Annotated in this window: 150 protein-coding genes (2 of these 150 running past the window's edge); 18 read left to right on the plus strand and 132 right to left on the minus strand. The window is 57.2% G+C overall.

The window, feature by feature from the left end:
• The 3 genes in view from LU671_RS04085 to LU671_RS04095 are tightly spaced (at most 19 nt apart) and all read right to left on the minus strand, a layout consistent with a single transcriptional unit that may run on beyond the window.
• On the minus strand, positions 1-287 hold the 5' portion of the coding sequence (locus LU671_RS04085; protein WP_010792750.1) for a hypothetical protein. 64 nt of this gene lie to the left of the window's left edge; the window shows 287 of its 351 coding nt (coding positions 1-287); it begins with the start codon at positions 285-287; the stop codon falls past the left edge of the window.
• Between the two features lie 5 nt (positions 288-292).
• A complete protein-coding gene (locus tag LU671_RS04090) occupies positions 293-484 on the minus strand; it encodes a hypothetical protein (RefSeq protein WP_010792751.1) in 192 nt (63 codons plus the stop codon).
• Positions 485-503: 19 nt separating this feature from the next.
• Positions 504-1,145, minus strand: a complete 642-nt coding sequence (locus LU671_RS04095; protein WP_010792752.1) for an HD domain-containing protein — start codon at positions 1,143-1,145, stop codon at positions 504-506.
• A 197-nt stretch (positions 1,146-1,342) separates the two neighbouring features.
• Between LU671_RS04095 and LU671_RS04100 the strand changes: the two genes are divergently transcribed.
• Complete coding sequence (locus LU671_RS04100) at positions 1,343-1,741, plus strand: hypothetical protein (RefSeq protein ID WP_052437132.1); 399 nt, start codon at positions 1,343-1,345, stop codon at positions 1,739-1,741.
• A 50-nt stretch (positions 1,742-1,791) separates the two neighbouring features.
• On the opposite strand, the gene LU671_RS04105 is transcribed toward LU671_RS04100, so the two are convergent.
• The 8 genes from LU671_RS04105 to LU671_RS04140 form a co-directional block, all read right to left on the minus strand.
• On the minus strand, positions 1,792-3,147 hold the full coding sequence (locus LU671_RS04105; RefSeq protein WP_019484834.1) for an ATP-dependent DNA ligase: 1,356 nt from the start codon (positions 3,145-3,147) through the stop codon (positions 1,792-1,794).
• A 130-nt stretch (positions 3,148-3,277) separates the two neighbouring features.
• Positions 3,278-4,246 (minus strand): methyltransferase, encoded by a 969-nt coding sequence (locus tag LU671_RS04110; RefSeq protein ID WP_087785324.1) that lies wholly within the window; start codon positions 4,244-4,246, stop codon positions 3,278-3,280.
• A 160-nt stretch (positions 4,247-4,406) separates the two neighbouring features.
• A complete protein-coding gene (locus LU671_RS04115; RefSeq protein WP_010792755.1) occupies positions 4,407-5,120 on the minus strand; it encodes a hypothetical protein in 714 nt (237 codons plus the stop codon).
• A 67-nt stretch (positions 5,121-5,187) separates the two neighbouring features.
• Positions 5,188-5,628: a DUF6283 family protein gene (locus LU671_RS04120; RefSeq protein ID WP_010792756.1), complete on the minus strand. Its 441-nt coding sequence runs from the start codon at positions 5,626-5,628 to the stop codon at positions 5,188-5,190.
• 274 nt (positions 5,629-5,902) lie between these two features.
• The gene (locus LU671_RS04125) at positions 5,903-6,331 is read right to left on the minus strand and encodes a hypothetical protein (RefSeq protein WP_010792757.1); all 429 of its coding nucleotides are present in this window, start codon (positions 6,329-6,331) and stop codon (positions 5,903-5,905) included.
• Positions 6,332-6,381: 50 nt separating this feature from the next.
• Positions 6,382-7,398 (minus strand): nucleoid-associated protein YejK, encoded by a 1,017-nt coding sequence (gene yejK, locus LU671_RS04130; RefSeq protein ID WP_021018462.1) that lies wholly within the window; start codon positions 7,396-7,398, stop codon positions 6,382-6,384.
• Positions 7,399-7,651: 253 nt separating this feature from the next.
• The gene (locus tag LU671_RS04135) at positions 7,652-8,218 is read right to left on the minus strand and encodes a hypothetical protein (protein WP_232854959.1); all 567 of its coding nucleotides are present in this window, start codon (positions 8,216-8,218) and stop codon (positions 7,652-7,654) included.
• A 174-nt stretch (positions 8,219-8,392) separates the two neighbouring features.
• Positions 8,393-8,842, minus strand: coding sequence for an ADP-ribosyltransferase-containing protein (locus tag LU671_RS04140; RefSeq protein WP_010792775.1), 450 nt, complete (start codon positions 8,840-8,842; stop codon positions 8,393-8,395).
• A gap of 168 nt (positions 8,843-9,010) precedes the next feature.
• Between LU671_RS04140 and LU671_RS04145 the strand changes: the two genes are divergently transcribed.
• Positions 9,011-9,313 carry a hypothetical protein gene (locus tag LU671_RS04145; protein ID WP_010792776.1) on the plus strand — a complete coding sequence of 101 codons (303 nt, stop codon included), beginning with the start codon at positions 9,011-9,013 and terminating at the stop codon, positions 9,311-9,313.
• A 53-nt stretch (positions 9,314-9,366) separates the two neighbouring features.
• Here the strand turns inward: LU671_RS04145 and LU671_RS04150 are convergent, their stop codons facing one another.
• The 4 genes from LU671_RS04150 to LU671_RS04165 form a co-directional block, all read right to left on the minus strand.
• The gene (locus tag LU671_RS04150; RefSeq protein WP_010792777.1) at positions 9,367-9,957 is read right to left on the minus strand and encodes a hypothetical protein; all 591 of its coding nucleotides are present in this window, start codon (positions 9,955-9,957) and stop codon (positions 9,367-9,369) included.
• A gap of 143 nt (positions 9,958-10,100) precedes the next feature.
• Positions 10,101-10,733 carry a hypothetical protein gene (locus LU671_RS04155; protein ID WP_010792778.1) on the minus strand — a complete coding sequence of 211 codons (633 nt, stop codon included), beginning with the start codon at positions 10,731-10,733 and terminating at the stop codon, positions 10,101-10,103.
• A 92-nt stretch (positions 10,734-10,825) separates the two neighbouring features.
• On the minus strand, positions 10,826-11,086 hold the full coding sequence (locus LU671_RS04160; protein WP_010792779.1) for a hypothetical protein: 261 nt from the start codon (positions 11,084-11,086) through the stop codon (positions 10,826-10,828).
• Positions 11,087-11,089: 3 nt separating this feature from the next.
• Positions 11,090-11,965: a hypothetical protein gene (locus LU671_RS04165; RefSeq protein WP_010792780.1), complete on the minus strand. Its 876-nt coding sequence runs from the start codon at positions 11,963-11,965 to the stop codon at positions 11,090-11,092.
• Between the two features lie 155 nt (positions 11,966-12,120).
• On the opposite strand from LU671_RS04165, the gene LU671_RS04170 reads away from it, so the two are divergent.
• Entirely contained in the window at positions 12,121-12,969 is an 849-nt protein-coding gene (locus LU671_RS04170) for an HNH endonuclease (protein ID WP_010792781.1), read from the plus strand.
• On the opposite strand, the gene LU671_RS04175 is transcribed toward LU671_RS04170, so the two are convergent.
• From LU671_RS04175 to LU671_RS04250, 16 genes are all read right to left on the minus strand, one after another.
• On the minus strand, positions 12,966-13,304 hold the full coding sequence (locus LU671_RS04175; protein ID WP_010792782.1) for a hypothetical protein: 339 nt from the start codon (positions 13,302-13,304) through the stop codon (positions 12,966-12,968). The genes LU671_RS04170 and LU671_RS04175 overlap by 4 nt on opposite strands.
• Positions 13,305-13,399: 95 nt before the next feature.
• A complete protein-coding gene (locus LU671_RS04180; RefSeq protein ID WP_010792783.1) occupies positions 13,400-15,289 on the minus strand; it encodes an AAA family ATPase in 1,890 nt (629 codons plus the stop codon).
• Positions 15,290-15,395: 106 nt separating this feature from the next.
• A complete protein-coding gene (locus LU671_RS04185) occupies positions 15,396-16,079 on the minus strand; it encodes a hypothetical protein (protein ID WP_021018525.1) in 684 nt (227 codons plus the stop codon).
• A gap of 98 nt (positions 16,080-16,177) precedes the next feature.
• Entirely contained in the window at positions 16,178-16,720 is a 543-nt protein-coding gene (locus LU671_RS04190; RefSeq protein ID WP_010792785.1) for a hypothetical protein, read from the minus strand.
• A 102-nt stretch (positions 16,721-16,822) separates the two neighbouring features.
• A complete protein-coding gene (locus tag LU671_RS04195; RefSeq protein WP_010792786.1) occupies positions 16,823-17,050 on the minus strand; it encodes a hypothetical protein in 228 nt (75 codons plus the stop codon).
• Positions 17,051-17,059: 9 nt separating this feature from the next.
• Entirely contained in the window at positions 17,060-17,389 is a 330-nt protein-coding gene (locus LU671_RS04200) for a hypothetical protein (protein WP_010792787.1), read from the minus strand.
• Positions 17,390-17,493: 104 nt separating this feature from the next.
• Positions 17,494-18,150, minus strand: coding sequence for a Bax inhibitor-1 family protein (locus LU671_RS04205; protein WP_010792788.1), 657 nt, complete (start codon positions 18,148-18,150; stop codon positions 17,494-17,496).
• Positions 18,151-18,245: 95 nt separating this feature from the next.
• Positions 18,246-18,503, minus strand: a complete 258-nt coding sequence (locus LU671_RS04210) for a hypothetical protein (protein WP_010792789.1) — start codon at positions 18,501-18,503, stop codon at positions 18,246-18,248.
• Positions 18,504-18,590: 87 nt separating this feature from the next.
• Positions 18,591-19,040: a hypothetical protein gene (locus LU671_RS04215; protein ID WP_026031883.1), complete on the minus strand. Its 450-nt coding sequence runs from the start codon at positions 19,038-19,040 to the stop codon at positions 18,591-18,593.
• Between the two features lie 102 nt (positions 19,041-19,142).
• Positions 19,143-19,475, minus strand: a complete 333-nt coding sequence (locus tag LU671_RS04220; protein WP_019437739.1) for an Arc family DNA-binding protein — start codon at positions 19,473-19,475, stop codon at positions 19,143-19,145.
• A gap of 158 nt (positions 19,476-19,633) precedes the next feature.
• The gene (locus tag LU671_RS04225) at positions 19,634-20,023 is read right to left on the minus strand and encodes a hypothetical protein (protein WP_010792791.1); all 390 of its coding nucleotides are present in this window, start codon (positions 20,021-20,023) and stop codon (positions 19,634-19,636) included.
• 23 nt (positions 20,024-20,046) lie between these two features.
• Positions 20,047-21,861 (minus strand): phosphoadenosine phosphosulfate reductase domain-containing protein, encoded by a 1,815-nt coding sequence (locus tag LU671_RS04230; protein WP_180215257.1) that lies wholly within the window; start codon positions 21,859-21,861, stop codon positions 20,047-20,049.
• A 232-nt stretch (positions 21,862-22,093) separates the two neighbouring features.
• Complete coding sequence (locus LU671_RS04235) at positions 22,094-22,519, minus strand: phage protein NinX family protein (RefSeq protein WP_010792793.1); 426 nt, start codon at positions 22,517-22,519, stop codon at positions 22,094-22,096.
• Positions 22,520-22,561: 42 nt separating this feature from the next.
• A complete protein-coding gene (locus LU671_RS04240; RefSeq protein ID WP_019437737.1) occupies positions 22,562-22,795 on the minus strand; it encodes a hypothetical protein in 234 nt (77 codons plus the stop codon).
• 93 nt (positions 22,796-22,888) lie between these two features.
• A complete protein-coding gene (locus tag LU671_RS04245; RefSeq protein WP_019437736.1) occupies positions 22,889-23,380 on the minus strand; it encodes a hypothetical protein in 492 nt (163 codons plus the stop codon).
• 48 nt (positions 23,381-23,428) lie between these two features.
• Positions 23,429-24,088, minus strand: coding sequence for a hypothetical protein (locus tag LU671_RS04250; protein ID WP_019437735.1), 660 nt, complete (start codon positions 24,086-24,088; stop codon positions 23,429-23,431).
• Positions 24,089-24,262: 174 nt separating this feature from the next.
• On the opposite strand from LU671_RS04250, the gene LU671_RS04255 reads away from it, so the two are divergent.
• Complete coding sequence (locus tag LU671_RS04255) at positions 24,263-24,814, plus strand: hypothetical protein (protein WP_043313053.1); 552 nt, start codon at positions 24,263-24,265, stop codon at positions 24,812-24,814.
• Between the two features lie 255 nt (positions 24,815-25,069).
• On the opposite strand, the gene LU671_RS04260 is transcribed toward LU671_RS04255, so the two are convergent.
• The 8 genes from LU671_RS04260 to LU671_RS04295 all read right to left on the minus strand — a co-directional run bounded on the left by LU671_RS04260 (position 25,070) and on the right by LU671_RS04295 (position 29,298).
• Positions 25,070-25,447, minus strand: coding sequence for a hypothetical protein (locus LU671_RS04260; protein ID WP_023111044.1), 378 nt, complete (start codon positions 25,445-25,447; stop codon positions 25,070-25,072).
• 407 nt (positions 25,448-25,854) lie between these two features.
• Complete coding sequence (locus tag LU671_RS04265; protein ID WP_043313051.1) at positions 25,855-26,559, minus strand: hypothetical protein; 705 nt, start codon at positions 26,557-26,559, stop codon at positions 25,855-25,857.
• A gap of 96 nt (positions 26,560-26,655) precedes the next feature.
• Positions 26,656-26,979: a hypothetical protein gene (locus tag LU671_RS04270; protein WP_043313050.1), complete on the minus strand. Its 324-nt coding sequence runs from the start codon at positions 26,977-26,979 to the stop codon at positions 26,656-26,658.
• Between the two features lie 8 nt (positions 26,980-26,987).
• Positions 26,988-27,608, minus strand: coding sequence for a YkgJ family cysteine cluster protein (locus tag LU671_RS04275; protein WP_043313048.1), 621 nt, complete (start codon positions 27,606-27,608; stop codon positions 26,988-26,990).
• 66 nt (positions 27,609-27,674) lie between these two features.
• A complete protein-coding gene (locus tag LU671_RS04280) occupies positions 27,675-27,887 on the minus strand; it encodes a hypothetical protein (protein WP_043313046.1) in 213 nt (70 codons plus the stop codon).
• A 132-nt stretch (positions 27,888-28,019) separates the two neighbouring features.
• A complete protein-coding gene (locus LU671_RS04285; protein ID WP_043313044.1) occupies positions 28,020-28,343 on the minus strand; it encodes a hypothetical protein in 324 nt (107 codons plus the stop codon).
• Entirely contained in the window at positions 28,343-28,759 is a 417-nt protein-coding gene (locus LU671_RS04290) for a hypothetical protein (protein ID WP_023111049.1), read from the minus strand. Before LU671_RS04290 ends, LU671_RS04285 begins: the two co-directional genes overlap by 1 nt.
• A gap of 314 nt (positions 28,760-29,073) precedes the next feature.
• On the minus strand, positions 29,074-29,298 hold the full coding sequence (locus LU671_RS04295; protein ID WP_044060656.1) for a hypothetical protein: 225 nt from the start codon (positions 29,296-29,298) through the stop codon (positions 29,074-29,076).
• A gap of 421 nt (positions 29,299-29,719) precedes the next feature.
• Here LU671_RS04295 and LU671_RS04300 point away from each other — a divergent pair, with 421 nt between their 5' ends.
• The gene (locus tag LU671_RS04300; RefSeq protein WP_087785322.1) at positions 29,720-29,941 is read left to right on the plus strand and encodes a hypothetical protein; all 222 of its coding nucleotides are present in this window, start codon (positions 29,720-29,722) and stop codon (positions 29,939-29,941) included.
• Between the two features lies 1 nt (position 29,942).
• Here the strand turns inward: LU671_RS04300 and LU671_RS04305 are convergent, their stop codons facing one another.
• The 4 genes from LU671_RS04305 to LU671_RS04320 all read right to left on the minus strand — a co-directional run bounded on the left by LU671_RS04305 (position 29,943) and on the right by LU671_RS04320 (position 34,961).
• Positions 29,943-32,600, minus strand: a complete 2,658-nt coding sequence (locus LU671_RS04305; protein WP_043313038.1) for a DEAD/DEAH box helicase — start codon at positions 32,598-32,600, stop codon at positions 29,943-29,945.
• Between the two features lie 162 nt (positions 32,601-32,762).
• Positions 32,763-33,800: a hypothetical protein gene (locus LU671_RS04310; RefSeq protein WP_223218633.1), complete on the minus strand. Its 1,038-nt coding sequence runs from the start codon at positions 33,798-33,800 to the stop codon at positions 32,763-32,765.
• Entirely contained in the window at positions 33,797-34,246 is a 450-nt protein-coding gene (locus LU671_RS04315; protein ID WP_043313118.1) for a hypothetical protein, read from the minus strand. The genes LU671_RS04310 and LU671_RS04315 overlap by 4 nt, the downstream gene beginning before the upstream one ends.
• 85 nt (positions 34,247-34,331) lie before the next feature.
• A complete protein-coding gene (locus LU671_RS04320) occupies positions 34,332-34,961 on the minus strand; it encodes a hypothetical protein (protein ID WP_043313037.1) in 630 nt (209 codons plus the stop codon).
• A 209-nt stretch (positions 34,962-35,170) separates the two neighbouring features.
• Between LU671_RS04320 and LU671_RS04325 the strand changes: the two genes are divergently transcribed.
• Entirely contained in the window at positions 35,171-36,676 is a 1,506-nt protein-coding gene (locus LU671_RS04325; RefSeq protein ID WP_044060657.1) for a Fic family protein, read from the plus strand.
• 2 nt (positions 36,677-36,678) lie between these two features.
• Here LU671_RS04325 and LU671_RS04330 read toward each other — a convergent pair whose 3' ends face one another.
• The 10 genes from LU671_RS04330 to LU671_RS04370 all read right to left on the minus strand — a co-directional run bounded on the left by LU671_RS04330 (position 36,679) and on the right by LU671_RS04370 (position 41,409).
• Positions 36,679-37,227, minus strand: coding sequence for a hypothetical protein (locus tag LU671_RS04330; protein WP_044060658.1), 549 nt, complete (start codon positions 37,225-37,227; stop codon positions 36,679-36,681).
• 39 nt (positions 37,228-37,266) lie between these two features.
• Positions 37,267-38,214 (minus strand): hypothetical protein, encoded by a 948-nt coding sequence (locus tag LU671_RS04335; protein ID WP_044060659.1) that lies wholly within the window; start codon positions 38,212-38,214, stop codon positions 37,267-37,269.
• 89 nt (positions 38,215-38,303) lie between these two features.
• Positions 38,304-38,552 carry a hypothetical protein gene (locus LU671_RS04340; protein ID WP_043313032.1) on the minus strand — a complete coding sequence of 83 codons (249 nt, stop codon included), beginning with the start codon at positions 38,550-38,552 and terminating at the stop codon, positions 38,304-38,306.
• Positions 38,553-38,578: 26 nt separating this feature from the next.
• On the minus strand, positions 38,579-38,800 hold the full coding sequence (locus LU671_RS04345; protein ID WP_043313031.1) for a hypothetical protein: 222 nt from the start codon (positions 38,798-38,800) through the stop codon (positions 38,579-38,581).
• 90 nt (positions 38,801-38,890) lie between these two features.
• Complete coding sequence (locus LU671_RS04350; protein WP_010792816.1) at positions 38,891-39,232, minus strand: hypothetical protein; 342 nt, start codon at positions 39,230-39,232, stop codon at positions 38,891-38,893.
• Positions 39,233-39,487: 255 nt separating this feature from the next.
• Positions 39,488-39,856: a hypothetical protein gene (locus LU671_RS04355; RefSeq protein WP_010792818.1), complete on the minus strand. Its 369-nt coding sequence runs from the start codon at positions 39,854-39,856 to the stop codon at positions 39,488-39,490.
• 23 nt (positions 39,857-39,879) lie between these two features.
• Positions 39,880-40,374: a hypothetical protein gene (locus LU671_RS04360; RefSeq protein WP_010792819.1), complete on the minus strand. Its 495-nt coding sequence runs from the start codon at positions 40,372-40,374 to the stop codon at positions 39,880-39,882.
• 3 nt (positions 40,375-40,377) lie between these two features.
• Entirely contained in the window at positions 40,378-40,509 is a 132-nt protein-coding gene (locus tag LU671_RS29415) for a hypothetical protein (protein WP_010792820.1), read from the minus strand.
• Positions 40,510-40,525: 16 nt separating this feature from the next.
• On the minus strand, positions 40,526-41,017 hold the full coding sequence (locus LU671_RS04365; protein ID WP_010792821.1) for a hypothetical protein: 492 nt from the start codon (positions 41,015-41,017) through the stop codon (positions 40,526-40,528).
• 53 nt (positions 41,018-41,070) lie between these two features.
• The gene (locus LU671_RS04370; protein WP_010792822.1) at positions 41,071-41,409 is read right to left on the minus strand and encodes a hypothetical protein; all 339 of its coding nucleotides are present in this window, start codon (positions 41,407-41,409) and stop codon (positions 41,071-41,073) included.
• 208 nt (positions 41,410-41,617) lie between these two features.
• Between LU671_RS04370 and LU671_RS04375 the strand changes: the two genes are divergently transcribed.
• The gene (locus LU671_RS04375) at positions 41,618-42,319 is read left to right on the plus strand and encodes an ERCC4 domain-containing protein (protein ID WP_010792823.1); all 702 of its coding nucleotides are present in this window, start codon (positions 41,618-41,620) and stop codon (positions 42,317-42,319) included.
• Positions 42,320-42,398: 79 nt separating this feature from the next.
• Here LU671_RS04375 and LU671_RS04380 read toward each other — a convergent pair whose 3' ends face one another.
• From LU671_RS04380 to LU671_RS04490, 24 genes are all read right to left on the minus strand, one after another.
• Positions 42,399-43,127 (minus strand): hypothetical protein, encoded by a 729-nt coding sequence (locus LU671_RS04380; protein WP_042931293.1) that lies wholly within the window; start codon positions 43,125-43,127, stop codon positions 42,399-42,401.
• A 202-nt stretch (positions 43,128-43,329) separates the two neighbouring features.
• Complete coding sequence (locus tag LU671_RS04385; RefSeq protein ID WP_010792825.1) at positions 43,330-43,506, minus strand: hypothetical protein; 177 nt, start codon at positions 43,504-43,506, stop codon at positions 43,330-43,332.
• A 3-nt stretch (positions 43,507-43,509) separates the two neighbouring features.
• Complete coding sequence (locus LU671_RS04390) at positions 43,510-43,656, minus strand: hypothetical protein (RefSeq protein WP_010792826.1); 147 nt, start codon at positions 43,654-43,656, stop codon at positions 43,510-43,512.
• A gap of 81 nt (positions 43,657-43,737) precedes the next feature.
• Positions 43,738-43,917: a hypothetical protein gene (locus LU671_RS04395; protein WP_010792827.1), complete on the minus strand. Its 180-nt coding sequence runs from the start codon at positions 43,915-43,917 to the stop codon at positions 43,738-43,740.
• A 245-nt stretch (positions 43,918-44,162) separates the two neighbouring features.
• Positions 44,163-44,555, minus strand: a complete 393-nt coding sequence (locus tag LU671_RS04400) for a hypothetical protein (RefSeq protein WP_010792828.1) — start codon at positions 44,553-44,555, stop codon at positions 44,163-44,165.
• 5 nt (positions 44,556-44,560) lie between these two features.
• Positions 44,561-44,938, minus strand: a complete 378-nt coding sequence (locus LU671_RS04405; protein ID WP_010792829.1) for a hypothetical protein — start codon at positions 44,936-44,938, stop codon at positions 44,561-44,563.
• 37 nt (positions 44,939-44,975) lie between these two features.
• Positions 44,976-45,398: a hypothetical protein gene (locus tag LU671_RS04410; protein WP_010792830.1), complete on the minus strand. Its 423-nt coding sequence runs from the start codon at positions 45,396-45,398 to the stop codon at positions 44,976-44,978.
• Positions 45,399-45,543: 145 nt separating this feature from the next.
• The gene (locus tag LU671_RS04415) at positions 45,544-45,840 is read right to left on the minus strand and encodes a hypothetical protein (protein ID WP_010792831.1); all 297 of its coding nucleotides are present in this window, start codon (positions 45,838-45,840) and stop codon (positions 45,544-45,546) included.
• Positions 45,841-45,866: 26 nt separating this feature from the next.
• Entirely contained in the window at positions 45,867-46,097 is a 231-nt protein-coding gene (locus tag LU671_RS04420; protein WP_010792832.1) for a hypothetical protein, read from the minus strand.
• Positions 46,098-46,153: 56 nt separating this feature from the next.
• Positions 46,154-46,297 carry a hypothetical protein gene (locus tag LU671_RS04425; protein ID WP_230849727.1) on the minus strand — a complete coding sequence of 48 codons (144 nt, stop codon included), beginning with the start codon at positions 46,295-46,297 and terminating at the stop codon, positions 46,154-46,156.
• A 356-nt stretch (positions 46,298-46,653) separates the two neighbouring features.
• The gene (locus LU671_RS04430; RefSeq protein ID WP_087785320.1) at positions 46,654-46,839 is read right to left on the minus strand and encodes a hypothetical protein; all 186 of its coding nucleotides are present in this window, start codon (positions 46,837-46,839) and stop codon (positions 46,654-46,656) included.
• Between the two features lie 10 nt (positions 46,840-46,849).
• On the minus strand, positions 46,850-47,140 hold the full coding sequence (locus tag LU671_RS04435) for a hypothetical protein (protein ID WP_010792836.1): 291 nt from the start codon (positions 47,138-47,140) through the stop codon (positions 46,850-46,852).
• A 430-nt stretch (positions 47,141-47,570) separates the two neighbouring features.
• Positions 47,571-47,987: a hypothetical protein gene (locus LU671_RS04440; protein ID WP_087785318.1), complete on the minus strand. Its 417-nt coding sequence runs from the start codon at positions 47,985-47,987 to the stop codon at positions 47,571-47,573.
• A 165-nt stretch (positions 47,988-48,152) separates the two neighbouring features.
• A complete protein-coding gene (locus LU671_RS04445; RefSeq protein WP_020193474.1) occupies positions 48,153-48,326 on the minus strand; it encodes a hypothetical protein in 174 nt (57 codons plus the stop codon).
• Between the two features lie 135 nt (positions 48,327-48,461).
• Positions 48,462-48,596, minus strand: a complete 135-nt coding sequence (locus LU671_RS29420; protein ID WP_010792839.1) for a hypothetical protein — start codon at positions 48,594-48,596, stop codon at positions 48,462-48,464.
• A gap of 84 nt (positions 48,597-48,680) precedes the next feature.
• Positions 48,681-48,971 carry a hypothetical protein gene (locus LU671_RS04450; RefSeq protein WP_019438414.1) on the minus strand — a complete coding sequence of 97 codons (291 nt, stop codon included), beginning with the start codon at positions 48,969-48,971 and terminating at the stop codon, positions 48,681-48,683.
• On the minus strand, positions 48,964-49,548 hold the full coding sequence (locus tag LU671_RS04455; protein ID WP_010792841.1) for a hypothetical protein: 585 nt from the start codon (positions 49,546-49,548) through the stop codon (positions 48,964-48,966). Before LU671_RS04455 ends, LU671_RS04450 begins: the two co-directional genes overlap by 8 nt.
• Positions 49,541-49,756: a hypothetical protein gene (locus tag LU671_RS04460; RefSeq protein ID WP_010792842.1), complete on the minus strand. Its 216-nt coding sequence runs from the start codon at positions 49,754-49,756 to the stop codon at positions 49,541-49,543. The genes LU671_RS04455 and LU671_RS04460 overlap by 8 nt, the downstream gene beginning before the upstream one ends.
• The gene (locus tag LU671_RS04465) at positions 49,753-51,999 is read right to left on the minus strand and encodes a hypothetical protein (RefSeq protein WP_172690191.1); all 2,247 of its coding nucleotides are present in this window, start codon (positions 51,997-51,999) and stop codon (positions 49,753-49,755) included. The genes LU671_RS04460 and LU671_RS04465 overlap by 4 nt, the downstream gene beginning before the upstream one ends.
• A 44-nt stretch (positions 52,000-52,043) precedes the next feature.
• A complete protein-coding gene (locus tag LU671_RS04470; RefSeq protein WP_010792844.1) occupies positions 52,044-52,301 on the minus strand; it encodes a hypothetical protein in 258 nt (85 codons plus the stop codon).
• A gap of 3 nt (positions 52,302-52,304) precedes the next feature.
• On the minus strand, positions 52,305-52,910 hold the full coding sequence (locus LU671_RS04475; RefSeq protein ID WP_010792845.1) for a hypothetical protein: 606 nt from the start codon (positions 52,908-52,910) through the stop codon (positions 52,305-52,307).
• Entirely contained in the window at positions 52,903-53,613 is a 711-nt protein-coding gene (locus LU671_RS04480) for a hypothetical protein (RefSeq protein WP_010792846.1), read from the minus strand. The genes LU671_RS04475 and LU671_RS04480 overlap by 8 nt, the downstream gene beginning before the upstream one ends.
• Before the next feature lie 88 nt (positions 53,614-53,701).
• Positions 53,702-54,799 (minus strand): hypothetical protein, encoded by a 1,098-nt coding sequence (locus LU671_RS04485; protein ID WP_019438416.1) that lies wholly within the window; start codon positions 54,797-54,799, stop codon positions 53,702-53,704.
• A 23-nt stretch (positions 54,800-54,822) separates the two neighbouring features.
• On the minus strand, positions 54,823-55,578 hold the full coding sequence (locus LU671_RS04490) for a head GIN domain-containing protein (RefSeq protein WP_019438417.1): 756 nt from the start codon (positions 55,576-55,578) through the stop codon (positions 54,823-54,825).
• Between the two features lie 490 nt (positions 55,579-56,068).
• Here LU671_RS04490 and LU671_RS04495 point away from each other — a divergent pair, with 490 nt between their 5' ends.
• The 3 genes from LU671_RS04495 (at position 56,069) to LU671_RS04505 (ending at position 59,045) form a co-directional block, all read left to right on the plus strand.
• A complete protein-coding gene (locus LU671_RS04495; RefSeq protein WP_009684101.1) occupies positions 56,069-57,556 on the plus strand; it encodes a SulP family inorganic anion transporter in 1,488 nt (495 codons plus the stop codon).
• An 11-nt stretch (positions 57,557-57,567) separates the two neighbouring features.
• Positions 57,568-58,419: a universal stress protein gene (locus tag LU671_RS04500; RefSeq protein WP_012316922.1), complete on the plus strand. Its 852-nt coding sequence runs from the start codon at positions 57,568-57,570 to the stop codon at positions 58,417-58,419.
• Between the two features lie 92 nt (positions 58,420-58,511).
• Positions 58,512-59,045, plus strand: a complete 534-nt coding sequence (locus LU671_RS04505) for an NUDIX hydrolase (protein WP_009684099.1) — start codon at positions 58,512-58,514, stop codon at positions 59,043-59,045.
• A 33-nt stretch (positions 59,046-59,078) separates the two neighbouring features.
• On the opposite strand, the gene tnpC is transcribed toward LU671_RS04505, so the two are convergent.
• From tnpC to LU671_RS04545, 8 genes are all read right to left on the minus strand, one after another.
• Positions 59,079-60,614, minus strand: a complete 1,536-nt coding sequence (tnpC, locus tag LU671_RS04510) for an IS66 family transposase (RefSeq protein ID WP_009684098.1) — start codon at positions 60,612-60,614, stop codon at positions 59,079-59,081.
• Positions 60,615-60,675: 61 nt separating this feature from the next.
• The gene (tnpB, locus tag LU671_RS04515; protein ID WP_009684097.1) at positions 60,676-61,011 is read right to left on the minus strand and encodes an IS66 family insertion sequence element accessory protein TnpB; all 336 of its coding nucleotides are present in this window, start codon (positions 61,009-61,011) and stop codon (positions 60,676-60,678) included.
• The gene (tnpA, locus tag LU671_RS04520) at positions 61,008-61,340 is read right to left on the minus strand and encodes an IS66-like element accessory protein TnpA (RefSeq protein ID WP_009684096.1); all 333 of its coding nucleotides are present in this window, start codon (positions 61,338-61,340) and stop codon (positions 61,008-61,010) included. Before tnpA ends, tnpB begins: the two co-directional genes overlap by 4 nt.
• A gap of 450 nt (positions 61,341-61,790) precedes the next feature.
• Positions 61,791-62,030: a hypothetical protein gene (locus LU671_RS04525; protein WP_019438418.1), complete on the minus strand. Its 240-nt coding sequence runs from the start codon at positions 62,028-62,030 to the stop codon at positions 61,791-61,793.
• 11 nt (positions 62,031-62,041) lie between these two features.
• On the minus strand, positions 62,042-62,458 hold the full coding sequence (locus LU671_RS04530; RefSeq protein WP_019438419.1) for a hypothetical protein: 417 nt from the start codon (positions 62,456-62,458) through the stop codon (positions 62,042-62,044).
• 364 nt (positions 62,459-62,822) lie between these two features.
• A complete protein-coding gene (locus LU671_RS04535) occupies positions 62,823-63,299 on the minus strand; it encodes a hypothetical protein (RefSeq protein ID WP_019438421.1) in 477 nt (158 codons plus the stop codon).
• Between the two features lie 56 nt (positions 63,300-63,355).
• Complete coding sequence (locus LU671_RS04540) at positions 63,356-63,787, minus strand: hypothetical protein (RefSeq protein ID WP_019438422.1); 432 nt, start codon at positions 63,785-63,787, stop codon at positions 63,356-63,358.
• Positions 63,788-63,814: 27 nt separating this feature from the next.
• Positions 63,815-64,672, minus strand: coding sequence for a class I SAM-dependent methyltransferase (locus tag LU671_RS04545; protein WP_232854960.1), 858 nt, complete (start codon positions 64,670-64,672; stop codon positions 63,815-63,817).
• 116 nt (positions 64,673-64,788) lie between these two features.
• Between LU671_RS04545 and LU671_RS04550 the strand changes: the two genes are divergently transcribed.
• Positions 64,789-65,628, plus strand: coding sequence for a hypothetical protein (locus tag LU671_RS04550; protein WP_087785312.1), 840 nt, complete (start codon positions 64,789-64,791; stop codon positions 65,626-65,628).
• Positions 65,629-65,741: 113 nt separating this feature from the next.
• Here the strand turns inward: LU671_RS04550 and LU671_RS04555 are convergent, their stop codons facing one another.
• The 16 genes from LU671_RS04555 to LU671_RS04630 all read right to left on the minus strand — a co-directional run bounded on the left by LU671_RS04555 (position 65,742) and on the right by LU671_RS04630 (position 73,538).
• Positions 65,742-66,119 (minus strand): hypothetical protein, encoded by a 378-nt coding sequence (locus LU671_RS04555; RefSeq protein WP_019438425.1) that lies wholly within the window; start codon positions 66,117-66,119, stop codon positions 65,742-65,744.
• A gap of 13 nt (positions 66,120-66,132) precedes the next feature.
• Complete coding sequence (locus tag LU671_RS04560; protein WP_010792853.1) at positions 66,133-66,399, minus strand: hypothetical protein; 267 nt, start codon at positions 66,397-66,399, stop codon at positions 66,133-66,135.
• Positions 66,396-66,872, minus strand: a complete 477-nt coding sequence (locus LU671_RS04565; RefSeq protein WP_021018559.1) for a hypothetical protein — start codon at positions 66,870-66,872, stop codon at positions 66,396-66,398. Before LU671_RS04565 ends, LU671_RS04560 begins: the two co-directional genes overlap by 4 nt.
• A 215-nt stretch (positions 66,873-67,087) precedes the next feature.
• Complete coding sequence (locus LU671_RS04570) at positions 67,088-67,303, minus strand: hypothetical protein (RefSeq protein WP_179214585.1); 216 nt, start codon at positions 67,301-67,303, stop codon at positions 67,088-67,090.
• Positions 67,304-67,340: 37 nt separating this feature from the next.
• Positions 67,341-67,697 carry a hypothetical protein gene (locus LU671_RS04575; RefSeq protein ID WP_010792854.1) on the minus strand — a complete coding sequence of 119 codons (357 nt, stop codon included), beginning with the start codon at positions 67,695-67,697 and terminating at the stop codon, positions 67,341-67,343.
• A 40-nt stretch (positions 67,698-67,737) separates the two neighbouring features.
• Complete coding sequence (locus LU671_RS04580) at positions 67,738-67,923, minus strand: hypothetical protein (RefSeq protein ID WP_010792855.1); 186 nt, start codon at positions 67,921-67,923, stop codon at positions 67,738-67,740.
• A 51-nt stretch (positions 67,924-67,974) separates the two neighbouring features.
• Positions 67,975-68,232 carry a hypothetical protein gene (locus LU671_RS04585; protein WP_010792856.1) on the minus strand — a complete coding sequence of 86 codons (258 nt, stop codon included), beginning with the start codon at positions 68,230-68,232 and terminating at the stop codon, positions 67,975-67,977.
• Between the two features lie 12 nt (positions 68,233-68,244).
• A complete protein-coding gene (locus LU671_RS04590; protein WP_019438430.1) occupies positions 68,245-68,454 on the minus strand; it encodes a hypothetical protein in 210 nt (69 codons plus the stop codon).
• Between the two features lie 76 nt (positions 68,455-68,530).
• The gene (locus LU671_RS04595) at positions 68,531-69,526 is read right to left on the minus strand and encodes a ParB/RepB/Spo0J family partition protein (RefSeq protein ID WP_010792857.1); all 996 of its coding nucleotides are present in this window, start codon (positions 69,524-69,526) and stop codon (positions 68,531-68,533) included.
• Between the two features lie 189 nt (positions 69,527-69,715).
• Positions 69,716-70,096 (minus strand): hypothetical protein, encoded by a 381-nt coding sequence (locus LU671_RS04600; RefSeq protein ID WP_010792858.1) that lies wholly within the window; start codon positions 70,094-70,096, stop codon positions 69,716-69,718.
• 145 nt (positions 70,097-70,241) lie between these two features.
• On the minus strand, positions 70,242-70,622 hold the full coding sequence (locus tag LU671_RS04605) for a hypothetical protein (protein ID WP_021018560.1): 381 nt from the start codon (positions 70,620-70,622) through the stop codon (positions 70,242-70,244).
• A gap of 101 nt (positions 70,623-70,723) precedes the next feature.
• Complete coding sequence (locus LU671_RS04610) at positions 70,724-71,146, minus strand: hypothetical protein (protein ID WP_021018561.1); 423 nt, start codon at positions 71,144-71,146, stop codon at positions 70,724-70,726.
• A 211-nt stretch (positions 71,147-71,357) separates the two neighbouring features.
• Entirely contained in the window at positions 71,358-71,861 is a 504-nt protein-coding gene (locus tag LU671_RS04615; protein ID WP_019438434.1) for a hypothetical protein, read from the minus strand.
• Positions 71,862-71,972: 111 nt separating this feature from the next.
• Positions 71,973-72,419 carry a hypothetical protein gene (locus LU671_RS04620; RefSeq protein ID WP_010792862.1) on the minus strand — a complete coding sequence of 149 codons (447 nt, stop codon included), beginning with the start codon at positions 72,417-72,419 and terminating at the stop codon, positions 71,973-71,975.
• Positions 72,420-72,483: 64 nt separating this feature from the next.
• On the minus strand, positions 72,484-73,053 hold the full coding sequence (gene orn / locus LU671_RS04625) for an oligoribonuclease (protein ID WP_010792863.1): 570 nt from the start codon (positions 73,051-73,053) through the stop codon (positions 72,484-72,486).
• An 80-nt stretch (positions 73,054-73,133) separates the two neighbouring features.
• The gene (locus tag LU671_RS04630; protein WP_019438435.1) at positions 73,134-73,538 is read right to left on the minus strand and encodes a hypothetical protein; all 405 of its coding nucleotides are present in this window, start codon (positions 73,536-73,538) and stop codon (positions 73,134-73,136) included.
• A 308-nt stretch (positions 73,539-73,846) separates the two neighbouring features.
• On the opposite strand from LU671_RS04630, the gene LU671_RS04635 reads away from it, so the two are divergent.
• Complete coding sequence (locus LU671_RS04635) at positions 73,847-74,281, plus strand: hypothetical protein (RefSeq protein ID WP_021018564.1); 435 nt, start codon at positions 73,847-73,849, stop codon at positions 74,279-74,281.
• On the opposite strand, the gene LU671_RS04640 is transcribed toward LU671_RS04635, so the two are convergent.
• From LU671_RS04640 to LU671_RS04700, 13 genes are all read right to left on the minus strand, one after another.
• Positions 74,261-74,545: a hypothetical protein gene (locus tag LU671_RS04640; RefSeq protein WP_019438437.1), complete on the minus strand. Its 285-nt coding sequence runs from the start codon at positions 74,543-74,545 to the stop codon at positions 74,261-74,263. The genes LU671_RS04635 and LU671_RS04640 overlap by 21 nt on opposite strands.
• Positions 74,542-74,901, minus strand: a complete 360-nt coding sequence (locus LU671_RS04645; protein ID WP_010792866.1) for a hypothetical protein — start codon at positions 74,899-74,901, stop codon at positions 74,542-74,544. Before LU671_RS04645 ends, LU671_RS04640 begins: the two co-directional genes overlap by 4 nt.
• 27 nt (positions 74,902-74,928) lie before the next feature.
• Positions 74,929-75,264, minus strand: coding sequence for a hypothetical protein (locus LU671_RS04650; protein WP_019438438.1), 336 nt, complete (start codon positions 75,262-75,264; stop codon positions 74,929-74,931).
• Between the two features lie 355 nt (positions 75,265-75,619).
• Positions 75,620-76,069, minus strand: a complete 450-nt coding sequence (locus LU671_RS04655; protein ID WP_010792868.1) for a hypothetical protein — start codon at positions 76,067-76,069, stop codon at positions 75,620-75,622.
• A gap of 89 nt (positions 76,070-76,158) precedes the next feature.
• Positions 76,159-76,539: a hypothetical protein gene (locus LU671_RS04660; protein WP_044060680.1), complete on the minus strand. Its 381-nt coding sequence runs from the start codon at positions 76,537-76,539 to the stop codon at positions 76,159-76,161.
• A 51-nt stretch (positions 76,540-76,590) separates the two neighbouring features.
• Complete coding sequence (locus LU671_RS04665; protein ID WP_010792870.1) at positions 76,591-77,235, minus strand: hypothetical protein; 645 nt, start codon at positions 77,233-77,235, stop codon at positions 76,591-76,593.
• A gap of 289 nt (positions 77,236-77,524) precedes the next feature.
• Positions 77,525-77,899, minus strand: a complete 375-nt coding sequence (locus LU671_RS04670) for a hypothetical protein (RefSeq protein ID WP_010792871.1) — start codon at positions 77,897-77,899, stop codon at positions 77,525-77,527.
• A gap of 148 nt (positions 77,900-78,047) precedes the next feature.
• Positions 78,048-78,410: a hypothetical protein gene (locus LU671_RS04675; RefSeq protein WP_010792872.1), complete on the minus strand. Its 363-nt coding sequence runs from the start codon at positions 78,408-78,410 to the stop codon at positions 78,048-78,050.
• Between the two features lie 115 nt (positions 78,411-78,525).
• On the minus strand, positions 78,526-78,981 hold the full coding sequence (locus LU671_RS04680) for a hypothetical protein (protein WP_010792873.1): 456 nt from the start codon (positions 78,979-78,981) through the stop codon (positions 78,526-78,528).
• A gap of 8 nt (positions 78,982-78,989) precedes the next feature.
• A complete protein-coding gene (locus LU671_RS04685; RefSeq protein ID WP_010792874.1) occupies positions 78,990-79,427 on the minus strand; it encodes a Lar family restriction alleviation protein in 438 nt (145 codons plus the stop codon).
• A gap of 31 nt (positions 79,428-79,458) precedes the next feature.
• The gene (locus tag LU671_RS04690; protein ID WP_010792875.1) at positions 79,459-79,761 is read right to left on the minus strand and encodes a DUF7740 domain-containing protein; all 303 of its coding nucleotides are present in this window, start codon (positions 79,759-79,761) and stop codon (positions 79,459-79,461) included.
• Between the two features lie 101 nt (positions 79,762-79,862).
• Positions 79,863-80,642 (minus strand): hypothetical protein, encoded by a 780-nt coding sequence (locus LU671_RS04695; protein ID WP_177331041.1) that lies wholly within the window; start codon positions 80,640-80,642, stop codon positions 79,863-79,865.
• A 116-nt stretch (positions 80,643-80,758) separates the two neighbouring features.
• Entirely contained in the window at positions 80,759-81,271 is a 513-nt protein-coding gene (locus LU671_RS04700) for a hypothetical protein (RefSeq protein WP_010792877.1), read from the minus strand.
• Between the two features lie 112 nt (positions 81,272-81,383).
• On the opposite strand from LU671_RS04700, the gene LU671_RS04705 reads away from it, so the two are divergent.
• Positions 81,384-82,193 carry a hypothetical protein gene (locus LU671_RS04705; RefSeq protein WP_019438440.1) on the plus strand — a complete coding sequence of 270 codons (810 nt, stop codon included), beginning with the start codon at positions 81,384-81,386 and terminating at the stop codon, positions 82,191-82,193.
• Here LU671_RS04705 and LU671_RS04710 read toward each other — a convergent pair.
• A complete protein-coding gene (locus LU671_RS04710; protein ID WP_019438441.1) occupies positions 82,163-83,278 on the minus strand; it encodes a hypothetical protein in 1,116 nt (371 codons plus the stop codon). The genes LU671_RS04705 and LU671_RS04710 overlap by 31 nt on opposite strands.
• A gap of 402 nt (positions 83,279-83,680) precedes the next feature.
• Between LU671_RS04710 and LU671_RS04715 the strand changes: the two genes are divergently transcribed.
• Positions 83,681-85,021, plus strand: coding sequence for a GGDEF domain-containing protein (locus LU671_RS04715; protein ID WP_225317819.1), 1,341 nt, complete (start codon positions 83,681-83,683; stop codon positions 85,019-85,021).
• Positions 85,022-85,074: 53 nt separating this feature from the next.
• Here LU671_RS04715 and LU671_RS04720 read toward each other — a convergent pair whose 3' ends face one another.
• From LU671_RS04720 to LU671_RS04740, 5 genes are read right to left on the minus strand one after another with little or no spacing between them, the layout of a single operon-like run.
• Positions 85,075-86,307: a hypothetical protein gene (locus LU671_RS04720; RefSeq protein WP_010792881.1), complete on the minus strand. Its 1,233-nt coding sequence runs from the start codon at positions 86,305-86,307 to the stop codon at positions 85,075-85,077.
• A 13-nt stretch (positions 86,308-86,320) separates the two neighbouring features.
• Positions 86,321-86,896 (minus strand): hypothetical protein, encoded by a 576-nt coding sequence (locus tag LU671_RS04725; RefSeq protein ID WP_019438444.1) that lies wholly within the window; start codon positions 86,894-86,896, stop codon positions 86,321-86,323.
• Entirely contained in the window at positions 86,889-87,206 is a 318-nt protein-coding gene (locus tag LU671_RS04730; RefSeq protein WP_010792882.1) for a hypothetical protein, read from the minus strand. The genes LU671_RS04725 and LU671_RS04730 overlap by 8 nt, the downstream gene beginning before the upstream one ends.
• Positions 87,199-88,569, minus strand: coding sequence for a hypothetical protein (locus LU671_RS04735; protein WP_010792883.1), 1,371 nt, complete (start codon positions 88,567-88,569; stop codon positions 87,199-87,201). The genes LU671_RS04730 and LU671_RS04735 overlap by 8 nt, the downstream gene beginning before the upstream one ends.
• On the minus strand, positions 88,551-89,282 hold the full coding sequence (locus LU671_RS04740) for a hypothetical protein (protein ID WP_010792884.1): 732 nt from the start codon (positions 89,280-89,282) through the stop codon (positions 88,551-88,553). Before LU671_RS04740 ends, LU671_RS04735 begins: the two co-directional genes overlap by 19 nt.
• Before the next feature lie 448 nt (positions 89,283-89,730).
• On the opposite strand from LU671_RS04740, the gene LU671_RS04745 reads away from it, so the two are divergent.
• The 4 genes from LU671_RS04745 (at position 89,731) to LU671_RS04760 (ending at position 93,906) form a co-directional block, all read left to right on the plus strand.
• Complete coding sequence (locus tag LU671_RS04745; protein WP_010792885.1) at positions 89,731-90,057, plus strand: hypothetical protein; 327 nt, start codon at positions 89,731-89,733, stop codon at positions 90,055-90,057.
• 1,184 nt (positions 90,058-91,241) lie between these two features.
• Positions 91,242-92,255: a hypothetical protein gene (locus LU671_RS04750; RefSeq protein WP_010794288.1), complete on the plus strand. Its 1,014-nt coding sequence runs from the start codon at positions 91,242-91,244 to the stop codon at positions 92,253-92,255.
• Between the two features lie 15 nt (positions 92,256-92,270).
• The gene (locus LU671_RS04755) at positions 92,271-93,323 is read left to right on the plus strand and encodes a ParM/StbA family protein (protein ID WP_010792887.1); all 1,053 of its coding nucleotides are present in this window, start codon (positions 92,271-92,273) and stop codon (positions 93,321-93,323) included.
• A 7-nt stretch (positions 93,324-93,330) separates the two neighbouring features.
• Positions 93,331-93,906, plus strand: a complete 576-nt coding sequence (locus tag LU671_RS04760; protein WP_019438447.1) for a hypothetical protein — start codon at positions 93,331-93,333, stop codon at positions 93,904-93,906.
• Positions 93,907-93,961: 55 nt separating this feature from the next.
• Here the strand turns inward: LU671_RS04760 and LU671_RS04765 are convergent, their stop codons facing one another.
• The 12 genes from LU671_RS04765 to LU671_RS04820 form a co-directional block, all read right to left on the minus strand.
• Positions 93,962-94,399 (minus strand): hypothetical protein, encoded by a 438-nt coding sequence (locus LU671_RS04765; protein ID WP_010792888.1) that lies wholly within the window; start codon positions 94,397-94,399, stop codon positions 93,962-93,964.
• Between the two features lie 57 nt (positions 94,400-94,456).
• Positions 94,457-95,005 carry a hypothetical protein gene (locus LU671_RS04770; RefSeq protein WP_019438448.1) on the minus strand — a complete coding sequence of 183 codons (549 nt, stop codon included), beginning with the start codon at positions 95,003-95,005 and terminating at the stop codon, positions 94,457-94,459.
• Positions 95,002-95,940, minus strand: coding sequence for a hypothetical protein (locus tag LU671_RS04775; RefSeq protein WP_010792890.1), 939 nt, complete (start codon positions 95,938-95,940; stop codon positions 95,002-95,004). Before LU671_RS04775 ends, LU671_RS04770 begins: the two co-directional genes overlap by 4 nt.
• A 102-nt stretch (positions 95,941-96,042) precedes the next feature.
• The gene (locus LU671_RS29425) at positions 96,043-98,091 is read right to left on the minus strand and encodes a hypothetical protein (protein ID WP_010792891.1); all 2,049 of its coding nucleotides are present in this window, start codon (positions 98,089-98,091) and stop codon (positions 96,043-96,045) included.
• Entirely contained in the window at positions 98,084-99,508 is a 1,425-nt protein-coding gene (locus tag LU671_RS04785; RefSeq protein ID WP_010792892.1) for a hypothetical protein, read from the minus strand. Before LU671_RS04785 ends, LU671_RS29425 begins: the two co-directional genes overlap by 8 nt.
• Entirely contained in the window at positions 99,505-100,398 is an 894-nt protein-coding gene (locus LU671_RS04790) for a TlpA family protein disulfide reductase (RefSeq protein ID WP_010792893.1), read from the minus strand. Before LU671_RS04790 ends, LU671_RS04785 begins: the two co-directional genes overlap by 4 nt.
• A gap of 9 nt (positions 100,399-100,407) precedes the next feature.
• Positions 100,408-101,211, minus strand: coding sequence for a sel1 repeat family protein (locus tag LU671_RS04795; protein ID WP_010792894.1), 804 nt, complete (start codon positions 101,209-101,211; stop codon positions 100,408-100,410).
• Entirely contained in the window at positions 101,183-101,887 is a 705-nt protein-coding gene (locus LU671_RS04800; RefSeq protein ID WP_010792895.1) for a transglycosylase SLT domain-containing protein, read from the minus strand. The genes LU671_RS04795 and LU671_RS04800 overlap by 29 nt, the downstream gene beginning before the upstream one ends.
• Positions 101,884-102,543 carry a hypothetical protein gene (locus tag LU671_RS04805; RefSeq protein ID WP_010792896.1) on the minus strand — a complete coding sequence of 220 codons (660 nt, stop codon included), beginning with the start codon at positions 102,541-102,543 and terminating at the stop codon, positions 101,884-101,886. Before LU671_RS04805 ends, LU671_RS04800 begins: the two co-directional genes overlap by 4 nt.
• Complete coding sequence (locus LU671_RS04810) at positions 102,524-103,801, minus strand: hypothetical protein (protein WP_019438450.1); 1,278 nt, start codon at positions 103,799-103,801, stop codon at positions 102,524-102,526. Before LU671_RS04810 ends, LU671_RS04805 begins: the two co-directional genes overlap by 20 nt.
• A 3-nt stretch (positions 103,802-103,804) precedes the next feature.
• On the minus strand, positions 103,805-104,182 hold the full coding sequence (locus tag LU671_RS04815; protein ID WP_019438451.1) for a hypothetical protein: 378 nt from the start codon (positions 104,180-104,182) through the stop codon (positions 103,805-103,807).
• Positions 104,163-104,622 carry the 3' portion of a VirB4 family type IV secretion system protein gene (locus LU671_RS04820; protein ID WP_010792899.1) on the minus strand. The gene runs 2,489 nt beyond the window's last position, so the window shows 460 of its 2,949 coding nt (coding positions 2,490-2,949); the start codon falls outside the window, past its right edge; its stop codon occupies positions 104,163-104,165. Before LU671_RS04820 ends, LU671_RS04815 begins: the two co-directional genes overlap by 20 nt.

Here is a 104,622-nt window from a genome sequence, read left to right on the forward strand (position 1 = left end):
GCCTGGACCGAGAGGAAAACCGTGTCTTGCTTCTTCTTCCAGCGCTTGAAGTAGGTTTCGAAGGAAACGTCGACAGAACCGTCATTCGACTGCACCCACCCAGCCATGATTCGAACCTGGTCCTCTGGCTTGAGGTCTTCGCCGATGGAGAAGGAGTCATTCATGACCTGGCCGTTAACTTCAAGCTCAAGCTCCTCATGCCAGACATCATCTTCACCATTCGGCTTCCAAAACCCGTCGTCGTTGTAGAAGGCCTTGAGTTCCGAGCCAGTCGTTTTGGTCGGCATTGTGATTACTCCGTTACGGACTGGATCGCGCCCAGTCGCTTTTCAATGGAAATTGCCTGCTGCTGGAGATCCAGTCCCTCGAGACCGAGCAGTCCGTTCTTCGCTGAGCCGAGCTTGGTCAGGGCCTCAACCAGCTCTGCAGCCTGGGCCTTGGCTTTCTCTAGGGTCGCCCGGTCCTGGGCGTTCAGCTTGCACATAGTTCACCTCTTGAATGAGCTACTTGGACTGCGGGCCTTCCAGCTCCAACAGTTCGGATTCGATGTTCGACCTTGCAATCGCTTCCCATGCGGCCGAGATTTCAGGGTGGCCGTACAGCGGGTGAGAGCTCAGCAGTCCCCGTAGGACGTCTGCACGTCCGGCACGGAAAAGGTCATCCGGTACCCAGGCAAATTCCTGTTGAACTGCCTGTTGGTAGGATTTATACGCCTGTGGTGGCTGTGCCAGAACCGCCAAATCAATGTCGAGCACCAGGCCGCAATCATCGGCCTGGGAGCCAGTCTGGTGGGTGGTCGCCATGATCATCGCTTCCACAGCTGGGGCGTACTCGGGAACGCCGGCAGCTGTGAGCAAGGCGATGGCGTACTGAGCGCTGCAAGCTTCATTGTCCACTCGGTGCGTGTCGTAGATCACGTCGTGAAGCCACAGCGCCAGTTCAACCAGGTGAGGTTTGTCGGCCAGATGACGCCAAGAGTCGAAGTGTTCAAGGCACGCGGCTATGTGTTCAAGGGTGTGGTAGTGCCGTCCGGGCTCGCTGTATTGCATACAGAGGTAGTCGAAGGCACCTGCAGCAGGTGCTGCGCCAAGCGCGCGCCAGAGCCGATGCCAACGATCTTCAAGCTCGGTGTGATTCAAAGGCATTTCCCTGCTACTCCAGGCGTTGTGTTGACATTGACGGATCATAACCTTGGGCATGGTAGGGAGCTTGCCGTACCGCACACCGTGAATTCTCCACGCCATGGCTAGTGACACCAGCCACGAACGAATTTCACAAACCTACTTTGGCGTGAGCCGCGGGAGCGGTGTTGTTACGGTTGCCCAGATTCTGGGAGAAATCGATGAAAACCGAATTCATGGGGGTGAGCTCCCAAGATTTGAGCGATGTCGTCAAGCAGCAGATCCGGCCGTGGGTTCGAGGAGCTGATGACTGTGTAGTGCAGATGTTGCCGAGCAGAACTCAAAACCGAGTTGGCGAGTTGTACCGCCAGGCGGTAGAGCGATATCCGACGTACGAAATGGTGGTGCTCACCTGCTTTTGCGCTGCCATGCGCAGCGAGTTTGGAGATGAAGAAACCGCGAGCCAAGAGGCGATCGAAGCTTTTCAATATGCCCGGGAGAAGTACGGATACCGTAGTCCTCAAGAAGAGGCTGAGGATCAGGCAGGGGATCGAGAGGAGGGCATTTGCTCGCACGGACTTACCTGGCTGACGTGCCCCTGCGGATGCTTTGAGTTTTAAGAGGCCAATAAGATCGGGCCGCCATTAGGCGGCCCCTTTCGTGTCTGAGATTAGGCAGCCAATCCCAAGGCAGCCATGCGGATAGCGTTTTCGAACTGCTCCTCGATCCGCACCAGATCATCCGCAACCGACTTGTCCAAGCGCTCTTCGACGAAGCGGGGGAGGAAGAGGCTGTATGGTTTGCCTGGCTTCTTCGGACGCATGATCTGGTTGGATCGTACAGTGATGATCATCCCGCGCCACGTATCCCGATTGAGATGGATCTCTTCTCGTTTCTTCTTCTTGAAGCCGCTTACTCCTACAACCAGCTGGCCACAGGAGCTCTTGCAGAGCAGTGACCCGAAGGTCTTTGCGTTTGCTCCTTTACCAGGAAGGAAATCAACCACTTCAAGCTCGCAGGGGGCTTCGAGCTTCAGCTTGACCTGATCCTTGCTGGTACCGTCAAACCAGATAGCCTCGGGCTTCTTGATAATCGTGCCTTCCAGTCCGAGTTCAAGCTGCTCCACATAGTGGTCAATGGCCTCCTTAAAGGAGTACACGATGCGCGTCTCGATCATCGAGATCGCCGAGTGGGCGAGCGCCGTTACGAGATCGGTCAGCTGACCGAAGCGGTCCTTGTATGGGGTGTCGCAGCGCCCACCCTTCTTGACCGAGGCCAGCGGGATCTGATCCCACAATTTGATGATCGGCCGGCAGCCAAGGTCGAACTGGCCGCCCTGGACTACCGAGTTCAGCATGCCGTTGCCGACCTCACGGGGGAGAATCTTGCCGTCGCATTCGACGAGCAGCTCACCATGCGCTTGCCCGGTCGGAAGCTGACGAAGCCCGTCGAGCAGTTCTTGGAACGGTGCTCCAGGGAGAAGGGTGCCAGCGCGCGAGGTGAGGCTGACCTCATTGGCTTCGATCGTCACGTTGACGAACATGCCGTCGGCTTTGACCTGCGAGTAGATACCAGCAGCCCAGTTCCACTCCGAAAGATTGGTGTGGTGAGGGAGGCTGCAGCGCATGTAGCTGAACTCAGGAATAAGCCCGGAACAGACTTTGTTGACGCTGGTTTCGCTGAAGCCGGCGCGCGGGTCCTTGGAAAGGATGCGCCAGAGCAATTCAGAGGACTCTGGGTTCAAGGACGTCAATGCCCGAGTAACCGCCTCCTCAGCGCGGTGTCCGGTGAGGCCTCGGGCGGCCAATTGGTCGAGCATCGACCAGGTTTCCTGGCTGAACTCCTCGGCCCCGAACTGGCTAGCCCGGGCCGGGCGGATGCCAAAAGTGATGAATGGGTTGAGCATGTAGATCAGGACGCGCTGGAAGGCTTCGCTGTCGACGTGGGTCTTCAGTAGCGCCAGCTTGTCGTTGGTGCCAGGGGTATTCGCGATCTGCTCGAGGGCATGGTAGACGGTGGTGCTCATCACGGGCTGATTCTCCAGAGTGGTCTGCCTTAATTGTCCGGATGCTTGGGTTTCATTCCAGCGAAGTCCGGGGACTGATGACCATTCTTAAGGCGCAGGGGGTGTGCCAGAAGCGCCCGGAAAAAGCCCTCTACGCTGCATCAAAAAGGGAGAGCTGGGCAAAGGACTGCGGGTTGGCAGAACCTGTGTCTGGCTTCATGGAGGCTTTCATTCGGGCCGGTGCAGTTGGTGCTGGCGCTACAGCACGATCGGGCACGGTCGCCAGCGTGGGTTCGCTCTGCGCTGGAGCCGGTGGCGGGATTAGTGCAGGAGGCGCGACTACAGCCTTGGACACGGAATTCTGCTCTGCCTCTGCCGGAGCGGCTGGGATTTCGGCAGGGTCTTGGGTGAAGTCGCACAAGACGATCTCGCAGATCGGACTGACGCCGTGCCATTCGTTCTTGTAGGCGGATGTGTCCAGGCCGCAATTATGGTCGAGCACGATACCGGTCTGACTCATGAACTTCTCACACTCCCGCGTAATCTCGACGCTATAGGAGCGTTGGCCCGAGTACCGGAATGGGGCGGATGTCTGCGGGATGATGAACACGCCGTGATCAGCGATCTTGGATGCGGCTTCGATGAGCTTGTACTCAAAACTTGCCCCTGTGTAGCGACCGTCGAACGCCTGGCCAGTCTTCACAGATCCAAAGGGTGGATTCGAAATCGCAGTACTGAAACGCCCCATATCCGGGATTGAAAACACATCGCTAACGATCCACTCCGCTTCTGGGAGCACTCGCTTCCCAACTTCAGCGTACTCAGGGTTAATCTCGACACACACGATACGCTTTGCACGCTCGCGGCAGGCGAAAGCCAGCCTCCCGATGCCTGCGCAAAGGTCAATCAAGGACTCACACTCCGGGACTTCGATGGAGAAATCGTTGGCCAGTCCCTCTGGCGTGAAGAATGCGCCGGCTAGACCATTCATGTTGGTCGCGGACTCATGGAAATGTTCCAAGATGAAATAGCGGTCCTCGAGACGCAGGCTCTTGTCCGAGTAAACCAGGTCGAGCGCCTGCTTGTGACGCTTCGCCGCTTCTTTGGATAACTTAGCCATTTCATCTCCTCATCGGCTCAGACGGTATGTGTCTGATTCGGGTGTGTATTTGATGAGGGAATTTTCTGACCAGGTAGGTCGTGCCACCATCACCCAGCACAAGGTCTCTATTGAGCACGCTAGAAGCTCGGGTGATGGCGGGTGAGGAGTCAGGGCGCGGTCATGTAGCCACTGACAAGCCAGGGTTCTTCCACTGAACGGCCTTGGGGATCAGGACCTGAAACTCGAAGCCAGGATCGACGGAGAATTTGATAGTGTCGCCGCGGTTTGCTGCCACCTGACGGGCGTACTCCAGAGCTCGATCGAACTCCAAAATGGAGAAGTAGGAGGAATCCTTAATGTTGGCGTTCAAGAAGTCTGTGCAATGGAGGGACGTACCGCCGTGGTTGTTTGACAGGCCGAAGGTCATCACCACATACATGGGTTCTCCGACCGGCAAAAACAGTTGGCCATCGATGATGATCCGATCGCGTGCCCACCTCTCCAGATATTCGTCAATCCCGGCCTTTCCCTGATAGGCGCCGATGTAGATTCCCTGTTCCCAATGGCTCAGCGTGACGCTTTCCGTCACCAGAGAGATCTCAGGCTCTGGCATGCGATGGGTCGCGTTCGGGCCTCCTTCCGCTTTGTTGTCCCGCGCGCCGGCGAAGAGCTTGCAGTTCGTCCAGAGGCAGCCCTCGAAAGTGCGGTATTCCACTGGATCGTGCCCCTGGTCGCTGTTGTTTCGGCTGATGATCGCCACCGGGGCTTGCTCCGGCGGGATTTCCCGAATTTCTACGGTGATCAGTCCGTCGTGCTCGCGGACTGTACGAGGCAGGCGGCAGCGAGGGGGCACGATGCTGTGGTTGTAGCTGTAGGTGAAGGTTACGTTCATCGCATGGCTCCTTATGAGATGGAGCCATGATCAGGGCTGGGCTGGTGTGCCAGAAGCCAGGTCCCGGTCAGGAATAGTTGTTCCTGCAGGGCTTCAAAATCGGATCTTCGGGGTCGACGCCGTTGGCGATGGCCATCTCTGCATAGCTGTCGAACAGATCGACTCCGCCGTCCGAAACCTGGTTCATGTCCAGTTCACCATTGATGAGATTTAACCGAACCGAGAGATTGTGATCGGCCCCCCTGAGGAGGAAGCCCGCGCAGGTAGTTGGCTTCTCCTTCCCGGTGGTATGGCAGCCAAAGGTTCGGTCGCTCATGTCATAGGCGGTTGCCGCGGAAAGTCGGAATGCCTCGGCCGGGAAGACTCCGACGGAATCACGCCTCCATGGGCAATCTTTGCAAGGGACCTTGCAGGCATGTTTGCGCCCGCTCTTGATGGTGACCACCTGGTGGTTCCAGTCAGCCCAGCGAGCATCGAGGACTTCTGGTTTGTTGTTCTTGGTAGTCATTGAAGGTACCGGTTCGGACGGCATGCAGTGATCAGGAGGGCAAGCGCGAGCAGTGCCAGGATAGCTGCCACACCTTGAATTTCAGTGGCAAAGGCTACTGGAAGAGTGTGGGCCAGCCAAGTCATGGCCAGCGCTGCGCAGATGAGGGATGCGAAGAGAGCGATTGGTAGAAGCATGGGCGACTCCCTGTTTGAAAGTCGCCAGTCTCAGGGGGCCGGCTGTGTGCCAGAATCCTCCCGGACAAAGGTCATGCAGTCATCTCTGCCTGGCTTTGCTAAGGGAGCTCCCGATCAGCATATTCTTCTTTGATCTTGTTCCTCATGTCCCGGACGTGAGCGTCAACAGTCGCCTGGTCACCTGCCACGTATGCAGCAGAAATGCTGTCTTTCGGGGCAAACACCATGGCGTCGAGGCCGAACTGGTCTGCAGTGATGTCTACGACGTGGATTCCGCCCTGATATTCGACTTCAACCCAGTAGTGGCCGTGCGGAACCCCATCAATAACCAGGCCACCATCCCTCTTACCGTCACCACCTCGAATAATTGGGTCCAGAGCGGCGAATTTTCGTAGCAGGGCCTCACAGAGGATGGCGGCGTAGAGGCAGGTACCGTTCGTACGCCCATGCCCGAGTGAGGAGTGCAGCATCGACTCGTACGTTGCTCTGACGCCTTTGAGGATCTGGTCCGGTTGCAGACTGGTCACCCACTTCTCCTGTAATGCTGTATTCACGTGGTAAGAGTGGTCGGGGCCGCTTAGGCCCCTTGAGAGTCCTTCCGCTTCGCGAGTTGGTCTTTGAGCTGGCGCGGAATGTTGCGGATGATCAGCATATCCTGCTCTTCATCGTACTCAACCGTCGATCCCAAATGATGGGCTTCGAAGGTGATGGCCAAGCCTTCAGCACGTCCTGTGAAGCGCTGGAACTCCTTCAAAGTCCGCTTGTCCGCAGGAATTTCCGGAGCCAGACCATAGTCCTTGTTCCGGATGTAGTCGTAGAAGGCTTTCGGTCGGTCTTCGTCGATCAGGCTCGAAAGTTCGTCCAGGGTTACCGGTTGCCCGAGTCGCGCTTGGGCGTTGGCGTAATCAACCAGCGTGTCGGTTTTCTCCCTGGCAGCTGCTTCTGGCAGGTCTTCGCTTTCAACGAAGTCGGAGAATGCTTTCAGCAGAGTTCGCGTCTCGCTTGGAGCATCGTGGCCTTCCTCGCAACCGATGAAGTCGCGGAAGTAGTCGAAAGCCTTGCGGCCACCTTTCTTGAGGAAGGAAATGTACTGGCGCGACTTGGGGTTGTTACGCCACTCAGACAGATTGATCCTTGCGGCAAGGTGGAGTTGCCCCACATCGAGATGCTTGATGGCGGCTACCTCGAGGCCTTCGGTCAGCGCGACGCCGTCGCGGTGATGGAGCATTGCGAGCATGAGGTAGTCAGTCATGCCTTGCTGGTAATGCGCCAGCAGGAAATGGCCCCCGACAGTCAGGCTCGATTCTTCCATCAGCCTCACCAAGTGCTCGGCTGCCTGGCGGCTGAAGCTCACGAAATCCTGTCCGCCATCCAGGTACTCGCTCAGCCACCCACTCAGTGGATAGGCCCCCGATTGACCATGGAAAAGCCCCCAACCTTTAGTTGCCTTGGCGTTGTAGGCATCGTTGAGATCGGCAAGCAGGTTATCTGCGGCCTCGTTGTGTTCTAGTTCGGCATCCCGGGAGTGGAGTGCCGCCGGGTTCCCGTCGGGTTTCTTGTCGATGAAATGGACAATGCAATGGCGAATGGGCATGGGGACCTCAGGTCAGACTGATAAGCAGAAAGCGGTTGCCGGCGAGATCCTAACGGGTGAGATCCTGCCGGCAACGGAGGAGGGCGATTAAGCGCAAGCGTCGAACCGGAACTCGCAAACTCGCTTGCGAGTGGTGCGTGCGCTGGGTCGATCGGTGACGAAAGATTCCGTTGGGATGCTGAACAGGCGGAGTTGGTCCCGTTGTTCGTGAACGGTGCAGATACTGCACTGCTCCAGCAGCACGTTGGTCGGCTCAGAATCCCGGTTGAAAACCAGCATGAGCCCCGAGGAGAGAGTTGGGATGTCCGGCGATAGTGAGCAGATACCCCCCCTCGAGCTCCAGCATCAGGTCATGGAGTACAGGGGACCGCAGATCGGGGTGAACGATCAGCTGGGTGAAAAGCGTGAAGGTGCCATTACGGCGTGGCCATCCTTGACTGAAGAGTTCCCCGGCTAGGTAAACGTCCTGGCTGATATTGTCCATCGCGATGACCAGATCCAACCCTTTGCAGGTCGTGGCGATGAAATAGCCCTCTGCGCAGAGGAGAGCATTGCCAGCAGTCTGTTCGGTATCGGTTACCAGAATTTTGAATGCTACTGCTCGGGCGTCTGCGCCGAACTGGTTGTATCCGACACTGATGTAGGCATGCAGGTCCTGGGTGGTACCAGGATTCAGCTTGATCAGCCTGCGTTCCGCGGAATCGAAGATTGCCTGCGGAGAAAATGCCTCCTTCAACTCCTGAACGGCAGTGTCCACCGTACGATCGCCATCCAGCATGTAGGTGTAACCGTCGAGAAGTTCGGGGGTGAATTTGACCATTTGCCTGATTCCTTTTGGCTGGGGGTGGGAAGAGGTTGCGCGATTTGACGGGTGGCACAAAGCCAAAATGGCACGCTGAAATCCCGACTCGCCAAGCCGATAATCTGCCACCTGCTGGCGTGCCTGAACCCCCTGAATTCAGAGTGTGAACTCCACGCTTCCTTGTAGGAGACGTCAAGCTGCGCGGCTATCCAGTCGACGAACATCCAGGACCTGTGCAGGGGAAAAGACCACTACCTCGTAACTGCCGTCCGGGTAGGTGGCCACAAGTCCGTCATGACCGAGCTGCTCAAGTCGCTGCTGAATCTCAACTCCAAAATAGCCGTCGGTTTCAATAGCCCTGGTTATCAGCTCAATTGCAGTCTCGATCGAGAAAATCTGCTCGATGAGGGGAACGGCCGGACTGTCCAGGTCGTAGTCATGCTCAAGGCTGGCCAGGCAGTGGAGAGGGTTGCTCATGTTGAGCTTGACCTCCCAGACAGAGCCGCCAGGTCCTGCGTATTCATCGGCACAGGCTTGATCCCCGAAATACAGGCCGGAACCAAAAGTTCCGCGACTTGCGGGCTGGAAGTTAGTGGTTCGGGCTTTGGTCCCTCGGTAGAAGTTTTTTTGCTTCGGGAACATGGTTCTCTCCTGATCGAGTGCTCATGTTCCATGAAGAGGGGAGGTGCCAGAACCGAGGGGAAAATGCCGATCATCAAAAGATTTGGCAGAATGCTTCTGGCACAAGAAGGACGGCTTGATAGTGACTCCATCGCGGGGCAAGGGGCCCCAGCTACAGGAGCCAGCATCATGCAGAACGCCAACAACATTTCCGCATTCGAACAGCGCTACAACGAAAAGCTCGATGAGCTCGCAACCGAGCTGGATGGGGCCCTGCCTTCCTATCGTGAGCTGATGGCCCAGGTATCAGGCTTGCTGGCAGAAGACGGTCATTCTCTTGATGTGATCAGCGGATATGACGACTTCGAGGCGTTCTTCACCTGGCTCGACACGCTGACGGCATACGACCAGATGGATGAGGATGGTTCGCTCGAGGACCATAAGCCTCTCTTGGCAGTCATCTACGAAGCCATACGCGCAGGCGAGGCCTGACATTCGGGAAAAACCCGACACGCCTCTTTGAGTGTGTGTCGGGTTTTTGATTATCAGTCTTTGGCCGGTAGCGGTTCGCTGGGCTGATTGGGCTCCAACCCAGAATCGGCTTCGGGTGATTCTGCCGGCGGGAGCAGCTCCCCGGCCGAGTCGAAGCTCAGTCCATCCGACGTCTCAGAGCTGTTGATCACAGAGTGGTACAGCCCCTCGCCCATCTTCCAACCGGGATATGCAGTCATGCCGCCGACAAAGGCGATTACCAGCGCTGTCAGCACGATTCCGATCCACTCGATTGAGCGCTTGATCACTTTGACGGTGATCGAGTCCGGCTCATGCCGGTAATTCTCTTCCTGCTTTGCCCTTATCTCCAGAAACACCTCACGAAGGCGGGCTAGGAGCTTGTTGGCTTCTACCTCGCTGGTGAACCACGCGAGTGTGTTGTAGCCCTCCTTCACCTGCAACAGGGGCTTTTTGGAATCGAAGGGATTGTCCTCTTGAATGACCGTGAAGGAAGTGTGGCCGCCGTAGCCGCAACGTACAGCTGTGAACTGCCCCAGGGCAGCGAGATGGATGTCGTCCTGGTGGACTTCGATTTGGACTTCGTCCGCGGATTCGAAAACCTTCTTGTCTCGAATGCTGATCATGTTGGCTCCCTGGGTGAGAAAGGCCCTAGTGTCCTGGCCGTGGGCGCGCGCACAAGCGAAATGGCAGGGCTGAAATTCGGCCTAGGCCTCACCCAGGAACAGGAAACCCCGCCGAAGCGGGGTTCATGGAGTTGGGATTGAGCTCAACTCACTTTCTTGGACAGATCCGCGAAGGTGAAGCCTTTAACCTGCTGGAGCTGGCGCTCCAGGTGACCGATCAACTCAGCTTTCGCCCGGCTGAATTGCTCCACTCGCGTTTCCTGCGGTTTGGATTTGGAAGTGACCATGTAGCCGCCGATGAGGCTTTTGACGTTGTCATGTTCATAGCGATTCAGCGGGGAGGGAGCAGCCCCGGTTTGACTCTGCGCCCAGTCTTCCTGAGCAGCTACGACCTTGAATGCGTTGTCCGCAGGCACGCATTGCCGGAATACCGGGTTCTTCAGCCAGTTTTCCATCGTGACCCGGTGTTCGTCCAGATCCTCGGCGGAAAGGCCCTGATAGTCATTCAGGAAGAACCAGTTGACATCACCCCAGCGGCAGTTGTCATGCCAGTCCGGGGTAGAGAAAACCTCGATTCGGCCGGCATACGGGGCTACGAACAGGCACTCGCCTTGGCCCAGATCAGCCATGGTCCCGAGAGGCATCTCTATAAGGATGTCAGCAATCTTGAAGCCGACCTCCTGCATGCGCTGATAGGCCAGGCGCTCCGCCTCGTCACTGGAATAGGTGTTGATGGCGCGATTGAGGTCGAGAGCGTTGGGGTTATTGGTGCTCATGGAGTAGATCCTTCGTTGATGAATTCGATGGACCTATGGTGAGGCTGCGCCGGTTGTGCCAGAACCGGTGCAGCAGACCGAACTGGAAATGCTCAGGCAGAACCATGATCCAGTTTTACCAGCGCTTCCGGGAACGCGATGATGTGGCCCTCCGCATAGCTTTCGACGCGGATCTTGCCGAAATCAGCTCCCAGAGTCCTCCCAAGCTCGAACACCTCGATGGCGTTGGTGGCCCGAACGCCGATGCAGTAACTGCCGATACCGTCGAGGCCGGGGGTAGCTCTCTCCCGCAGGCCAGCTGCTTCGAGGCGAAGTAGCAGATTTCTCGCAGTTTCATTGCAGGGTTGGAGCACAGTTCAGTCCTCCAGGCTCTCTTGCGGTTGGGCAGCCGGTGCGCCAGGCAAATAGTGTTCAGGCCCGAGTTTCTCTGGCGAGATTCGCTGCAACGCCCAGCCGTCAACATATAGCCAGCCATCTTGCTCCTGGAATGAACCCTCAAGGAGGTTTGTCCGGTAGCGATGCGCGTAGGCTTCGACCTCCGCATCAGACGGCACCGCAGGCAGGCCTTTCTCCACTCGGGTCCGCGCATCCCTTACTGCCCGGTCAAGACGCATCTGAGCCGCAGCCCTGTTCATTCGCCCTCTTAGGGTATCTTCTGCATCCTCAAGATCGGGGTCGATCCCCATCAGCTTGACCTCATTGCTGAAGGCGGATACGGCAATTTCAAGGTGCGCCTTCCAATGCTCGGCTTGGTGCCGGCACTCTAGGTCGAGCTGAGCACTGGTGGTGATGCGGCCAACAGCTCGATCATAGTGGGCGATCATGCATGCCTCGGATTGATCTGCGCGGATTGGTTTATGCCAGTAGCGCCATCGGAACCCGAGATCCAGCCAGCCAGGCTGCGAGACGATCATTTCCGAATTGCTAATCCGTTCGACAACAAGCCAGGGGGTCTGATCGATCCATACCGCATCGACGGGCGGTTCGTCCTCAGTCAGCGGCTCGTAAGCGACTGGCCCGTCTAATGGGGCGAAGACCTTTTCGGACTCCACAACGTCGTACCAGGGGTAAGAATGGGACAGGGGAGGAGGCAGCACCAGTGGTTGCTTGCCGGCGAGGAGCCGATGATAGAGCGAACTCTTGTCCGGGAGGTGGTTGGGCATTGCTCCAGCTGCGGCAACGATTTCGAGATAGCGCTGCCACACCGGGCAGCTTTCCGATGGCGTGATCATTGAGCTCCTCCAGGAGTTGCTGAGGCTCATGATGGTAACGGCCGACTCTAGCTTGGCTATGCCAAAACGCAACGGTGAATTTCCCGGTTATCCTCGTCCACCGGTGCCGGTTTAATTGGCGGCTGCTCATTACTTAGAGGCTCAGGAGAAATAGCATGAGCACGACAGATGATGGATTTCCTCCGCGGGTAAAAGAAGATCTACGGCGGGATGTTGGGGGTTACTGTTCAGCCCCATTTTGTGGGATTCAGACCTTTGTCTACGACCGGGCCCGGCGCAAAGACAAGCTGACGGGCGATGCTGCGCATATCTGCGGAGCGCGCCCACACGCGGCCCGATATTACGATCTGCCGATGGATGTGGATCGTCACGGCTATGAAAATGGGATTTGGCTGTGCGCGGTGTGCCATCGCATGATCGATCACAGTGCGTGCCTTTACCCGGTTGACATGCTGCTCCATTGGAAGCGCCTGGCAATAGACGCTCACCAAGCCGGAGGACGCCGCCTTCAAGCTCTGATGGTTGGCAGTGATCTCACCCGCGATCATCAAAACGCGGCGCAATTTCTCAACGACGTATGGCAGGTCAGAGTGAAGTTCCGGGAGGCGAAGTTCAACGTATCGCCCGGGGATCGGTTCAACTCCACTGTAAAGTTCGACACTGAGTTTGCTCGACTGATTCGGAACCGGGCCGGCCTGTACATGGCCAAGCCCTGGAACGCCTACCATCCGCACTGGACATTCACTCCGGAAATTCAGGTTTGGGAAAGTGAGATCGTTCGGATGGCTGGACGCCTGGCCGAAATGCCTGCCCTGGCATTGATGGGTGAGGGAATGTTCGATTTCTACCACCAGGTGGACGAGGAGGGGAATTTGGTGTTCCGCGACGAATCAACGAGGTCCCTGCACATCTTTGTGCAGATGCTGGAGCGCTTCGACGAGTTCCTGACGGATTACAAGGGGCCACAACAGAGCCCCTATGGCTCCTCACCCTATGGCTTCTAGCAGGGTGCGACTGTACCGAGGTGGAAGGTCTCTTGGACCTTCCTGCTCACCAGTTCGAGTGCTTCATCGACGGTCAGCGGGGGAAGGGAGTCGTCTCGGTAGAAGACATGCACTCCGCGCCCGATGAGATTGGCAGTTCCCCGCTCGCGATTGATGCGCAGTTGGCAGGCATCTATCGAGTGTCCGCCGGCTGCACGGCCCATGATGGCGAAGATGCTCTTCGCACAGCCTTCGGGAGATGCGAAATCGAACTCCTCGGGGATAGGAGTCGAGGTGGTGGGCAGCACCGGAATGGTGGTCGATCCATAAAGCAGGTGGGCGTGCTGGAGTTTCATGGCCGTGCTCCTGTTGTGGTTTGCAGTCAGGATCGGCCGCATGCTCTTGTGCCAGAAGCAGCTGGGCCGGAGTAATCCCGGCCCCACCGGCGCCTTCAAGCGACCGCCGCGGACTCCACAATCTGTACCGGGAACCCGATTGGCTCCAGGGCCTGATATACGACTTCGCCGCCAATGGTCTCGTGCGCCAGCAGTTGCTCGACGATGAAATCCAGCTCTGGGCGGCAGTTCTCGATCAGTGCCAACGCCTTTTCATACCCAGCGTTCAGCAGCGTATCCACCTTTTCCATGATGATCCGGGCATCGATCGCTATGCCGAGCTCTCGCATGGTCGCCAGGCTGGTGAGGCTTTCGTCATTGGACATCCCGTAACTGGTCACCATTGAAAGGGCTATCCTAGTGGCTTCTTGCAGGTCCCCGGCAGCGCCAGTGGATACTTCCTGAAAGACGTTAGCTTCCGCAGCGCGACCGGCCAGAACCATAGCGAGCTGCGCCTGAATCTCGGACTGCAAATGCAGTCGCTTGTCCTCGAGCGGAAGAATCAGGGTGACGCCTTGCGCAGGCCCGCGGGGGAGAATGGTGACTTTTTCCACCCGTCCGGTGTTGAGAAGCGCGCCAACCAGTGCATGACCAGCTTCATGAACTGCCACTCTACGACGGTCCTCAGGGCTTGCCAGTTTCTGGTTCTCATCCGCTTCACCCATGCGCTGGATCTCGATTGCTTCCAGGATGTGGTGCATTCCAACTTCGGTATCGCTGCTGCGAGCGGCAAGAAGCGCTGCGTTGTTCGCAACGAAGGCGATAGCTGCTGGCGTCAGCCCCATGCAGTTCTTGGCAAGGCGGTCATAGTTCAGGTCTTCTGCCGGCTTGGTCTTGCCTAGGTACAGCTGCAGTAAGCGTACCCGGTCCTCGAGCGTCGGTAGGGGGACATGAACGGTCCGGTCGAATCGACCTTCCCGGCGAAGAGCTTTGTCCAGGGCATCGACATGGTTGGTTGCGGCGATCAGCATCACCCCAGCATTTTCGCTAAACCCATCCAGCTCGGTGAGGAACTGATTGACGATGCGGTTCCCTTCACCATCGGCAAGGCGCCCTTGGTCGACGCGCCGGCCAATCCCGTCTATTTCGTCGATGAACAGGATGCACGGCGCTTTGCGGCGTGCCTCTCGGAACAGGCCCTTTACCTTCTGGATGCCAACGCCATAGAACATGCTGCTGAAGCTGCTGCCATTCGCTTCGATGAAGTTCACGCCACACTCATTTGCCAGCGCCTTGGCCAAGAGCGTTTTCCCTACGCCTGGGTCGCCGGTAAACAGAACCCCTCTCGGTGGTCGCGCGTTCAGCAGGGCGAAATTCTCTGGGGTCCGCAGCCATGCGGTCATGTCCATCAGGGTTCGCTTTGCCTCATCGCACCCGATCACGTCCTTGAAGGTGACCTTGGATGTCGCTTTTTTCCTACGGATCGTGAGGTAGGGGCTCAACATGGGCCAGAGCATGCACCCGAAGAAGAGGACCATCATCAGTTGAACCGCTACGTCCAGCGAACGGGCTGCGCTGATCTGAGGGCCGATCTTCAGTTCCTGAATGGTGAACAACGGAGTCTTTTCGTTGTAGATCAAGTTGAGCAACTGCCGGGCTACTTGGCCGAACTGGTCGCTCACGACATAGGCCCGTTCGTCCTTGGTCGTGATGTAGATGTCTTCCTTCCCGATGTCAGCTTCGATGACGTTCCCTAGACGGACGTCTTCCATGAGGTTGTCCAGCGTTTTCCTGTTATCGGTCCACCGGGAGGGGTTCTTGCTGATCTGATCCATGATCGTTGCCTGGTGCTGACCAGCAGACGTATCAGGCCCCTGGGGTTGCAGGAATTGGTTGTACGCCCAGTATCCGCCGAACAGCACCAAGGTGAGTGCGCACCCGATCATTGACTGCACATACTTGTTGCGCAGGGACCGGCGGATGCGCGTGAGGAGCGAGTCTTTCATGGAGTTCCCTTTAGGCCGGGCCCAAGGCTGGCCCGCTGGTGATGAAAAGATCATGAGCAGGTGGAGTGTTCAAGCCATCTCCACCTTCTGAAAAGCTGGCGCTTGGTTAAAAGCCCATGCCGAGCTGCTCTGTCAGCTGGGTGGCCGGAGCAGGCTTGGGCGCTGGCGAATGGTTGCCTGCAGGCGCGTCTGCAGGCACGTACACCGGCTCCTTCTGCAGGCCCAGTTCAACTTTGATCTTTTGGACAGCAAGGTAGGCCTCGATGTAGGGACGGGTGTGTTCACCGTGAAGCCCACGAGTGCTCAGGTTGAGCCCTACCTTTCCACTTGCATCAGCCATGAGGTAGCGACGGCCATCCTTGATCACCTGAACGAAGCCCTGTGCGTATCCGCTCTCCGCGAAGCGGGTGAGGCGGTCTACTTCAGAGAAACGTGAGCACAGGCTTGTGTGCAGAACCTGCAGGTGATGCTCGGCTTTCTTGAGGTCGTCTTGCTTCGGATCTACGCCGGCCCATTCGAGGATAGTGGCCCAGGTGCCGGATTGAGTGCGCGGCAGCTGGACTCCGGTAACCGCGGTGAACACTGCCTTGCCGACATTGTTCAATCCGTTTGCCAGGAAATTGAGCGCATACGCATCGCGTGCCAGGAGAGCTTCGGCGAAATGCAGGTGATAGTCCCGCACCTGGATTTCTCGACCGGCGCGCCCGCCCAGCTCGTGAGCGTACATGGCTGCTATCCCTTCGACCGTATGGGTCTCAGGTGACGGTTGGAGTTTGCGTACTGCAGTCATCGTGTATCCCCTGGCTGTGTTCAGAATGGACACAGTTTCAGGGCAGACGATGCGTGCCAGAACCGCAGTGAATTGCCCTGCGGCCCTGGTAGAAGGCCTTACAGGCGCTGAACCTTTACCTTCAGCTTGATCTCATCAGCACCTATTCCGTTAGCAATTTCCACCTCGGAATTAGCCATGACGACCATGCTGCTGTTTAGACTTTGGATACGGAAGGATGCAGATTCGAGTTCGGTGTCTCCGAGTTTGAGTTTTTGCTCTTCGAGGACCTGAACGTAGCTACCGTCGACAGAGACGGCAAATTTGTCGTCGGACGCTTCTCGAGCCGTAATATCGGCCATGAACCCAACGGGCACCTTTTCCTTCTCTCGAGTCGGTTTGTCACAGGCGGGTTTGAAGGGATTCAACCAGCGGCTGATGCCTTCCCGGCACGTCACCGTCACGTTGGTATCGATTTCCTTGAAACGCCCATCGTTGAAATGGGCGGTAGCCCCTTTCGAGATTTCCTGGGTACCGCTGCTGAGCACAACGCCGCCCTTGGTGACTTCGGTCTGGATCGTGATGCGATCGCCGGCGGATGCAGGCACCGAAATTACAGCGGCCGCGACTGCGGCAAGAGCAAGCATGGGGAGTTTTGGCATTCGTTCTCCAAAGGGTATTTAAACCCTGGATTGAGGGGTGAAGCACCTTTTCAGGTGCTTCGTTCAATGAGGCGGATCATTGCCTTGGCAGCTTGAGAGAGCCTACTGTTCTTGGTCGACGGCGCTCCGCTGACCGACAGCCATGCAGCCGGCAACGAACATAAGGATGAGAAGGCAAAGGGCACCGGCCCCCATGGTCGTCAGCAGACCGAAGATTCGATCCGGGTCAGCGGTCATGTCCTGGTCGAACAAGGCGTACAGCCAGTCACTCTTGAAGCGGCCGAGATAGTAGGTCAGAGCGAACACCGCAAAAATGATCAAACGAAGCATCATGAGCTCCTACAGGACTGCTTTGAGATAGTCGATTGCGGGGTCAAGTTGCTGGACGGGATTGACCTGGTGGTCATCCATGAAGCCGATCAGCAACTGGACATCGGAACTGAAGGCTCCCGAAGTCAACAGGGCCTGCGCCAGCGAGCTGCCAACTTCGTATTTGGAAGCTGCAGCCTCCCAGTTACCAACTGGACCGACCTTAGCGATTTGCGAAATGCATCGTTGGGCGGTGAACCCGCTGGTGAGTCCACCGCGGATAGACAGGAGGATTGCCAGTTGCGTCTGAGACGAAACCTCGGTGTCCTGGGGCTTGGTAGCGTCAGTGTTCTGGTTCATATGGATAGGAGTCCAATGGTGGAGACTCCTATCCTATGAAGTGGTGGCGACCCGTACGAGCCAAGTTGAGGGGCTGAAATCCGTTATGGACCGGGACGGCGGACTCACTTCTTCGAGATGATCTCCAGTACCCGCACGAACAGGTTGATGATGTCCAGGTAGAGCGATGCCGCGCTGTCCACCGCGTTGTCGACGGTCCGCTCGATCTGGTTGGCCCGCCCCCAATCCACACCTACGTATCCACAAAAAATGGCTGCGACGATCCAGTCCATTACGCCCAGTTTTACGTCGAACACGAAGATCTGCAGCAGCTCAACCACGATCGTGATGCACAACGCCCAGAAAAGCGCAGCCTCGATCCGTTTGAAGAAGGCCGGGAACAGCGTTCCCAGAACCATCATGGATACCGTGAGGAGGGTGGTGACACGGACTGCCGCGATGATGTTTTCCTGCGAGTGGCCGGGAATGAACATGACCAATACCAGGCCGATCGGAACCACGATCATGTTGTAGCCGAAGAAGCTAATGATCGGGTTCTTCGAGCTGAAGATAATGATGCAGCCGACGATCGCACTGGCGAAGTATCCGATGATGAACACCAACGGGTTGATCGCTTTGATGGTTTCGGTCGGGATGGTTGCTACCATCCACCAGTTCAGGGCGAAGCCCCAGAGAAGTACCGCTCCGAGGATCAGGTTGTAAACCGACGCGGATATCTGGTGATAGCTGCCGATGCGGCTGAAGGTATCGTTCTTGAACATGATGGTTCCTTTCGCTCGACGAGCCCCCCATGGACATCGTCAGGTCCTACATTCAATTACCTGGTCGCGTGTGCCACCAGCTGGTTCATAGCAACTTAGAGATGCTCAACTACATCCCCGCTCTGAGAGTAAAAGACGGTTTTGTTGACGACGTTGAACTCTCTATCTTGGTATGCAGCTCGCCACATAGACTCCGGGACGTCGCAGCCCAGTTCACGGACCACCCCCTTGAAATAGCCAAGCTCCTGGGCATGAGAACGTGGGTCGTCGAGGTTGGAGTAAATGATCCGTTCATCGCTGTATTGCTGGCCCGCAGGCGGCTCCGCGAAAACGACTAGGTAGAACTCTGCCATTGGCTTGTCCCACCCAAGTTGAACCCGGACCAAGCCATTGGACTTCGCGCACGGCACGCAAACAATGTGTTGGCTCATCCGAAATCCCTAGAAGTTGATGAATGTTGGCGCATCGGCCAGCTTGAAACGGTACGAAATGATAGGTCCGCGCTTGATTCCTCCCCAGAACGTGGACGCATTTGAGGTCTGATCCGGCACCACCAATGTGCGCGAAAGCAGTGTGAGTTCCTTTGCCTGGTCGAGCAGCCACACTGGTTCATAATCTGGCTCAGGGCGATCTGCGCCGATGAATAGCAGATACACCCGCTGAAGCTCGGTGCTGTAAGCAACCCCTACATTCTTTTTGCCCATGAAGTCGGGATAACAGATCAACTCATATCGATCAATGTCCGCGCCGACACCATCGTTGAGGGCGTGACGATACTCGGCCAACATCATTTCTGCTTCCGCATATGCGTCAGCAATGGGAGTTTTCCCTTTTCCACTGAATGGTATCGGATCGCTGAGAGTGCATTTTCCTGTGGGCGTATCAGTCATTTGTCATTCCCTACATTATCGCGGGCGCGAATAACACGCCTCTTTTACGGCCCAAGCCCCACACTTGATGGGGCTTGGGATTCAACAGACGGGCTTAACCGATCAGGATGCTTTGGCGAGGTGAGGAGCCTGGGCCACTGGTGTGAGGAGTTCGACCAGCGCGGACTGCTGTTTCACGTCGAGCTTCCTGAAACGGGCAATTAGGCGAAGTTCATCCGCGGACAGACCTTCGCCGTTCGCTGCAGGAAGGTTCTCATTCCCATCCTGAGATTCGGCCTCAAGGCTCGCTTCGAGCCGAGCAAGGATTTCTGAGTTCATGCTGCGGAAGTTCCCCCGGGCAACGTCCGCGATTTTGTTGCGCATTCCGTCCGGGAAGCGAACCACGAATTTGTCTGCGATTCGTGAGGCATATAGTGGGAATTGACTGTTGCTCACTTTCTTTCCTTCATTCTGTCCACGTTCATGCGACTGAGGACCTCTCAGGGCAGTCCATGGGGTTGTTAGTCTATCGGCCCGCTGGCGTTATTCGAGCCAAACCGAGGCCCAGGTTTTCAGGCTGTACTACTGAAGCGCTTGGTCATTGTCGGCCGGTGCTAGTCTGGGATCGGGTTGGTTTCGTTCTCGTCGCGGATAGCGCGGCACAGGTTCAACAGCGCTTCACGGACCTTCGGGGAGCGGCCGCCGCCGGAGAAGGGCACACAGAACTCGACGTCTGCCATTTCACCCTCGTCGCTGATCACTGCTACGCAAACGTCAGAGTCCCCGTCCAGGATCAACCGCAAGCGTCCTTGGCCCATATCCTCCCTGCGTTCGAAGAACTCACCCAGGGGAAGCGGCGGCCCCTGATCCTCGGTCTGCTGCTTGAGCAGTGCGCGGGCAGCCTCAATGACCTGGCCGCCAAAGAGTGTGTCGCCGAAGCGACCTCCGTCCTCGGTCAGCGTTTCTGCTGCCTCTTCGATTGCCAGGCTGGTGATCAGGACCATAGTTTCATCCTCGTAGTTCGGGTTTAGAGAAACAGCGCCAGCTGCCCGATCAGGGCATTTCGCTTGTCTTCTTCCTTTTTCTGGAACTTTGCTTGCAGGGTTTCGACCAGCGCATGCGGGTCATTGATGATCGGCATCAGCCCGTGGAACCAGGCCTGGTTGCCCACGCGCATCATCCGATCCCACTCTCCCAGGCTGCCCTTGTAGAGGGTTACAGTTCCGAGACCGACCAGGTAATGGACAACGCCAGAGGGGTTATCCAGCACCGAGATTCGGTTCAGGGCATAGTCGAGGTCGAACTCCCAGAACAATGCCGCACCTTCTTCGTCGATCTCGAACTCGTCACCTACGTTCGCGTTCTGAACGATCTTGCCGTTCGGAAGAACGGTGGTGTCTTCCCAATCCACGGCAGCAGCTTCCACATTGCGGAATCCGCGCCACGCGGCGAAATATTCCTCATCCGCGAAGGGAACCTCTGCACGGAAGGAAACGTCCTTCTCGGTGTACTTAGGAATCGAGGCAAGATCGGGAATGTCATAACGCTTGCCTTGCTCGTAGATCTCTTTCCAGGTGCGCAGGGCCATGAAGCTGCGTTGGTACTGGTACCGGCCCCAGAGGCAGTCCAGAGCGATTAGCTGGCGGTGGTCAAGAAGATGGAAGCGGGGAGCAATGCCCAGCTTGCGTGCAGCGATCTGCTCCCGGACTTGTATCGTCAGAATCAGGCGCAGCAGCTCCAGGGTATATCCCGGAGCGTAAGCGTTGGGTACGACCTTAATTGTCCCGGTTTCTTCGTTGATCGTACGCGCCAGCCAGCAGCGCGCAGGCGGATCGAAGTGTCGCGCCAGCATGTAGTTCCGCAGGTCGAGCAGGGGCTTCATCCAAGCGTGCTTTCCGCCCTCAGCCGAAATCATGTTTTCGGCGCTGGTGTCCTTCGAGATACGTCCGCAGGCCCAGCAACCTGTCCTGGCGGAGCAGGGTGGGCGGTTCTGCTCCCGGCCCGAGATGTACTGGTTGACCATGCAGTCCCCGCCGTTGGCGTCCCGGTAGATATCAACCAACTCTTCGAAGTCGGAGTAGGCCTCAATCTTCTCGGAGCGGACGTGCCCGATGTAGGTGAAGATGTCGAACGCATCCCATTCGGCGATCGGGCTCAACACGAGTTGACCATCTTCCATCGCATCGACAGCTTCCGTAGAACTCTCACCTCGAGCCTTCATCCGTGCAGCGCGCTGCGCGCTTTCCTCGAAGCGTGTGCCGATCAGGCTTACCAGATTTGCGTCTTTCGCTTTGACTCCATCCTTTTCGGCTATCCAGGCACGCACTTGGCGCTTGATTCGGTCCAATGCTGACTTCTTCATCATCTGTTGGCACTTGGTGTTGTTGCCCACCGACATGATCGTGCGGCCGGACAGCAGGCCAACGAGATAGTCGTTGGACAGATTTGGGGAGGCCACCCAAACACGAGTCTCGATACCGGCAGTTTTGGCGTAAGCCTTGATCGCCCTGATCTGGCCTTTGTTGTAGATCTCGATCACTGGATTTTCGAGACCAGTGTTCGAATGGATTACGTGCAGTGCCGGAACACTGTGGCCTTCAGCGATCAGATCGCGCAGGGCGGTAAACGCCAAATTCAGTGTCACGCTGCTGTCCTTGCCTCCCGACCAGGCCACCACTAGGCGACGACCTTCGCGCACCTGCTGCTTGATGGCCTCAACCGCGGCTTTCACCTTCTCGTCGAAGGTCAGGTCTACCACCTGCAGAAGAACCGGGGCAGGCTCTGCGGCGTCGAATAGGCCGGCTTGTATCGACTGGTTCAGTTTGGTTTGCGCGGAGGTCATGGTGCTGGGCTCACTGCGATGAATATCGGAATGAGCCCAGTTTCAGGGGCACTTGGTTGTGCCAGAACCGGGGTAAAGGAAAAGTTTCGAGTTGCTGCTCAGGGGAGGTATGGGAGCCGCTGGGCGCAACTCAGGGGCTAAGTTCAGTGCCAATAGCTGGAGTTGAACCAGGGTTAGGGGGCAGGCGCCCCCTCAGTTAACGGACGGGATGATCAGGAGCCGAGATTGCGGTTCAGCCCGGCTGGACCAGCACTATCGGGACTCGCACTACGGGGCCCATCTCTTTGGCGACGATAGCGCGGCAGGCGGCCACCTTGACGCCCTTGTAGGTTTCAAAGCTGGTGCCCGAGTCGAAGCAATGAGCGCTCCCCCAAAATTCACCTTGGCGGCTCGGGTCTCCCGATTCGTGGTTGCCCAGGACGATGGCGCGCTTCTCGATCAACGGGCCAAGTTGGCTCCAGTTGCTCGAGGGGCTGTATTTGTCGCCGATCTTGGCCATCATGCCGCCAGGCGCTTTATCCCAGATCCAGTAGCCTCCATTCGCTGTATTTCCGAAAGCCATCGGGTCGTACTTTATCGGCAGGCCTTCAATCGTTGCGATGGCCCAGTCCAGTGCCGCGCCGATCAGCTCCTCAGTTTGTACTTCAACCATGTTCATCGTTGTGGTCCTTCTTCTAGAGACGCGCTCTTGGGGGGTTGGTTATGCGATGACGCGATTCAAGAGGATCGCCGGGGCGGTGAGCTGGGGAGTTTGCTTGGCGGCTGTGATAGCCAGGATGCCCTTGCTGCAGCTGATCTGCAGAATGGCACCCTGATCGTCACGCGCCAGGATGGACACGCCCATCGACATTGCGACGTCTAAGCGCATGGCTCCAGATGCCACGGCGTAGCCGAGGGCGGTGAGTTGCTGGAGTGGGGAGTGCTGCTGGCTCATGGCTCATTACTCGCTTGTTCGTTGATGTAGCCATGTTCGAGCGGCTCAGCCTGTGCCACCACCAGGGGCTGAATTTTCTTTCAGGCCCCTTACTCAGTCGATGAACCGACGGAACTGAGCCCTTTCCGGATGCTTTGCCATCGGCATAAGGCGATCCGCTTCTGTGGGTTCCTGCAGCTCTCCGTCCCTCAGCACGCAAGTCATGAGACCATCGACCGCATCGCGCAGTACGTCGTTGAGATTTCGCAGGTGTAGTGCTTCTTCCTCATGACCATGAAAGGCCGCTTGTTCGCAAAGGCCTACGAGAAGCATGGAATTCGCGATGAGGGACAGGGCCTCCAGGGACATCTCCAGATTGCGCTGGCAAGCCTGCGATGCGACCACCACACGGTCTGCTTGCGGCAGAACCATGGCAACTGCACCGTTGTTGTACTCGCGGAGCTCCCAGAGACCGCCAGAAAACTTGCCCTCCATCAGCGAATTCATGACCGAATACAGGTTGTTTGCGAAGTTCGAGCTTTGGCGACCGATCTTCAGTTCCAAATGCTGTACAGCATGCTCATTGGGGATTACGCGGTAGGACACGTGGAAGACTCCAGGACGATGAGCCCCGGTCAGCCCGGGGCGTAGGGGTTAGATGGTGCTCGCGACCGGGGTGGCGACCAGTTGGGAGGTGATGATGTAGTGCTGACGATGACCTTCAGCAGTGGGGTCCGGGCTAGAGCCCGCCTCTTCGTAGAGGTTGCGGATTGCCACTTCCTGGGCGGTTCCCTCATCCGCACAGCGCACGTGATAGACAGAATCATCATCATCATCTGCGAGTCTGCAGGTCACGGCATACAGGCTGCCATTCGGGTCCACCTCATGAACGACACTGCGCAGAGGGACGAGTACCGAAGTGGAGGGCTGGATCGAATCATTGAGGGCAGTTGCCAGACGCTCGATGTGCTCGCGGCAGCCGCTTGAAAGTACCTCGATCGGTGAGTCCGGGTTGTCGGTGTTTACGCAGAGCTCCCAGGCAATCCCAAGCCAGGTGCTGGCGCTACTGGCAGCGCGATAGAAATTCTGGTGCTCACTTGGAAGGAGGTTGACCTCCTCTTGGTCATAGATGAGGACATGCTCGTCGTCATAGAGCAGGGCAAGCCCGGGAGCCAGGCCCACGTCGTGTTGAATGCTGCTCAGCAGATCTTGGTCCTGGGCAGGATGGATCGACCTGAACAGGATCGGGGTGGCTGGATCATCAGTGTTCTCCAGCTGGCCAACCTGGCGGGTGAATGAGTTCGTAATCTTCATAGGTGGACACCTGTGGCCGTTGTGTTGATGAGGTCATTACACGGTGGTCAGGGGTGTGCCAGAAGCGGTTCGTGAATTGGAGACGGGTACTTTGGTTGGTACCAGCTATACAGGCGGAATAGCCTCATGGATGCAAGGTCGTCGCGCCTTGCCAATCCCTAATAGGAGGCCTGAATGGCAAAGCCGGAAATCGACTGGTTGGTTTATGTGAATGGCGTGGAGGTAGGGCAGGTCCCCCACGAGGAAATGGAGCAGATCACCGCGACGGTGAAGCGCGACTGGGTGGTGTATGTCTCCCAGGGTGTGGAAGTCCTGAAAACGGCGCTTCGGATGCTGAAGCTCGCAGTGATGTGTGCCCCGGCGGTTGCGTTGCTTCTACTGGTGTTCGACGCTCTTAGCTCGCCAGTTGAATTCGATCGTGACTTCCAGCTGCGATCTCCTCACGAGCTGGTTCTGGCATATGCTGCGTTCGGATACCTGATCGCGGGCGGCACCACGCTGGTCATGCTGGCTATGGGGTGCCGGTTTGGCTTCCAAAACCAGTTTACGGCCCGCGTCGTGCGCTCTACCAGGAGATTCCTGGCGGTACCAGCGGACGGTGAGGTGCAAATAGAAGGGATTCACCGCCATCCACAACCGCCCGTGATGAGTTGGTGGCAGATTCTCCGTGCAGCACTCAAACCGCTGTGCAAGAGAGGGGAGGTGCAACCACCGGCGCAAGGATGATCAAGGCAAAGACACGAAGGCCGGCTTTGCCGGCCTTTTTGATGGGGCTATCTGAGTCGCACCAGGAAGCCTGCGAGGGCGTTATCGATGCAGCTCCTGGCATCTAAGCCGACAGCCATGAACATGCCCGAGAGCCCATCAGGTGCCGCTGCAGCCTCCAGTCGAACACGAAGGAAACCGTCAGAGAACTCAGGTCGATACTTCAGAACCCAATCCAGACGTTCAGTCTCTGACCGTTCGACGCCCAGCGAATGATCAGAACAGCATTTCACCGCGCTCACCTTTTCTTCGGGCTTTCTCTCGAGCCTCTTTCAGCAATTCGTCGGGCCACGGAACCATGCCCGTGACGGTGCATTCTTCTATGGGGGCGATTGCGCCGGCGATACCGGTCAAGGTCACATGCGTTGCCTGCTCGCGAAGGCAGTAACGCATCTTGCCGCCCTGGAAGTCCCTGCAAGAGTCGAAGAGGATCTCGCCAAGGAAGTCGTCACCGAAATCAGGTTTCGATTCCACGCGGCACATGTAGCCGGTTACCCGGTACCGACCTGGTTCCTTGCCGAAACTGTCGGTGCCGTAATTGACAAGAGCCCCTACTTCTGGGGCCAGGATTTCTGCGGGGATAAGGTTCGACATGACAGTAGCTCAATGGTGAATTTGAGCCATGCTCACCCACTCTGCGCGGTGCCACTATCCCCGCCGGCGAGCCCATTCATTAGTCGCTCAAGCGCCTCACGGGTGGCGTCTTCAGCTTGCTCGAGAGCATCCTTGTGGCCCTGCTGATATGCGGTGCGAAGATTCTTTGCACTGAACTCCGGGTCACACCGTAGCTCACGAATGGCTCTACAGAGTTGCTCCCCAAAGCCCTGAACATGGTCCAAGGTCACGGCGGGGAGTGCTGGCGTCTGACGGTGATTCTCGCTTTCCATGGCTTGCCTCTCGGGAGCACGGTAGGAAACGGACGTTTATAGGGCCAGGAGCCCTAGCCTCTATTTCATTCCCTGATCTGGGCCATGAAAAGCGAAAATGGGGGGCGGAAATTCCTAGACTGGGCTGAAGTCTCTGGCTTTCTCGTTCAAGGCCCGTAGCAATTGCTCGCCGGCAGCGTCACCGAAACCCCGCTGTAACCTGGTACCAACAGCTTCGTTCCCAACGAATGCCATTGCCTCCGCCACACGCCTTCCAGCTTCTTGATGGCCGATTAGGAAGTCGACCGCAACCACGAAATGCGAATGTCGATTGCCGCGGCTGTCTTTCGTCTGGTGGCTGTCCCTGGTCACACCATAGACAGTCAGGGAGGGAATGGAGTCTGGGTCAAGCTCTCCATGAACAGCCGTGATCTGAAGTCTGTCGAGCGGGAATGTCTGGATTTCCAGCTGCAGAACGCCATGGTCGACGCTGATATGGTCATACGAACCCTGGGCAAGCCAGTTGTTGAGGAGGGCGGCCTGGCGCTTATATTCCCTTGTTATCTCCATGGCCTTGCCGATCCGGTTGAAGGCAAGCAAGAGGCATATCGCTGCAATGGTGTTCGATATCCAGAAAACGACTGCTGTGGATAGGCTTGCTTCCAGCAGTTGACGACCATCACCGATAACGCACCAGGTCATCCAACCTAAGCAGATCAGGATATCGCCCAGGGCGAAGAATGTGCGTTTGTCGATAGGGGCGTGGAGCTCCCATTGGGTGCGAAGATCAGTACCTTCGAATATCTCGTCCGCCATCAGAGAGCGTCGAAACTTGTGCATGGTGAACCTCATGGACTGTTTGAGTTTCGCCCAGTCTCGGAGGCGGGCTCGCGTGCCAGAAGCCGTAGCCGGCGCTGCAGTCACCGGCTGTGGAATTCACGCAGCTTGGGTCGGCTGGTGTTGGGGAGGGGTGGGTACAGTCTTGAGGCTCTGGCCCTTTTTCGGCGTCAGCGCGCGGACGGTGTTCGTCATTCCGTCGGCCATGTCGATCAGGTAGGTCGTCGAGAAGACACTCACGATCATCCCAACCAAGCCCAGGTGGCGAGCAACAGCGGAGGGAGCCTGGTATCCGATGAACCCCAGCGCGATCGCAGTTGCGGCCAGCGCAAAGGCATACCTGTCGATTTTGCTGCGACGTGCGATCAGTTCGTCCAGACTCCGGGTGCATGTTTGTGGGCGGGCACGGCCAACAGTATCCATACGGTGGTTCATTTCCTGGTTTGGGGATTGGGGAAGTAGTGCCGAACATCTTCCATCGGCGACACGTGCATCACGGACATGTATCCGAACCAAAAGTCATTGAGGTTCAGATTGATCGCCGTCGAGTCGACAGGGGCGATGCGCGTATCGCACATAGCATTGGTGCCCGAAATGGAGAAGTGAAGCCTGCACGCCATGGGCCTGGAGTTGTAGATAGAGCAGGCATTCTGCTTCAGGAAGGGACAGGGTTGCCGGAAGTAACGGTTGGCGAGTTCACCTACCGGCTCCCCGGAGGGAGACTGGGTGCGCTTCCTGCCAGTCGCCTCGGCGATGATGTCGGCCTCAACTTCATGGATGGCCACCGCGATATGGCAGCAGTGGCTGCAGGTCTTCTGGCAGGCCGAATGAGGGCCGATGGCCTCTGCAATCCGATCGCCAAGCTTCCGAAGACGCATGTATTTCGCCTTGAGACTACCCTTCTGATCACCGATTTCAGCCGCCATTTCGCCTGCATTCACTATCCAGGGAGCGTCCCGTGCGATGCGGAAGGCATTTTCCTGGGCAGTCGCCTCCAGTGCCTCTCGCTTCGGCAAGCTGGAAACGTCGATGGTTGAGATCAGTTCATTCATAGGTTCGGATCGGGGAGTTAGATGGCCGACATCATAACGCCAAAGCCCCGAAATCCGAGGGGCTGATCAGCTTTCCGCTTGGTATTGCTGCGGAGAGAGCCCCGTCAGCGCGGTGAATTTGGAGTCGATGCTCACGAGTTGGCGACGCCAGCTCGTCAGGGATAGCTCCAGCGCTTGAATTCCGGGAGTGCGCTCTAGGGCTCTTTGGTCAAGGTCGATGAAAGCGAGGATGCGCTCTCTGGCGCGAAGAAGTTTTTCGATTTGAACAGGGTCTTGCATGAGGGTAGTGCGTTCCTTCGTGGGGAAACTCCATTTGATGGAGATGAGGTAGGCATGAAACGGGCCAAAAGTTCGTTCCGTACTTGAGGCCCAGCTCATGCCCAGTGGCATGGACCATTGAGGGGATGCCAGTCAGGATTGCTGAACGTGGTGCCGCGCGAGATCCCGCTGCTGCCGTACATGCTCGAGCAACTCCGGGCAGACTAAACGCCAGATCGGTGCAACGGCATGACCGGCAGTACAGGCGAGTCCGGTGTCCTCGAATCGGCCGGTGGCCAGGAGCTGCTGTGCCAGGTCTTCGTCGACATCCCAGTTGACGCAGAATTCATCCGTTTTCAACAGGGCATCCGGAATGTTCACAGAGAGTGTGCAGTAGGGAAGGCTTTCCTCATCCCAGACCTGGAGTGCGATGCCGAAATTCTTGTAGAGGTGCGCGGTGAAGGTGAACTCTGCCATCAGTCGAACACCTCTTCAGGTTTCCCGTGGATGATGGGAAGGGCGCTGCCTTCCATCCTGACGGCGGACATCGCCTCGTCCTCATAGCCCCAGATATTGGACTTGTCGGACTGTCGCTGAAAACCGAGCCAGAACACGGGGATCTGGCGGCCGTGTTGGATGTAGTCACGCATCGCTTCAACCAGACTCCGCATGGTTCCGCCGTGGGTAAAACCGTGCCAGCCGTTCCCGAATGTTGCAGGGTGGGTGTAAACCCGGGCTTTGGAGTAGTGGTCGTGAAACCACACTTTGCCGCGCTGGTCGAGCTCCAGTCGGGCAGTGGTGTTGGTCGTATCATCGAAGAAAAAGCGCCGGCCGTGCCGGGCGATGACTTGGATCAGCTGGTTGGCGTGCTCCAGACGTTCTTGCTTGCTCACCTAGTTTCCTCCTTGGGGATAGGGCAGCTGGAGCCGATATCCTCTCGCAGGACTTGGTGTGCCAACAGCATCCAGTGGCGGATAGGCTATGCCTCTTGCCGGCGGGTTCAAGTGAAGTGGAAGGGCTGGAGTTCATCACCTGGGATGAAGGCGATCGACAAAGGCGAGATAGATAGAGAGGGCCGCAGAAAAAGGAAAACCTACCCCTGGCGGGGTAGGTTTAGAGGCATCACAACTTCACCCTGATGGTGCCGGTCCCGAGGGAACTGCACCCAGGAAACCTAGCGCAACAGCCAGGGGCGAGCAGCTTAAGGTCAGCCCTGAGGAGCAAACACCGTTTTCTCTTTATTGGATTCAAAAGAGATGCAGGCGAGGTTCCGCTTAGGGATCGAATCACCCGGCTTGTGGTTCAGTGCAGCGAGTCGTTCAGCGTTGCAAGCCTGAGCGAGTGCAGCATCTTCTGCAGCCTTCTCCACTTTTTGGGAGTGAACTGCATAGATCACGAGGCCGATGAGGGCGATCAGGAAAAGGTTTTTCATGAGGAGTCTCCATTCCGAGCAAAGGACGATGAATCCCAGGGCTCGGTTGCCAGGGATCTAAGGCAGATTCCTGGCGCGCGGCCAAAGAATCAGCCGCGAGGGGACTGGCAGTCAGCAGGTTGCATGACTGCGCGTGGTTGTGGTGCCTGGGTGGATCTATCACCAGATTTGCAGAATTCTGCCAACCGAGTGATCCGCTCAAACCCCCTTGAATGCAAGGGCGTAGGAGCGGTGCCTAAAAGCAATTTCAGGCAGTAAACGAGGCGAATTTATCAAGGGTCGGCGAACAGATCAACGTGATTTGCTTGCAAAAGGCCACTACTCGGCCACCTTTCCGAATCAGCCGAGGCTTCTGGCACAATCTGCACCGAGGAATGATGCCGACTCTAGGCAATCAAGCCACCAACAAGGAGTTCAGAACATGGTCGCCATCACCGCGCTGAAGAAGGACGATGTCCTTTACGATGTCGTCTCGCAGAAGGCCGGCAATACCACTCTCCGCCGGCAGGCGGTCTACAGGGTTCTCGTTACCGAGGTGGCTGAAGATCATTCCTATGTCATGGCCCGCTGGAACGGAAACGCGGAGCGAAAGTACCGCGAGGGCCAGGTTAAGAAGTGGCGACGCACCGCTCCCAAGGACTGAGTCAGGCCAAGCCTGAATCTGCAAGCAGCCTGGCCTGCTCCTCTGGCAACGTGCCCTTCTTCAGCTTTTGCTGTTGCCGGTAGAGCCAGGCTCCCACCTTCTCACCGGAAGAGGCTTGGTAGGTAGAGGGCATTGAGCCATGTTCGGCCACGTACGCCGTGGCTAGGGTGAAATGCTTTTCCCAGGCTGCTGCAATCGGGTCCATCTTAAAGCCCAGATCAATCAATGCCTTTGCCCGCGGATCTTCGGGCCGGGATTTCAACCTGGTGCGTTGGTTCGAACACCACGAGCCGAGTTTGTAGCCGGCCGCGGTCACATAAGTGGTCGGAACGTCGCAATGGCCATGAGTGGACTGGAACAGACGGAGTTGCATCAGGCCGTCTTCGAACGCGGCTGACTCCATGTTGAACACGAACCCGAGGCGCTCAAGCCTGGATACGCGGTTCAACTCCAGCTTTCCGGCTTGATAGCGCTGGCGCTGGTAACTCACCCAGGTGCCTAGCGCAAACCCACCGGGGCTCTCGTATTCCAGAGGCGGGCTGGGACTCAACGTGTCCTCAAAGTATTCAAGGAGGGCTTCAAAACCATCCTCCCAGGATGATTCAGCTACAGCCTGCAGGCTGACTCCCACCCCTTCGAGCCGCCGCTTTCTTGCCAAAGTGATTCGGCGCGTTCTCTGGTTCCTCAACCAGTCGGCTAGCTTGATGCCCCGAGATCCCTCTACGGTTTCCGGGACGTTGCTGTGTCCATTCTGCTCGATGAAGGCCTGCAGGGCCTTGAAGTTCTCTTCCCAGAGGTCTTCGTTGACATCAAAAGCGAATCCTTCAGACCGGAGCTGCTCCTCGCGACTATCGGAGAGCCTGCCAGCGCGGTAGGCCTTTCGCTGTTCGCTGCACCAGGTCCCGAGGTTGCGCCCGGTCCCAGTGACGTGGCCGGCTGGGACGTTTGCATGGCCCTGATTCCTCTTGTACTGCCTCAGTTCCTGGAATGCTTCGGCCCAAGACGTGGCGTGTGGATCGAAATCGAATCCGATCGCTTCGAGTTGAACGCGCCGGTCATCTGCCAGAACTCCTTGAGCGTGTAGGGTCCGCTGCTGGGCGCACCAGAGCCCAAGACGGGAGCCATTGGCTGTCACGTACCGCTTAGGCACGGCGCAATGCCCAAACTCCTCCAGATACCGTTGCAGATGACCGAATGAGGTTTCCCAAGACACTGTGAGGCGGTCAACCAGTTGGTGCTGGATGAACTCCTTCACCGCCTCGAGCAGTTCGGCCGGGGCGTGCACCTCCAGCTTGTCGAGCAGGGAGCTGACTGGAGTAATTCCCCACGAATCGGGATCAACCCGCCGGCGGATCTGCACCAGTTCGTCCTTTATCCGGTCATCCAGCTCGGCCACCGTCGAGAGCACTCTCCAGATGTGCTTCATCGAAGATCGCGCAAGGGCCTGTTGGACGGTTTCTCCGTGCCCAAGCTTCAAGCGGACAGGGAGCAGAACATACCCTTTCAGTTTTCCAGGGGCACGACGCAAGGCCCGGCCGAGGGCCTGGACGATATCGGTTGAAGACTCCTTCGGATCGAGGAAGCCGACCATATCAACGACCGGTGCATCGGTCCCTTCGGAAAGGCAACGGGCATTCGAGACGACGCCCATGTCGCATTCTATGAACTGCCTCAAGATCAGGTGACGTTCGCTACCGGCCATCCTGCCGTCGACGTGCCAACCCTGAATACCGGGGGCGAGTCGATCTCCCACCTTGTTCAAGGTGTCACTGAACAGGCGCGACTGTGAAATGAAATTGTGGAACGTGAAGGCCTTGCGGGCTCCGACTTGCTGCATCGCCCTGACCAGTTCTACGGCATGGATTGTAGCGTTGGCCCCTGCCCAGTCTTCCTCCACAACTTCGTACGCATCGCGTAGCTTGGGCCCTGAGTCCCCCACAACGGTGATGATCACCTGGAAATCGCAAATGATCCCGCGGGCGATCGCTTCCTGCATCGAAAGGTGGTAGGCCACCGGGCCGTACACCTCTTCGTTGCACATCGAGTAGACCTCGAAGCCTGCTCGCGCGGTTTCCGGCAGATGCTTTGGCGTCGCGGTGAGGAACAGTCGTTTTCCAATTTTCAGGGTCGAATGGTCATGGAGCGCGAAGGTGAAGCCAGCGTCGACGTAGCCGGCGGTCCTATGCGCCTCATCGAAAATTCCCAGGTCGAAGAGAAACCCGACCGGTAGGCCTGCGGCGAGGGTGGGAACTGAGTGATAGGTGCAGAAGACATAAAGCGGGCCGGTCGACCGCCGCTCGATAAACGTCCCAATAGCCAATGGATCTGTCGTGACCTCTACCGGCAGGTCCACGATGCCCACATCCTCATCCTCACTCTCCGCAACGGATGGGTCGCTGCAGACGCATAGGATGCGATCCAAAGGGAGTTGACCAAGGCTGATCCAGGCGGCCAGTGTCTGGCTGATCAGCGAAAGCGAAGGCAGGAGTACCAGGACACAATCAGCAGCAGTCGCGAACGCCACTGCTTGGCCCAAGCGGGTCTTGCCCGTGCCGCATGCCATGTGAACCTGGGCACGGTTCCCCCGTTGGAATACCTGCAAGGTGCCGTTGAGGCCTTCGTGCTGATGCTCAGCAAGGGAATTGAGATCGAAATGCATGGGAGAGTGTCGGTTACGTGGCCAACAAACTTCCGATTATACGAAACGGAGAGGTACTCGGGGGCTTTGAGCCGGTTGAAGGGGAGTGGGGCCGGTAGCGCCCCACTGGGTTTGCGCGGTGTGAGGCGTTCAGGCTTGCCCGATGCTATTCAGCAGAAGGCATCACACCTTGTCGCGGTGCGCTGCCTTAAGGCGGTCCAGATCGGCGTACATATGGTCGAATGCCCTCAACTCATGCTTCCAGAATCCACGTTCATCACAATCAGGTTGATGGCTTTCTGGTTCCAGCTCAATCAGGCGCTCGAACGCTGCACGCCAGCTTTGTCGGTGACTGAGCAGATTGTCGGGGATCAGCAGGACACCGTTCTTTACTTGGGCCGCCAGGTAGAGAGAATGCCGCCCCTCGGGCAGCACTTGGCGACCATAGTCCGTCAGGTGGCAGAAAGAGGCCACCGGGCCGCGGCCGCACTTCGCAACCGGTTCAACGCCTTGAACTGCGTCCGTCGAGATCTCGGCCAGCTGGTGCTGGAGCTGACGGAGCGAGCCGCGGAGCTCATCGATGGTCATTTCCATGCCGCCACACTGCAAGCGTAGATCTTGGTTCTCCTGCTCCAACCCCACCCGTACAGCGTCTTCAGGGAGGCAGTACATGGTACGAACCTCCAGGCCCTCTGCGCGCGCCTTCTCAGCGTCTTCAGTAGTGCAATCTTCCCAAAGCGGGTTGTGCATCTCTCGACACTGGTGAATTGGGGTAGTGGTCGGGGAGCCCAGGAGCGCCAGCAGTTCGGCTTCCCGACGTTGCCAGGCAGCCCGATCGCTGTCGTAGTTAAAGTCAGCCTGGGAGACCTTGAGTTCCAATGCGCGAACGAGTTGTGCCGCATGTTCATAGCGGATGAAGGCGCCTTCACCAGACAAGCGAGCAGTTTCACTTTCTTCGCAAAATTGGTCGAAGCGTGGGAGTGTGGCCAGATCGTAGGAGGCGTCTTCAGCAACCAGGTCCTGGGGGCGCTCCGCGAAAATCATCAGGTGCTCCAGGGCACGATTGAACTCGTGGTCGACGTCGGCTTCCTCGCACTGAGTGGCAGAGTTGAACCATTCCTGGAGCATTTCCTGCATCTCTGCTCGAACCCGAGCAGACCAAGCGCGGGAATCAGCACCAAGCCGGTTGGGAGTAGTCTGGGAGGGAATGTAGGTGTTCACGCCTCGGTCTCCATGGCCTGATCGATGTCTTCCTGGGTAAGAACGTGCTCCTGGACGTTCTCGACAAGACCGAAGTCGGGACGGCAATGCAGGCGCGCCCAAGCTTTGATCGGTTCAAGCAGAGCCTTCAGCTCGGCTTTCGCTTCATCAGAAGGCTCCGGGTAGTCCTCCACCCATTCGCCGCAGTCACTTCCCTCTGCCTCTTCTTGCATGTGAATGAGGACGTCATCGACGTCGGGGACGTAGTCTGCAGGATCGGGATACTGCATTTCGCCGCGGAAGACGGTGGAACCCACCAGCAGGTGGTCGTTGCGCTTGAGGACTTCGGCCAGGGTTTCGTTGTGCCAGGCCTCTCCATTGTTGCTCCAGATGACTTTCCCATCGCGGGGATCGCGGTAGGTCTGGGTCGGAAGGGCTTCGGTTGCCATGAGGGCTTGTTCGGTCATATCCATTCAACTCCGCAAATTCACAAGGTCGAGCGAGTAAACCATCCGGGCTGCCAGGGCTCACTCCAAGTCAGGGCGCTGAAAATCACTCTGCAGGTTGCAGGTACTGGATCTCGTCGGAGGCCAATTCGATGAGGCGGTTTTGAAGTGCAGATGCACTGGCATTGCCCAGTTCGTCTTTGTTGAACAGCACAACGGCGTAGCCCTGTTCACGAAGCATGGAGATGGTCTGCTGGGAGGTATGGAGCACCTCGGCGACGCAGATGCTGACCGATTTGCTGTCGACGACGGCCGGAGTGTCCCCGGTCAGGCCACCATTGCCGATCATGGTGTTGATGGAATCGCTGATCTGGCGACCGAGTTCGCTCTCGGTGACGCTCGGGCTACCTGGTTTGCCATCGTTCACGTCCACGCTGCCATGGATGGTTGCTACGAAGTGCAGTTGGCGGACGCCTTTCTCGTCAGCCACCAGGTCCATGGAGGGTTCAACCACCTTGCTGGCGCTGGGCTCGAGAAGGGAGTCATCAAGGAGCGACTGGATCTGGCCATTTACCCAGGACCAGTAGCCGCTGGTGGTGTCGTCTGCTACGACGGCGTTGCGCCAGTCTTCACGGGTGAACGTCGGGTGTTGGCCGCCGCCGGCGGGGCTGTATTTCTGCTCGAGCTGATCGGCGGACAGGTGGATGTCTTGGTCGGTGGTGTTGCGCAGTTGCATGATGAAAACCTCATTCGTGGTTGATGAGGCATATCGTCAGCGGGTGAGGGATGTGGCAGAAGCGACGGAGGGTAAGATTTTCGTTACCCCTGTTTCGGATTGAAGCTGGCAGGTAAAGAAAAAATCGGCATACTCCCCAGAACTAAAGATTTTCTTGGCCGAGTGAAGAAAAACTTGGGAACCAGGGTGGAAATGTAAGGAATTCCAGGATGCAGGCAGCAGGATACGCACTTCTTCACGAGCGGCTGGCGCTCTCGGCTGTACCACTAAGTCTTCCAGCCATTGTACAGCCTGTGACTCGTCTTGAGCGCATCGGCCAAACCCTGGCCGTACCGCCTGCCATCGCACCAGCCCCGGAGGACATACTGGGGAATGTGCTGTTTGCCCTAAAGCATGAGGGCATCAACCTTTCGATTCTCGCACAAACGCTCCCGCGGATTCCGGTTGAAGAGTTTGAGCGGGCGCTACAGGCCGCACCCAACGGGATCTATATCAGAAAGGCCAGCTTCTTGAGAGAAGCCTTCACCGGCGAGCAACTGGCCCAGCATTCCCCCGTCCGCGGGCCCTTCGTCCACTTGTTCGATCCGGAGCGCTACATCACAAGGCCGGGCAATCGGAACTCGAAGTGGCGAGTTGAATTCAATGGCCTTGGCGATCTCACCTACTGCGCCACCGTGGAGCGGACGCCTGCCATAACCGAGCTGCTCGAGCACGATATTCTTGGCCGCGCGAAAGCTTTCATGGAGTCTCTTCCGCCGGGAATGATGGATCGCGCCATCAACTGGGCCTACCTGAGCGAGACGAAGGACAGTTTCGCGATCGAGCGTGAGGCTCCAACGGAAGACAAGTCACGGCGCTTTATCCAACTGCTGCGCCAGGCCCATGAGCGCCAACCGCTGACTGAGGAATACCTGGTTGGGCTCCAAAACGCGACAGTCGCAAATCCTTACGATCTTGCCGCTGCCTTCCGGCATGAACAGAACCACCTCGCTGGCGCTCTTCAAGGTGCTGCAGGGGTGACATATGTGCCGCCGCCACCTGAGCTCTGCAGGGAACTGATGGAGAGCCTGATGGGGTTTGCCAACGAGGCCCCCATGCAGATCGATCCACTTGTTGCCGCGGGAATCATCTCCTTCGGTTTCGTATTCCTGCATCCATTCATGGACGGCAATGGCCGGCTTTCTCGTTTCCTCATCCACCAAGCGCTTTGCCGTGCCGGCGCGCTGGAGAATGGTCTACTGCTGCCTGTGTCCGTGGCCATGAAGCGAGAAGAGCGCATGTACCTGGAAGCGCTACAGACGTTCTCGCGCCCGGTACGAGACTTCTGGGATGTGCAGTGGATCGACTATGGCCAACTAGCCTTCCAGTTCCGCGGGCACCCGGCGGTATACCGCTTCTGGGATGCTACGCCTTGCGTGACCTTCACTATGGTAATGGCCAGACATGCATTGGAGGTTGAGCTAAGGGAGGAAACTGCGTTCTTGGAGTGCTTTGACGCTGTCTATAGGGCCGTAGACGAGCGATTTGATGTTCGCGGCAGTGAGTTGGCACAGCTGGTAATGATGTGCCTGACCAACCAGGGGATCGTTTCGAAAAACCGGCGAAAGCAGTTCCAGTACACGGTGCCTGAGGAGGTGTTCGAGTTCATCGAGCAGGTCGCCCAGCAGGTACTGGGCGACCAACGCAACGAGGGCAGCGTTGGGGAAGGCGAGTAGGGTTAACCCTTCCGGAGACCATGCTCCGGGTGCCGGCTGCATTTGCAATTGTCCATGTAGAGCTTCACTGCGTCTTCGTTGGACATTTCGGCTGGCGCTTTCTGCAGGGTCTTGTCCTTCAGGATGCAGAGGCAACCACTTTCGAAGTAGTCGCGCATCTGTGCGTCATTCTCATCCCATGCCGTGATGTAAACGCCAGCCAGCTTCACCAGGTAGGTCAACTGCCGGTTAGCTGATCCTGCACGGCCAGCATGAGCCTCCGCCGGTTCATCTCCACGGCGAGGAGTGATGGTGGCCAGCGAGTATTCGAAGGTGTTGTCGCAGCGGCTCAGGAAGTCGTAAGCCTCTTCCGGAGCGTCTTCACTCACTTTGCGCTTCAATTCGCGCACCTCCCGCAAGGCTTGCTCCATCGCGGAGTGCGCTTGCAGGGCCTCATCGTCGACCAGCGCCAGCCAATCGCCGGCACGGGGTTTGGCCAGTGCCTCCGACAGCACCTTGGCTGCATGCGTGGAAACGGTGCTGACGAGACGGACAACTTCGTGGAATTCCATTTGATGATCCTGATCTAGTAGTTCGGACAAGTCATATCGTCAGGCTACCAGAGGTGTGCCAGCATCCCTGCGGCGACGATAGACCTTCTTTTTCGGGTCAGGTATCGACCACCCCCCAGGGATCAGCGCGCGAAGGTCATAGCCCATCATGAAGAGCCCTGCTTCGAAGGCATGGCACCGGTGAGCCAGGGAACTGTCCTCACCTTTGAACAAGGTAGTCCGCTCGAGCACGGCTCGCATGATCCAGCCCAGGATCAGCTGGCGCTGCGCCCAAATGTGAGGGCTTTGGTAGAGGAGCTGGGGAGTCCCGTTGTAACCGCGCCCGAGCATTGCGGGATTGCGGATCTGTCGAATCCTGTCAGATTCTGGATCGTCGAGCCCCGGTCCCCAGCCGAACATCCGGTGCGAAGCCTGGCCGGCGGCCCGAGCCTCTGACGAACCCCTATACAGGTGGTAGAGCATAGCGATCGCCGCCCCGACTCTTCCGTCATAGATGGGGGAACCATCCGTATCCAAAAGCGCATGGACTTTAGTCAGGCCCGAGTTGAATCTGCTGAACCGTTGTTTGGTGAGATCTGAAAGCTTCTGAGTGCCTGCAGGGCTCAAAAGGGGTTGCCGGTCGGTCAGGTACTTGACCAATTGGCCATTCTGGCTGAGTTCCAGGAGAAAGCCCTTCGAAGACGGCACATTCCCCCAATCGAGAATGGCGGCACAGGCGCTGAACGTATCGTCCTGGTCTTCGGCCTGTACTGCCGATCTGAGGTCTTCCCGAAGAGCATCCAGCCGGACTTTGACTGTTGCCCATTTGCCCTTCCATTGGTATTGGCCCTGTACGGCTTCGATGCCTTGAACTTGCACATCTAGCCCCCTGGGAACGAACTGACTGGGAAGGCACTTGAGGTGTACTTGGAGAGTGGGTAGGTGGTTGGTCAGCCAGCGGACAAATTGTTCGACATCTGGCTGGGCGAGGAAGTGTTCCCTTTCCATGATGGCTCCTGAGGGATGGAGCCATCGAGGATACGACCACCACTACCTAACTGCGAGTGGCTAACGTACGCCGGCGGCAATGAAAGATGTCATGGCTGGGTAAGCCTGGCTTCAAGTACATCGGCCGCGACCAACATCGCCGTCTTGGCATCCCCCATATTCCGATGGGCCAAGCTGCCGAGGGCCAGGTGGAGAGGTCTGCCTTTGAAGTCTGCCGGCGTGCGATTCTGGATTGCGTCGGCGGCCAGGACCATGACGGTCTGACAGTCGCCGATGCTTTTCCTGGCCAACCGGCGTAGCTCGTCGGTCAATGGCCGACCGTTGAACTCTTCCATCATGCTCAACTCCTTCCTGCAGTCTGCCGCTACTTGAAATCTTCGCGGTAAGGTTGTTTTTGGGTCGGGAAGGGAAGGCCCTTCTTCTTAAGCCGGGAGCGAACTGCCTGAGCCTTCTTGGTGGCCTTCTCCCGGCTCTCCGCCGGGATCTGGTACACCTCGCTGAATTCGTAGTCAGAATCCTCTGGCCTTCCACCTGTGGTCCAACTACCAACAGGGAAGCGGGCAACAGTCCAGAGCCTGGTTTCCATGTGAGTCTCCTTGTGATTTTTTGTTTTGACAGCGGATTGGAACGCTGCGCCCATGATCTTGCTGGTCGAACGGTGCCACAACCATCGTTCTTAGTAGAACTCGACCTTCCCGTCAGCGCTCCGGCGCTCTCCAGAATGAGTCTCTCGATGCCAACCTTCGGGCCTGGTCTCGTAGTCATCCCAGTCCTCTAGGGCGCAGAGGGTAGCCATCAGGTCGGAATAGCACCAACGCCTTGAATAGCTCGTTACGGTGACGTCGGCCACGATGGCGTAGGTGAACATGAACTTGATAACGCCGGCGACGCGCCCGCAAGGGAATCTCTTGGTGTCCAAGAAGTAGCCGCTGGCCTTCATGTCGGCCAGTTCGTCATCACTGGGTGGCGGCAGGCTGGTCGGGTGACTTCCCAGGACAGTTTTCTGTTGAGGGCGCATGATGCAGCTGATCCTTGCTCAAAGCTCGAGGGCGCGGCGCGCATTCTGAAGGCTGCACCCCGTCTAAGCACGGAAAGCCTTGATAGCGTCAATCACCTTTCCGTTGGCGATAAGCGCCTTGCACTGTTCCATCAGGCTTTTGGGAACGCTGATCCCTGCATAGGTGGTTTCGTTGATCATCGTTAGACCTCTGTTCTGGTAGGTAGCCATGTCGAATTTGTACTGCCGGCCAGACTGTGCCACCAGGTACGAGGATCAGAAGCTCGCCAGTACGCTGCGAGCTCGAGGCTCATCAGCACCTGTGCGGCGCATGTAGGCATGCAGCGCGCGCTCATGGCCTTCCTCGGCAACCAGGCGTTTCGCCAGCCGCCGCGCGAGTGGCTCCGTCGCCGCGGTGCGCAGGTCAGCAAGCCAGGGGCGCTTGTCCCAGCTGGCAGCGTATCCAGAATGCGCATCGATGATGGTCAAGGCTGCAGCTTCGATTGCCTGGCTGTCATCAGCAACGAATGCTTGGCTTGCAGCCTGAATCCAGCCTTCAGGCAAGGCAGGTACTGTGGCGCGCTGAGTCTCGGCCGTCTTGAGTGCGACCGCCAGGGCCGCTTTGAGATTGAGGTTCGCATCCATGAGTTCAGTTTCCAAAATGGAGATCAGAGGGCTTCTGCGTCTGCCACTGCTTTGCACTTACGTGCGGCAGGGGCGAGGACCTTCTCGATGATGCGGCCAGAACCATCCTGCCAGTCCCTGAAATTCAGGTCAGGGTCCAGACGAGCCAGAATCTTGGCCGCCGCGGTACAAGCCTTTACCACCTTGTCGTAGTCCGAGGCTTTCACACACTCCAGGTCTTCTTGTCCCGGCCGGAACACTTTAAGGCGCGCGGCACGCCGAGAGCTGGTTTCTCCTTCACGCTCCGTGACTACACGGCAGCGCCGGGCAGCATCAGCGAGTGCCCGCTCAATGCTGTATCCGGTGGTGCCTTCCTCCCAATCCTTGAATGCCAGGGTGGGATCGATTCTCTTAAACGCCGCGACCGCATCTGCGCAGGCCTTCACGTTGAAATCGAAATTGTCGGAGGGAACACAAACCAATTCTGCCGAGCCTGCACTCACCTCAATCCGGCGCGCTTTCTCTACTTTCCGAGCCATCAATTAATCCTCGGTATCCGTCCATGTGGATGCCAGTTCATCGTCCTGGGCATCAAGGGCTTCTTCGTCAGCGTCGATTTCCGAAGGATTGTCGTCCATCCGGTCAAGCGACAGATCATCATCGTCAACGAGCATTGAGGGCCTCTACGATTTACCGAGCCGACTGGGCATGCTTTAACGCTTCGATTTCAACGAGGCGCTCGGCTTCCTGGTACTCAGAGCCACTACTGGCATATTCCGCGCAGATGCGGGCCAAATCTCTGAACTTGCCGCTCTCAGGGAGGCAGCCAAGCTGTCGCCAGTGCAGCACCTCGCCGGCGAGAACTGCGAGATTGATGTGCGCTACACCCTGTGCGCGCTTCTTCGACTCAGCTTTCAAGGCTGTCTGCAACTCGTCGACGATCGCATGGTTGTCCAGCAAGGTGAATTGCCGGCCAACGTATGCCTTGATGATGTCCTCGGAACTGGGCATCTGGCCCTTGTTGATGTTCACGTTGCACCGGCCAGCAATCTGGGCGGTACCGTTGAAGAACACGACTTTGGCGATCACGTCGTCGCCCTGGTAGTCCTCTGCCAGGGTTCCATAGGCGAAGCGGTGGCCATCCAGGGGTGCCTGTACCGAATGGAAAATGCTGATGTGCATGTTTTGTCTCCGAATGCTGGGTTTGGCCAGGCCGGTTCTAGACCTAGACCGGATTACTTTTGGCTGCGTGCCAGCAGGCGCAGCATGGCCGCCGGCACATTGGGTTTCTTGGCGACATGAGCCGGAGTCACGCTCATCCCACCTTTGCTGTCGCAGGGTTGCCGATCATTGCGGCGTACCATCATGGCGGGTACGGTCAGCCCTTGCTTTGCCACGGCAGCGCCCACAACCAGCTTGCCTTCGTTGCAGCTGATCTGCAGGTCATTCCCATTTTCGTCACGGACAATGATCGAGGCGCCCATCGACATCGCGGCCTCAAAGCGCATGGCACCATTGACCAGGTCGTAGCCGAGATTGGCCAGTTGTTCTACAGGGGAAGTCAGGGTGTTCATGGAGATCTCCACAGCGCGTATTTGGTTGATGAAGCGATCTTTACAGTGATGAGAGTGTGCCGCCACCCCTACCCTGAGAAATATCGAGCCTGCCAGACAACTGCTTATCGCCTTGAATGGCCTGCTCTCCAGGGCAGTGTTTCGACGTGGTCAGAGCTGAGTCACCCGTTATATTGAGGTCGATCCCCAAATTCGGTCAGGAAAGGCAATGGTCAAGATCTTTGTGGACGCCCGGGAAGTCCCTTCACGTATTCCCGATGCCCTGCGCGAGATGGGCGCAGAGGTTGAAATCGTGAACCTGGAGGTTGGGGACTACGTCCTGAGCGCCGATCTAGTGCTGGAGCGGAAAACCGCCATAGACTTCTGCATGAGCGTTACCGATGGCAGATTCATCAACCAATCCAGCAAGATGATGATGAATTTCAAGCGCCGAATCTGGCTGATTGAAGGCGACGTCTATTCCACCAGGGCCCAGATTCATCCTGACGCACTGGATGGAGCACTGAGTTACCTGGCAGTCGTGCTCCAACAGACAGTGCTCTGGTACAAGGCCCCCAGGCGTGCGGCCGGAATGATCTACCGGCTAGCCAAGCACGAGCAGGAAGGACTCGACTACGTGCCTGCCACTCGCAAAGGTAAGGTGCCCGCCGGCGTTGGCCAGTCTTTATTCACCTTGGAGGGTTTGAATGGTTGTGGCCCAGTTGCCGCGCGCAAACTCCTCGAGCACTTCCGTTCCGTACATGCGGTGATCAATGCGTCGGTGGAGCAGCTGTGCGCGGTGAAGGGGATAGGTCCGAAGAAGGCTCAGGCTATCTACGACGGGATTCACTTCCAAGTTTCGGAAGGCATGTCTGTTGAAGAGCAGCCCAGTCTCTTTGCTGATCCGCCGGCATCAGATCCGTTGGTTTGAATCCTAGTAACGGCGAAGAAAGCCCCTGCAAAGCAGGGGCTTTTTGCTGGCGTAGGTCTTTGCACTTGAGACCAGTGTCCTAGTCTTGCCCGTACTCGAAGTACACCGCATGGAAGGCGTGGTGAGAGGCGGCTTCTGCAGCAATACCAGCAGCGGTGAGAGCTGAAGCCAGGATCTGACTATCAGCCCTGTTGCCCACCTGGATCGACCAGCGACGCCCAGGCTCCTGGGGTTTGATCTGGACAACTTGGACTCCGAGGAAGAAAGCGGCTTGCATCAGCGGGCCGGCCTGGCTGGCATCTAGGGGCGATGTGCGCAGTATCTCCGCTGCTTTCTGAACCTGCAGAGGCTGCACAACCCCGTCAAAGTCCACCGAGGTGTCGAGCGGAACATTGTAGTGCTCCAGAGGGACACAGCCTGCCCATGACGACTCAAATACGTCCGGAACCTCGGGACCGAACTGATTCCAAACGATGGCCAGGCAGTATCCGTGAATAGGGTCTGCGACGCGGAAAGCTTGGGATTCACCGGCCGGTTGATCAGCAGCCCCGATCGCGGAAGGGGACTGCCCAGGTAAGGATATTGACCAGAGCCCATCATGGTCGCAGTGAGTCGAAAGTCGGAGACGCAGTACCTCAGGCCAAATTGTGGCGATGTCGGTGAGGGGACTGAACTCCTGATCCCGATATCGGATTGTGCCTTCCCAATAGTCGAAGGGTGCCCAGCTGCCAGAGGACTCGTCGAAGCCTCCCATTGCCAGGGCCACGTACAGGTTGAGCAGATTGCCTTGAAGATCCAGCGTTTTCATGTGGTGTGTTCCATGGCAGAAGATGCTGCCATAGTCACGGCCCAGAGGGAGTGCCACTATCCCTGCTCTTAATATTTGGAGTGAAATTGAGGCCTCGGAGCCCTATTGGCAGTTTCGCATGCGAAATTTGAAAGGGAGCATGGCTTCATAACGCAAAGGCCCCTCAATTTTGAGGGGCCTTTTACTAAGCGGTCGCCGAGAATTACTGCTGGCGCTTTGAGGTCGCTGCCTTCGCGCTATCGTAGCCGTCAACATAATCTTCGTACTGGGAACTGCCGATGCGCAGTTTGCGGAGTGCGCTCTGCTCAAGCGGAACTCCGCAGTGGTAGGCCTGGCGGCCTGCTTCGAAAGCGATCGACTTCTCCTGCTTGGCGGCCATAGGTCAGTCCTGGATTTCTACTTCGACATTGAACCCGGGCAGATCGGGTTGCGCGTCATCCAAGGCTGCCACTACGTGGTCATGAAACTGTTGCTCAGTCATGTCCATGTCAGCGAGTTCGTCGGCGGTGAGGGATACCTTCACGATCATTTTCTATTCCATCCAATGGTTGAGTTGATGGGTCTATCCTACTGGAGCTGTCGCGTGCCACCAGTAGCTGCCGGAATGTGTCTAACCACGATCCTTGGTGGCATGGTCCACCAGAAACTCCAGCCATAGCCCGTCGTTGTTGTCGTCGAGAACAAGCGGGAAGTGCTCCGGGTTTTCCGCGTGGGACTTGCGGTATTCCGAGGCGAAGGACTCCAGGTCCTTCTTCATCTCTTCGATGAATTCGTCGAGGCTCTGTGCCATATATTGGGCCCTGATTGCATGAAATGAACTGTCACCAGTATGGGGCTGGCTATCGGGGGAGGATTGGAGAGCAGCCTGCTGACACCTGCCAGCGCTCTCTGCCGCCGCTGCGAGGGCGCATCTTGCGCTATCCCAGCCTCATCCCTGGGGCCGTGTCCGCGGACGGTGCTACTGGGTTCCGGTCAGGCCGCTCTCCGATCCTCCCTATTCCAACCATACCGGGGAGGGCGGGTGCCACAAGGGCATCAATGCAAAGGAAGGTTCAACTGCCAGTTTGCATGAGCCTCCTCGATGATCTTCGATGCCTCTTCATCATCGGTATCGCAGCCTCGCCCCGCGCCGAGGCCCTCGGCGTTCATCTTCTTCAGCGCCTCCTCGCCAGCATTGCTCCCGCTCATCTCATCGATGATCCGCCAGGGCTTAACGGCATCAGCGTCCAAGTAGCGGTAAGGGTCGAGCACCAGGCCGCAGGAAAAGGTGTTGTCCGCATTCTGGATCAATGCACGGCAGTTCCGATCGTCACCAAGCGCGACACCGAGGTCACATACCTGAGCGATACAGCAGAGACCGCACCCGTTGCACGAATCGCCCTCTGCTGGCTTGTCCAAAACTACTGCTTCAATCAGCTGCCAGCGCAAGGCGATTACCTCCAGAACTTCAGAGTAAAGACCGACAGAACAGAGGCCATGCCGAAGATGCAGGAGCCAAACATCACCTTGTTGAGAGCTGATCGGATGATCGGCTCCCTGTTGGCAGACATCCCGTTGAGCCTGGCCCCACTAAGGAATAGGGCCGAGTAGAGTTTGTGCAGAAAATAGACAACGACCAGATTGAAAACTGCACCGAACACCATCTGGAGCTGGATTCGTTCAACCAATGCCGTATCTCCCTTTTTGAGGGCGAGGAGATAGAACTCTTCGAACAGGTTGGCGCAGATGTACATGCTGCCTGAGGCAAGCGCAGCAATGACGATGCCGGCAATGACAAGCTCGAAGATTGGGTTTGAGAATATGCTGCGCATGATTCGTCTCTAATTATTTGAACTGACGTGGCAGCTTTCAGCAGCTTCCAAGCGCACGGGTCACCGATTTTACCTCATCAGTGGAAGCGCGGATGAACGTCTGTCCGTCGTGCTTCCAGACCTCACCCGTCTCCAGGTCCACGAAGGCCCATTTTCTAGGGCAGGTCGTATGGATGGAGACGTCGATCGGTGCGTCCAGGACAGGAACAACTTCGGAAGTTCGCAGTGCACGGGTTTGACCGCCGGGGCCGTCTACCACCAGTTCCCGTTTCGCAGACCTCCGGAAGTAATGCACCCACTGGGTACCGCCGTGCTTGCCCTGGCGCTTCTGACCATCGGCGTACTCCCACTCCACGTTGAACCCGGTACCGAGCGGCGGGGAAAGCTTCACGACACGGCGTGCGCCGCCTGGGAATTCGAAGACGCGGCCAACCTGAATAGAATCAATCGGCACAGCCATGGATCTGCTCCTGAACAGCCTGGTTGAGGTGAGGGGTATTGGAGAGTGGCCGGCTTACGCTGGTTATCGCACTCTCCGATACCCCCGAGGGGGTAGCGGGCCTGCGGCGGGGACCCGGCAGGCGCGGGCGATGGAACAGGTTGGATCAGCTGGCGCTGGCCAGCAGTTCGTTGAGTTTGGCCATTTCCTTTTCGATCGACTTGCCGTTCTTCTTCCGCCAAGCGATCTTCATTTTGTAGAGGTCGATCAGGCCGGCCCTGGTGCAGCGGTAGTAGTCCCCCGAGTCGTCCGAGCCGCATTTTTCCAAATGGCCGGCGGCGAGTCGCTCCTCGACGATTCCGTCCAGGTCACTGAAGCATGCGGCTTCCTTAGGGGATACATGCAGGGGCTTCTCTTGGGCTGCGAGCCACAAGACCTTTTCGGCATTGAACAGCTTGCTCATGGATTCCTAACCTCGGGTTCGTGGGATCAGGTGCGAGCTTGCTCGACCAGAGCCAGGGCAGCCGGGTGCGGCTCTTCCGGCGCGGTGCTGTACTCTTTCAGTACCGCCCGGGCCTGCCGCTTCGCAGCAGCTTGCTCGGAGGTGTCATCACCAACCTCCTCCAGGCAGAAACTCTTCTGCAGGGCTTCCAATGCGCTGGTAGCAGCATCGCGTTGAGCGACGAGGTTAGCGTATTCGGCGTTCGGGATATTGACCACGACTCTTTACCTCTGACAGTGGCCGCGGCGGAGAGCTATCCAGCGGCTGGGTTGGGTTACACCGGCGTGCAGTGGCCGATCGATACGCAGCCGGAAACACCTTCCAGCCATACCACGGCAGTGTGGCCCTGGAGGACCTCGGCCTGGGCGGTGGTTACCGTGCCCACCGGCTCCGCGTCTTTCCGGGAACGGTACTCCACTTGAACGCCGACCTCATGGTGCTGATTCCAGGCTGTAACTGCTCTCGCAGGATCGGGCCATGCCGTCATGTCTCTATCTCCTGACTGAAAGGATGGCCTACCGACCGTTTGCCTTGTTTTCTTTGCGCGGCTTGCAAACCAGGCAGTAACCCTTCTGGGAGCCTTTCTGGAATACGTCTTTCCACTGGTTGCAGCCTTTGCAATGGAAATCATCGATCTTCATTCTGTGCCTCAAGGTTCTGGGTGTATGGGGGAGCGCGCTGTTTGGCGGTCTTGCGCCGCGCCTCGCTATGGAGGTCAATGTGCTTTCCGAAACATCCGGGGTGAATCTCCTCTGCCCACGGCAGAGGAGGGCGTTACCGCTTCTCGACCAGTTCACCGCCTTCTGCGATTCGCCAGGTGTATCGCTGGCCGTGGTTCACATGGTCAGGCGGGCAGCTGTAGGTGACGCTGCCATCCTTTTTCAGGCTGCGCGGCTTCGTCAGTCGCTCGCACAGAGGGCATTCCAGTGGGGGATAGTCCCGATGGGTTTCGGTGGTCATGACCGGCGCCTTACTCGGTACCGGCCAGCCAGCCAGGTTCCTTGGCCTCGGCAAGCCATTGACGTAGCGTACCTACAACGACGCCCGGCTGGTCTTCTTCCTGCCAGGGTTTGTCGAGCAGCTCGCCGACAACCTCGGCGCAGCTGTCGACATCCGAAGATTCGATCTCGTTGAGGTCGCAGTGCAGGCGGCGGGCTTCGGCCTCATCAGCTGCGGCGTAGTAGTCATGGTCGTCAACCTGGAAGCAACGAAGGCTGATGGTCTTCTCGACCGGCTTCCCATCGATAGTCAGCTGTTCCATATCGGTTCTCTCTCTGGTTGCTCCTGAACAGAGCGGTTCGTTATTCGGTTCCGGCGATGATCGCCTGTGCCCAAGCACGTGCTGCGTGGAATGCGTAGCCTCGGGTCGCCTCATCGGCGCATCCGCTAAAGCGCCAGCCAGTCACGTGGTGGAGTAAGGTCTTTGCTGCATCACTCATGCACATGTCCTCTGATTGGCGCGCGGTACTCAGCTTTCGCCCCGGAGAAGTCCGTCCTCGTCGTAATCCGATGCACCGTCACCACCATTAAACGATCCATCCAGGCGTGCCAGAATCAGTCCTGCGCGTCGGGCGTCTGCTTCGGTACGAAGGTCACCTGTTCCTGAACCGCCGAAGATCTCCAACCCCAGAGCTGCAGCCTCGCGGGCATAACGGCTCAGACCGGCAGCTATCCTGCGGACCTCCTTCGGATCAAGCCCTGCGGCCTCGCATTCGCGCGCGTTGACTTGCATGGGCCAGCCGGGCTTTGAAGCCGAACATCGCAGTTGCGTCCTCGAAACAGTCATCCAGTTCCTGGTACGCCTTGTATTTGGCCTGGGCATGGTTGGCAGCCCAAACTTGCATGGTTTGCCGTGCAGAATCCCACCAATTCCTCCCCCAGATCAGGACTTCAAACTGGCGGAGGGGGAGGTCATTCGTAACTTCCCCGTACACCATCTCGTCCGTGGGGTGGTAATTCCGAATCCGCTTCTTCGGGTCGCTATCCAAAACCACGCCGATGTAATGGCCGCGGTCCGCCATGATCGTGCCTGGTTCACCGTAAGCGGTAACGCGCCGGCCAACGCATGCTGGGACTTGGTAGTGCTGGCGCACATATTCGAATGCCATAGGGGCTCCATTACGCCCTGCAGGGCGAACTAATTTTCCGGGCTGCATGGGAGAACGAGCTGGTACCGCGATTCAAATCTCTCTCCGATGCCCCCTGGCAGAGCCGTGACGAACTGCCAAGGGTATCGGGCCTGTTTTACCTGGCAGGCTCAGGCGGGGAAGCCGTTAGTCCAGGCACTTCAACTCGTATCCGGCCGGGGTATGGGACAGCACCCACCGGCGTTCATCGATGTCCGTCAGGTTGGCATTCCCCCTGGTGCGTGCGAAATACAGCAAGTTCGACGGGGTTGGCTTGTGCAGGTCCGAATAGCAGGTCTGCTCGTCGATCCATGCCAGCACTTGGGACTCCGTCATGGCCGTGAGGGAGGCGGTTTCAGGGGCGTGATGCACTGTCGGGGTTCTCCTGGAGTGATTTGACTTCAACCCATCTTCAATTTGATCAGTGCGTGCCAGAAGCCGCCGGTAGGCCTTTGTCTAGTCAGCCAAGCTGTCGATCAGGGTTTCGATTTCGCTCTGGGCTTCTTCAAGACCTTCGCGGGTGGCCTTGCGACTGCGGCTGGTATCGCCGTAGTAAGCGCGGATTGCATCAAGCAGTTGGTCAAGATCCATCGTGCTTCTCCTGTTGGATAGGGTTAGACAATAACGCCCGACATTGGGAAGTGAAGGGCGCATGATGGTGAGGTGAAAGGGTGGTTAAGATGGCTTAAGCCAGGCCTTGAGCTCTTCCACTGCTGCCAGGCGATCAGGCTCCAGGGCGTCCCAGTTCGGTTTCCCCGAATAATCCTTCGTCACACGCTCCAACAGGTCCCTAGGCACCAGCATCTGGTCGGCGGGGATGACGTAGAGCTCCTGAGTCTCGTAGTCGGGCCATTCCTTCGGGTTGGCCTTGACCATGTCATGGTGCTCCTTGCTGCATGGTCCCCAGTGCTGGGGAGCGCTCTGGAAGAACGCACGATGACAAACCGGCTTCAGCTTCTCAGGCATGGCCGGACTCCGCGCCCTTCAGTACAGCGTCCAGCTCTGCAATGACCTCCGCAGGGGTCGGCACTGCTTCTTCGCTGAACATCCTGCAGTCGCCGAAGCATTGCCAGGCGATGACCTGTCCAAGTCGACGCAGAAGCTGTTCATTACCCGTTCGGGCCTGGCCGCACTTCACCATGACGCTCTTGTGAGAGCTGGTGCCATCGACGGCCATGCCGGTGATGAAATAGTGGTTTTTCCCACGGTTGTAGACGATTTCCTCGCGGCCGGTTCCCTCGTGAAGTACCAGTTGCGCTTGCGCTTCGATCTCGCTGTCACCGACCTTAAAGCGAAGCGTGTCCCCTTGTTTGACCTGCCCCGGGCCATTGAGGGCCATCCACTCCGGTGTCATCCCCAGCATGGCGCGGAGAGTGGCAATCTCTTTCTGTGCCGCTGCGAGCGCATTGGCGTTTGCCTGGGATTCGCCGGCTACCTTATCGAACTCTTCGACGTAGACGACCTCACCAATACCCTGGCCGGTCAGGAAGCCTTTTGGGTGCAGATGCCTGGCATCCACGCTGTAGCGTTGCACCTTATTCATGCTGCTCTCCTTCTGCCTTGGGGCACTTACACGGACCGATTTCCGCGGACCAGGTGCCGGCGAAGCGCGGTTCGACGGTGCAACCGTCGTACAGCCATTTGCCGAGCAGCCTGCCCGCATCCGCTCGCTCAGTGCGATTGATGTCCATCGCACCAACGACAACGCCGCACTGGCAGGTCGCAACGAACCCAGTTGGACGGCGCTTCATGCCTCGTCCTCCTGGGCGACAACGCCATCACCAACCAGGTCGGAAGCGAGGAGGAACAGTACCGACTCGGCAATACCGGATTTACCCTCACGGGAAGCGGCATAGCCGGCACCGTTGTGCTGGTGCTGGACGATGATGCGCTCGCCGGTACGTTCGATCTTCCAGTTCGCCGGGATCACGCGGTCTTGAGCCGCCTGGCTGGCCAGGGCAGTGTCCCGTTCAGCTTGGAACGAGTCGGCCAGGGCCTTGTTGGCGACCGCCAGGCGGTCGAAGAGATCCACACGTGCTTGCAGACCAGCGACGTCGCGAATGTACTGGTCGGCAGTTACCAGCTCGACCACTACATCGTCTTCGGTGGTTACACGTTCGGCCTGGAGCCGCTCGACGACCTTGGAGTCAACCTGAATGTCGTTGTCGCCGTACTCCGAGCCGCTGATGCCTCCCAGCAGCAGAGCACCCACAACGTCAGGTTTGAGTTCCGGAATCAGCCAGGCCGGGCGTGTCATGTCTACAGCCGGGATGGATTTGTCGAGCAGGACCTCCTGGGATTCCCCCCAGGTGTATTCGATAGCACCATCGACCGTCGTCTTGCACCCGATCATCCCGAAACTAACGATAGGATTCCGAGTGTGCCGACTCAGCGGGATGCCGGCAGTAATCAACTGCTGGCGCGTCGGTTCGTGGTAGTTGAGCAGGCTGCTGCAACCGGTGGGTTCGCTGTCGGGATGCTTCAGTCGGACAACGATCTTCTTCGGCCTGCCTTCTTTGGCGTCGGACTCCAGTTCGCTCATTCGGGAGAGAATGTCGTCGCGAGGTGCCAGGGGCTGTGCTTTGGAAAGTGCGCCGGCTAGCATGTGGATGCATTTCTCGTCATCCGCAATGAGTGCCATTTCTTCGAACAGCTTGCGTGCCAGCTCGATATCGCCAACAGGCACCGGGCTGGTATTTTCGTCCTCGTCCAGGCGCAGGTATTCCGCGTGCTCCGCGGCATTGCATTTGGGGCACGGAATATCACCGCCGTTGAGCAGCGGACCACCAGGCTCATCGCAGCTATCCTCGTCCCAGAGGTAGCCGTTCTGGCACTGGGCATCCAGATACGGGGCTCCGAAATGTTTGCCTCGGTAATCACACCCAAGCACAGGGGTAGGGGAGGCTTGCCCGGCTTCGACAGGGCGAGTGGCGTACTCCAACATTTTCCCGATGAGGTCAGCATCGAAGGTGCTGCTCTCGCGCAGATACTCGATGACGAAGGTTGGATCGAAGCGCGACCAATCAGAAGGGCGTTGATCCTGAACTGCCTCATGCGCGCCAGCTTGCTCAACTGCCGTTTTGATTGAGGACAGGACGTGTGAGCCCACTACTTTTTTGATTGCGGCAAGCAGATAGGACCAAGCAAAACCACGATCTTCCGAAGGGATGAGCCCCAAGGCGCGACCGACATCATCCCGGCACTGCTTGTCGAGCGCCAGCAACTGGTCGGAGTGGGCGAGCGGGAGGCTCTTCCCGATTGCGCGCAGTTTGTCGCGCAAGTCGTCCAACTTCTCCCACCATTTCTCGCCATAGTGGTGCCGCAGATTCGCGCCGCTGTCGTGCCCGGTGAAAACCTGGATGGCATCTGCAGCCTGTTTCACTAGCTCGAGGGTTTTCGCAATCTTGGTCTCGTAGGTGTCCTCTTTACCACCTCCAGCCGGCACTCCTTCCTGGTGGTCGAGCAGCAGTATTGCCCCTTCCTCAGGGCACTCCTCGTGGTAGGCGTACAAGCCTGCCATAGGGAAGTCCTCGTCCTGCTCATGCAGCTCGATCACCAGCGTCTGCTCGAACTGCTCAGGAGTGTTCTCCGGGGCCAGGAACTCGATGGCGTTCAGCAACTGATAGCCGTTCAGCACGAGGCTGGGCACATTTCGAGGTTGATCGTCAGCATCGGGATCGTCCTTGTCGTACGGCGCCATACCCTGGGTGGGCAGCACCTGGGCGGGCTCATGGTCAACCAGGTAGATGGCGATGTCCTCTGGGAATCTCTCGTGGCGCGCGTAAAGGCCGGACTCTGGACAGCGGATCTCCTGAGCTTCGGAGTGCAGTTCGATAACCAGTCGGTGGCTCATCTGCTCAGGGGTGCGCTCAGGGGCCAGGAACTCCAGAGCATTTCGGATCTCATAGCCGTTCATGGCAAGGCCCATGGCTTGCGGTGTTGCGTGGGCTTCGGTTCGGCCACCGGATTTCGAGGGGGATGGGATGAAAGACATGTTGGCTCCACGAGATTGGGAATGAAGAGATGCTGGCGCGCCTGTCACTGTGCAGAGAGCGAGGTGTCACCCGTGCCGGCGTTCGATTCGGAAGTGATCTTGAGGATCTTCTGCACGTCCTGATTTCGGCGGGCGAGGATCTTGCTGTTCATTTCGTGGGCGGTGTGGTTCTTGCCCTTGAAAACCCACCCGCCAGAAGAAAAGAGGGACTTTTTTTCGTCGTACTTCCATTCCTTCAGGTAGGCGTGATACGAGTCCAGTACCTTGGCGATTTTGTCTTCGGCGGTTTGTTTCCGGCTCATTTGCTAGTCCTCCTGCATTTGCTTGTCGAGGATCTGCTCCGTAGCCTCCTTGAGGCCCCGGGAATAACCCAGCCCTTCAGCGCGGCTTAGCTCAAGTTGATGCAAGCTTTGCTGGCGCTCCATGGCATCCGCGGCGTCCTTAAGGCCCCGGGAATAGCCCTGCTCTTCAGCCCGGCGAAGTTCGAGCTGATGTTGGGTTCGCTGGCGCGCCATTGCTCGGTGGATTTCGGCATCCTCGTCGTTGTAGCTGCGCATACGTGCTTCCATCTCGCGGTACTCCGCCACGTCGATAAGGCAGGCCGGCGATTGCATCTCATGAGTGCCGAAGTGAAGGGCGGCAGCGGCCTCGTCGAGGAAGTGCTCGCCACAATGGAAGCAACGCCAACCTGCCGTCCGATCCGCGCGCAGCGCCTGCAGCTCCGCGCGCATGGTGTCGGTTTCGGCCTGCTCTTTTGTCAGGTGCTGGGACAAAATGCAGGCGAAATCAGCAGCCAGGCGATCGCGGATGTATCGGGTGAAGTCGTAGCGCCCGAGTTTGGTCTGGAAGTAATCCACCAGGTAGCCGCGGCCGCCGGCCGATGTGCTCAGGTTGTGCTGGGTCTCACTCATGGGCGTTCTGCTCCGGTTGGGCCAGGCTGGCGAGCAGGGCCATGGACTTGTGAGCTGCCCCGCTTGGGTTGTACTTCGCGCAGTTGCTGGCCCTTGAGTCCTGCTTCCCATCCTCGTAGCCGGACACGTAGGTGTTCCAGAAGGCGGTGTAGGTGACCAAACCGACATGCCCTTCTACGTCGGTGGGTGCAGGTATGGGCCTGGGCACCTTGGACAGTGCGTTCCACAGCTGGACGAGGCCGGGCTCGGTGAAGGTCGATACCGAATGCTTGCAGGCGGGGCATGCAGCTTTCCAGAAAGGTCCCAGGGAGTTGCGTTCCAGGGTCACGGCCGGAAGACGTTGATCGCCGCAGCGGCACAGGTTGAAGGTGGGCGTGGCAGTAAGCGTCTTGATCTGCGAGAGAGCCCCCTCATACAACCCTGCGAGCTTGGCATGGGCCTCATTCATCCCAGCAATGGTGACCTTGTTACGCTGCAGCTCGGCTTGAGCCGTAGCCAGGTCCTGCAAAGCGATGTCCAGCTGGGACGTCAGGGCATCCACACTCTGGTGGTACTGCTCAACGGCCATCAGCTGCTTGCACCGCCCTGAAAGTGGCGAGAAGGAAAGGCCGGCGACGTCCTGCTTGTGGTAGTTGAGGTACGCGAGAACCTCCGGCTGCTGGGGGAGGGTCGCCGGTATCGGGCTTTCCGTTTCGTTACTCATCGCTTGCAGTTCCTGAAGAGGTGGAGGAATGGGATGTCACGGAAGCAATCATCGGCGTCCTCGGGGTGTGCCAGAACCAGGCCCCTGCTCAGGTAGGCTGGGCTTCGGCCTGCGAAATCGTGGCAAGCAATGCAGTCAGTTCTTCGCTTGAGCGTTCAAGCCGAGTCATGTCTTTTGGCGCGATGTCCGACCGGCAAGAAATCCAGTTGATGATCTCCAGCGCCCGCTGAATTGGACCTTCCTCGACTGACTCCAACCTCGGTCTTTGGGACTGATCCGCTGGCGCGCGGTCGATGTTCTCTCTGCTCACGACCGAAGGTGAGGCCTGAACTTCGACTTGGCTCTGGGATACGACGGCCCCGTCACCATCGGTATCGATCGCGTAGCGACAGACATTTGGTTCTTGAGCAATTGAATCGAGGACCTCGGTCAACTTGGTTACCAGACCTTGATGCAATGCTTTGTAGCGGCGGGTAGCCCACTCTCCCTGCTCTTCCCCTTTCCAGTACCAAAGATAGGAGTGGAGCCAGTCTGTCCATCTGGCAACGTCGGCGTGCATCTGAGGAGCAGAGTTGACCAGCGCCAGCATCTTTTCCAGATCGCTAAGGATTGTCAGGATGTCCTTCAGTTGGACATTGCTTGACTGTGGCCGGTGGAGTTTGAGGACGATGAGCGCTGCGGCCAAGGAATGGTGGGAAACATTGGTCCAGAAGTCCTGCTTGCTGATCGGGAGGAGCGCATTCCCTGCCAGCATGCTCACCTTCACCTCGCCTTGACCGGCGTAACGAACGGAGAGCCCTGGCATGTCGAAGTTCAAGAAAAGCACACGACCTGGGTCATCCAGTGATTCAAGTTCTATCTGGCGTAGGTCGGACTTTGGTAGGAGAGGCGAAGTAACGGACTCCTTCGACTGCAGATCTAGAGACGAGATCGGGGGCGCGTTGGTTGGGAAATCTGGCGTACTAAGCGCCTGAAGGGCGAGGTCGTAAACAGTAGCTTCGGCAAGACTCAGCGATGCAGCGGGGCCAGCGATCTCGGAGCAGAGTTTCGCCAATTCCCGAACGCGGCCATCGGTGGGGAGGAGTGAGGTCTTTTTCCAGCGCAGCAACTCAACTGCACACTCCTGCAGGTGGAGTCGGGCGAAGTCATTGGCTCGGTCCCGGGCCAAAGTCAGGGTATTGTTCATGGTTCTGTTCCTCTGGGCCGGGTTTACTTGAACTTGATCTTGCCGGAGCCGGCGACACGGTGATCGCGTTGGGCAGGGTTCCCGTACACCACGATGTCGCCGGAGCCCGCCACCCGGGCGCGGGCCGACTGACTGGCATAGGCGCTGATGTCACCCGATCCGGCAACACTCAGGTCCACCGTTGCCGCAGTAAGTTCACGGGCGTCGACGTCGCCGGAACCTGCAACCTCGACTTCAAGGCTCTGTACCGTGCCTTGCACAGTCACATCGCCCGAGCCCTGGACACTCGCTTCGAACTCATCTTGCTGCAGGCCGTAGAGAGTGATGTCTCCGCTGCCTTTTACCCGGACACGAGGGGCGATCGGCAGGCTGATGGCAACCAGAACGCGGCCGGTACCAATCGAGGCACCTTTGATGTCGATGGAGCCCACCGGGCCGTTGAACTGCATTTGCACGCCGTTGATACGGATGTCGCGGCCGACCACGATGTTTCCGTTGCCGGAAACGTTGATGCTTCCACCTCCGGCGATGATCACGTTACCTTCCTGCTCGATGACCAGCTTGTCGCCCGACAGGGTGGTATGAACGCGCTCGACGGCTTCTTTTGTTTCCCCAGCCACTACCAGGCGCGGGGTTTGATCGCGAAAGAACACGACATCAACTGCACCTTTGATGATGAGTTTTTTCACCTGGTGGATGGGTCGGGATTCCTTGATGAAGCTCTCGGGCGGGCTCCATTTCGAGTTTTCAGGGAAGAAGTCGGTAAGGGAAGTGGTCATCGCTCGGTCCTTCTCGGTTTCGCTCTGCGCGGTGGCGGTGTTTGGTGTGAGAGATGATCGGCTGGGTTGTAACCGTCTGGCCAACTCACCCCTCAGCACACAGACCAGCTCGGACAAGAACGGGTGGAAAACAAAGCCTTGCCCGCAGGTATACCCATTGAATAAGCCTGTATCTGACGTAGGTCATGCAGAGCCTGCCAGCGGGTCGCAATCGACGATGGCTTCATTGTATACTTCGGCTCCGCATACCCCTTGAGCTACAGGAACATCAGCATGACTGTACTCCAAACGATCTACTGGCAGCCTACGCCGCCTTAGCGCTACGCCCCCTCGCAACAACCTGCTTCCGCTAGCCTCGCTCGCGGGTGCTCACTGCTGTACGCCTGGTTTTACACCTTAAGCACACAGCAAAAAATCCTCAAAATTTGAATTTGTATCGATTCGCTCGCCACTCCCTTGGCGTGCGCGATGCTTTGCCTTGGATATTTATATGCTGCAAAAACTTAGACAAACGTGGTTTTCCAACGTCCGTGCCGACGTGCTCGCGGGGCTGGTGGTCGCACTCGCGCTGATCCCGGAAGCCATCGCCTTTTCCATCATCGCCGGGGTAGATCCCAAAGTCGGTCTCTACGCCTCCTTCTGTATCTGTGCTGTCATCGCCTTTGTCGGCGGGCGCCCCGGAATGATCTCGGCGGCGACAGGCGCCATGGCACTGCTGATGGTTACGCTGGTAAAAGAGCATGGACTCCAGTACCTGCTGGCCGCGACGCTACTATGTGGCGTACTTCAAATCCTTGCCGGCTACCTGAAGCTCGGCTCGTTGATGCGCTTTGTTTCACGCTCGGTAGTCACCGGCTTCGTAAACGCATTAGCGATTCTGATTTTTATGGCGCAATTGCCTGAGCTGACCAATGTCACCTGGCATGTCTATGCCATGACCGCTGCGGGCCTGGGAATCATCTACCTGTTCCCGTATGTACCGAAAATCGGCAAGGTGATTCCCTCTCCATTGGTGTGCATTCTGACGCTGACTGCCATCGCCATTTACCTCGGTTTGGATATCCGCACCGTCGGTGACATGGGCCAACTGCCTGATACGCTCCCGATCTTCCTCTGGCCTGAAGTTCCGCTGAATTTTGAAACCCTGCGCATCATTTTCCCGTACTCGGCTGCGTTGGCAGTAGTGGGTCTACTCGAATCAATGATGACCGCGACCATCGTCGACGACCTTACCGACACCACCAGCAACAAAAACCGCGAGTGCAAAGGCCAGGGTGTGGCCAACATCGCTGCCGGCATGCTTGGCGGCATGGCAGGTTGCGCCATGATCGGCCAGTCGATCATCAACGTGAAATCTGGTGGCCGCACCCGTCTCTCGACATTGTGTGCCGGCGTTTTCCTGCTGCTGATGGTGGTATTTCTTGGCGAATGGCTCTCCAAAATCCCTATGGCGGCACTCGTGGCTGTGATGATCATGGTGTCCATCGGCACCTTTAGCTGGGATTCCTTGCGTAATCTGAAAGAGCATCCGCTGTCGACCAACCTCGTCATGGTGGCGACCGTCGTGGTCGTCGTGGCCACTCACAATCTGGCTTACGGCGTACTGGTAGGTGTGCTGCTGGCCTCCCTGTTCTTCGCAAACAAGGTCGGGCACTACCTGGATATCAAGAGCACTCTTGAAGAGACGAAATCGCATCGGACTTACCGCGTCGTGGGCCAGGTGTTCTTTAGCTCTGCGGACAAGTTCACTGAGGTTTTTGACTTCAAGGAGGCGCTCAACAAGGTCACCATCGATCTCACACAGGCGCATTTCTGGGATATCACCGCCGTCGCAGCGCTGGATAAGGTCGTGATCAAGTTCCGACGCGAAGGCGCTGAGGTTGAAGTGCTCGGTCTCAATGAAGCCAGCGCGACAATCGTTGACCGCTTCGGCGTGCATGACAAACCCGGTGCCATCGACAAGCTCATGAGCCACTAAGGAGAACGACAATGACCCGCGTAATGGCATGCATTGATAACTCACAATCCTCATTGGCGGTCTGCGATTACGCAGCATGGGCCTCGCAACGACTCAGCGCTCCCCTGACCTTGCTTCATGTGCTGGATAAGGAGAAATATCCTGCATCCGCTGACCTCAGCGGCAATATCGGTCTCGGTAGCAGAGAACATCTGCTGGAAGAGTTGGCCATGCTGGATGCGCAGCGGGCAAAACTGGCGTTGGAGCATGGGCAGCACATGCTTGAAAAAGCTCGCGAGCGAACAGTTCACTCTGGCGCCATGTCACCTGATATGAAGCAGCGCCATGGCCATCTCGTCGAGAGCCTGAGCGATCTCCAAGACGATATTCGGTTACTGGTGATTGGAAGAGTCGGTGAGGACAGCACGCGCAGTGCCCAAAGTCTTGGCAGCCAGATTGAAGCGATAGTCCGAACTATCCACCGCCCCACCCTGATTACAACCAGCCATTTCAGGAAACCTGAAACGGTCATGGTGGCATTTGACGGCAGCGCAACAGGCCACAAGACCTTACAGATGCTTGCTTCAAGCCCGCTGTGCGAAGGCCTGCCAATTCATATCGTCATGGTTGGAACGGATTCTGAAGACAACCAGAACGCGCTGGAGAAGGCACGAACCACGCTTGCGTCTTCCGGCTCGCTGGTGCATTCCGAGATCCGCCCAGGCGAAGTAGAGTCCACACTGCATGCGTATCAGGCAGAGCACGGCATTGACCTCTTGGTCATGGGGGCGTACGGGCACTCACGCATCAGGCAGTTTCTGATAGGCAGCACGACCACGACGATGCTGCGTACATCCACTGTACCCTTATTGCTGCTTCGCTGAGCCAGTTCCACTGGCCACAGTATTTCCAGAACTGAGGAAATACCGTGGCCACCCTGGACGATGACTAACTGATCTTGCCGCTACGAGACCACATGCAACTCATAACTGAAATTGTTCACCCCGAGCTGAAATCCAAGCAGGGCAGAGTATTCCGTCGACATGCAGCTCGCGGCATCGTGATGCGGGGTGAACAGATCCTGTTGCTGTTCACCGAGCGCTATAACGATTTCAGCTTTCCTGGAGGCGGCCTTGATGGTGACGAGGACATTGTCGCAGGCCTGAAGCGTGAGCTTGAGGAAGAGACTGGTGCTCGTGAAATACAGGTGCTCCAGCACTACGGTTACATCGAGGAGTACCGGCCCTACCAAAAGCCACAGTACGATCTGATGCACATGACCTCGCATTTTTATCAATGCGAAGTAGCGCCCCAGCTAGAGCCGGTGAGAATGGAAAGCCACGAAATCGCTAATGGTATGCGGCCTGTCTGGATCAACCTGCATGAAGCCATCGCACACAATGAAGCCGTCATGCAGCGTCACGAGTCTTCGATGGGGCAGTCAATTCTGCGCGAAACCTACATGCTGAGAAAAGTCGCTTCCGAATTGTTGATGCCAATCAGCCTTTGAGCTGACTATTTGGCGAAGTCCACTTAGCCTGCCTCAGGCAAGCATCCAATGCTGCGGGAGTAATTGCGTGATTTCGCTCGCCCGCTGTGTCGGAAGCCGCATCAGTACATCCTTGAGATAGGCATACGGATCGTGCCCATTCATACGCGCCGACTGGATCAGGCTCATGATTGCCGCCGCCCTTTTTCCACTGCGCAGCGACCCGGCAAATAACCAGTTCGAGCGCCCAAGCGCCCACGGCCGGATCAAATTCTCGATCTGGTTATTGTCGATGGGCACAGCACCATCTTCCAGGTAGCGCGTCAGCGCTACCCAGCGTTTAAGGCTGTAATCCAGGGCCTTGGCCGTGGCCGAACCCTCGGGCACAAGTTCGCGTTGGGCCAACATCCACTCATGCAGTTTTTCAGCGATGGGCACCGCTGTTTCCTGACGTAATCGCCAGCGGGCTTCGTCGCTCATTTCCTTGGCGTGTCGCTCGACTTCATACAACCCGCCAATCGAGTGAAGCGCCTGCTCCGCCAACTGGCTTTTATTGGCTGCATGCAGGTCGAAGAATTTGCGGCGTGCATGGGCCATGCAGCCGATTTCGGTGATGCCCAGCTCGAAGCTGGCCTTGTAGCCGGCGAAGTCATCGCAGACCAGCTTACCGTTCCACGTGCCCAGGAAGTTACGCGCATGTTCGCCGGCACGGCTGGGGCTGAAGTCGTAGACCACGGCCTTTAGGGCCGAGAAAGGCGTGGTGCTATAGGCCCACACGTAAGCGCGGTGGGTTTTCTTTTCGCCTGGTGCGAGCATCTGAACCGGGGTCTCATCGGCGTGGATCACGCCCTGGGCCAACACATGCTCACGCAGCGCATCGACCAGAGGCTGGAGCTGCACACCGGTCTGTCCGATCCATTGCGCCAGTGTCGAACGGGCGATGGGCAGTCCGGCCCGACCAAAAATCTTCTCCTGCCGGTACAGCGGTAAATGGTCGGCGAACTTCGCCACCATCACGTGGGCCAAAAGGCCTGCGGTCGGGATGCCCTTGTCGATCACTTGGGCCGGTACAGGCGCCTGGATCAGTGTTTCACACTGACGGCACGTCCATTTTCCACGCACATGCCGCTCAACTGTGAACACGCCCGGAGTGTAATCGAGCTTCTCGCTGACGTCTTCGCCGATTCGCTGAAGCTGGCAGCCGCACACGCACTGAGTATTCTCTGGTTCGTGACGGATCACGGTTCGCGGAAACTGCGGCGGCAGTGGTGCACGCTTGGGCTTATGACGTGGCTCGGCCGGTGCGGCCGGCGGATTGGCTGCCTTCAGCTCGGCTTCGATAGCTGCGATATCGGTATCGAGCAGATCATCAAGCAGACTGCCTTGGTCGGGGCTCAGTTGCTCGCTGCGCTTGGCGAACTTGTGTCGCTTGAGGATGGCGATTTCATGAGCCAGTTGCTCGTTGACCGTTTCGAGGCGTTGGATTTTCTGGCTCATGGAGTCGACCTGGGACAGCAACTGCATAGCCTGTTCGGCCAAGCCGCGCAGCTGTTCCGGTGTCATCTGGTCGAGATTGGGCGAGGAAGTCATGCCGCTGATTGTGTCAGAGCAGGTCGTCAACAGCGATAAACCGATGGGCTAATGGCAGGGGCTAAAGCACTGTGATCGCGCTGCCTGCGCCGACCCGCTGCCACGGCAAACCCAGTACCAAGGCTTGAAGTTGCTCGTTATCGAGTTCGACTTCCGATCCGTGACGGATGCCGGGCCAATGAAACTTGCCTTGGTTCAATCGTCGCGCTGCCAGCCAAATGCCCACACCGTCATGCACCAAGACTTTCATTCGGTTGGCACGGCGATTAGCGAAGAGGTATGCGCAGTGCGGCTTCGCCACACCGAACACCGCGATCACCCTGGCCAGCGCGGTCTCGGTACCGGCGCGCATGTCCATAGGCTCGGTGGCAAGCCAGATGGCATCGATCCGAATCATTCCAACAGGTCTCGCAGAAAGGTGGCACAGGCGACAGCGCTTTCGGTCGGCCAGTTCACTTTGACGGTGCCACGCGGGTGCTGGATTTCAATGCAGATACTTGATGAAGCTGCCTGCGAATGTCCTCCGGCTAGCGGCAAGGGCACTGGAATGAAAGCAGGTTGCAGCGCCATAGTTTTGTTCGTGAGTACCCTAATCCATTTATGTACGAGGTTCGCGTTAAGGCTGTGCTTCTGCGCGACGCTGGCAATCGATGCGCCGGGCTGGGCGCACTCTTGGACAACTTGGGCCTTGAAGGATTTTGAATAGGAACGGCGTTGTGACTGCATGGAAAGACCCGCTTAAAAGGCTAGAAATGGTGTCCACTTAAATTAGGTGGACACCATCGCCTTTGGCGTCGGGGTCAGGAAGGTGAGTTGGCCGGACGGTTACGCTGGGTTGAGGTGTGCCACTACCCCAGCAGAAGCTGATCACTCCTGCCATCGTTGCCAGGATCACGAACACGCCGAGATGCTTTCGGTGTCGTCTGAGCACGGGTTTTCTCCATGGATTGCCCCCGGATTGTCCCGCGACCGAAATTTGGGTACCAACGAAAGCCACCCGCTGAAATTCACAGACAGGTAGCGGAGCGAGCAGCCGGGGCGGGAAGTGCCACCGGCTGGAGATGAGGTGAAGCGGAAGATGAAGAGGGAATAGCGGATGGGGCGGCTGTAGCACCTGCCGACGTATTGCTTACCTGGCGTTACCTGTAGCAAGCGCCATTTCGATCTAGCCAGCAATCACTCGATAAAGCCACTCCTGCGCTTGATCTCGGCCTTGAGCGCCTTGTGCTGGGTCTTGAGGTATCGGAGATGTTCTGCACGGCTAAGGGAACCTTTCGCCCGGATGGCTGCAAGGTCATCCGGGAATACGGTGCCCATCAGTTTCTCCAGGTCGGGAAACTCACTAAGAGGGCGCTGCTTGTAGTTCTCGAAGAACCACCAGGGCACGCATATCAGAAACGCGACCAACGTCGCCAATCCAAGTTCTGTCATCGGGGGGTATTAGGGCACAGTGGGAAAAAGCGAATGCACGCAATGGAAAGCAGCAGGCTGATCCCGGCCGACAAACAGATAGTCGGGAGGATGAAGAACAAGCCTGTCTCCCAGGGTGTGGGACGCATGTCGAATGGGCGCATTATCAGCACCTGCTTGTCGCCCACCTTGCTCTGTTGCATCACAGCATCGCTGGCGGGGCGAGAGACAAACAGGTTTTCGGCTTGAATCCTGTATCGAATGGAGGCGTGGTCACTGTCCTCCTTGGAGTATTTCGAGTCTACCACCGCGATTACGCTCCGCTCGGTCATGTAGTCCGTATGCCAGAGGAACCATGCAGCTAAGAACAACAGGGTTGCGAAAACTACCTGGCTCACCGGATTCTGGAGCTGCGATTTAACGACCAGGATCATAGACGGGTACCTCAGGGCAAGGGTGATTGCCCTTGGATGATATAAGATAACGTTTGGGGGCTAAAGGGTCTTCGGTCGCACCCCTCACCACGGGATAGTGTCGTCATCCTCGAGGGCTTCCCGAAGCGCTCGATTCTTCAGCGTCTCTGTCGATGGGCAGGGTGGGTAGGCCTTTACCACCTGCTTAAAACCTCCCGAGTAGCCGACCTTCACGGCCAGCGCGCTGATTTCCGGTTGGGTCGCCGCAACGTAAGCATCACCGCACGCTCCTACCCGGTAGTCTACGAACTCGAAGTGCTCAGAATGCCCCATTTCCCACCTCCTGCAGGTCAAGCGGGCCTCGCAATAAGAGGCCCTGGCTATCTCAGAATTGAGTCGACACCGATACGAAATAAGGCTCGGCAATCCATTTGCGCGTCTGGCGGAAATCCTCATCCATCCAGCCCCCAATGCAGGTATTGAACGCGCTGCTGTCGAAGTCGTAAGGCTCAGCCTCGTCGATGGTGCTATTCCGGTGCACAGTCAAGCCGATCAGCTCCCCGCCGGCGCAGAGGTAGGCATACTGGGAGTCGCCGATTTGCAGTGCCATGCCGGATTTCCCCGCCAGTAGGCGGCGGTACTCATCGAGGCAGCCCTGGAAGGTGTAGACCTCAACCCGAAGCTGGCAGTAGAGGTCGATTTTCTGGTCGTGAGTCAGGCCGAGATCACCAGAATCGTACTGTTCCCACCAGGTCATGAACGCTGGTGCGTCGTGAAACTCGTGGATTGACCGGCTCGCGTTGTCGAGGCAGCTGAGAACTTCGGTTTTGGCTTCGTCCATGATCATTGGATTGAGGCTCATGATGGGGCTCCATGGCGTGTTAGCGATGAGACCAGTCTGAGGTCAATCGGAGTGTGTCAGAAGCGGGAGGTCAGCAATCGGAGCTGGCGCTTGATCCGCGCCCACATCGTCTGGTCCTGGGTGTATTGCTGCCAAACGCCTTCATCGCTGATCGATTCCAGGACCACAGGGCTTTCCCCTCGGACTCGGAAGAGAAATGCTGTGATGCAACGGCAGGACCGGCACACTCCGTGGCCATCGATCACCACGACATCCGGCAGTACCTGGTTCCAGCTCCCCCTAAAGTCCTGCTTTCGGATTTCACTCCCGCACAGTTTGCATTGCGGGACCACCTCAGTGAGCTTAAAGCCCGAGGGGAATGTGAAGGGTAGCCGGGACGCAATCACTTCTCCGGCCTGGTACTGGGCGATCATGGCTTGCAGTTCTTCGGGGCTGATCTTCTCAGGTTGCTTCCCTTGAACCGCCTGCTGTTGATTGGTTGTGGTCATGCGGTGTCTCTCCAGATGTTCGATCAGCTATGCGGCCAGCATGTCCAGCTGCTCCGGCTTCGCATATCGCCCGGGGCCCACTCGGCGCGCAGTCTGCTGGCAGACCTTACGGACCTGCTCCTTCCAGTACGGGTTTGCCGTCGGCCGGCGATCAGCAACGTATTCGTAGATTTGGCTCAGGTGGGCCTCACCCTCGAACAGATCGAGGGCCTGCCCGACGACCTCGCGCCAGGTGGCTGGGCCCTGACTCATGGCCTCCTGCACATCTTTCGGCAAGCCCTGCAGGTACGCCAGTTCGTGGTATAGGCTGAGGCCGATCATCAGGCGCTCTTGGTCTTTGGTGAACGTCACGAAAGTCAGGGGATGCTTCAGCCCGGCGTAGAGGTTTCTGGGCAGCATCTCCTGCTGGATGGCCCAGCGTTCGTTGTACCGACACACTCTCGCCGCTGTCTGGAGGAAGTAGCAGGGTAGGACGAATGCCACCTGGCCATTGTCGACCAGCAGGCCGTGTACACGATCCAGCAATCGCTCGATGAATTTGGTTTCGAAAGGCGGATTACCGAGGACCAGAGTTGGACGCTCTTCGAACTCCACCTGGAAGAAGTCGCCGGTAATGACCGGCCTGCCGGTCAGGTCACGTGCTTGCTGAGCGAGATGCGGATCGATCTCTATCCCCAGCGCCGGCACATATTGGGGAACCGCTTGCAGAAAGCGCCCTGGGCCGCACGTTGGCTCAAGGACGAAATCCTTGGCGCTGAGGTGGCTGAAGTTCTTTCGTACGATCGCGGCTGCAGCCCAGGCCGGGGTTGGGTACTGGCCGAGTTCGATCTGTGTGTTTTGTGTGCTCATCGCCTCAAGTGCCTGTTCGTTGATCAATTGAGGCAAGAATCGGGCTGGTCCTCCCGTGCCACCATCTGCGATCCGGAAATCAGCCGTAGCCTTTGAGCATGTACCTCCTCAGGAGTGCAGTAGCCTCGGGGAATCAATAGGGGAGATTTCCTATGCCGTGGATTGATCTGAAATCAGCACTGAAAAGCGAGGCCGGATTCCTGGAGTTCATCAGGAGCAGCTATAGGCACGGCACCGTCGTGGCCCTGTGCGCTGGCGCGATTGGAATCCTGAACCGCAGGTTGGAAGCCGCGGTGGCTCGCAAAGACCGTGACGGTCAGCGTTACCTCTATACGCAGATCGAAGTGTTGCGAAGCGAGATGCATGTACGGCTGGAAATCCGAACCGACCAGGCGCTTGCCCGTGGCGTTCTACATCTCGCCGGCGAGGCCGCCCTGGCGCGCGTGCACGACTACCAACGAGAGCGATACCTCTCCGAGTTCTCGAAGCTGTACCCGGAGATCGTGGGCGCTGTGGGAGTGATCCGAGCAAAGTTCTGGGAAGCGGGTGTATATGGTCAAGATTTTCCGCTCTGGGCCCAGCAGAACGGTTTCACCGATACACAACTCCTGCAAGCCATCCAGGTATCGAAACTCAGGGCCTATGACGCCCTGGTCGAACTGAACCGTGAGCTGGAGGAGAACGGGAAAGGCGCCCGGAGTTGGAAACTGAAAACCGAGTGGGACCGCCGGCGGAAGGAGATCAAGTTACTCTCTGATCTGCAATTCAGGTCTGCAATCTACAAGTGCATACGCGATGTGCTTGGCGAAGGCTTCATGCCCGAGCTTGAAAAATGGATGACCCTGAATACTCGGATACCCCACTTTCGGAAGCTTCGAGACCGATCTCGGGACTCGAAACCGAACCTCAAGCTCCAACTGCTCCCGGGCCGGAAATTTCGGCCTGAACGCACTCCTCATCAAAGCACGGTGAGTTCGGAACCTCGGGCATGAATCCGAGCCTCACTACGGCTAGTGCGTAGCTTCAGGCCCAACCGTAGGGCCCGACCTTCCCTGCAGGAACGAGAAGCCCGCCAAATCGGCGGGCCTTGATCGGGGAGGGTGGGTCAGTTCGGGAACCAACGCTCGGCCAGCTCGCGGAACTTCGGCTCAACGGCCTTGGCCTGCTCGATGCCGGCACAGACATATCCATGGTGCCCGCCGGCCTGCCCTCGCTCCCAGTAACTGCACGCGGCGGCCACCATCTCATCTACTGAACCGCCTTCAGCTCCAATATTCAAGCAGCGCACCGCAGCACCGACGTGGTCCCCGGCTCCAGGGATGCGGCTATCGCTCAGGGCGGCGCACCAGCCATGTTCTGTAGGCGCATTTGCCGTCGGAAAGTCGGAGTAGAACTCCATGATCGCAGTTGCCAGTACCAGGGGATGGCCGGGGTAAACGGGGTAATTCCCGGTCACGCTCTTGATGAACTGTCTTCCTTCCATCAAAACCCTACCTTCAGTCAGGAGTTGCTGCCTTATGGATTCGCTTGACGTATTCGTGCATGGGTTGGCAATCGCTGTCCTGGTAGCCGAATCGGTTCACGAACGTCGAGAACGAATCCCCACACTCTTCATCCTGTTGCAGCCAGGCTTCGTACTCAGCGGCCACCTTGAGGGCTTTCAAACGGAATGCCAATGCCGCGGCACGCTGGGCCTTCTCGTCGCGATGCCGACGGATCATTTCTTCTTCTTCGGGGCTCAAAGGGCCTAGGGAATCGGTCATGATTTAGTTACCGGATGCTGGCAGGAGTAAGTGACCTTGACGCCTTCAACAGCTATCTCAGCCTTTTGAACATTTGAACTCTCTTGAATGACCTTCAACAAATCGTGTTTCGTCATTCGATAGTCGTCCTCGTCACTGTAGGGGTATATGACCTCGACAGACTCTCCGGTGAAGCTTGCAGTCCAGGGGGAGCCGTTCGCTGTTTGCTTAGGCGCTCCCCTCTTCATTAGCTCTTCAGAAGTGATTGGGATAGTGGCACAGGGGCCGCGACGGGCCTCAAGCAAAATCAAGGCATTGGGAATTTCATAAGTCAGATGCTTCGCAGCCAGTTTACCCATGCCTTGAGTAGCAGTGGCCATGATATTTTGGCCATAAAACAACATGCCAATTACGGCACATATAATTAATAGAGCAACTGCTAAAGCGTTGGATGCAAAGCTTTTGTTTTTTGAACTTTGTTTGTCTTGTTGCATAGCTAACCTTGTATTTAATATCGATTTATTGCGTGAGCGCAATGAAATAGTACGTTATGGCTTGGTTCATTTTACTATGACTAATGGGTGTAATCCCAACCATCAGTTCTCTGTCTAGCTTAACGAGGCAGTTGCCTCGATTCTCAGGGGTAGTGATCTTCCAGAGTTCTGAGAACTGCTGGCTTGATTGTCCAGCCCGTCGCTCGCTTATACCGCTAGGCGAAGTCTTTGACCGTTCCACCATGGAAGTCCCTGTCGCGACTTCGACGCTCGATGATTCCTGCGCAGTCCTCGCCGACATGTCCAATCTCAACGATGAAGCCTTTTACGATTCGCAAGACGCAGCAGGCGCAAAGGCGGCGCTCATTCATGGGCGGGCTGATCTTCTTGCCCGAGTGAAAACAGGTTGCTCGATCGTCAAAGCGTTTCATCGTACTTTCCTTCGTGGTGCTGGGTGGAAGAGGTGGATCAGCTGATGCCTGCGGTTTCCAGCGTTCCGGCCTCTTGCAGCTCGGCCCAGGTTTGAGCAAAAGCCTGTTGCATGCTCCACTCGTCACGCCAAGCACTACTTGCGCGATCGTAGGTGTCACGGGCCTTGTTGATCGCTTCAGCCTGAGTGCGTGCGCTCACGTTGTAGAGGCGCCCGATTTTTCCTGTCTCGCGGCTGTGCCCGAAGACGGCCCATTTGACAGCCCTGGGCTTGGGCTTAGTTTTCTGCTTTCCGCTGCCGCCGCATTGAAAGCAGACACCACCGAGAACGGCAGTGAACAGCCAGATTTTCCCAGCGCCATCACAGCGGCTGCATTTGTAGAGTTTGTCTGCCATGTCCGTTCCTCGGTCATGCGCCGGCGAACCGGAAGCTTGTTCAGGGGTAGTACGCCTTCTGGCGTTCAATTTCTTCGCGGAGCTCCTTGGCAATCCGCCATTCACCCTGTTGCTCCGCTTCGTACTCGGCCTCCTCGAGCTCTTCGGCGCACCATTGGCTCAGGTCGTAATACTTGCGTTCGCGCATGCGGCGAATCAGGTCTTCGTGAACATTGACAACAGCCATTGTCTTGCCCTCCTCCGGCATTGTGGTTGCCCAGCGACTTCCGTGGAGCGTTCAACTCAGAATGTGGCCAGTCTGTGCCTCATACAGCTTCACACAGTTCGGACACAGCATGCCTTTCTTGCCCTGGGCAAGCTTGGCTGCCTTCCAGCCCTTATGGGTGGCCAGGTCCTGAAGGTACTTGTAGGCCCGGATCAGATCGGCCTGAGTATCGTCAGCAGTTTCGAACACACCCTGCTCGTTCATGCTGTAGCAGTCGTCGGTGCTCGGGTCTTCCTGGTTGATGCACTGCAGTTCCAGGCGAATGCTCATCGTGTATCTCTCTCAAACTGACGGAGCTGATTGCCGGACATGGTCTAGCCTGACCATCACCTCAGAGGCCAGATGCCCCCACTGCGCTGGACTCACATCCAGATATCCAGCATTAAATTGCTGATCGATCTGGTCGATCAGGGTGGTGATGGATGCTTCCGTAATGGCTGACCTCAAAACATCTAGCGCGTCATCGAAGTCACAGAAAGCAAATGTGGCCATTCCGTTTGTCTCTCCGTAAGTCCCGGCCGCCCATAGCCCCCAGTGGGTGGGGGCGATAGTTGTCAGGGGGCTTGGATTAGCCGACGTTCGCCGCCGGCTCGGTGCCGCTCTGGGCAGATTTTACGGCCGCGCGGATGTTGGCCAGCGCCTTGGCCAGGTCCTGCAGGTTCAGGTCGGCACCGCTGAGGGTCAGTTCGACCTTCACACTCTCCGGGGTGGCCATGAAGGGCAGAGCTTTCTCCAGCTGGTCGGCCAGCTGGACCAGCACCGGGGCTGCTACGTCCAGGTCCTTGCGACCGTACAGGGCGGACGGCGCACCAACGGACTTCGCGGTGATCTTCGCGGAGCCGTTGCGCTGGGCCTTGGCGAGCTGCTCCTGCATATGCACCACAGTGTCTTCGCCGTTGGCCTTGCACTGCTTGTCTGCGGCCAGGGCAGTAGAGACGGAAGCTTGGCCCTTCTCGACCATCTCCTTGACCTCAGGGGCCACGTTCACCAGCGCCAGCATCTTGCGAACGTGGCTGACCTTGCGGTGCACCGCGGCCGCGACACCGGCGACAGTGAACTTGTGGTCGTCGATCAGCTCGCGGTAGGCCTCGGCCAGATCAAGAGGGGAAACCGGCACCTGCTGGTTGCTCACGCACTGACGCACGATCTCAACGGCGCGGCCACCTTCCACCTGGCTCACCCACACGCGCTTGATGTCGGCGCCTTCGGCGATGGCCAGCATCAGGCCGGCGTGGCGGGTGAAACCGGTCACTACGCGCAGTTTGCCGTTTTCGGCGACAACGCCCAGCGGTTCGACGGGCTCGCCGGCCTTGTAGGAATCGGCGAAGCCGCGGATGGCATCCTGGTCGAATTCGCTGCGGATTGCCTCTTCGACATTGCAGACGAGGAGGGCGGTGGGCATTTCGAAGGCGTTCTGGCGCTTCGGATCGAAGTCTAAGCCCAACTGTTTGCCGGTGATCAGCTTCTTGGCGGTGTCGTGGATGCTGCGCAGGGAGTTGCAGCCAGCCAGAGCAGCTTGGGCGGTTTCGGTGATCAGGTTGGCGGCGATGGTCTTGGTGGTCATGGGGTAGTGCTCCTGTGTGGTCGATGGAGCCATCTTCAGGGGAGGTCGTGTGTGCCAGAACCGGCGCCGAGAAAATTTCGAAGTATTTTTCGAACCCCTATCGCCTGACATCAATTCCCGATATTCGGACCCTAAAAATGCGCAGAGCCCGCTCTAAGGCGGGCCCTGGGGGAGTGGCTACTACTGCTATCAGAGCAGGAACAAGCGGCGGGCGTAGCTGCGGTTGACCTCGCGGTCGACCTTCTCCAGGAATTCCGGCACTTTCTCGGCGATCTGTTCCGAGGTCATGCCGCTGGGGATGTTCAGCCAGGTGGTGCTCAGAACGTTGTTGCCCTCACTCTGGTAGTTGCCTACCAGCTGGAAGCCTTCCGATCGCGGCTCGAGGCTGAGCGTGGCGGTCTTGATGCCAACGGCGGTCTCGTAGTCCTGGGAGGCCACCAGGCAGCAGATGTCCATATCGAGCTGGCTGGCGGCGGTCCAGCCATGCGCCACCAGGTTGACGGCGATTACTTGCTTGACTGCCTTGTACTCGGGGGCCTGGATGGCGATGTGTGCTGGAGTGTGTTTCATGGCGGAAGTCTCTTGGCTCGGTGGCTTGGATTCGATGTGGCTATCTTCCCCCGAGCTCATGTGTGCCAGAACCGGGCATTTCGTCGATGCCAGAAAGCACGAAGCCCGCACTGTGGCGGGCTCTGGTGTAACTGCTGCCTCCTGATCAAGCCCAGCTGGCCAACTCCCGCCAGAAGAATGCCCTGACCAGGAAATGCGCCACAAAGTGGGCGGTGAAAACGACCAACACAGCGCCGATGAGGCTGACATCGAAGTCACTGAGCGAGGTAACGTCGAACGCTAGCGCTACATCCGCCTTGAGGCCAGCGGCGACCACGATAAACACCGCAGAAAAGACAATGCCGGAGACGATGGCCATGAAGGACATCAAGGGGGTGCCGTATGCAGCTTTCAGGGTTTTTCGTCCAGTACCGACCAGCATTACCAGGACCAGCGCGAAGCAATTCGAGATAGTGCTACCCACCGGGCCCGAGATCAGCCAGGCGGCTAGTAGAGACAGCCCCACCAGAATCGCGGAGTAGGTCAATACGTCAATACGCCAATCACGGCCAAAGATCGGGCCGGAGCGCTGCCAGCTTCAGTAATGGTCATCCTTCAAATCCTATGTCTGTCAGGGAAAGGCCTAGCTTACCGCCCAAGTGCCCTGAAACCTGGCCAAAAGCTCCGTCGCACCAGTAACTCGGCCAAGATGCCGAGAGAGATGACGATCAACGCCGCGGCGAAAGGGCGTAGATCGAGGAAGTCGACGTCCTCGGGCAACGGCTGCACCCCGAACACGCTCCGGAGAAGGGTGAAGCCGATCACCAGGCTGGCGACCAGCAATGCGCCAACTCCCCGCCCGATTTCCTTGAACTGCCTGCCTTTGGCGATGACGGGTAATGCCAGCAAGCACCAGACAACAGCGTGGCAGTGCGTGATGTAGGTGCCGATGTCCCATGGGATGGTCATCCCGGCCACCAGCACTGTGGTGCAGAGGATGAATGCGTAGATGAGGACTGCGAACACGGGCGTGTAGCGCGGTCTCTTTTCGGTTGGGCTAGCGTGGCTCATGGATCTCTTCAAGGCGCTGGTTTGGTTTCGAGTTGGGGGCCTTATCTGCAAGATCATGTAGCGTTGCGCAGTTGCCGCAGGAGAGGTAAACCGCCGGGAACAGCTCACCGTCGATGTCAGTACCCTTCGGCTCAATGCAGTGGGTCCACATATCGGCGCACCCGCAATTGCCGCAGATCAGGTGGAGTCGGGCACGTGCCACTGGTATCTCCTAGGCGTCCTGGTGATGTTTGACCACGGCGCTACGCTCGGGCAGCGCCGGTTTGAGATCCTCGTACGACTGCTTGAGGAGGAGAGCACGGGCAACACCGTGATCACCAACGGTATCCAGAGTGAGTTGGCTGCGCGCTCCGGTGAACGAGTCCTTGACCTCGTTCAGAGCTTTGATCCCCTCCCGTCGCAGCAGTCCTACGGTTTGGAGACTGCTGAGCTTCGCCAGAGAGTCGTTGACGATGTCCACCTCAATCCACTCGGTCAGGTCCGACAGTTGGGTTTCGATTTCGCTATAGGCGTCACGGACGCGAATCAGGCGGCTTCCACCGTTCTTCGCAATGGTGTCCAGGACGAGGATGCACCCGTCCCCCAGCATCTGGTCGGAGTAGCCGGTGATGGTGCGAATGCTGGCCTCGGCGACGGTAATCCTGCCGCCTTCGACAACCGGCAGCCGGGCGTCCGAGTCTGCGAGAAGTTCCAGTTCAATCCATTTTTTAGTCATAAGCGTTCCTTGATGAGGTAATTGGGCCTGCCACTTAGCACCAAGTGGATAAAAGGCGACATAGTCATGAGGGATGGTGTTGGGATTTGGTTCCACTGCCATGCAATGGACTTACATCAACCCCAACTCCAGGTTCTCAACCTGAACATCATGCCATAGCTCCTGCTCGATCAAAGCGTAGGTATCTGCAAGCTCCTGGGCGTGCTGGCGCTCGTTCGCGGCGCGCTCTTCCTCGGCCACGATGAAGTCAATCAAGGCGAGGTCGTAAAGGTCGTACGCACGTTGCCAGCGGCCGGCAATCGCAGTGAAACCCGGTTCGTTGCTCAGCAGCGCATGCGCCTCAGATGCCATGGGGGCAAGATGACTTTGTTCTGCGGGGAGAGTTGGCAGATCAATTGACCTAGCAACCTGCTGGAGGGCCTTCTCACCCTCCGGACACTGGAAACGTACGAGGAGACTTACCGGCAGAACGGCACGGGCGAAAGCCAGGCAGGCCTGGAGTGCTGACTCTTCTTCCTGTTCGGCTGCATTGAGCGCCTCCAGCTCTGGGATGACCATGTCTCGTCCTCTGGTGAATGTCTTGATGAGCACATGGTCTACGCTGGCGGGGTGTGCCACCAGCTCAGGCTGCGAGGATAGGCGCGAGTAGATCCCGGTACAGGCGGGCCTCTTCGACAGATTCCAGAATGTCGTCGAGCGCGCGGTGGCTCTGGCGTTTGGCTGGTTCGAATGCTGGGCTGATCGTCTTGAGGAATTCCTTCACCGCGCTGATATCCAGATTGCGGTAGTGAAGGTGCGCATTGAGCGCCGGCATTTGGGCCTCAAGGAACATTCGGTCGAAGTGGATACCACTGCCGCACAACGGTGAGGCCTTGGCTTGCACGCCGTGCTCTACCAGGAACTCGATGATTTGCTGTTCAGCACTGGCCAAGTCGGTTGAGGAAGCCGACACATCGTCGAAGAGGCCATTGCGAGTGTGCATGCTCCGTACAATGTCGTCGCACAAGGGAAGGACGTCAGCCGGGTCGTGATGGACAACCACGACGTGTTGGGCAAGGACGTTGAACTGGCCGTCGGTTACCAGAACCCCGACTTCCAAAATTCGGTGCCGGTACACCATCTGCTTATGCAGCTCAGTGAATCCGGTTGACTCAAGATCAAGCCAGGCCAGCCGGCGATCATTATTCATCATGGGGGAGGGCTCCTGTGGTGGCAGTACATGGATATTCTCCATGCCAGGGGATGTGCCACCAGCCAGGCCAGGGTGACCTATCAGATCGTCTCCCCGCGCCCCGGTGCACGTTTTGCCCTGCGTGCTTGAATGCGCCAGCTGATCAGCGGGCCGAGGAGCGTGAGCAGAGCGGTCACCACCACCAAGGCTATGGTGGCCGGCTTGCCGCCGCGGATGTGGTAATCATCGGGGCTGTAGAGATAGGGGAAGGAGCCCTCCGGCAGGCGAATGTATATGTCACCCGCATCCCTCGGTTGAAGCCACCAGGTCCCGTCGAGATTTGCCTCCACCCGACCAACCACACGGCATGAGGTGTCGTAGGGGATCTGCAAGGCTTCGCAGGCCGCCTTGTCGCGCACGATTACCTTGGCAGGATCGATTACCTGAAGAGAGTGGCCGACCTGCAGAGCGGCCCAGATGACCAGCATTGGCCAGACGAAGGCCATGAGTAATCTGAACAAAGGATTGAACTCCTAAAATACGAGGCGAAGGCAGGGTATCCAACAAGCTGGCGCATTGCCATCCAAACTTAGGCCCTGAAATTCAGCCTTTCGGCGAATGAGGCTCCCAGCCAAGGCATCTAGCGATCTGGTGGCAGGGCCATTCGTCAGCTGGATATCCTCAGGGGGCTTGTTGGCGTTAATTGTGGGTGTTGGACCGCTGCAGAGTCATCCGAGCCCCACATCAACCGTTTATCTGGTGACGCCGTCAGGGCGTTCCGCATAATCACTACAGCCCTTTTTGAGGAAGCATCATGATGAATCCTTTAAGAGAACCCTCTGCGTTCAGCCCCAACTATTGGGCTGAACGCGCAGCTGTGCTGCGATCGGCAGTTAATAACGCAAATCCTGATATCGATCCGGTTCTCCTGGAGATAGCCCTTGAAGGCGCTGAGGATGTCCTGCAGATGGAAGTAGAGTTGGCCGATCAACCGCTTGTGGGTTGGACGTACAACGACAACGAGATAAGCGATCTGGTTGCGGCCCGTTCCGCTGCCCAGGCCCTGGCGATCCTGCATGCCAGTTTTCCTGACCACACCTACTACCCCGAGTGCCTTGAGCAGGTCGACGAAAATGGCTTTCGAAATCGTACCTGGTGCTTTGATGAAACTCCTGACGTGAAGCTGCCTTGGTCGGAATTCATCAAACGAATCACAATTCCCCGCCATCTAACCGGCGTTTACTTCTAAGTTTTTTGCATCGTACAACCCAGATTTTCGAGCCGAGGATCGGATGCGTTGCGCTGCCTTGAGCGGGGTATCTGCAACAGTGCTCCAGTCATGATGCCACCAGGCAATGACCATGCTGGCTTCCTTCGCCGTCGGCGCCGATATTACGGCTCGAATTTCAGCGCCTACAGCCTCCCACCAGTCCATGCCCTCGGAATCACGGGCGTTGGGATCGATTGCCGACCGATACACGGCCTTGATTTGTTCTTGCGTCAGTTCGTTCATTGCGGGGTGTCCAGTTGCGCCAGCAGGTACTTGGCCATCGGTAATTCGTGCTTGCCATACCGGTCGTAGTCGGCCAGGCGGGCCGAGATATAGGCCGCCAGCGGCTGCTGCCACTCCGCACTGCTAACCGAGTAAGCGTACTCCTCGTAGAAGCGCACGATATCCCTGCTCATCGAGTGGCGATAGGTCTCGGCAATCTCCTGGGCGAGGGCAGGTGCGGTGCCGAGGGCAACCAGATCACGCTCCAGATCCTCCGGGAACGTGGTCTGCCGAACCCAAGATAGGGCGTTGAAGAAGTGAGGTCCGAGATTCAGATGTGGCTGGACTTTGCTGGCGCTGGGAGTGTTCATGGTCATCGTTTGGTTCCTGTTCTCGGACTTCGACTAGGCGGCTGCTGGGGTGCGGGCTGCCCGGCGCGCCGCAATGCGCTTCTGGATGCGCTCGCGCGCGGCCAATGCTTCTTCGCCGGAGCTGGGGAGCGACAGCTTGATCTGGTTCACCCTGCGCAGTTCGTGTTCGTGCATCCAGTCCATAACCGATTCCGCGGTCCCCACGTCCTGGTAGCTGCGCGGGCCGCCCAAGCCCATCTCAGCCCGGGAGCCGAATTGCTGGCGCTGCTCTGCCAGATGGCTGATAGCTCTCATCTCTGCGAGCATCTCGTCGAAGCTGAAGCGAGCGCGCATGTGTTCGCGAATGTCCATGTCGCTGATCTGGAGCATGGGATCATCCAGGGCAACTACTGCGTCCGGTAGGAGGTGCGCCGGGCAGAGGGCTAGAGCAGGGCTTGCTGGGGGCATTTCCGCCGAGAAGGTCAAGCTGAACTGAGTGGGAGCGTGGGGGGGGGGTGTTGCATGGGATAACCTCCTGAAGTGATGAGGCTATCTTCAGGGCAGGCTCACTGTGCCAGAACCGCTGTGCGCACACTTCTCGCACAGGATGGTCACGTCGATTGTTCGAACGATGATTCGGGGCCATGCCTGAACAGGTATTGGAAACCGGTATTGTGGCGTGGCAGGAAGCCCCCTTGGGAACCAAGAGTAAGGTTCCAAACTGGTGCTCCCGCCATCCTGTTGATCAAAAGAGGCCTTGCTGGTGTGAGAGCCTGGCCATGATCCGGACATCCATCTGCTGGCGCTCCTCTCGCATTGCGGCTTCACGCTGGGCCCCGACGCCGTTGTACTTCTCCACCAGGTAAATCAGGTTGGTGGGAGTCCATGCGTTGCGCCAAATGGTGTTCCAATCGCGGATGACCGAAGCCCTGTCGTCGCTCGGTAGGGCGAAAAACATGCTCCTGGCTTTGCGCCAGACTCGCGCTTCCCGAGCTCGCCAGTTGATCAAGGTTGCATCATCCCTTCGCTGGCGAATCTCCTTCTCGGTTTCCCAGTCGTGCTGTTCCGCTCGGATCATTTCAGCAAAGAGCGGCAAAGCGTTCGCCTCACGTTGCTGCTTTCGCTCGAACAAGGAAGCCTTGCGCTGGTTGAAATCGAGTCGGCGCAAGCGATGAGGAAACGGTTTGAACTTCATTGTAGAACCCCACACGTTGGAATTGGAAAGCCCAGTTGTTCGGCCGGTGCGTCGGGCGGAACATCTTTCGCTTCGATGTGACCAGCAAATCATCGGCGCGAAGCATGCGTGCCAGAACCCATGCGAACCCACTCCGCGATAAGGTCCTCGCACAGGACAATTACATCGAAGGTGGGGTTGATGAAGCTGGGTATGCTGGCGCTGACCTTGGAGTCCGGCATTCGGGTCTGGCAAGCGCCAGCATCGGGAACCAATAATCGGACTTCAACGTGGTGTTCCCACCATTCGCCGTCGATGTAGAAGGCTGGGTCATCGTGCTCGAACAACCAGGGCGTGCTGTCGAGAGGTGCCCCCGTGGCCAGCGTCACTTCGAAGGTGTGCCCCTTGTAGGCAACTCGGACGGTATGCGGCTCGTCTGGCCGTTTCATTTGCAGCGCCCGGGCCGCGGCGTCGGTTGTCAGCTGAATCATGGTCACCCCCCTTTCTTTGAACAGCCTGCTTTTGCGGTAGCAGTGTTGGCGCTAGTCCACCAGGCCCAATTCCACGCACTCTTCGCGCCAGCCAGCCCAGAGGTCTGCCTCTATGGAGGCGTATGTATCCTGGATGTCTTCCCAGTGCGCCTGGCGCTCTTCCTCCTCCGCTAACTCCCTCTCGTACTCACGTTCGATGTGCGCCTGAACTACGGCCTCCGCAGCCTCGTCTGCATCCATCCCCCGGCTCCAGGCCAGCAATAAGGTCTTGGCTTGCCCCTGGGTAGCCTCAGCTACTTGCGAGTAGGAAATTTCCATCAAGGCCGCTACCTGCTTGTCCACCGCCACCAGCCATTTCGTGTACGGCTGATCTAGAGGCGAGGCCGGTTTCAGCCACCCAGCCGAGAGCTGACCAATCGAGCCGTTGCGGTAGTTCTCGTAGTACAGCTCCGTGTACAGCTCGTGTGCCAGGTTGTACTGCTCAGCCAACTCAGGCACGTCCAGAAGGAGCAGCGGGGCCCGGGGTCCATAGTGGCGGTGAATCAGTACGTCATCGCTCGCCAGCTGGTGGACGGCGTCATATGCCTCTTGCAACGCCTCCTCGGCCTGGGAATCACACCCTTCGATGCTGGAGAGGACAGCTACGTTGATCCACAGTGAGCGGGCGGCTAGGGCTTGTGCGAATGCGGGGTTCATGAGGGGGCTCCGTGACTGGGGTAGGTCAGATGGAGCCATCTTCGGACCTGACTGGCTGTGCCAGAACCTCCTGCGGATGTTGGCCGATGCCGGGCAAGGCGATCACACCCGAATCAGTCAGAACCGAAGATTGGTAGCCAATCGGCATACCAGGCAGGCGCGATCTGCGCCGAGGATGAGGAGCAATATGCGGAGCTGCACCGCAAATATGCGCAGGACCGGGCGAAATATTCGGAGCACCTTCGAATGTATGCGGACCTCCTCCGCACATTACGGCCGCCGGCGGAACCTAGAACGGGTTCTCCTTCATCAGCTGCCGGCAGTCCTCGAGCACCAGGTCGTAGTGATCATCGGAAGAAACTAGTCGTTCATGTCGAATAATCGAGAGTGGATCTCTCTCGTTCGGCTCCTCCGTTAGGTTCAGGAAGGTTACGACCATGCGGTGGTACCACCACTCTACGTTTTCCCCCGCGGCGGGCTGCACCAACGCATTGGTTTCCGATGTTTCGGGCTGAACGCATTGCTTCGGGTCTTCGGGGATGAAGGTGACTTTGAAGTCCAACCACCAGCCTTCGCCGCGATGTCGGAGTTCGACAGTATGTTCCTGGTCCTGACGCGGCATGCGCAGCGCCTGGCGTGCGGCCGGGTCGTCGAGGTTCAGCATCGTTCGGAGTCTCCTTCGGGTCAGGTTGCAGGAGCCCCGGCGCTATTCAGCGCCGAGGAATGAGGTTCAATTTCTGCAGGGTATCAGGGGGCAGGAGGGGTTCCAGCGAAGTGTCCACCCCCCTAATCTCGGGGATGATTGTGCGAGATCAGAAGGGGTGTTCTTTCAGGAGCTCATCACAGAGGCGAACAATGATGTCGTAGGATTCGGCGAAGCTGGGCAGGCGGCTGTAGCTGTCACAGGTGGCCTTCACATCGTCGATCTCCGAGCCGTCATGGTTGCGGATATGAACCATGATGTGGTGATACCACCACTCTCCGCGCAGCCATCCTTTCGCCTGCTCGTCGGTTACCGGGTGATCGTTGGGGTCGGTGGGTTGGGTGCCATCCTCGTCAGGGAGGAACGTGATGTCGAAGATCCGGCCTTGATATCGCACCCGAACTTCCATTTCCTCATCAGGTTGCTGCATGCACAGAGCCTGACGTGCACCGGCGGTGTTGAGATCGAACATGAAGGCTACTCCGGAGTGTAGTGGTTACAGCAAGCCAATCACCTCGTTCTTGAAAGGCCTGCTTTTGCTCTTGAGCCTCGCATTCTCCCAACCCCGCCCTGTGCCACCAGCTGTTTCAGGCTGGCGCTTGGGATGCCGAGGGGGCGCCCGCTACCTGATCGCGATGATTCTCCAATCTCGCCACCTGCTTGAACTCGGCCAGGGTGACGCGCTCGCCGGCGGCAGCTCTCGCCATCACGCGATGGCCGACCATGCCAGCCAGATCGGTTGAATCCGCCAGTTGGTCGGCGGAGCGCCTGAAAATCGCTTGGGTCAGACGCTGCACCAGGACAACCTTCTGGGCTTCTGGCAGATCCGAAGCCATGAAGTGCTCCATTGCAAGTATGAACTGGCTGCGGGTTTGCACCGCTTCGGGTGGCACGCGAAGATGGGCGCAAAGCTCCCGTATCGCTGCGTCAACCTCCGGCAGACCTAGGATGCGAATACCACAGGTGTCTTGGAAGGGGCGGCCCTCAACGATCAGCCGAAGCGTATTGAAATCGCCATCTCCTTTCCCGTCGAAATATTCCATTTGGCCTCCTATGTCGAGCTAACTGTTGATCCCAAAGATGGGGTCCAAGTGTTGGATGGAGACTTAGGGTCTACTTCGAGAGTCAGCAATGACTGCCCAGCCTCTGCGAGTTCAACCTGCGCCTGAGCATGGTCATAGCGGACAACGGCGATCGCGCCGGTAGGGATCATCCTGGCTTTGTTGAAACAGGTGACAGCTACATCGGCATCGGTTAGGAGTGCCTCCACTGCCTCGGTACTGAGGAAGCCGAGCACCTGCAGGTCGCCGGTGGAGTTTGAGCGCGATTCGTCTACCCCATTCCAGGCGGCAATGGCTTCTGCTTCGGAGTCCTTGATTGGGCCGCGCGCTCCACAGCACTGGCACTGGATGAAATGGCCCGCCAGACTCTGTTCGGCGAGCAAGTTGATGGTCTTGCAGTACGGGCAACGAGCGTTCTGTTGGCTCATCCGTCGCTCCTTTTGCGAGTTGATTCCGATGTTAGGCGGCAGGTGAAGGTTTCTGGATGGCACTGGCTGCTTGAGCCTTGGCCATCGACAGCTTGATGTGTGGTGCTACGCGCTCAGCCGGCAGATCCATACAGATGACCTCATCGGGAAGGTTCACCAAGTGGTGGATGATGTAACGGCACGGCGTCTTGTGGTTGATCACATCAAAGAGCGATTGCCTGTCCCGGCGCTCTACTCGCTTGAGTAAACGCTTCGCCGTTGCCACGACGGCAGCGTCGGTCCGATGGTAAGTGGCTGCCAACGCGAGGCAGAGAATTACGTCTAATGGGCGCATAGGGTTCCTCACGATAGGAAGGCCGGAGCCCCGGATACTACCGGGGGACCGGTGTCATTCAGAGCCAAAGTGGTGGGCTGTAATCCACAGCTGGCGCGGGGTTAGCCAGTCACGGTGGAGTTATCCACGCTTGCGGTGCCGGCAAAGAACTTCTCGATAGATTCCTTGCACTCGATGTAGAAGGGGCCTTGCCAGTCGCGTACCCACTCAGGTGCGAGCCGAGCGTGAATGAAACCGTCAGACTCGTGGGTGTTGTCCATGATCGCCAATACATAGGGCCGGTCCATCGCAAGGACCTCGGGCGTCACGTCAATCTGCGTAGGGCCAGGGTCTACGCCTACCGCGTTGTCGTTCTGCCAGGCTTGAGGATGAAAAGTTGCGTAAACCCGGGGCCCATCTTCCGAGGTGTCATCGTTGGCCAGGTATTGTGCGAGCGGAGCAGTTACCGGTGGGAATGAGGGTTGCCTTGCGGGTGGAACAGCCTCGAGCAGGAAAATTACCTCTCGACCTTCAGACGTCCTGTCCTGGCCGTAGCCGGCGCAGATTCCCTCCAGGATCTCCAGTTCGGCCGTCTCTGCAAGACGGAGCAACTCCCCGCTGGTGTCGGCGACCAGGGTTTTGGGCACCATGCCCAGATCGCTCAAGGCATCCAGGAACTCTCCTAGGCCACCTTCCTGCTCCAGTCGTGGGGATAGGTACTTCAGGTATTCGATCAGCGCTTCTCGTTTGCTGCTGAAGAAGAGCGGCCCCTGGATTGCGTCCATGGCGGGCTCACCCAGTGGATAGTCTGCAAACACCAAGCACCACTGTTCGGGTATCGGATACGTGATGTGGGGCTGTTGCGTCATGGTGTACTCCGCGTCTGTGTCGATGGAGTCCATGTTCATGTCTGGCGGAGGGTGCCAGAAGCCGGGCATTGCGAGTATCTGGGCCAGGCGGGTCGCCAATACTGGTCTTCGGTGCCCAACAATCGTATTGGAGGCCCGCCCAGCCCACACTACAGCGTGATCCCCTTCAACTGGTTGTTCAGGACAGCCTCAAGCTGATCGCCGAACCGCGATTGGAGGGCGTGCTCCGTCTTCTCGTTGTACAACGCGAGGATCAGACGGAACGTTCCTTCCTCGTCACCTCGGATGCGGAACAAGGTGTTGGACTTCAAGAGCGGCTTCGCCTTGTTGAACCACTCCACCTCGTCAGCCATTTGCGGTAGAGCCTGCTCCAGGAATTCGTGGGTATCGCTGGCGTCGATCCGAGAAGCAGCCTCGAGGTTGAGCTGATACCCGTGCTCCTTCAACGTCTTTACCATTGCCACTTGCTGGATGGAGTCGATCTCGATCGACAGGGGCTTTTCTTCACCCGGGTCCTGAACGCTCCCCAACCGCTTCCCCTTGAGGAATACGATGCAGGACCAAGCCAGATTTTCGCCCTCACCATCTTCGTGAGTGTGCAGGTCCTTCAGCCGTATGCGGGCAGCAGAGATGGCTTTGAGGTTGTTGATGGTTGTTTCCATGTGAGATGCCTTTGTGGTTTATGGCATCTACATCCTCAATGGCGTCTCTGCGTGCCAGAATCACCCTCTGTGTAGATCCATCTCCCCCCACAACCTAGGGAACCATGCACCCGTGCTGGAGCAAGAAATCAACTCATGGCCGGCAGTCAGCCGTCACCCGCGAGTCAGTTCCACTGTCTTGGTCATCGGCAGCAGAAATGCGCCGGAGTGTGAGGTCGCAAAGGTCTTCGTGACCTGTACTGAAGTGATCACCCCGCACGAGGCAGGTTTCCGAATCGAGTACACAGCCTCAGGCAGCAGCCATGCCTTGACTGGTAAGGGGAGCCTGGCTGCAGGTGTGAACAGGAGCATGAACACGGTGTCGATCGGAGCCAGCGACGGCTTCAACCGTGGGTTCATCACGGTAACGCCTGATGCCCTCCAAGGGCACCGTTTGGGGACCTATCTCATGTGGCGAGTGGTGCAGTTCCTGCACCAATTTCCAGATGCACAGGTTAACCCCATCAGGTTGAGCGATGCCCAAGCATACGAGTCCAATCACGTGCGCAGAAACCGGTTCTACGAGCAGATCGGTCTCCAGTTCGATTATTACGATGGGAAGCATGAGAACGGTAGATCGCGACCGGTGCGCGCCGGTGACCTCATCCTTGTCGAGACCTGGAAACAGAACATTCAAGAACTGGGAATGGCCGACTATCTCAAGCACCAAGACAGCCACGTACGTGGTCTGTGCCACGAGATCAGCACGCTGGCGAATCGCTGCAGTAGCCTTCAAAACGCTCTTGATGATGCGCGTCGACGTCCCATCCGGTGGGGAGTTGTCACCTTCATCGCTAAGCATCTGCACATCATCGGGCCGGCGGTCCTTGTCATGATGGCGGCTTTGGCCGCCTATAGGGCCCTTAACGGCGATTCCAGCTGAGACGATTGGTTCGACCTGAAAACGTCTCCTAGGCCCCGCGGCCGGCCTTCCTGGGCCATCTCCTCCCTCATTCGCTCGACTTGGGCAAATGCGCTGTGTTCGCCTCGGTGATACGAGTCCCAGCACGGTTCCGCCCGTTCGAGGGCCTGGTCCAGGGCCAAAACGAAGTTCACCAACTCGAAACCATCGCGCAGCTGGTGCCTCGCACCGACCTCATGAAGGTCACCGAGATCAATTACCAAGCTTCCCTGCCAACGTTTCGCCCTGAATCTCCAATCAGCCGACTGGAGACGCCGGGTAATAGTCGCCTGGTGGTAAGACGGAAGGCTCTCCAGAACCGAAGCTAGGGTGCGAATTTGTGCGAATCGCCTCCTCCACGACTCACAAACGTGGTCGGTATGTTCCTGGTCTCGTCTCGCGATCCTGTCCAGATATTCGGTAACGGTAAGATTCCCGACCTGGACCTGCCAAAGCCATCCTTGTTGCTCCCTGGGGAGGTAGCTGGGGCTGGTAGCCACCAGAATCGGTATCAGGAGGTGGACGCACTTAGCCCGGTTCAGGTGTTCAACAAGGGCGCCCACGTCTACGGATTCAGCCAGGACCCAATCCGGCTCAAGACCTTGCATTTCGTCTTGAATCCGCAGGCACACCTTCTGGGTATCCTCAAGGCATGAAACCAGAAGCTCGGGGCCGAATGCGCCGGCCTCGAAGCTCAGCGGTAGTCGCGCGACCCGATGGGGGAGGGCAAGTGCCTGGGTGAGGGGAGAAGTCAGCTTCCGTCCACCTGAAAACAGACGTTCAAATCTGGCACCGAGGCGGGCCCGCAACCTCTCGTCAAAATCTCCAGCCTCATGTTGGATCTGCTTCACCCAGGGGGCCGCGGCGAAGCACTTATCAAAGGCCTCAAACTGCCGTTTGGTGTAGTTACCCTCACGTCCAGCTGGGATCAGAAACCAGCCAGCCTCTAGGGCACGTACTACGTCATTGGTTGCTTCGTCAGAATCCTTCCACATCCCTTTGAGGCGCAGCCGGGCGGTACGAAGGTGCATCGGGCAGACCAGTGCATCACGGTTGATTGGGTACATGCTGTTGTCTCCTATGTAGCCTCCATATTCCAGGGACGGGCGCTGTGCCAGAACCTGTCTCTGACCTTGAACAGCCCTCAGGACGGATTCCGACCTGCACCGCCGGGATGGTGTAGGGATTCGTCAGCAGAGGAAATTCCTTCCCACGCGAATTCGCGGGCAGCGGAAAAGGGGCACCCAAAGGACACTATTAGGGTGAGGAGATCCTCCCCAATGATCAGTTCTGTAAACCACGCTTTGCAAACAACCTGGTGGGTACAAGTGCGGCCGAGGCCAAGCCTTCGTCACCGCGATGCGTTTATCCAACTCCTAGCTTCCGCAACCCACATTCTGAGAGACGTCGATGGCAGCTATGTCACTGGAGTACAAGACGTCCTCACCGCAATCCGTAAGGCGCCCTCGTTGACTGAGGCCGTATTTTCTGAGGTCGATCGCATGATGGAAGAGCTTCAATCCGCAAGCCGGCGAGTGAATGACGCAGCCGCTGAAACGTCAGGGCCGGTGGCGCTATTCGTCCCTGGCTTTGGGGTCAGGGCGCAAGAGTTAGCTCGTGGCCTCCAAGGTATGGGGGCGAAGGTCATCACGCTCTGCCACCAGATCCCCTTCAACCCCGAAGATGAGGCCGGAATTCGCCGCTCCAGTATGCTCATCGTCGGTGACGGAGTGCTCAACGATCCAGAGGCCATCCCCTTCATCTCCAAGATCGTGATGACCTCTGAGTCTGATGCCCTGGTCGTGCTTGTCGTGGAGTCCTGCCCTCTGACATTCGAGCAGCGTCGGACAGCCACGGAGCTCGGACAAGTTCGTATCCTGGGACTCGATGATGACATCCGCAACTTGCGCTCCCTATTCCGGAGCCGAAATCGTGACATCGAGATCGAAGGGTATCGGGTGCTGCTTCTGGATGACTCCAGGACCGATGCCTACCTCGCCCGGAAATTCCTCACCGAGGAAGGCCTGATCGTTGAGCACATCCAGCATCCAAGCCAAGTGCTGGAAGCTCTATCCCGATTCCGACCTGATGTTTTGGTGACTGACTTCCACATGCCGGAGGCGAACGGGGACGTCGTTGCCTCGATCATCAGGCAGGACAGGGACGCCACCATTCCCATTATTTTCCTGAGCCGGGAGTCCAACGCCGAGAAGCAACTGCTCGCCTTGTCCCGAGGGGCGGACGGCTTCGTCCAGAAACCTCTGAAGCGAGGAGCCTTCATCAAGGCGTTGAAGTCGATAATCAGCAGGTCCAAGGGATTGGAGTCCAGGATGAGAAGAGACCCCCTGACGAACCTCCTGAATCACGGCCAATTTATGGCGTCCGCCGCGACTGTTCTTGCCGAAGGCCCGCCAAGTTCGTTGGTTCTGATCGACATCGATCATTTCAAGTCGGTCAACGATACCTTTGGCCATCCAGTGGGGGATAGGGTGCTGGTTGGCCTGGCCGAGGTGCTCACCGATTCGCTGCGGACTGATGACTATGTCGGGCGGCTTGGGGGAGAGGAATTCGGCATTGTCATGGTAGGTGCCAATCCAAGCCAGGCGAAAATGGTTGTGGATCGGCTGCGGTCCATCTTTACCGCGATTCAGTTCCAGTCCGAAGATGGGACCTCGTTCAGTTGCTCGTTCAGTGCCGGTGTTGCGATTCTGAATGTAAGCGTGAAGGAAGCGCACCGTGCCGCCGATGAAGCGCTCTACAGTGCGAAACGGAGTGGGCGAGATCGTGTTGAGATCGCCTTGCTTGGATAACTTATCCGCAAAATGAAAGCCCCGCACTCTGCGGGGCTTTTGGTTTCCAGTCTTCAGGCCTGGAGTGTGGTGTTGCGCGGCTGAAACTCCCGCACATTGTCCGGTCGGGTGCTTGGCGGTTGTTCGTCCAGGGACGATGTTTGGGAGTGATCATCCTCTTCCACAGGTTCGGCCTCATGGACGAGCCCGAGCAGCGCGCGCTCCATCATCTCGTCGGTATCGAACTCCGCTATGGGGAAATCAAGCGGCATCTCGACCTTCTCAAGCAGGTGTTTGATGTCTCCATGGGTGAGGCAAGGCTGAATACGCATCAGGCGTACGAGTTGGATAATGGCCTCTTTGTTCATCTCAACGGCAGCCATGCAACGCGACCATACGTTCTTGCGGATCATCGCCAGGCGTGAAGCCTTCAGCGTTGCTTCGGCATCATTTGCTGGCCTGTAGAACGCATGGCGGCCGTCGCCCAACATCAAGAACTTCGAAGCAAGGTCGTCGAACGACTGCAGGTCATCGAAGGCTGCTTCGCTTGCGGTGCCGCGGATGACCTGTTCTGCTGCGCTACCAATCAGAAGCATGTGCATGCGCCAATTGATGAATTGGCCAGTAGCAATCAGGTTCATGTCCGAGAAGATCTTGGCGGTACGGGCATTGAGATCGAGGTCTGCGTAGAAACTGCCATCGATCAGGCAATTGCTGCCTTTGTAAGCGATGATCCGTGCGGCTTGGTGTATGGCCAAGCGTGTTGTATCAGCCATTGTCACCTGAAAGGCCGGCCGTTGGGCTGGCGTCTGCGCGAACGTTTCAGGGAGAGCAAGTGCTTTAGACATCCCGGAAATCGGGTCCGTGGTTTCTGGCTTGGTCTCTTTCTTGGAGGACGTAGCCCAATAGGCGCCTCCCAGCAGGGCAGCAACCAGGAGGGCAGAGATGCTGAAACCCAGGTTGTCTGTCACCGCTCTGTAAATGCCAGCTGCGCCTACGTAGGTTGCCAGTCCTGCTGATGCTGTTGCCCAAACGAAGTGAAGGCCGCGAGCGAAACCATCGCTCATCGACTTCCCCAGCTTCCCGGGATCGGCTTTAACAATCGCCGACACCAGGAAAGCGAAAGCAATCACGATGGAGAGGACGATGGCAGCCGTCGTTGCCGTCTCTACGAGATCACTCGGTCTGTCCTTATAAGTGAACACGGCCAGTACATACAGACCAACTACCAGGCACGACAAAAGGAACGGAGGTACCCAACCCGGCAGCAGCCGGGTTGCCTCCTTTAAATTGCTGAGACTGCTCATCATCCCTCCTTTCTTATGCCTGGGCTTCAGCGGCTGCTTCCGGAGCCGGAGTAGCTTCCTTCACCGCTGGTGCAGTAGGTTTCTGTGGCTTGGAAGCCGCGCCCGCTGGCTGTTGAGGTTTGCCATTAGGTTTCTGGCCGGCGGCGGTCTTCTGTTGCTGACCCTGAGGTTTGGCGTTGCTGCCTTGCTTCTGCTGACCGGTCTGAGTTGCCTTGGCGGTGCCCTGGGCTTGAGCTTGTTGCTCTCCACCCTTTTTCGCTTTCTGGAGGACAGGTTTAGGGGCTTGCTTCGATTGGCCAGACTGTTGCGCGGATCGAGCGGACTGCCCGCCGCCGTTCCGGTTGAGGTTCAGGTCTTTGTTCACCTCTCGCATTTCGGCATCGAACGCGTTCAAGGCGCGCTCGAATCGGTCCGCAGCCTCATTTGCTCGGCGCCGAGTCTCAGGTGAGCCGGCCATTTTCATCTGGAGGATCGTGGTATCAACGCGGGAGGCTTGGATTGCCATGCCCACCAGGGTTGCAGATCGTTCGCCAGTGATCCGAACCTCTTTGGTCGGGTGTAGAGCTTCATTGCTGCGTTCATCAGCCATTGTTGTCACCTTGGTTGCTTGGGCCAAAAGACCGGAGCCAGGTCCAGTGCGCAGTGCGCTGGACGCAGGAGTTGAAGAATTCCTCAAGGTCGCGTGAGTGCTTGAGATATGAGGCGGTGTCGTCAGGCACCAAAGCGCCCCACACATCAACCCAGAAGAGATGGGCAGCCTTGTGGGGCAGGTAGCAGACCTCGATGTGTCGATACTCCGGCGTACGGAGGTAGATCTTGCCGATGTAAAGGACCAGCGTGACCGAGAGGATCAACGTGAGGATCTGACGAACAGGGCTGCTTGCTTTTCCTTCAGCCATTGACGGTTTCCTGTGTGAGCGTGATGCGGAAGCCTGTGCGTTTGAGGACCAAGGCAAGAGCCTCGTCGAGATCAAAGCCACCATCGACCAGTGAGGAGAGGAGGCGCACCGAGGCGACGTCCTTAGGCTCACTGACTCCTAAGGTTTGGCTCCAGTCCTTCCAGTGCTTTGTTGAAACTGGGGTAAGCATGGGAACGATCGCGTGGATCTTTCGAATGCCGGAAATGTTCGGGGGAGATTCCGATGCATAGGTGTGGCACATGCGAGCCAGGAACTCGCCTGCGTTCATCCTGGAGGCAATGAGCTTCTCGAACTCGGCGGTGCGTCCAGCTTTTCGGAGTGCATCAGGGTCATCCATGCCTTGGCCAAGCGGGACGATGGCTGTGACGATGCCAGCAGGTTCGCAGTTTCTGATCGAGACGATTCCGCCTTCATAACCCGCGATGTCGCCGTCCACCATATGTGCCACCTCGGTGACACCTTCACCTGCGAGGAAGGCCGCCTGACCAGCATTGATGGAAGCCTGCCCAATAGCGGTACCCCAGAACCCCATGAACTGGATCGACCAGCCATCGAAAGTACCCTCAACAGCAATTAGGGGACCGGGCTTCCTCATGCTGAACAGATACGGGGTGTCCTTCTTGAGCGAGTCGGCGAACATATACTTCTTGTTCCATCGATCGCCTTTGCCGGAAGGCAGGCGTCCCCAGAGACGAACGTCCCCATCAGGATGCGGCCAGTAACCGATGACACGATTGTTCATCGTTCGCCGGTACTTCGAAGGGTTGTTCTCCTCGACCAAGATGTATCCCTTGGCGATGGCTACTTCCCGGGAGATACCGCGCTCCTCGAGTAAAGCCAGAACCTCTTCGGGGGACGAATAGACGCCAAGTCGCATCGTCGCCATCTGCTCATCGTTGTAACCACGATCCGTCTGCAGCTGCTGAAGAAGGTCCGGATACTTGCGGGCCAGGATTTGGGTCGCTTGGATAATGGCGCGCCCTGGGGAGAGGGGGGCAGGGGAGCCATTGATACGACCTTCAGGATTTTTGTTCGAAGGGGGGTCAACTCGGGCCAGTTCGCATAGGCGCTCTACGATCTCCTTCCTCGAGTAGCCCGATTTCTCCATCACGTCCCACAGCGACGTCGACTCGCCACAGTTCTTCTTACGCGGACAATGGATCAAGTGGGTTCCAGGATGATGGAAGGCCTCATGCATTCCGCAGGCCGGGCAGAGCATCCGGTATGTCCCTGAGGTCTGAAGCTTTGTCGGCTTCAGGTGGTCGAGCAAGCCTGCCGAGACTGCATCTATTTCGGGATACACCTTTTCATGGAGGAATTCGGTTATTGACTGGCGCTGCATTCGGCTGCTCCTGTCGAAACCGCTCGGATGAACTCCTTCGAGGCGCCAGCCTCACTGGCTATCTCAGCTAGCTTTCGCTTCAGGCCGCGACGTACCTTCCATGTCTGCTTTCTTGAGATCTTCAGGATCTCAGCAATCGCGCCGGACTCCTGATTCTCAATAACAGCCAGCCGCAGGATGTGGTGCTCTCGGGCAGAAAGAAGGTGGCGGATCTGTTCGATGTATTGGTGGCAGGTTTGGCCCGTCTCGTCCGGTAGAAGGACCCCATCAGCCAGAAATTGAGGTGCGTATTCCAACGCCTCAGAAAACTGTGCAGATGCGAGCATGTAGTCGGACTGCAGAGAATGGGAGCGAGGACCAAGTTCGGTTACTAGGTCACCCATATTGATAGCCGAGCTGCCAGGAACTTCAGCAAGCACATCCCCGCGTCCGTCCCAACGTATGTAGTTGAGAGCCGCGCCGATGATATGGGCAGCACGTTGATGAGGCTCGACATCTTGATAAAGCTCGATCGCGGAAGCGACGGCCTTGTAGAGCCCGATCTGCAGGATGGACAGGATCTCGTCGTCCGTCAGGCTGACGCGCAGCTTTGAACGAACCTCAGCGATCCACTGTGGTCTTGACTCGGGATGGCAGACGACTTCCCACGGATCGAGCTGCGCGAACTCCTCGCGTGACAATCCCGTCAGCCAATTATTGCGCTGTGAGCGCATGGCCCCTCCTCCGGCAAGAACAGCCGGTCCTAAGCGTCGCGGTGTCGGAAGCCGACACCGCAACAATCTCCAATCGGCTGATTGCCAATTGGCCCCCCCCTCAAACAGTGAGTGCAGCTTTTTCAGCTGTCACTGCACCAACTCCAGTGGCCATCCGCAGATTGTCCGCTGGTAGTTCGCGGCGATTTTATGGGGCAAGAAAAGGACAGGCAACCCAAAAAAGGTGGCTGAAATCCCGCGAAATAGGCGGGTCCGAGGCCGATTTGGTGACATGCGCGCCTAGTTTGTGTGGGCTGGGTCAAAGCCATGGTATGGCGCAACGCCAGTATTCATCAGGGTTTTGGCGCCTGAAAACCGTCAGCGCGTGACACGTTGGTTTTAGCTGCTGGCTGGAAATTGCACCGATCGTCGTTAAGGTCGGGAATGTGTAAATGGGAGTACAAAACTGATGATCGGTGTACACAGCGATGCAATGAAGGCTGTAGCGGGGCATCACGCCTTCGGCGCGCAGAGAGTGAGGGGTTGGTTGGTGGAAAGCGTGGACGGTGTCCCGTCAATAATCGCTCTGGTCTATCAGGACAATGGCGACGTGTGCGCAGAGGTGGTCTGGATGGACCACACCCATGCAGCAGATCTCGACCTCATTGTTGCTTATCTGAATGAAAGAGCTGGCGGGGGAGAGCACCTGGTTGGTGCCCTTCGCAACATCTACTGCGGTGCGCGGCCAATTGATGCTGGTACGAAACTGGGTTTTAACGGCAGCACTAAGCACTGAGTGAGCCCTTGGTCTGCTTCCTATATAGAGGGGAGCTTGGGCGCTACCCTGATGACAGCGCCAAGTCCACAAGAACGTCCCCCTTACCAGGCTGCTCAGCAGGGCAGGCAGCAATCCTTCTGCGCCGGTTAACCGAACAAGCCATCGTGCCAGCGCTCGCCTTGGCATCAAGACCTTGGCCATCCTCAATGGGCTACACGAAGTAGCCCACTGCGTGCGCCCGTAAGCGGCATCAGGCCTTCCCTTGCAGTACGACGGCAATCCCGAGGTCGTAACACAGATCAGTGACCACCGCGGCGGGGGGAGTCAGCACCCGCTGAAATGGGAGGACCACCGCGGCTGGTTTAACCCTCTGGATCTCATTGAGGACCTCGATCAACTGCTCTGTCCTGGTTCCAGATGCTGGCCGGTACTCCCTTAAGTGGACGTCTTTCAATAGCGGCATGGTTGTCACGTCACCGCCAAGTCCAATCCCGTCAACAACGCACGTGATGTATAGGGCAATGGCTTTCTGCGTATCTAAGCCAGCTCGGTAGTTATCGAGCGTGCTTCGGTACCAATAGGGCCTGCCACTGCCTGACACCTCGTCAGGAGGGAGAACGGTGTTGCGCAGTTTCCGCATGGTGGGCCGAGAAATGTGGAGGTGGTTAGCAGCCTGGACGGTGGAGAGTCGTTCCATATTGGGGAAATTGGGCAAGTGCCTTGAAGAAGCAAAATCCTAAGAAATCCGTACTATTACATTAGACGGGGTTTTAACCAAAAATAGGGGAACGCAGTCGGCCCGCGTCCTGCCGTTTCAATGGTGAATTGCTTGCCTAATTTACCCAAAAAACCTACTGAAGAGGTCATTTTGCGAAATTCTGGCTCTCGAAGGCGTTCGTGTGGGGCCATAAATGTCGTAATGGGGCGGGATAAGGGATTTAAGGGCCGGTGTTTGCCTGGAGATGCCTAGAAAGGACGGCTAAGGGCATTTATGGGTGATTTTCAGACTCATTGCGGCAACGGAATTTAGATCGGATTCCGGGCGTAAAAGGGCGTGAAATGGGCCTTACGGGGCGATATGGGGGAGTTCTAGGGCGGGAAAAGGATGGTTGCGCCGGTTAAGGCCGATTAGAGGCGAATAAGGGGAGAAGAAAATGCCCAGAATTTCCGAAAATTACAGAAAACATTCAGTCGGGTGACTTTTGAAGAAGGAAATCCGTGATGCCCTGGCTAAAGGGTATGTTGATGAGTACGAGCACTCGGTAAGGCGCCGGTCAGAGACATTTCTGGCGCTCCTCAATTCCCTGCGTACCGCAGCCCGGTCTGCTACCGAAAAGCTCATGCAGCTTGAAATCGCTCTTTCACGTTTTCCAATTGAGCAAGACGGGAGAACCATCTCCACATTCTGGAAATGGAGAGCCTCCCGAAAATCGTCTGGCTCTCTCCGGCTCTACCTTAAGTGCAACGAGCGGATTGAGGGGCGACTGCAGAGCTACCGAAAGGCCATCCTTCCTGATGCCGAGCCTGACGTAATCGATCTGCTAACTTCGCTCCTGGGGAAACGGCTTACCACTGAATTTCTCAACGACCTGGGTGACCTTCTCCACTTTTCAGAACGTGTGAGTCGATGGGCGCATACGTTGGGAATGCCTCTAGACATCGACGTCGTTCGCTTTGGCTCGGTGATCAGCGCTTGGGTTGGTGCGATTGAACGGCTGGGGGGCAGCGCTCCAATGAAGCTTGAAACCTTGATTGGCCGTTTCGAGTTGGTCGACTCAGAACTTCAGGAGGCCTTAATCGAGTTCAACCAGGCCAGGCAGCCTGTACGATATAGGTCGATCATCTGCCGCCAGGATGTCGATCAAAGTGATCCGCTGGGCCCATCGCAGCCGATCTTCAGGGTGGTCAGAATTTTTAATCGGGTCACTGGGGCCCGGAAAACTGAGCCGATCGAAGAGTTCAAGCGGAGCATGCTCCGCGCGGAGATGAAAGCGAGCTTGGCTAAAGAGTTGGGTCGAAACCCGACACCTGGTGAGGTAGCTGAAGCAATAGGGCGTCAGAAGAGGAGGCCGCCGACGCAGTGGATCACGAGTGATGTCATCTCTCACTGCTACCTGGGTAAGCATTCAGGCAGCATCCTTAGGCAACAAAAAACTATCGCAGCGTCTATGGATGAATGGCTCGCACTACGCGGCCTTTTTCAAGCGTTGCTTTGACCATGAGGGGATTTAATGTCTATGAAGCTTGAGCAATTGGTTGCCATAGATCTGGGCAACGGCTCGACGAGCTACAAGGCCGGTAACGATGCCAGCGGGGAATATCCATCCTTGGTTGCACCCTATGCCGGCAGCAGTCTTGGTGGAGCCCTCAGTCGGGAAGTCTTCACCACGAAGAACGGTCGTCGCTACCTGGTGGGTGATGATTGCAGGGAAGAGGGTGCGCGCTCTCGAAGCACAGACTCGAGCTTCTACAAATCCGACGAGATTCGAGTGCTCTTTCTGAAGGTGCTGAAGGATGCGAACATCAAGAACCCGGTCATCGCTACAGGATTGCCGACCGAATTCTTCGCCACCCACGCGGCTGAGTTCGAGGCCGATCTGAAAAAGTGGGCACGAGAAGACGGCTACCATCCTGAGCTGGTCAAGATCCTTCCCCAGTTCGCTGGCCCATGGTTCGATCCAGAGCTCGAGGACGAAGATGGTAACCCGCTTGATCCCAACGAAATGGTCAAAGGTAAGTACGGCATCATCGATATCGGCTACGGCACCATCGACGGTGGGCAGTTCAATAATGGTCGTGTCAGTGATATCCGATACGGCGAATCCAGTGGAGTCTCTGACATCCACAAAGCGATCTACACCTCTCTGAGTAACCCTGAGCAGTTGAACGAGCTCATCACGAAGAAGGGAGCGAAGCTTCCGAAAAACTTCGCATTAGACAACCAGATCAACGAGTACACGATGGATGTCTGGCTGAGGGAAGGCCACTTCATCTGGCGTGGAACCAAGATCGATATGGAACCGATCAGCTTTCCCGCACGCCAGGCTTTCACCGATCAGACCATTCCTCGCTTCATCAAGCAGTTGTGGGGCTCAACTGATTTCCTGAAAGGGATGGTAGCCGCCGGCGGTGGAACTACCGTTCTTGGCCGCACTCTCTTGAAGCGCCACATCACCTGCCCGATCTACAGCGCAAAAGACCCTGACAAGTCGATTGTCCGCGGGTACTACCGCTTCATGGTCAGTCAGTATTTCAAAGAGCATGCTTTGATCCGCCAGGGGTAACGCACAGATGAGCAAAGTCGTGATCCGAGCGGAGCTCATCCCTGGCCACCACGATGCGTTGATCGAAGCCCTGGGCCAACATGGGCCCAGAGCCGGAAATCAGATGGTGTTCAGCATTTCAGCGGCCTGCCAGAAACAGTGGCCTGTCACGTTGAGTGACTTCACCCCGCCGGCGCATTCTGACGAGCGCGCAGTCGAGGTGAAGATGACTCTGAGAGAGGATTACTACCCCGAACTCTTCCGCCTCTACAAAGGCTTGGGGCATGGCAATCGGCAAACTGTCTTCCTCAACATGCTCAACCGCCACGTGTCGTTGAGCTTTGGTGCTCCAGAAGCGGTGATGCAGGCAATGACAGATTATGCTCTTGCCAGATCGTGCCCCGAATCTACACGGACGATGTTGAGTCAAGATGCTGCCGCTGGGGTGGCTGAGCCGTCCGGAAATCCCAGGCAAGATGAGCCAGTGGGGCATGCGAACTCGGTCGCTAGCGCGATCTCGGCTGCTCCGCAAGACGTGACGCCTGAACCTCCGGCTCCTTTATTCGTGCCTGACCCCATGGCATCAGTGGACATAGGCCTCTGAGACTGGCAATAAAAAAGGCTATCTGGAACTCCCGATAGCCTTTTTTTATCTGAATTTACTCGGGCAGGTGAACCCAGAAAAGGCCGTCAGCTCGAGCAGAGAGCTTGATTTTCGGACGCTCTTTTGCAAACCAGCGAAGGGCGTACTTAAAGAAGCCAGCGTTGTCCGCAGAGATAGGGGGATTCGTGCTGGCGATCGAGGTGATGGCAGCATCGACAAGCAGGGTGTCCCTATCGCGAAGGTGAACCTCGTATGTGACAGTCTCACGCGGTCGAGCGACGGCCGTAGAGCCAACCAGGTCCATGAAGTCCTGCAGGCGTAGAGCTTCGAAATTCGCACCCTGGCCCAAAGTGTTGGCCAGGCGTTTCACAAACGCATTCTTCGTCGTAGGCCATTCCGAGAGCATTTCGTTCACCGAAAATGCATCGTCTTGCTGAAGGTAGCTGGTGTCTGTATCGAAATCGAAGTCGTTGTTCATCTGAATGCTGCGCATTGGATTCACCAAAAAATTTCAGGTGTTGGGCTGGTGGCACACGTTCGGACCCGTAACCTAAGCAGAACGAACCAGTGCTTTCCGGTACACCTTCATGTTTGAAAACCAGCCATCTGCGACCTTGACGACCCCCCCAACGCAAATCTCGCCGGCGCGGGCCTGATGAAGATTCTCGTTGTAGTTACCGCTCACAGGGATTGGGTGGATACCGTGGATCGCAAGAGTCTCTCTTACCGCCTTGGCCGACTCTTCATCCAACCCGGGCAGCATGTCGATAGCCTGAATTATCGATTCTTCAGTCTCATCCGTTTCTACCTGAGGTGCGAACGGCATGAGGATCTGCTGAACCGAATTTCGTGGGTACGCACGGCCGACCTCTGGCACCAGAGGAGCAACCTTTGTGACTCGGGACATTACCGTTTCGGGCGTTACCGACCAGGGGCGTGGAGCAATCACTTCAGCCGCCGGAGTCACCAACTCAACGGCGTAGGGGATAAGCGTAAGTGGAGAACCTACGGCCGCTCGGCGAATCAGGTTCCCAACGATGTCAAGGACATAGCAGGGAACCGACTCTTCGTTGATTTGGAAGTGAAGCGATCCAATCATCCTGAAATATCCTCAAGGATCTTGGCGATATCCTGGACCGCCTTGTCCTCCATGCTGGTGCCAAAGTATGCATGGTTGGGGAAGGTGGTGTACTGGGCTGGGCGAGCCCCGGTCAATGAGACTGTCTTCGGGTCCACGTCCATTTCCTCCACTACAGCGCGAAGAATGGTATGTGGTGTTGCGGCGTTACCGGTTTGAGGAAGCCAAGCGCGTACGACTTCATTGTCGGGGTTGACCAGAAAAACCATCGTTGGCCACCAGTCGTAGAACGCCGACGATTCGTCTGCACCAAATCCCTGTGCCAGCATCGTCCGTTGATTCATCTGGCCCCACTCGTTGTCAGGGAAGTAGCTGTAAGGGGCGAGCCACTCTTTGAACGATACCTTACCGCGCTCTTTCAGCCGTAGGGCCGGCGAGTAGTAGTAGTGGTCGACACACTCCCGGAATCCAGTGCCACATTCGTCTCCGAAGAATGTCATCCCAACGCCATGGTCACGTTGAGCTGTACGCACAGTGGACATAGGCATCTGGCCATACGACAGATAATTGATGGACACCGGAAGCCCAGCATTTTTTAGGAGCAGCTTCAGATCCCACATAGCCCGTCCTTCTCGGCGAGCTCGAACATGGCTTTGCTCGGCTTGGCCGGCATTATTAAGCTGTGCCTTTGCATCGGAGTAGGTGTTGGACGCAACCCAAACTGTCCATCCTTCCGATTCCCAGTCCTTGGTTCGTTTGGCACGGAATTCATAGCCATACGTAGCCTTTTTGTTTGGACTGTTCACAATCTCGTAGACGGTTGAGTTAGGCATTTTCCAGTCTGGGTGCCCATCCACCTGACCTGTGGAGGCAACCCCGGCGGCATTGTTCTCGACTTCCCCATTCCCGCATGCGCTTACCAGAAGGCATGCCAGCAACATCATTTTTCCCTTCATCGTTCATTCTCCATCTTCGGATGGCGATGGTTATACCGCCCGGTGTTCGGATTTCAAGCAAAAAAAAGGGCCCAATATGGGCCCTGAGCAGAATTTGGTCTATCAGATGAGATCGTCCAGGCTCGAACGCTGGCCTTTGGAGGACTGAGAAGCCTGCGGAGTTGGAATTTTCACTCCCGAACGTGCGTTGGCACCCGATGACCCAGGGCCACCGCCATTTTGTCCACCGCCACCACCTCCCAGCCCTCCGGCGATCCCGCCCGCAACCTGGGCCGCAGTTTGTACTTTCTGCTGCGCTGGACCACCGCCGCCACTACCGCCACCCCCACCAGGTGCAGGATTACCTCCGGCAGGGGCACCCGCAGCACTGGCACCGCCACTGGCTAGAGCCCCAGCTGTACCTGCAATTCCGCCAGGCAAAGCAGCTCCCGCAATTCGTATTGCTGCTCCCACGACCGCCATGCCGGTTGCCGCCAATCCTGTAGTTGCACCGGCAGGATTGAAGCCTCCAAGACTCTTAACATCGTCCCAGAGCAAAAGTTTAGCGAAGATGATTTCAATAACGGTTAGTGCAACAAAGATAATGTACTGGCCTGTTCCGGCCGATATTAATAGGGTTGAGTTTTGAGCATAGTTGCCCATGTTGTAGCCTTGCATGGTCTCAGCATTAACTGCAAGCATTGTGGAGGCCATTGTTAAGCAGAGGTCATTAACGAACGCAACAATAAAGCAAAAAGCAATAATTTTAACAGAAGTAAAAATCACCCTTGTCGACCAGAAGATGCCGAAAACTGCAAAGATGGGGAATGTAATACCCATTAGTGCAGCGAGCATGGCGGCACCGTTTATCATCATTGGGATTTTTACAGTAAGCATCCATTCTCTGAAGGTTTTGCCTATATCCATAAATTTCGTTGTTCCGCTCTCGAACAACATGGTCATTGGATCGCGGACGTCGGAATCTTGGTAGTACATACCGCCATAGGTAAGTAATTCCGACTGTCCTTTTTTCCGCTGAGATGCTTCATTTCGTATGTGATTGAGCATTATTGCCGCCGCATCATCACCATCCCGTCTGAATGAGTTTTCCTGATAAGCAGGAGCATGTTTTTGGACGGCAGAGTTGAAATTTCTCTGTGCCATATCGATCATCAAGAACATGTCTTTGCAGGTCTTGGGATAGAAGTTCTGCTTTGCGCCAGTAGTTGGTGCTTCTTTGAAGCCCGAGTTCAAATATTTTTTGTACTTCGAGTCGCTAGCGTCAAGAGACAATGCTTGGTCAGCAACTTCCCCAGCTTTTTCTGGAAAGAGCTTCTGCACCCAATAAGCTTCGGTTGGGATCTCGAAGCCTTGGGGTGGGTTCGTGCCGTCATAAGGATTGCTATCACCCTCGATCTTGTCGAGCATAGCCATACCCTTCTTTGTACCTTCCACTACTGCATTGCCACCATCACGCTTCAGCCAAGTGGAGTTGGTAGGGTTATCATAATTGGCCTCGCCATTGCCCGTGACCTTGTCCAGAAAGCCTCTGCTATCTTCGAACTCAATCTCATTAGCACCGATTCCGGTAGACCCGAAGAAGCCGACATATCGTCCTGCACTTAACGCTTCGGGGGACTTCCCATTAGCAGCAATGAATGCAGGCTCGCACTTGTTTAAATAGTCCGAATAAAGTGGATACACAGGGCTGTCAGCAAAACGTTTTAGGGTGTTTTGGTTTGTTACGTGGTAGGCCCTGCTGAATGCATCTTCCGTAATCTTTCCTTCATTGACCTTGTCAAGTGCAGACTTAAAGATTGCGTAGATGTTGCCGACTATAGTCAGGGACCATCCCCCCCCGCGCGCCATTTGAACAGAGCTACCTGTGCCGGGGAATGTGAATGTAGAGACTGAAAGAAGCAAAAACATTAGGCAGGTGCCCGTGAGACCGGTGAAAACCGACCTCAGCTTATCCTCAGGGCTCCTCATCATAAGGATGGAGGTCCAGGCAAGACCTAGACCTCCGATAATGACTCCGGCGGAGTTAACCAGAAGAGTGTGGTAGTCCTGCCAAAGACCAAGGTAGTAACCGACCAAGTCAGCAAAATTGGAATCTACGAGCTTGAGGAAGTCGTAGTCCTTGACGGAATTATCGACATCAACATCAGCCATTTATTACCGCCTTAGCTGTCTGCTCGATTAGTTTGTTTCGCTCCATGTCATGCTTAATCTTGTTCTGGAGCATTTCATATTCTTTGCGAAGTGAGGACAATGCATTTGAATACCGAGCCTGATCATTGGAGCTTATTGCTTGGTCATCAACTTGGTTCGCCAGCCCGGTCATTACCCCCACTTCAAGTTTGGAAATGACCTCGTCTAGCTCTTTCATCATGGCCAGCGTGGCGAGATTTTGTTGGGCTTTGGCAAACAATGCGGGATTTGTAGTGCCTAGTTTGCGCATGAATTTAAATTCAGTCTCGGTGATGACGATGCCGCCGCGATTCACCAACTCCTTATAAGCGTCACTTTTTTCGAAGGTTGCTGGGTCTGCTTGATATACGTTCGCGTAGAGGCTTTGATACTCCTGAGTCAGCTTCTTCGATTCATCTTCAAGCGAAATGGTCCGAGGAGTGACCGTATGCGCGTCCTCTTCGGTACTGTAATTTGGCAGTAAGCCCGAATATTTCTTGATGTCTTCACAACCAAGCTCAGATGCAGCCAGCACGAGGGAGGTTTTGCCATCTTCGGGCTTGGCACCGCAGTTCTTGCTGGGCAATGGAGCAGAACCTGCGCCTGAACCAGAACCATTTCCTGATCCTCCCCCGCTCGATCCCGACGAACTCCCACTTGAAGAGCCTCCACCTTTCACGCCAACCAGGCCGCCGGTCATCCCTGACACGCCATTCATCAATGATGTCGCTCGGCTTGTAATTGTGTTTTTGGTGTCCTTCATTCGGGTAATGAGGCTGCTGGTGATCCCGTCACCAGACATGCACTTCGCGGACTTGTAGCCCTCTTCGACAGTGCAGTCAGCTTCGGCCATCACCTGCATGTTTTCTTCGTAAGCCTTGTCGGCACGCTGCCGTACACCACTGCAGGTGAGGTTCGAAAGATCCAGGCCAAACTGTCCGACAGCGTTAAGCTCGTCGATTACCGATTTCACGGTTGGCTGGCTGTAAGCGAGGTACATGATGGCGAGCGCCGGCGCGTTCTGAATGAACTGCTCAACCATGTCGCCGTACTGCCCGATCTGACCGTCCAAGACTGTGCCGAGGTTGAGTCCATCACAACCTACACCCACCTGGGTAGCGCCATACGCTCCAACAATGAACTGCTGCTTATCCTGGAAGGGGGTGAAGGTATCGAAACTACCGCTTCCACCACGACCAGCTTTGTTAACGGCACTCCCACTAAGCCTTGCACCGAACAATCCGGTCACATCATCCATTCGCCGGGACCAGGGCGAGTCAGAACTGTCGCTTTTACCGTCGCCATCAATAGGACCGTATCCATAATCGGCAAACGCCGTTGCGGTGCTGAAACTGATGAGAGCACTGCAAACCATGACGGCAAGTTTGTTCAGCTTCATTTGGAATCCTTCTTCGCAACAGTGGTGTTCTTCACGTAAGTCATTGCCATCAGTCGGCCTTCCAGCTGGTTCATGGTTCTGTTGCCAACCAGAGTTTCTCTTCGGCTAACTTTCATGTTGTCGATCCAAGTGATGGGCCAGGCTGTGATGCCCATCTTCGTGACGTTGTCTCTTTCTGCTTGGCTGAGCATCCGCCCGGTCAAGCCACGCGCGGTCACTTTCTCTGCGAAGACCTTTGCATCTCGATCGAGTTGGAAGACTCGCACCTTCAGCTTCGGATATTTCTGAACTAGCCTGCCAAGAGTGGCCAACTGACGGTCGCAGACAGGGCAGGTGGATTCAGTGAATACCGAGATGCTCAACGAGTCGGTGTCGATGGGCTTCTTCGCCGCGGACTCTTCCATGGCCGCGTCAAGCCCCTTGATGTGTTGTAGGTCACCGCGTTGCCACATCGCCATCTGGTAGAGATTCGCCGCTTGCTTATACTGGCCCCAGGTTTGGTCCATGTAGCTGACCAGCTCGTTGGCGGCCTCGGGAGACTGTTCTAGCTGTAGGCGAATGACTGCACTCGGGGTGCCCGGTTGGAAGTTGAATTCGAGCCCTTTGTTGTTGGTAATTCGCAGAGGCGCGTTCGGGTTTTTCTTCGCGTTTCGATTGAGCTCTGTGCAGTTTTTCATCCACTGCATGTTTTGGCAGTCGAGGATGTTCGGGAGTTTGTCGAGTTCTTCAATCTCACGATCCCGTGCCGTCCGATTCACCTTATCCAGCGCCGAAGACAAGGCTTCCGCGAGGACATCCTGGCCGTTGGGCACGTTGGACATGACAGTGCCTGCGTTGGAAATCAGTGCGCCGGCGACGAAGGCGAGCCCGATTTTGAGCTTGTGGTTCATAGGGTGACCTCAGTTCAGGAACGATGTGAGATCGGCAACCAATGAGGCAGGGTTGTTGACGACCCTGGGTTGTCCGTTCTTGGGAATGAGGACCAGTGCCGGCGTGCTTCGCACACCGTACTGGCTGGCAATCCGCCCACCCATGTCAGGGGTGAACCCCAACATTGGAAGTTGGCCGGATTGCTGATTGAAAACTCGCTTGGGGTCCCATGTGGCCTGATCGATTACGACGTAGAACTGAGCGTCTACTCGATCACCAAAACGGGCCCGGACCTCGTCGATCGCAGAGCGAATCTTTTCGACCGCATCCGAGTTGTCGGACACGAACGACATGATCGTCACTTCTGCAGCGGCCTCACGTAGAGGATCTATGAAACGGCCAACCTGTTGCCTCATGCGTTCGGCTTGCCGTTTAGCTCCTTCCAGATCTGCCGGGACCGGGAGGCCGCTTCTCCCGGCAATCGAGGGGAGGGTGCCTGGCGTGGCTGCAGCTAAGGATTTCTGTACCTGCAGGAGCATTGCCTCACTGCCCTTATGGCCACGCTTGGCAGCTGCCTCGAAGAAGGTCTTTGCCCTCTGCAAATGATCCGGGGTATTTGTTGCCCGCATCATCATCATCCCGAGGTGGTACATCGCCGTAACGTTGCCTGCTTTGGCTTCGGGGAAAAGAAGATCCCAGGCCTTCTGGTTTTCCCCTTTGAGCATGAGTACCAGGCCTTCGCCGACGCGCTGATCCTCTGAAGGACCTTTCTCCGCTGCGTTCAGTGAGGTACTGATCAGCAGGCTACTTAGCAGCAATAGAAATACCCGCACGGGCTCTCTCCTCGTGATAGATCGGCATGAACTCTTTCATGTAAATGTCGCGGTACTTTTTGGTCTTGGAGTGGTAGTAGCCGACCGCCTGAAGATCTGATCCGTACCGCTTTTTCAGGTCCGTGAGATGGCGGGCTGCGTAGTCAAGATTGAAAGCAGGATCGAGCCACTGCTGGACAGAGGCCTTTCCCTTGCCGTGAAAGCGGTAGTTGATTTGCGCGATTCCGAGATCGGTATTGAGTAGCCAGACTTTGCGCACGCGCAGTTGCCCATCGAGGACCTCTTTCGTGTCATCCATTCGTTGAAGGAGAGCGGGGAAGCCCTGGGCCTGTCTGCTGCGCTGATAGCTATTGGCGAAACTCATTGCAGCTCGTTCAGATGGGAAGAACCTCCGTATTGCTTTGGAGTTTTTGTCCGGGATGATCTTTACAAGCCAGGGTGCGGAGGTGAGTGCCCACAGGGCATTGACGGCCTGGTCTTTGGTTTGGAACCAAAAACCTTCGCCGTCTACGTTGAATACCCACGGCTGTTTTCTGGATTCCTTCTGCACCATTGCCCGGAACACGAGTCGATCATTTCCGTATCTGGCTGCAGTAGCGTCGATGAGGTAGTCATAGTCCTGGGCCGAGACAGTGGCCGAGGTGATCAACAGGAGTGCAATCAAAATCCATCTCATCGGGCCGAATCCTCGATCGTTGTGAAATGGTTCTTGCGCAACCACTGCAAAGCGCGTGACCGATCACGTGCGCAGGCATCAAGACGTCGAAAAGCTTCCGGGTGAGGGTCCGTAGAGGAGGTACCAAGGAACTTGTGAACCATCTCGTGATGGATGATGTACCGGATGACGAAAATCGGTGCTCCATTGCCGGCCGATCTTGAGAGGATCGGATGAACCAGAAGCGACTCCTCGCCGCTGACCATTTCGATGCTGCCCGGGGCGACGTAGATCGTGTCGTCGCAAACTCTGTTCACCGATTTGGCCACATCCGGCCAGGTTGGATCTTTCAGCAGGGTGAGCACTCGTACGTACAGCAGTGCTGCGTCTCTTGGGCCGTTAGGTGAAAACTGCTCCAGGAGTGTTTTGGCTTGTTGAAGATCTTTTTTGTGGTAGGCCTCAACACCCGCCTGCAAATCCTTCAGCTCCTGTGGAGAGAGATGATTGATCTCAGTCTTAGGCTCTGGGGACTCGCAGGCGCTGGGGATGCCCCAGCGCGGGCGAATGTTGATGGAATTTCCGAAGTAGCTGCGATTCACCTCGTCGGCCAGGCGCTCCAGATTGAGTTGCTCATCCGGTGAGACCTGACGGAGGACGTTAGATCGCGCTACAGCCATTTGGTGAACTCCAGAACTTGTGGGCCACTTGACCGTTTTTGTCTTGCAGGTCCAAGCGATCGCCCACGATTGAAACGCGGTACCCATCAAGGAAATCGCCTTGGCCAACCATGTCCTCTGCTCCCGCGTGCACGATGAAGGCGTGTGCAACACAGGTGCTGCAGTTCCTGGCCGCCTCTGCTACTGCTTTCACACAAATCCGCGGACGAGCCTTGCTTATCGCGACTGGCGACGACTTCGCCACTGGGGTTCTTGTCGGCGCTTTGGTGATGCGTTGCTGAACAGCCGGTTTGGTTTGCTTGGCCTTTTCAGCTTTGAGTTGGGCTTCCATCTTGCTGAGCTTCTGCTCGAGGGCTGAGATCTTTTCAGCCTGAGCGGCAATGTCAGCGTTAGCCTTTGTCAAAGCCTCATTGCTTTTCGGCGCTTCCTTTACGGGAGCACTATCCGGGTTGACGCTGGGGGTTCCAGCGAAAACGGGGGGCTGCTTTTCCGCGCCAATCGAAGAGGTAATTGCGGCCCCAGATTGGCTTGCTATTGGTGCTTGAGCACCGAAAGGATTTGCCGGCGAATCCTCATGCGGCGAGAAAGGCTCCGCGACAGGAGCAAGAGCAGGAGCAGGAGCAGGGACACCCAGGTCAGGGGATGCGGTGGTGTGGGGTGCCGCCTCGCTCAATGGCTGGTCCAGCCCACCGAATGCTGGAGGAGCCGAACTGATTTCAGTTGGTTTTTGGAATGGCTCTGGTTCAGAACTGAGACTCCGCGAAGTTTGACCGGGACCATCAATAGGCAGAGACAGATCATCCTGGGCGCCAAGTTCTGCTTGGGTGTGATCGGCGGGTTCTGTACCAAAGGCCATTCCTTCCTCGCTGGAGGTAGGGGCCTCCTGCGCTGCTTCATTCTCAGAAGGCGTTTGGCTTGTACTGGAACCCTCCATCTGACCTTTGGCGAAGAGGACAAGCCCCACGACCAGGATCGCTGCAATCAGCTTTTGCCCCATCGTGAGTTGGGAAAGCTTGTTGGTCTTCTTGGGTTTCTGATCATCTTCTTCCGCAATGATCGGTTCCAAGGGCTCCAGTTCGTCGCCGTGTGCGTCGGCTTGAGGCGACTCTTTCGCGGCCGCCGAACCAAGGTCAATGGTGGGCTCTGTGCCTTGGCTGGCGCTGTCCTGTCCTGGCTTTTTACGTGCGAGGTTGCCAACCCCCGAGCTGATCTTATTGACGAGGTCCTTCAGGGAAGGTTTTTCTTCGTTGTTGCTCATGGCTTAATTTCCCAATACCGGCAGATAGGTTGGTGCTTCTTCGGTCCAGCGACCTGGAGCGATCTGGACGCATTCCTTGTGGCCAGGGACCAGCATTCCGTTTTGCACCCGTGCAGGAATATCAACACCGCACTGAATGATCGGCGGGTCCCAGGTGAACCGATCGCGTGCACGCATCTTTCCCTTCAGATCTGTGAGGACCTGTGTGACGCCTTCCTCGTAAGCGCGGCGCTCGAGTTCGGTTTTGGGGGCGTAGAGGGGCTTAATAGGCTTGGCCTGCTCCTCGATGATCGTTTCGCGCGGTTCGTACTTCGACGAACAAGCTGCGAGCGAGGCGAGTGCGGCTACCGCCGCGAGGGTTTTAAGCAGCTTGATTGACATGGTATCGAGCACCATACGGGTGAGATTTTGCGAGCTCGGAGATTGCTTTCTGGCGAGCTTTTGATTCGGAGATGGAGTGCTTCTGCACAAGCTCCTGGGTCTTGCGCTCGCGCATTTGGTAGTCGTCCGGATGGGACGAGGCGATCCAAAGCGCCATGGGGCTGGCGAAGAGCCGGAAGACACCGCTGTAGTATTCGGATTTGGTTGTCCGCATCCGGTAAAAGACTTCGCTGTACAGCGGGGGCAGAGATGCAAGCGATCGCCAAAGCTCAATCTCCTCGGCAGTAAATGCGAGGAATTCCTTCGCGATGTCGTAGTCCGACTGCGAGCAGGCCAGGAAGAAGTAATGGCTTGTGTTCTCGAGGATGCCGTCCTGTGACTCGCCATTCCCACCTGACTCAGCACGGATCAGGTTGACGAAGTCCTTCACGGTCTGAGAA

Origin of the sequence: Pseudomonas sp. NMI760_13 (genome assembly GCF_021283245.1) — a bacterium.
Lineage (GTDB): Bacteria > Pseudomonadota > Gammaproteobacteria > Pseudomonadales > Pseudomonadaceae > Aquipseudomonas > Aquipseudomonas peradeniyensis.

What these genes read in the sequence shown, in the direction of transcription:
- LU671_RS04090 (WP_010792751.1), bottom strand. Translation starts at nt 484, where the DNA reads ATGTGCAAGCTGAACGCCCAGGACCGGGCGACCCTAGAGAAAGCCAAG.
- LU671_RS04095 (WP_010792752.1), bottom strand. Translation starts at nt 1,145, where the DNA reads ATGCCTTTGAATCACACCGAGCTTGAAGATCGTTGGCATCGGCTCTGG.
- LU671_RS04100 (WP_052437132.1), top strand. Translation starts at nt 1,343, where the DNA reads ATGAAAACCGAATTCATGGGGGTGAGCTCCCAAGATTTGAGCGATGTC.
- LU671_RS04105 (WP_019484834.1), bottom strand. Translation starts at nt 3,147, where the DNA reads ATGAGCACCACCGTCTACCATGCCCTCGAGCAGATCGCGAATACCCCT.
- LU671_RS04110 (WP_087785324.1), bottom strand. Translation starts at nt 4,246, where the DNA reads ATGGCTAAGTTATCCAAAGAAGCGGCGAAGCGTCACAAGCAGGCGCTC.
- LU671_RS04115 (WP_010792755.1), bottom strand. Translation starts at nt 5,120, where the DNA reads ATGAACGTAACCTTCACCTACAGCTACAACCACAGCATCGTGCCCCCT.
- LU671_RS04120 (WP_010792756.1), bottom strand. Translation starts at nt 5,628, where the DNA reads ATGACTACCAAGAACAACAAACCAGAAGTCCTCGATGCTCGCTGGGCT.
- yejK (WP_021018462.1), bottom strand. Translation starts at nt 7,398, where the DNA reads ATGCCCATTCGCCATTGCATTGTCCATTTCATCGACAAGAAACCCGAC.
- LU671_RS04135 (WP_232854959.1), bottom strand. Translation starts at nt 8,218, where the DNA reads ATGGTCAAATTCACCCCCGAACTTCTCGACGGTTACACCTACATGCTG.
- LU671_RS04140 (WP_010792775.1), bottom strand. Translation starts at nt 8,842, where the DNA reads ATGTTCCCGAAGCAAAAAAACTTCTACCGAGGGACCAAAGCCCGAACC.
- LU671_RS04145 (WP_010792776.1), top strand. Translation starts at nt 9,011, where the DNA reads ATGCAGAACGCCAACAACATTTCCGCATTCGAACAGCGCTACAACGAA.
- LU671_RS04150 (WP_010792777.1), bottom strand. Translation starts at nt 9,957, where the DNA reads ATGATCAGCATTCGAGACAAGAAGGTTTTCGAATCCGCGGACGAAGTC.
- LU671_RS04155 (WP_010792778.1), bottom strand. Translation starts at nt 10,733, where the DNA reads ATGAGCACCAATAACCCCAACGCTCTCGACCTCAATCGCGCCATCAAC.
- LU671_RS04165 (WP_010792780.1), bottom strand. Translation starts at nt 11,965, where the DNA reads ATGATCACGCCATCGGAAAGCTGCCCGGTGTGGCAGCGCTATCTCGAA.
- LU671_RS04170 (WP_010792781.1), top strand. Translation starts at nt 12,121, where the DNA reads ATGAGCACGACAGATGATGGATTTCCTCCGCGGGTAAAAGAAGATCTA.
- LU671_RS04175 (WP_010792782.1), bottom strand. Translation starts at nt 13,304, where the DNA reads ATGAAACTCCAGCACGCCCACCTGCTTTATGGATCGACCACCATTCCG.
- LU671_RS04180 (WP_010792783.1), bottom strand. Translation starts at nt 15,289, where the DNA reads ATGAAAGACTCGCTCCTCACGCGCATCCGCCGGTCCCTGCGCAACAAG.
- LU671_RS04185 (WP_021018525.1), bottom strand. Translation starts at nt 16,079, where the DNA reads ATGACTGCAGTACGCAAACTCCAACCGTCACCTGAGACCCATACGGTC.
- LU671_RS04190 (WP_010792785.1), bottom strand. Translation starts at nt 16,720, where the DNA reads ATGCCAAAACTCCCCATGCTTGCTCTTGCCGCAGTCGCGGCCGCTGTA.
- LU671_RS04195 (WP_010792786.1), bottom strand. Translation starts at nt 17,050, where the DNA reads ATGCTTCGTTTGATCATTTTTGCGGTGTTCGCTCTGACCTACTATCTC.
- LU671_RS04200 (WP_010792787.1), bottom strand. Translation starts at nt 17,389, where the DNA reads ATGAACCAGAACACTGACGCTACCAAGCCCCAGGACACCGAGGTTTCG.
- LU671_RS04205 (WP_010792788.1), bottom strand. Translation starts at nt 18,150, where the DNA reads ATGTTCAAGAACGATACCTTCAGCCGCATCGGCAGCTATCACCAGATA.
- LU671_RS04210 (WP_010792789.1), bottom strand. Translation starts at nt 18,503, where the DNA reads ATGGCAGAGTTCTACCTAGTCGTTTTCGCGGAGCCGCCTGCGGGCCAG.
- LU671_RS04215 (WP_026031883.1), bottom strand. Translation starts at nt 19,040, where the DNA reads ATGACTGATACGCCCACAGGAAAATGCACTCTCAGCGATCCGATACCA.
- LU671_RS04225 (WP_010792791.1), bottom strand. Translation starts at nt 20,023, where the DNA reads ATGGTCCTGATCACCAGCCTGGCAATCGAAGAGGCAGCAGAAACGCTG.
- LU671_RS04230 (WP_180215257.1), bottom strand. Translation starts at nt 21,861, where the DNA reads ATGACCTCCGCGCAAACCAAACTGAACCAGTCGATACAAGCCGGCCTA.
- LU671_RS04235 (WP_010792793.1), bottom strand. Translation starts at nt 22,519, where the DNA reads ATGAACATGGTTGAAGTACAAACTGAGGAGCTGATCGGCGCGGCACTG.
- LU671_RS04240 (WP_019437737.1), bottom strand. Translation starts at nt 22,795, where the DNA reads ATGAGCCAGCAGCACTCCCCACTCCAGCAACTCACCGCCCTCGGCTAC.
- LU671_RS04250 (WP_019437735.1), bottom strand. Translation starts at nt 24,088, where the DNA reads ATGAAGATTACGAACTCATTCACCCGCCAGGTTGGCCAGCTGGAGAAC.
- LU671_RS04255 (WP_043313053.1), top strand. Translation starts at nt 24,263, where the DNA reads ATGGCAAAGCCGGAAATCGACTGGTTGGTTTATGTGAATGGCGTGGAG.
- LU671_RS04260 (WP_023111044.1), bottom strand. Translation starts at nt 25,447, where the DNA reads ATGTCGAACCTTATCCCCGCAGAAATCCTGGCCCCAGAAGTAGGGGCT.
- LU671_RS04265 (WP_043313051.1), bottom strand. Translation starts at nt 26,559, where the DNA reads ATGCACAAGTTTCGACGCTCTCTGATGGCGGACGAGATATTCGAAGGT.
- LU671_RS04270 (WP_043313050.1), bottom strand. Translation starts at nt 26,979, where the DNA reads ATGGATACTGTTGGCCGTGCCCGCCCACAAACATGCACCCGGAGTCTG.
- LU671_RS04275 (WP_043313048.1), bottom strand. Translation starts at nt 27,608, where the DNA reads ATGAATGAACTGATCTCAACCATCGACGTTTCCAGCTTGCCGAAGCGA.
- LU671_RS04280 (WP_043313046.1), bottom strand. Translation starts at nt 27,887, where the DNA reads ATGCAAGACCCTGTTCAAATCGAAAAACTTCTTCGCGCCAGAGAGCGC.
- LU671_RS04285 (WP_043313044.1), bottom strand. Translation starts at nt 28,343, where the DNA reads ATGGCAGAGTTCACCTTCACCGCGCACCTCTACAAGAATTTCGGCATC.
- LU671_RS04295 (WP_044060656.1), bottom strand. Translation starts at nt 29,298, where the DNA reads ATGAAAAACCTTTTCCTGATCGCCCTCATCGGCCTCGTGATCTATGCA.
- LU671_RS04300 (WP_087785322.1), top strand. Translation starts at nt 29,720, where the DNA reads ATGGTCGCCATCACCGCGCTGAAGAAGGACGATGTCCTTTACGATGTC.
- LU671_RS04305 (WP_043313038.1), bottom strand. Translation starts at nt 32,600, where the DNA reads ATGCATTTCGATCTCAATTCCCTTGCTGAGCATCAGCACGAAGGCCTC.
- LU671_RS04315 (WP_043313118.1), bottom strand. Translation starts at nt 34,246, where the DNA reads ATGACCGAACAAGCCCTCATGGCAACCGAAGCCCTTCCGACCCAGACC.
- LU671_RS04320 (WP_043313037.1), bottom strand. Translation starts at nt 34,961, where the DNA reads ATGCAACTGCGCAACACCACCGACCAAGACATCCACCTGTCCGCCGAT.
- LU671_RS04325 (WP_044060657.1), top strand. Translation starts at nt 35,171, where the DNA reads ATGCAGGCAGCAGGATACGCACTTCTTCACGAGCGGCTGGCGCTCTCG.
- LU671_RS04330 (WP_044060658.1), bottom strand. Translation starts at nt 37,227, where the DNA reads ATGGAATTCCACGAAGTTGTCCGTCTCGTCAGCACCGTTTCCACGCAT.
- LU671_RS04335 (WP_044060659.1), bottom strand. Translation starts at nt 38,214, where the DNA reads ATGGAAAGGGAACACTTCCTCGCCCAGCCAGATGTCGAACAATTTGTC.
- LU671_RS04340 (WP_043313032.1), bottom strand. Translation starts at nt 38,552, where the DNA reads ATGATGGAAGAGTTCAACGGTCGGCCATTGACCGACGAGCTACGCCGG.
- LU671_RS04345 (WP_043313031.1), bottom strand. Translation starts at nt 38,800, where the DNA reads ATGGAAACCAGGCTCTGGACTGTTGCCCGCTTCCCTGTTGGTAGTTGG.
- LU671_RS04350 (WP_010792816.1), bottom strand. Translation starts at nt 39,232, where the DNA reads ATGCGCCCTCAACAGAAAACTGTCCTGGGAAGTCACCCGACCAGCCTG.
- LU671_RS04355 (WP_010792818.1), bottom strand. Translation starts at nt 39,856, where the DNA reads ATGGATGCGAACCTCAATCTCAAAGCGGCCCTGGCGGTCGCACTCAAG.
- LU671_RS04360 (WP_010792819.1), bottom strand. Translation starts at nt 40,374, where the DNA reads ATGGCTCGGAAAGTAGAGAAAGCGCGCCGGATTGAGGTGAGTGCAGGC.
- LU671_RS29415 (WP_010792820.1), bottom strand. Translation starts at nt 40,509, where the DNA reads ATGCTCGTTGACGATGATGATCTGTCGCTTGACCGGATGGACGACAAT.
- LU671_RS04365 (WP_010792821.1), bottom strand. Translation starts at nt 41,017, where the DNA reads ATGCACATCAGCATTTTCCATTCGGTACAGGCACCCCTGGATGGCCAC.
- LU671_RS04370 (WP_010792822.1), bottom strand. Translation starts at nt 41,409, where the DNA reads ATGAACACCCTGACTTCCCCTGTAGAACAACTGGCCAATCTCGGCTAC.
- LU671_RS04375 (WP_010792823.1), top strand. Translation starts at nt 41,618, where the DNA reads ATGGTCAAGATCTTTGTGGACGCCCGGGAAGTCCCTTCACGTATTCCC.
- LU671_RS04380 (WP_042931293.1), bottom strand. Translation starts at nt 43,127, where the DNA reads ATGAAAACGCTGGATCTTCAAGGCAATCTGCTCAACCTGTACGTGGCC.
- LU671_RS04385 (WP_010792825.1), bottom strand. Translation starts at nt 43,506, where the DNA reads ATGGCCGCCAAGCAGGAGAAGTCGATCGCTTTCGAAGCAGGCCGCCAG.
- LU671_RS04390 (WP_010792826.1), bottom strand. Translation starts at nt 43,656, where the DNA reads ATGATCGTGAAGGTATCCCTCACCGCCGACGAACTCGCTGACATGGAC.
- LU671_RS04395 (WP_010792827.1), bottom strand. Translation starts at nt 43,917, where the DNA reads ATGGCACAGAGCCTCGACGAATTCATCGAAGAGATGAAGAAGGACCTG.
- LU671_RS04405 (WP_010792829.1), bottom strand. Translation starts at nt 44,938, where the DNA reads ATGCGCAGCATATTCTCAAACCCAATCTTCGAGCTTGTCATTGCCGGC.
- LU671_RS04410 (WP_010792830.1), bottom strand. Translation starts at nt 45,398, where the DNA reads ATGGCTGTGCCGATTGATTCTATTCAGGTTGGCCGCGTCTTCGAATTC.
- LU671_RS04415 (WP_010792831.1), bottom strand. Translation starts at nt 45,840, where the DNA reads ATGAGCAAGCTGTTCAATGCCGAAAAGGTCTTGTGGCTCGCAGCCCAA.
- LU671_RS04430 (WP_087785320.1), bottom strand. Translation starts at nt 46,839, where the DNA reads ATGACCACCGAAACCCATCGGGACTATCCCCCACTGGAATGCCCTCTG.
- LU671_RS04435 (WP_010792836.1), bottom strand. Translation starts at nt 47,140, where the DNA reads ATGGAACAGCTGACTATCGATGGGAAGCCGGTCGAGAAGACCATCAGC.
- LU671_RS04440 (WP_087785318.1), bottom strand. Translation starts at nt 47,987, where the DNA reads ATGGCATTCGAATATGTGCGCCAGCACTACCAAGTCCCAGCATGCGTT.
- LU671_RS29420 (WP_010792839.1), bottom strand. Translation starts at nt 48,596, where the DNA reads ATGGATCTTGACCAACTGCTTGATGCAATCCGCGCTTACTACGGCGAT.
- LU671_RS04450 (WP_019438414.1), bottom strand. Translation starts at nt 48,971, where the DNA reads ATGCCTGAGAAGCTGAAGCCGGTTTGTCATCGTGCGTTCTTCCAGAGC.
- LU671_RS04455 (WP_010792841.1), bottom strand. Translation starts at nt 49,548, where the DNA reads ATGAATAAGGTGCAACGCTACAGCGTGGATGCCAGGCATCTGCACCCA.
- LU671_RS04460 (WP_010792842.1), bottom strand. Translation starts at nt 49,756, where the DNA reads ATGAAGCGCCGTCCAACTGGGTTCGTTGCGACCTGCCAGTGCGGCGTT.
- LU671_RS04465 (WP_172690191.1), bottom strand. Translation starts at nt 51,999, where the DNA reads ATGTCTTTCATCCCATCCCCCTCGAAATCCGGTGGCCGAACCGAAGCC.
- LU671_RS04470 (WP_010792844.1), bottom strand. Translation starts at nt 52,301, where the DNA reads ATGAGCCGGAAACAAACCGCCGAAGACAAAATCGCCAAGGTACTGGAC.
- LU671_RS04475 (WP_010792845.1), bottom strand. Translation starts at nt 52,910, where the DNA reads ATGAGTGAGACCCAGCACAACCTGAGCACATCGGCCGGCGGCCGCGGC.
- LU671_RS04480 (WP_010792846.1), bottom strand. Translation starts at nt 53,613, where the DNA reads ATGAGTAACGAAACGGAAAGCCCGATACCGGCGACCCTCCCCCAGCAG.
- LU671_RS04485 (WP_019438416.1), bottom strand. Translation starts at nt 54,799, where the DNA reads ATGAACAATACCCTGACTTTGGCCCGGGACCGAGCCAATGACTTCGCC.
- LU671_RS04490 (WP_019438417.1), bottom strand. Translation starts at nt 55,578, where the DNA reads ATGACCACTTCCCTTACCGACTTCTTCCCTGAAAACTCGAAATGGAGC.
- LU671_RS04495 (WP_009684101.1), top strand. Translation starts at nt 56,069, where the DNA reads ATGCTGCAAAAACTTAGACAAACGTGGTTTTCCAACGTCCGTGCCGAC.
- LU671_RS04500 (WP_012316922.1), top strand. Translation starts at nt 57,568, where the DNA reads ATGACCCGCGTAATGGCATGCATTGATAACTCACAATCCTCATTGGCG.
- LU671_RS04505 (WP_009684099.1), top strand. Translation starts at nt 58,512, where the DNA reads ATGCAACTCATAACTGAAATTGTTCACCCCGAGCTGAAATCCAAGCAG.
- tnpC (WP_009684098.1), bottom strand. Translation starts at nt 60,614, where the DNA reads ATGACTTCCTCGCCCAATCTCGACCAGATGACACCGGAACAGCTGCGC.
- tnpB (WP_009684097.1), bottom strand. Translation starts at nt 61,011, where the DNA reads ATGATTCGGATCGATGCCATCTGGCTTGCCACCGAGCCTATGGACATG.
- tnpA (WP_009684096.1), bottom strand. Translation starts at nt 61,340, where the DNA reads ATGCAGTCACAACGCCGTTCCTATTCAAAATCCTTCAAGGCCCAAGTT.
- LU671_RS04530 (WP_019438419.1), bottom strand. Translation starts at nt 62,458, where the DNA reads ATGATCCTGGTCGTTAAATCGCAGCTCCAGAATCCGGTGAGCCAGGTA.
- LU671_RS04535 (WP_019438421.1), bottom strand. Translation starts at nt 63,299, where the DNA reads ATGAGCCTCAATCCAATGATCATGGACGAAGCCAAAACCGAAGTTCTC.
- LU671_RS04540 (WP_019438422.1), bottom strand. Translation starts at nt 63,787, where the DNA reads ATGACCACAACCAATCAACAGCAGGCGGTTCAAGGGAAGCAACCTGAG.
- LU671_RS04550 (WP_087785312.1), top strand. Translation starts at nt 64,789, where the DNA reads ATGCCGTGGATTGATCTGAAATCAGCACTGAAAAGCGAGGCCGGATTC.
- LU671_RS04555 (WP_019438425.1), bottom strand. Translation starts at nt 66,119, where the DNA reads ATGGAAGGAAGACAGTTCATCAAGAGCGTGACCGGGAATTACCCCGTT.
- LU671_RS04560 (WP_010792853.1), bottom strand. Translation starts at nt 66,399, where the DNA reads ATGACCGATTCCCTAGGCCCTTTGAGCCCCGAAGAAGAAGAAATGATC.
- LU671_RS04565 (WP_021018559.1), bottom strand. Translation starts at nt 66,872, where the DNA reads ATGCAACAAGACAAACAAAGTTCAAAAAACAAAAGCTTTGCATCCAAC.
- LU671_RS04570 (WP_179214585.1), bottom strand. Translation starts at nt 67,303, where the DNA reads ATGAAACGCTTTGACGATCGAGCAACCTGTTTTCACTCGGGCAAGAAG.
- LU671_RS04575 (WP_010792854.1), bottom strand. Translation starts at nt 67,697, where the DNA reads ATGGCAGACAAACTCTACAAATGCAGCCGCTGTGATGGCGCTGGGAAA.
- LU671_RS04580 (WP_010792855.1), bottom strand. Translation starts at nt 67,923, where the DNA reads ATGGCTGTTGTCAATGTTCACGAAGACCTGATTCGCCGCATGCGCGAA.
- LU671_RS04585 (WP_010792856.1), bottom strand. Translation starts at nt 68,232, where the DNA reads ATGAGCATTCGCCTGGAACTGCAGTGCATCAACCAGGAAGACCCGAGC.
- LU671_RS04590 (WP_019438430.1), bottom strand. Translation starts at nt 68,454, where the DNA reads ATGGCCACATTTGCTTTCTGTGACTTCGATGACGCGCTAGATGTTTTG.
- LU671_RS04595 (WP_010792857.1), bottom strand. Translation starts at nt 69,526, where the DNA reads ATGACCACCAAGACCATCGCCGCCAACCTGATCACCGAAACCGCCCAA.
- LU671_RS04600 (WP_010792858.1), bottom strand. Translation starts at nt 70,096, where the DNA reads ATGAAACACACTCCAGCACACATCGCCATCCAGGCCCCCGAGTACAAG.
- LU671_RS04610 (WP_021018561.1), bottom strand. Translation starts at nt 71,146, where the DNA reads ATGAGCCACGCTAGCCCAACCGAAAAGAGACCGCGCTACACGCCCGTG.
- LU671_RS04615 (WP_019438434.1), bottom strand. Translation starts at nt 71,861, where the DNA reads ATGACTAAAAAATGGATTGAACTGGAACTTCTCGCAGACTCGGACGCC.
- LU671_RS04620 (WP_010792862.1), bottom strand. Translation starts at nt 72,419, where the DNA reads ATGGTCATCCCAGAGCTGGAGGCGCTCAATGCAGCCGAACAGGAAGAA.
- orn (WP_010792863.1), bottom strand. Translation starts at nt 73,053, where the DNA reads ATGATGAATAATGATCGCCGGCTGGCCTGGCTTGATCTTGAGTCAACC.
- LU671_RS04630 (WP_019438435.1), bottom strand. Translation starts at nt 73,538, where the DNA reads ATGGCCTTCGTCTGGCCAATGCTGGTCATCTGGGCCGCTCTGCAGGTC.
- LU671_RS04635 (WP_021018564.1), top strand. Translation starts at nt 73,847, where the DNA reads ATGATGAATCCTTTAAGAGAACCCTCTGCGTTCAGCCCCAACTATTGG.
- LU671_RS04640 (WP_019438437.1), bottom strand. Translation starts at nt 74,545, where the DNA reads ATGAACGAACTGACGCAAGAACAAATCAAGGCCGTGTATCGGTCGGCA.
- LU671_RS04645 (WP_010792866.1), bottom strand. Translation starts at nt 74,901, where the DNA reads ATGACCATGAACACTCCCAGCGCCAGCAAAGTCCAGCCACATCTGAAT.
- LU671_RS04650 (WP_019438438.1), bottom strand. Translation starts at nt 75,264, where the DNA reads ATGCTCCAGATCAGCGACATGGACATTCGCGAACACATGCGCGCTCGC.
- LU671_RS04655 (WP_010792868.1), bottom strand. Translation starts at nt 76,069, where the DNA reads ATGAAGTTCAAACCGTTTCCTCATCGCTTGCGCCGACTCGATTTCAAC.
- LU671_RS04660 (WP_044060680.1), bottom strand. Translation starts at nt 76,539, where the DNA reads ATGATTCAGCTGACAACCGACGCCGCGGCCCGGGCGCTGCAAATGAAA.
- LU671_RS04665 (WP_010792870.1), bottom strand. Translation starts at nt 77,235, where the DNA reads ATGAACCCCGCATTCGCACAAGCCCTAGCCGCCCGCTCACTGTGGATC.
- LU671_RS04670 (WP_010792871.1), bottom strand. Translation starts at nt 77,899, where the DNA reads ATGCTGAACCTCGACGACCCGGCCGCACGCCAGGCGCTGCGCATGCCG.
- LU671_RS04675 (WP_010792872.1), bottom strand. Translation starts at nt 78,410, where the DNA reads ATGTTCGATCTCAACACCGCCGGTGCACGTCAGGCTCTGTGCATGCAG.
- LU671_RS04680 (WP_010792873.1), bottom strand. Translation starts at nt 78,981, where the DNA reads ATGGAATATTTCGACGGGAAAGGAGATGGCGATTTCAATACGCTTCGG.
- LU671_RS04685 (WP_010792874.1), bottom strand. Translation starts at nt 79,427, where the DNA reads ATGAGCCAACAGAACGCTCGTTGCCCGTACTGCAAGACCATCAACTTG.
- LU671_RS04690 (WP_010792875.1), bottom strand. Translation starts at nt 79,761, where the DNA reads ATGCGCCCATTAGACGTAATTCTCTGCCTCGCGTTGGCAGCCACTTAC.
- LU671_RS04695 (WP_177331041.1), bottom strand. Translation starts at nt 80,642, where the DNA reads ATGGACTCCATCGACACAGACGCGGAGTACACCATGACGCAACAGCCC.
- LU671_RS04700 (WP_010792877.1), bottom strand. Translation starts at nt 81,271, where the DNA reads ATGGAAACAACCATCAACAACCTCAAAGCCATCTCTGCTGCCCGCATA.
- LU671_RS04710 (WP_019438441.1), bottom strand. Translation starts at nt 83,278, where the DNA reads ATGTACCCAATCAACCGTGATGCACTGGTCTGCCCGATGCACCTTCGT.
- LU671_RS04720 (WP_010792881.1), bottom strand. Translation starts at nt 86,307, where the DNA reads ATGAGCAGTCTCAGCAATTTAAAGGAGGCAACCCGGCTGCTGCCGGGT.
- LU671_RS04725 (WP_019438444.1), bottom strand. Translation starts at nt 86,896, where the DNA reads ATGGCTGATGAACGCAGCAATGAAGCTCTACACCCGACCAAAGAGGTT.
- LU671_RS04730 (WP_010792882.1), bottom strand. Translation starts at nt 87,206, where the DNA reads ATGGCTGAAGGAAAAGCAAGCAGCCCTGTTCGTCAGATCCTCACGTTG.
- LU671_RS04735 (WP_010792883.1), bottom strand. Translation starts at nt 88,569, where the DNA reads ATGCAGCGCCAGTCAATAACCGAATTCCTCCATGAAAAGGTGTATCCC.
- LU671_RS04740 (WP_010792884.1), bottom strand. Translation starts at nt 89,282, where the DNA reads ATGCGCTCACAGCGCAATAATTGGCTGACGGGATTGTCACGCGAGGAG.
- LU671_RS04745 (WP_010792885.1), top strand. Translation starts at nt 89,731, where the DNA reads ATGATCGGTGTACACAGCGATGCAATGAAGGCTGTAGCGGGGCATCAC.
- LU671_RS04755 (WP_010792887.1), top strand. Translation starts at nt 92,271, where the DNA reads ATGTCTATGAAGCTTGAGCAATTGGTTGCCATAGATCTGGGCAACGGC.
- LU671_RS04760 (WP_019438447.1), top strand. Translation starts at nt 93,331, where the DNA reads ATGAGCAAAGTCGTGATCCGAGCGGAGCTCATCCCTGGCCACCACGAT.
- LU671_RS04765 (WP_010792888.1), bottom strand. Translation starts at nt 94,399, where the DNA reads ATGCGCAGCATTCAGATGAACAACGACTTCGATTTCGATACAGACACC.
- LU671_RS04770 (WP_019438448.1), bottom strand. Translation starts at nt 95,005, where the DNA reads ATGATTGGATCGCTTCACTTCCAAATCAACGAAGAGTCGGTTCCCTGC.
- LU671_RS04775 (WP_010792890.1), bottom strand. Translation starts at nt 95,940, where the DNA reads ATGAAGGGAAAAATGATGTTGCTGGCATGCCTTCTGGTAAGCGCATGC.
- LU671_RS29425 (WP_010792891.1), bottom strand. Translation starts at nt 98,091, where the DNA reads ATGGCTGATGTTGATGTCGATAATTCCGTCAAGGACTACGACTTCCTC.
- LU671_RS04785 (WP_010792892.1), bottom strand. Translation starts at nt 99,508, where the DNA reads ATGAAGCTGAACAAACTTGCCGTCATGGTTTGCAGTGCTCTCATCAGT.
- LU671_RS04790 (WP_010792893.1), bottom strand. Translation starts at nt 100,398, where the DNA reads ATGAACCACAAGCTCAAAATCGGGCTCGCCTTCGTCGCCGGCGCACTG.
- LU671_RS04800 (WP_010792895.1), bottom strand. Translation starts at nt 101,887, where the DNA reads ATGAGATGGATTTTGATTGCACTCCTGTTGATCACCTCGGCCACTGTC.
- LU671_RS04805 (WP_010792896.1), bottom strand. Translation starts at nt 102,543, where the DNA reads ATGGCTGTAGCGCGATCTAACGTCCTCCGTCAGGTCTCACCGGATGAG.
- LU671_RS04810 (WP_019438450.1), bottom strand. Translation starts at nt 103,801, where the DNA reads ATGAGCAACAACGAAGAAAAACCTTCCCTGAAGGACCTCGTCAATAAG.
- LU671_RS04815 (WP_019438451.1), bottom strand. Translation starts at nt 104,182, where the DNA reads ATGTCAATCAAGCTGCTTAAAACCCTCGCGGCGGTAGCCGCACTCGCC.